The organism is Mesorhizobium sp. B264B1B (assembly GCF_020165765.1).
Taxonomy (GTDB): domain Bacteria; phylum Pseudomonadota; class Alphaproteobacteria; order Rhizobiales; family Rhizobiaceae; genus Mesorhizobium.
In genome coordinates this window covers 396,401-491,683 of sequence record NZ_JAIUIS010000004.1, presented here as the reverse complement: position 1 = coordinate 491,683, position 95,283 = coordinate 396,401, and the positions used below count along the sequence as shown (strand labels likewise).

Genomic DNA, 95,283 nt, shown 5'->3' with positions numbered 1-95,283 from the left:
ACCCGCCGGGTGGAACTCGAGATCGGCGGCGAACGCCAGCGCGTCGAGATCGAGCTGCCCGTCGACCATCCCGCGGCCCAGAAGAGCCGGGTAGCGTTCCGCCCGGGCCGCTGGAAGCTGTTTTTTTCGGATCAGGCAGGCAGCTCATTCGCGCCGGCGGAACAGAACCCTCGCCAAAACGAGAAGACGCTTCCCCCAGATATCAGGAAGCGGCGTATGGCTGACGCAGGCCCGCTGATTTGAATTGTCCGCATGGGGGTGAGGCGGTTGCGAGCCGCCAGCCCAATGCTGGTTTGCCGCGACCCTTTTTTGCGCACCTCGTTTCCAATGCACGTTGCCCAAGCAACCTCGGTTCGATGTAGCGACATGCAAAACAAGACCTAAGCGGCTCGCATGAATCCGTTTCGGCGTGCCGCGCTTCAAACAAAACGAGTGAGCTTGTCGCCAGATTGTTCGGCCCGCCACGCATTGCTCTTACTCAGGGTCAAGGGATCGCGCAGCTTCAGCACAGACGCAAGCTACGCTCGCAAGCATGCGGCAAACGCCGGCAGCTTCAGCTTCGGTGACCAGCCTTTGGCTGTGCGCCCGGCAGACATGCGGGACCGATCGGTTCGAAAGTCTTGTAGGTCAGGATGAATTCGCGGTGCCCGAGTTGTTCGGATTTCGTCGCATGGCCATTGGCGACAGCAAGAACCAGATTGAAGATTTCGTCGCCGACATCCGACAAGATGGCGGCCCCTTCGAGGATACGTCCGGCATCGACGTCCATGTCGCCCGACAGGCGACGGTATGTTTCGGGATTGGCGCAGATCTTTATGACCGGTGCGACCGCCGACCCCGAGACCGAACCGCGGCCGGTGACGAAGAGCGTGAGGTGACAACCGGAAGCGATGAGCTCCACGATCTCGGCATTGTCCGAGATGTTGGGGAAGCCAAAACGCACGTCCCCGTCCGGCACGACATCCATCAGGTAGAGTCCGCCGCCAGGGGGAATGTCGCCCGGCTTGATGAGGCCCGAAATCGGCGACGAGCCCGATTTGGCATAGGCACCCATCGATTTCTCCTCGATGGTGGATAGGCCGCCATCGGCATTGCCCGGAGCGAAACTGCCATAGCCTAGCGTCGCGTAGTATTGCGCTGCCTTTGCCACGGAGGCGCGCAGCTCGACGCCGAGTTCAGGCGTCACGGCACGGCTCGCCATGATCTCTTCGCAGCCGATCAGCTCGCCGGTCTCCTCGAAAATACAGGCTGCTCCCGCACGGACCAGCCGATCGAAGGCAAGGCCGGCGGCGGGGTTGCCGGTCATGCCGCTGGTGCCGTCCGACCCGCCGCAGATCGTGCCGACAATAAGTTCACTCGCATCCATTGGCACTCTCGCGACCGCGCCCAGCTCTTGCAGGCGTTGCCCGACCCATTCGATGCCGTCGGAAATCGTCGACAAAGTACCGCCGTTTTCCTGGATCGTCAGCGTGGCCACCGGCCGTCCGCTTGCCTCGACGGTGCGGGCGAGCGAGAATTTGTTGAAGCTTTCGCATCCCAGTGACAGCAGCAGTACCGCGGCGACATTGGGATGCGTACACAGACGCTCCATCATCCGCTGCGCATAGGGATTGGGAAAGCAGCCTGGAAAGCCGATCAGATGCACGTCCCTGCCGCGGAAATGGGAGACAATTTCGCGACCGACATGATGCGCGCACTCTACCAGATAGGCCACGATCACAATGTTGCGGATGCCCTTGCGACCGTCCGGCCTGAGATAGCCGAGGATGGTGGACTGTTCGCCGGTCATGATCCGGTCTCCGCTATTACGTGCGTTTTGGTGTAGTCGCTCTTCAGATTGTGAATATGGACGTGCTCGCCGGGTCCGATCGACCGCGTCGCCGAGCCGATCGGGACGCCGTATTTGATGACCTTCATCCCCGGGGCGATCGGCAGCCGCGCCAGCTTGTGGCCGAGCTCCACGGCCTTGATCAGAATGCGCGACTCGCCGCCGACGATGATGGTCTCACCGGCTTCGATGCGCCGGCAGGCGACCAGCACATTGTCGTGATCGCAGAGCAGGAGCAGACGAGGATCGTCCATCGTCGGCTCACATGACGCCGAAGGTACGGAAGGCTTCGCAGGCGCTCATGCCGTCGCGGATCGCGGTTGCGACCTTGTTCTCTGTGCTGACCTTCTCGATCGCGCGCTCGATCGCTTCCTTTTCCGCCTCGCGCGGGATCACAAGCACGCCCTCGCGGTCGCCGAAGATCAGGTCGCCGGGCGTTACCAGGATGCCTTCGATCTCGATTGGGCAGCCATGGTCGATCACCTTCCCTCGCGGGCCCTGGTCCTGGGCATAGATGCCGCGCGAGAAGACCGAAAAGCCGAGCTCTTCGATTTCCCAGGAGTCGCGGATATAGCCGTTGAGGACGGCGCCGGCAGCCTTCAGCTTCTGGGCCCTGGTGGACATCAGCCCGCCCCACAGCGCGTAGCGGAAGGAGGAGCCGCTGGCGATATAGACATCATTCTCCGTCAGGCTGTCCAGCGCTTCCATCATGAGGCCGAACGGTTTGTTCGCGAGCGGACCGTGCGTATCCGGCGAACCGCCGGAAAACACGTCCGCCTCCAGCACCGGCATCGCGCGGCCGATGACTTTCATCTCCGGCTGCAACGGCGCGATCCCGGCCGGCAGGAACTGCCGGCGGTGACCCATTACATCAAGCACGTCGCCGACGACGGCCGTGAAGAGTTCCTTGCGGATGACTTCGAAGATCGCCTTGTCAGTATCGGTCGTCATCTGTTTTCTCCCTCGAAAAACTATGGTGTCAGAAGCCGTGCAGCGCGCCGCCGTCGACCACCAGTATATGGCCGGTCACATAGGCTGAGGCGCGTGAGGCGAGATAGGTCATGGCCCAGCCGATATCGGCGCCCTCGCCGAAACGACCCATGGGAATGCGGCTGTTGATCTTGCGCGCCCTTTCCGGATCGGCTGCGGTGGCCTGGCGTAGAAGCGCGGTGTCGATCCAGCCTGGTGCCACACCGTTGACGCGTATCCCGCTGGGCGCAAGTTCGGTCGCGAGCGCCCTCACCATGCCGACATAGGCGGCTTTCGCCGCCGAATAGCCGATCACATTGGGAATGCCGAGGAAAGAGCTCATCGAGGCGGTGAAAAGAATGCTGCCCCTTGCTTCCGTCACCTGCGGCAGGAAGGCGCGCGAGAGGGCGAAGGCGCCGCCGACATGGACGTTCAGCACCGAATTGAAAGCCTCGACGCTCATCTCGCCGAGCGGCTTCTTGACCGTGTTGCCGGCATTGTTGACGAGGATCGAGACGCGTCCGGATTTTTTTGCCACCTCGCTGGCGAAACCCGTGGCACCGGCAGTGTCGGTCACGTCGAAGACATGGCTCGTGGCGGAAGGCCCCAGCGTCTCGCAGGCGGCAGCGAGCTTCGCGGCGTTGGTGCCGACGATCGTCACCTTGGCGCCGGCTTCGACGAAACAGGTGGCGATCGCAAGGCCGAGACCGCTTCCGCCGCCGGTCACCAGCGCATGCTGCCCCTCCAGCCCGAAGATATCCTTGATGCTCATGCGTCTTCCTTCGCTTCGATCCGGACGACGATCTTGGTGAAGCCTCCGGGGTTCTTGTCCCAGGCTTGCATGGCCGCACCGGCTTCCTCGATTGGCACGACGCGTGAGACGATGCGGTCGCCGGCGTCCCGATGTTGCTTCAGATAGCCGATAACATCGTGGAAATCGGCGATCTCGGAGCCGCGCGACCCGCGGATATCCATCTCCTTGAGCAGGAAGAACTTGGTGTCGTAAGCGATCTTGTTCTTGGCGTAGCCGACATAGACGACCCGGCCGCAGGACGCCACGAGATCGATCGCCTGCCGAAAGGTCGCATCCGCGCCGACCGCCTCGATGACGACCTGCGGACCGTCCCCACTGGTCAGTTCCAGGACATGCGCCAGGACATCTTCGCGCGACGCATCGATGGTGTCAGTGGCGCCGAGCACCTTGGCAACGGCGAGTTTGTCGGCGCTAAGGTCCACTGCGATCACGCGTGAGCCCCGCCTGACAGCGCCGAGCAAGGCGCCGAGCCCAATGACGCCGCAGCCAAGGATGACGACGGTTTCTCCAGCCGAAAGCTCGGAGCGGCGGACGGCATGGAAGCCGACGGCAAGCGGCTCGATCAGCGCGAGGTCCCGCTGGCGCATGCCCTCGACCGGAATGATCTTGCCCGCGGGAACGACGATGATCGAGGCCATCGCGCCCTCGCGCTGGACGCCCATCGTCCGGTTGTCCTTGCAGGCGTTCGGCCTGCCAAGGCGGCAGGCATGGCACCTGCCGCAATTGAAATAGGGAAGAATAGTCACGGACTGGCCGACCGCAAGCGCGCTGACGCCGTCGCCGAGCGCCGAGATGGTGCCGGAGATTTCATGGCCCAGGACGCGCGGGTAGGAGATCAGCGGATTGAGGCCGCGAAACGACGTCAGGTCGGAACCGCAATACCCCACATACTCCATCCGCACCGCGACTTCGCCCGGGCCCGGTTTTGGTTCGGGCAATTCGACCAGCGAGATCTTGCCGGGTTCCTCGAGGCAGACAGCTTTCATCATGGCGCTCAGGCCTCACAGATCGTGCTGTTGTCGATGGCATCCCAGTCGATCTCGACCCCGAGGCCGGGGGCTGACGGCGGCGCGGCGTAGCCGTCCTTGATCGGCAGCGGCTGCTTGAGGCCGAAGGCGAAGTTCTCCATTGGATAGAGCACTTCGAAGAAGTCGCAGTTCTTGATCGCCGCGGCGCAATGCAGGTTGACGATCTCCATCGGGTGGAAGATGGCGGTATGGATCTCGCAATTGACGCCGAAGGCTTCGGCGAGGCGGGCCGTCTTCATGACGCCCGTGACGCCGCCCGTCCAGGAAACGTCTGCCCGGACGCGATCGACGACACGCGTCGAGATGCATTCGGCGATGCTGTAAGGGTGCTTCGCAAGGACTTCCGTCCCGACGAGCGGGATTTCGAGGGTGCGGGCGAGCTCCCGCAGCGAATGCACGTCCTCGTCGTATAAAGGCTCTTCCAGCCAGTAGAAGTCGAGCCTTTCCAGCTCGCGGCCGAAGCGGATCGACTGCTCGAGATTGAACATCGAGACCGGGTCCGACATCAGCGTGAAATCCGGCCCGACGGCGGCGCGGACCTGGCGATGGACGTCGATGTCGTAGTCGAGGTCGAGTCCCGGTGTATGGAGCTTGTAGGCCCGCAACCCTTCGGCTTTGGCGCGCAGCGCCTCTTTCACATAGTCCTGCGGCCCCGACAGGATCATCGAGCTGCCATAGACCGGCACGCGTTCGCGGAAGGCGCCGAGATATTTGTAGAGAGGCTGCCCGGCGGCGGTGGCCGACAGCAGCCAGAGGCAGGTGTCGAATGGTCCGTAGGCATAGATCGGCAAGTGGCCCCACCAGCGGTCGGCCACCCGGAAATCGTGCCATGCCTTTTCCCGGTCGAGCGGGTCACGGCCGATGAAGAACGGACGCAGCGTGTCGGCAATCAGCCTGCCGGCGCCCGCCGCCGAACGACCGGCGAACCCGAAGGCGGTTGCCTCGAGCCCGGTATCCGTCGCCATGGTGACGGTGAGAAATTCGAACTTCGCGAAATCCCCGGTTCGAAACGCGCTGGCGGCAAAATCGCCTGGTTTGCGCTGGCAGCAGCGCACCTTCACATCCGTGATTTTCATGGAAAAACCTTCGATAAACCGATCGCAGCGGCATGTGTGGATCCGGGGGAGTCCCGGATCCAGTCATTCTCAGAAGCGGGGCAGGTCGACTTCGACACCCATCCATTTTTTCTGCAGGGCCTGCAGCTCACCTGTAGACTGGAGCATGAAGAGCTCCGTGTTCAGCCAGTGCAGGAAGTCCGGGTCGTTGCGGCGCAGGCCTATGCCCATCGGCGCCTGCGCCACGACGAACTGCTTCTTGAGGTTGGGATCGTGCTCCTCGACGGCGCGGGCAAGCGCGCCGCTGGTCACGATGCCTTCGACCTGGCCTGCGAACAGCGCCTGGGATGTCGACGCGTCATCGTCATAGCGCTGGATCTGTGCGCCTTCGACGGCCTTTTTGGTCATGACGATGTCGTTCGTGCTGGCCCGCGTCACGCCGATCTTCCTGCCGGCCAGATCCTCGATCTTGGTGATCGGCTGGTCGGCGGGACCGACATAGACCTGCTGGTCGACATAGTAGGTGTTGGTGAACGCGATGGCCTTGGCGCGCTCGGCGGTGATCGAGAACGAATAGATCACGATGTCGAGCTTGCCCGAAGTCAGGTTCGGGATGCGGTTGGCTGCCGTCGTGTCGACGATGTTGACCTTGACACCGAGATCGCGGGCGATTGCCTTTGCCACGGACACGTCATAGCCGTCGGGCTGCATGCTGCTGTCCATCAGGCCATAAGGCGGCGTTCCAAGGCCGACGCCGACATTGATAGTGCCGCGCTGCACGATGGCGTCCAGTGTGCTCTCGGCCTTTGCGGGCAATATCATCGCCAGCATCGCGGCGACCCCGACAGCAAGTCTCTTCAATAGCATGATACTTTCCTCCCTGGTGTGATGAACCGGATCTTCAGTTGGCTGCCTGCTGCAGGCGGCGCTCCAGGCGGCGGCTGGCATGGGACAGTATGGAGCAGATACCGAAGTAGATGGCCGCGACCGTCAGATAGACGGGCAGCGGCTGGAACGTGGCGCTGGAGACGATCTGTCCTGCTCTCGTCAGTTCGATAAAGCCGACGACCGAAGCAAGCGCGGTGTTCTTGACGACCTGAACGGAGAAGCCGACCGTCGGAGGAATGGCGACGCGAAGCGCCTGCGGAATGATGACGTCGGTCATCGTGTGCCGCCAGCCAAGCGCCAGCACGAACGACGCTTCCCATTGCCCCTTGTTGATCGACTGGATCGACCCGCGCCAGATCTCGCCGAGGAACGCGCTGCTGTAGAGCGTAAATCCAAGGCCGGCCGCGTAGATCGCCGGAAGGTCATAGCCGAGATTGGCGACGCCGAAATAGGCGATGAAGAGAATGACGAGCAGGGGCGTTCCCTGGATGACATAGATATAGGCCTGTGCGATCCAGCGCAGCCAGGCGAAGCGGGAGAGGCGCATGAGGGCGATAATCGATCCGCCGATGGCGCCGCCTGCAAGCGCAATTCCCGAGAGGACGACCGTCCACGTCGCACATTGCAGCAGAAACCCGACATGATGGAGGTTGAATGTCTGGAACATCGTCATCGCCCTGCAAAGCGGAAGGAGAAGAGGGCACGGTCAATCAGTGCGAAGACGCCTTTGAATGCAGCCGTCAGGACAAGGTAGATGGCCGCGACCACGAGATAGGCTTCCAGGCTTCGGAAGGTCAGGCCCTGCACATCATTGGCGACGCCGGTCAGTTCCGGGACGGAGATGACGGAAACGACGCTGGACGCCAGCATGATCAGGATGAACTGGCTGGTCAGTGCCGGGAAGATCGCTGAAATCGCCGGCAGCAGAACGACATAGCGGAAGGTGAGATACGGTGACATGCCAAGCGTGTGCGCCGCCTCCCGCTGTCCCTTGCCGATCGTCTGGATGCCGGCACGGACGATCTCGGTGATATAGGCGCCCGCGTAGAGCGTCAGGGAGAGGATGGCCGCCGTCACTTCGGAAATGCGGATGCCGACCGAGGGCAGCCCGAAATAGACGATGTAGATCTGTACCAGAAACGGCGTGTTGCGGATGATTTCCACATAGGCGGCCGCGATCGAGGAGAGGACTTTCGAGCTCGAAAGTCTCATCAGGGCGCCGACGATGCCGACGCACATGCCCAGAACCAGCGCGGCGGCCGACAGGCCGACGGTCAGCATGGCGGCGTGCACGAACAGGTCGCCGCGCGCGAATGTCCCGGAAAAATCTAGGTACTCCAAACTCGTCCCCGGTCTTCAAACAAGGTTCGGTTCGATCGCTCGCGCAAGGACTTTCACCTGGCGCAAGGTGTTCTGCCGGCTTCTCTCGAGATGTCGCTGAAGCGCCGCGAGGATCTGGCTCTTCTTGCCGGCGACGATGGCATCGAGAATATCCTGGTGCTCCTCGACCGAGCGGCTGTAATCGCCTGGAATCGAGACGAAGACCGTATGCGTCTGGCCGACAATGCGGGAGTGGACCTCGGAGATCATCGGTATCCCCGCGGCGCCGACGAGCGAACTGTGGAAGGCCCGGTCATGGGAGAGCGCCTTCGCCAGATCGTCGAGCGACGACCCTTTGGCGAAGCGCCTGTGGTTTTCGAGGCTGTCCTGGAGCTTCGCCCGCAGCGCCTCATCGAGCCGTCCTGCGTCGAAGGCTGCTTCCACGGCCCCTTTCTCGAGCAGTGTCCTGGCCGCGTATAATTCCTCGACGGCTTCCTCGTTGAAGCTGCGGACCACCATGCCGCGCCGCGAGGAATTGACGAGAAGCCCGTCCGCCTCCAGCCGCAGGCAGGCTTCCTTGACAGGCGTGGGACTGATGCCCAGTTCCGCCGCCAATTCGTTTGGCAACAGGCGCTGCCCGCCTGCCAGCCTGCCGCCGACGATCCGCGACCGCAGCTCCTGGTAGGCCTGCTCGGCCAATGTTGTCTTGATCATGCTCATGGCCCAAGCATCGGTCAGGTTCCGGTTCGGTGCAACAGAAAAATTAAAAATAGAAAATTTTTTATTTTCTGATTTCGATCTTTCGGGTTACAAGCCAATCTCGCAACAAGGAGGAGTTCATGGACGCCAACGGCAGCGCCTTTGTGAAACTGCGCGACGCGGTGAAGATGTTCGGCGGGTTTCAGGCGCTCGATCACGTCAGCCTTGAGGTGGCGAAGGGCGAAAAGATTGTCGTCTGCGGGCCGTCGGGCTCAGGCAAGTCGACCTTGATCCGCTGCATCAACGGCTTGGAAGACCTGCAGCAAGGCTCGGTGGAAATCGACGGCAAACCGCTGGTCGAGAAGTCCCACGGACGTATGGTCCCGCGCCGGGACATCGGCATGGTGTTCCAGCAGTTCAACCTCTTCCCGCATCTCAAGGTGATCGAGAACTGTACGCTGGCGCCGATCCGCGTGCTCGGAAAATCGCGCAGGGACGCTTCGGAGAGAGCGCTGGAGATGTTGCACAAGGTTCGGATCGCAGATCAGGCGGACAAGTATCCGTCCCAGCTTTCCGGCGGCCAGCAGCAGCGCGTCGCGATCGCCCGCGCGCTCTGCATGCAGCCCAAGATCATGCTCTTCGATGAACCGACCTCGGCTCTCGATCCGGAAATGGTCAAGGAAGTGCTAGACACCATGGTCTCGCTGGCATCCGAAGGCATGACGATGATCTGCGTGACGCACGAAATGGGTTTCGCCAGCCAGGTGGCCGATCGGGTCGTCTTCATGGACAAGGGCCGGATACTCGAGGAGGCCACGCCGAAGGAGTTCTTCGCAGCCCCGAAGCATCAGCGTGCACGCGAATTCCTCTCGCAGCTCCTTCATTGACAAATTCATATCCGCCAAGGGTCATAGATGAAAATCGCCTCCGTCCGCCCGTTCATTCTCCATCTTCCACTCACCTCGGACTCCATTTCGGACTCGACCCACGGCATCACCCATTGGGGTGTCGTGGGTACGAAGATCGTCACCACGGACGGGCTGGAAGGTTATGGCTTCACCGGCACGCATGCCCATCTGGCCGCCGACCGGCTGATAACGTCCTGCATCGGCGAGTGTTACGCGCCGCTTCTGGTAGGCGAAGACGCCTCGGATCATCAGCGTCTATGGACCAGGCTTGCGCGCCATCCTTCGCTTCAATGGGTCGGTCGGGCCGGCATCACGCATCTGGCGCTGGCCGCAATCGATATCGCGTTGTGGGATATGAAGGCGAAACGGGCGGGCCTGCCGCTGTGGAGTTATCTCGGCGGCGCGCGCACCGATGCCCTGGAGGCCTACAATACCGATATCGGCTGGATTTCGTTCGATCTGGACACGTTGCTGCGCGGCTCCGCGAAAGCCGTCGAGGAGGATGGATTCACACGCATCAAGATCAAGGTCGGCCATGACGACCCAAATGTCGACGTCGAGCGCCTGGCGGCTGTGCGCAAACGTGTCGGACCAAGGATCCGGATCGCAATCGACGGCAACGGCAAGTGGGATCTTCCGACCTGCCAGCGGTTCTGCGCGCTGGCGCGCGACCTCGATATCTACTGGTTCGAGGAGCCGCTCTGGTATGACGATGTCGCCAGCCACGCCACGCTCGCGCGCAATACATCGATCCCGATCGCGCTCGGCGAGCAGCTCTACACGATCGACGCGTTCCGCTCCTTCGTCGATGCAGGAGCCGTCGCCTACGTCCAGCCGGACGTCACGCGGCTCGGAGGAATAACCGAATACATCCAGGTCGCGGACCTGGCACTGGCGCATCGGCTTCCCGTCGTTCCGCATGCAGGGGAGATGAGCCAGGTGCATGTGCATCTGAGCTACTGGCATCCTGCATCGACGATCCTCGAATACATCCCCTGGATCAAGGATCACTTCGAGGAGCCGATCCGCGTCGAAGGCGGCATCTACAAACGGCCCGAACGGGCCGGTGCGAGCACGACCGTCCTGGCCGAAAGCTTTGCCCGCTACGGCAAAAGCCTGGGCTAGGGCATTCCAGGAAAAGCGCCCGCGGCATCGGGGCGGCGCTATTCCTTCACCGCGCCGGTCATCGAGGAGACATAGTGCTCGACGAAGAACGAATAAAGCACGACGACCGGCAGGGATCCGATCAGCGCGCCCGCCATCAGGGCACCCCACTCATAGACGTCGGAGCGGACGAGTTCGGTGAGCACCCCGACCGGCACGGTCTTGTTTTCGGACGACTGGATGAACGTCAAGGCATAGATGAACTCGTTCCATGACAGGGTGAATGCGAATATGCCCGCCGAGATCAGGCCTGGCACCGACAGGGGCAGCACGATCTTGCTCAGGATCTGCCAGCGGCTTGCCCCGTCTATGAGCGCACATTCTTCCAGTTCGAACGGGATGGAGCGGAAGTAACCCATCAGCAGCCAGGTGCAGAAGGGGATCAGGAAGGTCGGGTAGGTGAGGATGAGCGCGAAGGGTGTGTCGTAAAGCCCGAGGTTGAACACCATCACCGACAAGGGGATGAACAGTATCGAGGGCGGCACGAGATAGGCGAGGAACACCGCGAGGCCGACCTGCCGTGCCCCGGAGAACCGCAGCCGCTCGATCGCATAGGCCGCGAAAACCGACGCCACCAGCGACAGGAAAGTGGCGGCGGTCGAAATGATGATCGTGTTGAGCAGCCAGCCCGGATAGGACGTCTCGAAGAGAAGATAGCGGATGTGCTCCAATGTCGGATGCACGACCCAGAGCGGGTTGAAATTGGCATAGTCTGTCATTTCGACATTGGGCTTAACCGCTGTGATCGTCATCCAGTAGAACGGGAACAAGAGCACGATGACGAACACGAGCAGGGGGAGATAGACCGTCACCACACGGCGCGGCACGCTCTGCAAATAGCCCATGCCGCCTTCATCGAGCTGCGGCTGTTTTGTCTTCCTGGTGGCAGCCATGTCAGTCTCCGCCCCCCTGCTGCCATTTGCGGCGCTGCAAGCCGAAATAACTGAACAGGATCGCGGCAAGGAGGAATGGGATCATGGCGACCGCGATCGCGGCGCCCTCGCCGAGCTGGCCGCCCGAAATGCCGCGCTGGAACGACAGCGTCGCCATCAGATGGGTGGCATTTACCGGTCCGCCGCGGGTCAGCACATAGATCAGCTGGAAATCCGTGAAGGTGAACAGCACCGAGAACGTCATCGTGATCGCGATGATGGGGGTGAGCAGCGGCAGCGTCACATGGCGAAACAATTGCCAGCGGCTGGCGCCGTCGAGCGTGGCGGCCTCGTAAAGCGATTGGGGGATTGTCTGCAAGCCGGCAAGCAGCGTGATGGCTACGAAAGGGATGCCGCGCCAGACATTGGCCGCGATCACCGAAGCACGCGCGTTCTCCGGATCGCCGAGGAAATTGATGCGATGGTCGATCAGGCCCATCTGCTGGAGTGCCCAGGACAGGATCGAGAACTGCGAATCGTAAATCCACCAGAAGGCGATGGCCGACAGCACCGTCGGCACCACCCACGGCAACAGGACAATCGCGCGGAAGAACGATTTGAAGGGAAGGTTCTGGTTGAGGATGAGCGCCAGCCAGAGGCCGAGCGCGAATTTCAGGATCGAGGCGCTGACGGTGTAGAGCAGGGTGTTGAAGACGGAGAGCCAGAAGACGGCGTCGCTCCACAGATATTCATAGTTCTCGATGCCGATGAAGATGCCGGGACGGCCGATGCGGGCATCGGTGAAGCCGAGCCAGACGCCGAGCCCAAGCGGATAGGTCAGGAAGACAAGCAGCAATGCCGCCGCCGGCAGCATGAAGCCGAAGCCAAGCGCGTTCCTGCTCTCGGCCAGGCGCGACAGCATCGAGGAACGCGGCTGAGCGGCGACGGACGGCACGGCCATGGGGCGGGCTCCCTGCAAGGGTCTCGTTGATCGGCCTGGCGGCCGCCCTGCGCTTCCGGAGGGTCGGATAGCGCGGGGCAGAGCCGCCAGGCTCAGCTGGCATGGATCAAACGCGATAATACCGGTTTGCGCGCTTCTCCGCCTCTTCCATTGCCTCCTGGGGCGTGGCCTGCCCCGTGACGGCCTTGGCGAACATGTCGACCAGGACATAGTCGGCCATGGTCGCCGCCGAGGCATAGCCGAGCGGCCCGGCATAGCCGTTGGGCCGCAGCGTCGCCGAAGCCTTGGCGTAAGCGGCATTGTTCGGATCGGCTGTCCACACCGGATTGTTGTCGAACGCCTTGAGCGTCTGGCAGCAGTAGCCCGCCGAGGAGGTGATCCAATCTGGCATTTGCGGGTCCTCGAACATGAATTGCAGATAGGCTTTGGCCGCGTTGGGGTAGGGCGTGTAGTCGAAGATGACGGCTGTGGTCACCTGGAACAGTTCGACGGATTTGCCGACAGGACCGATCGGCAGGTTGGTGGTGCGTATGTCCTTGGCCATTTCCGCCAGCTTCGGATCATTGTCCTTGTTGATCTTGGCCGTGTTGTAGGCGGAAATGCCATTGGCGATCACACTGAGTTCGCCGGCCAGGAAGGCGCGATTGTTGTTGACGTCGAGCCAGCTTTCGGTGCCTGGAATAAAAGTCTTGTAGAGTTCCTGCGCGTATTCGATCGCCTTGAGGGTCTCGGGGCTGTTGATCGTCACCTTGCCGCTCTCGTCGACCATCTGGCCGCCATGGCTCCACAGCAGCCAGTGCGCGTAGTTGTTGCCGTCGCCGACACCATGGCCGTGCGTGAAGCCGGCCGGATGCCCCTTCGCCTGCAGGGCCTTGCAAAGTTCGAGGAAGCCTTTCGTATCCTTGGGGAACTCCGAAAAGCCGGCCTCTTTCACCCAGCTTTCCCGATAGACGATGGCATTTCCGATGGTGGCGAGCGGCAGGCCGATGAATTTGCCTTCCCGGGTCGCATATTGCTTTGGTCCGTCGTGCCAGCCGCCATATTTCGACCCCAGATACTCGCCCAGTTCCGTCACGTCGTGCAGCTTGTCGGGATACTGATGCGGGTCGTCGAACCAGACGAACATCAGATCCGGACCTGAACCGACATTGGCGGCGACCGCTGCCTTGGGGCGAATGTCTTCCCAGCTTTCCTTGTCGACACGTACCTCCACGCCCGTCGCTTCGGTGAACCGCTTGGTGTTTTTCAGCCACTGGTCCTCGTCACCCTGCACGAAAGGCGACCAGCGCAGCAGCCTGAGCTTCGCACCGTCCTCCGGCTTGTACTTCAGCCCCTCCTGGGCGAATGCCGGAGAGCCGGCGAAGCGGCTTCCCAAAACGCCGGCAGCAGCGCCGGCCGTCGTGCGGATCACGTCACGTCTGGTGAATTTCATGCTCGTTCCTCCTGTTTGTTTCTCTTGCCCTTTGGTCTCTACAGCTTGCTGCGCGTTTGAAGCCGCTGCCCGGTTTCGCCGTGGAAGAGATGAATGAGGCCGGGTTCGGCGGTGAGCCGGATGGTTTCGCCCGGCGTGAAGGAATGACGTTCCCGGAAGTTGGCCACGATCTCTTCACCGCCGGCTGTCCGGCCGATGAGCTGTACCTCCGACCCGGTCGGCTCGATCACCGCGATGGTGACCGCAATGCCCTGGTCGGACAGCCGCAAATGCTCGGGCCGTATGCCCAGCACCACCGGCTCGCCGCCTTTGACGGACGATGCTGCGTCCAACGGCACGGAAATTCCGCCCGCGCCCCGAAAGGACGGCGACCCGTTCGTCGCGATTTCGCCCCGCAGCAAATTCATGGCGGGCGAGCCGATGAAACTGGCGACGAAGAGATTGTCCGGCCTGTCGTAGAGTTCCAGCGGCGGCCCGATCTGCTCGACGATGCCGTCATGCATGACCACGATCTTGTCTGCCATGGTCATGGCTTCGATCTGGTCATGGGTAACATAGACCGTCGTGGTTTTCAGGCGCTGGTGCAGTTCCTTGATCTCGGCGCGCATCTGCACCCTGAGCTTGGCGTCAAGATTGGACAGCGGCTCGTCGAACAAGAAAACCGCCGGATCGCGCACGATCGCCCGCCCCATGGCAACTCGCTGGCGCTGTCCGCCGGAAAGCTGGCGGGGATAGCGCGCCAACAGCGGCACGAGCCCCAGAATCTCCGCTGCGCGCTGGACGCCGGCGCCGCTCTCAGCCTTCGAAACGCCCTTGAGCATGAGCGAGAATGCCATGTTCTCGGCGACGGTCATATGCGGGTAGAGCGCATAGTTCTGGAAGACCATAGCGACGTCGCGTTCCTTCGGCGCAACGTTGTTGACGACACGTTCGCCAATCGCAATCTCGCCCCGCGAAATCTTTTCCAGGCCCGCGATCATCCTGAGCAGGGTTGATTTTCCGCAACCCGACGGCCCGACCAGCGTGACGAATTCGCCATCGTCGATGTCCACGCTGACGCCGTGCAGAACCTCGACGGTCCCGAATGATTTGTGAACCTCGCTAATCGCGACAGACGCCATCGATCCTCCTCCCGAACGATTCCCGCGACGTCTCTTCGAAGGAACCGCTGACCTCTCCCGGCGACGGCCCTCCAACCTTCATGTGGTCACGCGATACGGAGACGGTAGCGCTACCAAACCTGCCTGTAAAGCAGGCGCTTCGATAAACATCCAGGCTGCATTCCCGGTTGCTCACTGGACTGCCCACCACATGGCTGGAGACAGCAGGGAGATCGGCCACGGGATGAATATCAACCACTTGCACCGTCCGCCGGCCTGGGCAGCCGCGCATGGAATTCGCCGACGATGCCGCGCCGGAAGACGAGCACGCAGACCATGAATATCAGGCCGGTGGCGATGGTCACCGGAAAGCCTGAGGTGGCGAGTGTGTTTTCAAGGCCGACGACGAAGCCGGCGCCGACGACCGGCCCGACCATGGTACCGATGCCGCCAAGCAGCGACATCAGGATCACCTCGCCCGACATCTGCCATGTCACGTCGGTGAGCGTCGCGAACTGGAACACGATTGCCTTGACCGCGCCGGCAAGCCCCGCAAGTGCGGCCGACATGACGAAAGCGGCGAGCTTATACCTGGCGACGGAATAGCCGAGCGAGATGGCGCGGTTCTCGTTCTCGCGGATCGAGCGCAGGATCATGCCGAAGGGCGAGTTGACGATCCGCCAAATGGCGAAGACGCCGATCAGGAAGATGGCCAATACGACATAGTACATGTTGACCGTAGCGTTCAAATCGATGATGCCGAAGAGGTTGCCGCGCGGAACGCCCTGGATGCCATCCTCGCCTTGCGTGAACGGTGCCTGCACGCAGAAGAAGAAGAACATCTGCGCCAGCGCCAGCGTGATCATGGCGAAATAGATGCCTTGCCGGCGGATGGCGAAGAAGCCCATGACCAGCCCGAGCAGGGCCGCGCCGGCGGTACCCAGCAGAATGCCTGCCTCCGGCGGCCAGCCCCATACCTTGACGGCATGCGCGCAGAAATAGGCGGCGCCGCCGAAGAAGGTCGCGTGGCCGAAGGACAACAGGCCGGTGTAGCCGAGCAACAGGTTGAAGGCGCAGGCAAACAGCGCAAAGCACAGCATCTTCATAAGGAAGAACGGGTAGACGAAGAACGGCGCGGCGATGAGCGCCAATACCGCCAGCGCCACCAGCGCGCGTTCCAGCCGCACGGAGGCCGCGGCGCGCTTTTCGTGAAGCGTCAGCTCACTCATCTCAGGCGTCCCTTCCGAACAGGCCGGCCGGCCGCAGTAGAAGCACGATCGCCATGATGACGAAGACGACAAGGTTCGACGCCTCGGGATAGAACACCTTGGTTAGGCCCTCGGCGAGGCCGAGCATGTAGCCGGTGACGATGGCGCCCAGGATCGAGCCCATGCCGCCGACCACGACGACGGCGAAGACGACGATGATCAGATCCGACCCCATCAGCGGACTGACCTGGTAGACGGGAGCCGCCAGGATCCCGGCAAGACCGGCAAGTGCCGCACCCAGTCCATAGGTGAGTGTCAAAAGCAGTGGCACGTTGACGCCGAAAGCCTGGACCAGTTCTGGATTTTCGGTCGCGGCGCGCAGATAGGAGCCAAGCCTGGTCTTCTCGATCAAAAGCCATGTGCCCAGGCAGACGAGAAGCGATGCCAGCACCACCCAGCCGCGATAGTTGGGCAGGAACATGAAGCCGAGATTGGTGCCGCCCGCAAGTAGCGCCGGCACCGCATAGGGATTTCCCGAGACGCCGTAATAATAACGGAAGACGCCCTCGATGACCAAGGCCAGGCCGAAAGTGAAGAGCAGGCCGTAGAGAGGGTCGAGCTGGTAGAGCCGCGAGAGCGCAGCACGCTCGACCGCAATGCCGAACAGCCCGACGGAGAGCGGCACCAGGATCAGCGCCGGCCAATAGCCGATGCCGAGATGGACAAGCAGCAGATAACCGATGAAGGCGCCCAGCATGTAGAGCGCGCCGTGGGCGAAATTGATGATGCGCAGCAGGCCGAAGATGACGGCGAGGCCAAGGCTCAGCATCGCATAGAAGGAACCGTTGATCAGCCCGACCAGCAGCTGCCCGAGAAAGGCCTGGATGGGGATGCCGAAGATCATCGTCATGGCGCGATCATACTCCGAGCACCTCGTGAAGTTGAGCGTCGTGGGCGGCCAGTTCGCCGACCGGAAACCCGCTCAGCACCTTGCCGTGCTCCATCAGGTAGAAGCGGTCGGCAATGCGGGCGGCGAAACGGAAATTCTGCTCCACGAGCAGGATCGTCATGCCGCGCTTTTTCAACGTCGCAAGCAATTCGCCGATGCGCTGGACGATGACCGGCGCCAGGCCTTCGGTCGGCTCGTCGAGGAGCAGCATCCGGACACCCGTCCTCAGGATGCGGGCGATCGCCAGCATCTGCTGCTCGCCGCCGGATAGCCTGGTGCCCGGGCTGTTGCGGCGCTCCTTCAGGTTGGGAAAGAGCTCGAAGATCTCCTCGACGCTCATGCCGCCCTTGGCCACCACCGGCGGCAGGATCAGGTTCTCGTCGACTGTCAGCGTGGCGAAAATGCCGCGCTCCTCGGGAACGAAACCGATGCCTTGGTGGGCGACACGGTGCAAGGGCAGGCCGATCAAGTCGTTGCCGTTGAAGACGACACTGCCGGTGCGCTTGCGGATCAGCCCCATGATGGCGCGCAGCGTCGTGGTCTTGCCGACGCCGTTGCGGCCAAGCAGCGTCACGGTTTCGCCGCGGAACACATCGAGGTCGACGCCGTGCAGCGCGTGGCCCTCGCCGTACCAGGCATGGAGATCGCGCACGGCAAGCAGCGGCTCACTCATGCTCGGTTCCCATATAGGCTATCCGGACGCGTTCATCCTGGCTGACCGTCGGATAGTCGCCCGCGGCGAGCACCTTGCCGCGCTGCATCACGGTGATCCAGTCGCAAAGATCGGCAACGACGGTCAGATTGTGCTCCACCATGAGCACGGCCCGATCGCGGGCCAAGGCGCGGATGATCCCGGAGATCATGCTGACATCCTCGTGCCCCATGCCGGCCATCGGCTCGTCGAGCAGCAGCACCTTTGGATCGAGCGCCAGCGTGGTGGCGATCTCGAGCACGCGCTTGCGGCCATAGGAGAGATCGCCGGCGAGCCGGTGCGCCGCGTCGTCGAGGCCGACCGTGCCGAGAAGCTCGCGCGCCCGCGGCGTCAGTTGGTCGAGCGCCGAAAGCGGGCGCCAGAACTGGAAACCCAGCCCGCCTGGCCGCTGCAGCGCGACGCGCACATTGTCGAGCACGCTCAGATGCGGAAAGATCGCCGATATCTGGAACGAGCGCACGAGGCCCATCCGCGCCACCTTGGCCGGCGGTGTCCGGGTTATGTCGGTGCCGAGCAGTTCAATCGTGCCGCTGGTCGGCTGCAGGAACTTGGTCAAAAGATTGAAGATCGTGGTCTTGCCGGCGCCGTTGGGTCCGATCAAGGCGTGAATCCTGCCGTGATGAACGTCGAGATCGACATCCTTCACCGCAACGAACCCGGCGAAATCGCGCCTGAGGCCGCGGGCGGAAAGCACCACCCGCGGCACGGCTCCATCGCCGTCAGGCCTGACGGCCGCGGCGGTTGCCGTCGTCACTTGCTGACGAGCGGGCAGCCGCTATCCGTGGCCTTCATGAAGGCCTGGTCGCCCGGAATGGTTGCAAGATAGGTGTAGTAGTCCCAATCCTTCTTGCTCTCCTCGGGCTTCTTGACCTGATAGAGGTACATGTCGTGCACCATGGAGCCGTCGGCCTGCACCTTGCCGTTGGCGGTAAAGACGTCATTGACCGGCATCGAATGCAATTCCTTGGCCACCGCTTCGGTTTCGTCGGTGCCGGCCTTGTCGATGGCCTTGAGATACTGCGACACCGCCGAATACGTCCCGGCCTGGATCATGTTCGGCATCCTGCCGGTGCGTTTGAAGAAGCGGTTGGCGAACTCGCGGCTCTTGTCGTCGCGATCCCAGTAATAGCCTTCGGTCAGCACGACGCCCTGGGCCGCCTGCAAGCCAAGGCCATGCACTTCGGCCAGCGTGAACAGAAGTGCCGCGAGCCGCTGGCCGCCGGCGACGATGCCGAATTCGGCCGCCTGCTTGATCGAGTTGGAAGTGTCGAGACCGGCATTGGCAAGGCCGACGATCTTGGCGCCGGAGGATTGCGCCTGCAGCAGGAAGGATGAGTAGTCGGTCGAGCCGAGCGGATAGCGCACTTCACCAAGCACCTTGCCGCCGCGATCCTTGACGAGCTTGGCGGTCTGCTCCTCGAGCGAATAGCCGAAGGCGTAGTCGACGGTGATGAAATACCAGCTGTCGCCGCCTTGCTGCACCAGGGCACCGCCTGTGCCGACGGCCTGGGAATGGGTGTCGTAGGCCCAATGGAAACCATAGGGCGAGCACTGCTTGCCGGTCAGGTCGGTCGCAGCCGCGCCGGTGACGATGTCGATCTTCTTCTTTTCCTTGGAAAGTCCCTGCACGGCGAGCGCCACCGAGGAGGTGGTCAGTTCCATTATGGCATCGACCTGCTCGGTGTCGTACCACTGGCGCGCGATGTTGGAGGCGATGTCCGGCTTGTTCTGGTGGTCGGCACTGATGACCTCGATAGGCGCATTCTGGACCTTGCCGCCGAAATCCTCGACAGCCATCTTGGCCGCCTCGACGGACCATTTGCCGCCGAAATCGGCATAGACACCCGACTGGTCGTTGAGGATGCCGATCTTGACCTTGCCGTCGGAAATTTCGGCTGCCGCCGCTGGCATCGCGGTACCCACAAGCAGCGCGGCTGAGATGAGATAGGATGCTTTCACTGGTATTTCCTCCCTTGTGGCCACTGTCGAAAACGCCCATTGCGGCCCTGTGACGGCTTCGAGTGCACCGTCTGGTCCCGCGTGAAGAATACGTCCTGTGCTCGCCACAGTTCCAAAGTGCCAGGACACATGGTCACAAGCGCACATTCGGAATGCACAGAGATTCGTAACATCGACATGGAACGTCGAGAACCACTATTTTCGTATCAGGCGCACCGGTAGCGGTGTGCGCTAGGACTTGTCGCGCGCTATCAGCACGATCTTTGCCGGATCGAAATCGACCGCGACGACGCTGCCTTCCGGCAGGGCGGGTGTGACGACCGGCGACGTCGCAAACAGCTCGACCGCCGGATCGTTTATCGCGACGCGGTATTCCATGTGGTCGCCGAGATAAGAACTCTTGACCACGCGCCCTCTCATCCCGCCGGCTGCCGGCTGGCCGGCGACGAGGCGCACGGCATTCGGCCGGACGGCCAGCACCGCCGGCCCCGCCGCGATGCCGCGATGCCGCATGTCGAGCCGCAGCGGCCCGACCTTTACCTCGGCATTCGTCCCATTGCTGGCGAGAACCTCGACATCGAGCAGGTTGGCGTCGCCCATGAAATCGGCGATGAAAGAGTTCCTGGGTTCGTTGTAGAGGTCGCGCGGGGTTCCGTCCTGGGCGACGCGGGCAGCGTTCATGACGATGATGCGATCGGACACGGCCAGCGCCTCCTCCTGGTCATGCGTCACATAGACCACGGTCAGCGCGAGGTCCTGCTGAAGACCGCGGATCTCATCGCGCACGCGCCGGCGCAGCTTGGCATCGAGATTGGACAGCGGCTCGTCGAACAAAAGCACCTTCGGCTCCAGCACGATGGCGCGCGCCACGGCCACGCGCTGCTGCTGGCCGCCCGAAAGTTCGCTCGGCTGGCGCTTCTCGTAGCCGGACAGGCCGACCTGTGCCAGCTTCTCGGCGGCGCGCCCTGCTGCCTCAACCTTGCCGAGCCCCGTCGCCCGCAGGCCGTAGCTGACATTTTCCATGACGTTCATGTGCGGGAACAGCGCATAGGACTGGAAGACCATGCTGACGTCGCGCTCTGCGGCTGACAGCAAGGTGACGTCCTTGCCGTCGATTACGATGCGCCCGTGGCTTGCGTGCTCAAGCCCGGCAATCAGCCTGAGCGTCGTCGTCTTGCCGCAGCCGGAGGGTCCCAGCAGCGTCACCAGGCTGGCCGGTGCGATGTCGAAGCTGACATTGTCGACGGCAGTGACGGCGCCGTATTTCTTGGTGACGCCCTCGAAACGCACTGCCGGTCTGTCCACCACGCCGGGGGCAGCGTTCTTCGCCGTTTGATCCATACGCTTCTCCCGATCAGATTGGTGCCACCACGGCTTGCGCCTCGGCCCGGCGCCGGCCAAGCCGGCGTTCCCCGACCAGCAGCTGGATGGCGACCAGAATGATCATCATGACGACGATCAGCACCGCCGAATAGACGATGGCGATGCCGTATTCGCCGACATCGGCTCGCCCGACGATATAGACGGTGGCGAGATTGAAGCGGCCGGTCGCCAGGAAGATGACGGCGCTGACGGCGGTCACCGCACGCACGAAACTGTAGATCATCGCGGTCACGATCGCCGGCTTCAGGATCGGCAGGATCACCCGCCGCAAGGTGGCGAAGGAACGCGCGCCCAGTGTCAGCGATGCCTCGTCCAGGCTCTTGTCTATCTGCCCCAGATTGGCGAGGCCGGCGCGGATCGCCACCGGCATGTTGCGGAAGATGAACGAGATGACGATGATCAGTCCGGTGCCGGTCAGTTGCACCGGCGGCACGTTGAAGGCGAGGATATAGCTGACGCCGACGACCGTGCCGGGAATGGCAAAGCTCATCATGGCGAGGAATTCGAACATCGTGCGCCCGGCGAAATGCTGCCGGTCGAGCAGATAGGCGGTCAGGATGCCGAGCGCGGCGGTGAACGGCATCGCCACCAGCGCAAGGCCGATGGTCATCAGCAGCGACGGCCAGGCCGACCCGCTCAGGAACCAGCCATTGACGCCTTTCTCGACGGAGAAAGCGGTGAGGAAATATTCGAGCGTCGGCGTGTTGTCGCGGCCGATCGATTGCACGAAGCCGCCGCCCAGGATGATGCCATAGACCACGACGGTCAGAAGCAACCAGGGAACGACGGCGGCGTAGCAGCCGATGCGCAAGCCCTTGGGCAGCGTGGCCGGCACACCGCCATCGCCCTTGCCGGCGACGGTGACGTAGCTGCGGCTGCCGATCCAGCGGCGCTGGATGACGAAGGCGGCGAGCGTGAATCCCAGAAGCACGATCGCCAGCACCGCCGCACGGCCTTGATCATGCGCAGCGCCCACCACCGCAAAGAAGATGTCCGTCGACAGCACGTTGAAGTTGCCGCCCAGCACCAGCGGGTTGGCAAAGTCGGCCATGCTCTCGATGAACGAGATCAGGAAGGCGCTGGCCAGCCCCGGGCGGATCAGCGGCCAGGTGATTGTGCTGAAAGTGCGCCAACGGCTGGCGCGCAAGGTCTGCGAGGCCTCCTCCATGCTCGGGCTGACGCCCTGCAGCACGCCGGCCAGGACCAGGAAGGCGATCGGCGTGAAAGCCAGCACTTGCGCGATGGTGATGCCGGCCATGCCGTAGATCCAGCGGCTGCGCGGAATACCGAGATGTTCTGACAAAAGATTGGTGACGATGCCGGCCCGGCCGAACAACAGGATCAGCGCCAGGCCGATGACGAAAGGCGGCGTGATGATCGGCAGGATGGAGAGGCCGCGCAGCAGCCATTTGGCAGGCAGCCTGGTGCGCAACGCAATCAGCGCCAGCGCCAGGCCTAGCGCCGTGCAGAAGAATCCCACCATCACCGCGATCGCCACCGTATTCCACGCCACCCCGCAGGAACCGTCGCCGTAGAGGCAGCGCAGGCTCCAGATGTTGGCACTGAACAGCTTTTCGGCAAACAGAGCCGGCACGACATTGCCGTCATTGTCCTCGATGGCGGAAGCGAGGATCGACAACAGCGGATAAGCCACGAACAGGATCAGCGAAGCGATCACGATCAGCAGCGAGCCGACGACAAAACGGTCGCCCTTGCACCAGCCACGCGCGGCCAGCGCCTCGGCGATGAACATCAGCATCGCCACCGCGTACAGCACGGCACCCCAGCCGAGACCCGGCTGCACCGGCCCCGGCGTACTGGCGAGATGCCCAAGCCAGGCAAATCCCCAACCCGAATGGATGATGGAAAAACCCTCGACCGCCAGCCAGGCGAGACCGGCAGCGCCCGCCGCCGCCAGGCCGGGGAGGTTCCGGCGCGCGACGAGCCAGCTTGCCAGGAGAAGTGGCAGGACCAAGGGAAGCAGCCAGAGCCGGCCGTTCAGCGACAGCAGGATCGCTGGTGCCGCCTCCGCCGGACGCGCCAGCCAGTCAAAGGAAAGCAAGCCGCCTTCGACTTGGTACCATGGCAGCACAATGAAGCTCGCCCATGCCAGCGCCAGCCATCCGGCGGCACTGCGCCCCGGGAGGTCATTGGCCATGGGATAGGGCGAAGCCCGTGCCATTCGACATCTTCCTTTGGTATGGTCGGGGTTGCGGCGGCTGCCCCGCAGGCAGCCGGCGGATCGGCCGTACGGACCAGATCAGCCGCCGTTGCGGACCTCATCGGTGAATTTCTTCAACAGCCGCTTGCGCTCCGCTGACGATCCATATTTGGCGAAGTCATAGTCGATCAGCTTGATCTTGCTGAGGTCCGGCGCCTCGGGCGGCACCGGGGTGCCGGTGTTCGACGGGATCTGGTAGCTGCCGTTCGGAGCCGCAAGTTTCTGCGCGTCTGGCGTCAGCGCCCAGTCGTAGAATTTCCGCGCCTCGTCGATATGCTTGGCCCCGGCAACAATGCTCATCGACCCGATCTCGAAGCCGGTGCCTTCACAGGGCGAGACCACCTTGACGGCCGGATTCTGCTTGGCGGCGTTGATGACGTCGTGCTGGAAGGAAATGCCGACCAGCGTCTCGCCCTTGCCCACGGCGAGCGCAGGTGCGGCGCCCGCCTTGGTGTATTCGGCGATGTTCTTGTTGAGCTGCTTGAGATAGTCGAAAGCCTTGTCCTCGCCCATCAGCTGCACGATTGTCGCCAGCATCGTCCAGGCAGTACCCGAGGAATTGGGGTCGGCCATCTCGATCTCGCCCTGGAAATCGGGCTTGACCAGATCCGCCCAGCAGGCCGGCGCCGTCAGGCCGCGCTGTTTCAGGTCTTCCTCGTTGTAGCCGTAGCCAAGCGCGCCGAGATAGATGCCGACGGTGCGGTTCTTGGCGCGTTCAGCCTGCCTCAAAGCCCAGTCGCGCAGGTTCGTCAGCTGCGGCGACTTGTATTCCTGGGTGAGACCTTCTTCCGCCGCCTGAAGATGCGGGTCGCCGGTGCCGCCCCACCAGATATCGGCTTGCGGATTGTCCTTCTCGGCCCGCAGGCGCGCATAGATCTCGCCGGCGCTCATGCGGGTCATGTCGACGCTGACGCCGGTTTCCTTCTGGTAGGTCGTGGCCATGGCCCGGCACCAGGCTTCGTCGACGCCGCAATACATCACGAGGTTGCGATCCGCCGCATGGGTGCCGCCGGCCAGACCGAAAATGGCCAGCACCGCAAGGCCAAGCCACGTCCTGCCTTGTCTGCGATCAAATGGACCTTTCATCGATATTCCTCCCTTTCATGCTCTCTGGAATTGGTTATTCGTCGTCGAGCGGCACTCCGATCACCTGGGACAATCTCGCCGCCACACCCGGCGCCGCAGCAAGCACCGGATTGCCCTTCGCCATGCCGTCGCCGTCGAGAAAGCGGTTGACGCGCCCGCCGGCTTCCTCGACCAGCAGCAATCCGGCCAGGCAGTCCCATGCATTGATATGAAGCTCGGCATAGGCATCCGAGCGGCCGTCGGCCACATAGGCAAGGCCCAGCGCCCCCGAACCGGAGCGGCGCACATTGGCGCCCAGCGACCAGACCAGGGCCACCTTGTCCAGATAGTCGCGGTTGGGAATCCGCGGCGACCAGCCGAACTCCACGGAGGCGCGGTCGAAGGCCTGGGTGCGCGAAACATGGATCGCCGCGCCGTTGCGCGTCGCACCGTGCCCGCGGCGGGCAAAATAGACCTCCCCGATCGCCGGATTGGCGATCCCGCCGATCTCGCTGCGGCCGTTCTGAACGAAGACGATCGAAACGCAGAAATGCGGAATGCCGCGCATGAAATTCGCCGTACCGTCGATCGGGTCGACGACCCACATGCGATCAGAGCCGCCGCTGCCGCCGGTTTCCTCGCCCAAAAACCCGTCCTCGGGAAAGGCCGCGGCCAACGTCGTACGGATGTGATGCTCGACCTTGCCGTCGGTCTCGGTCAGGAAATCCTGCGGCCCCTTCATCTCCACAGGCTGCGCTGCGTCGATTTGGCTGTAGCCCTGCATCGCCATGTTTCCCGACGACAAGAGCAGTTGCCGGCAAACATCGGCGCGCCTGTCGAGTTCGGCTTCGGACATCCGGCTGGCTTTCGGCTGCACCGCCATGCTGTTCACGCTGTCCGTCCAGGCAATGGCAGCTCCGATGCGGTCTGCGAAGAAATGGGCAAGGTAGCCTCCGGCGCCGGCTTCATGCACGGCTGTGCAAAGCTGTTTCATTTACGCATGTGTGTCAAGGGCGGCGGTGACACCTGTGACCGGCTTGCGCTATGCTGCACGTGCGTGCAAGGAATCGGTAAACGGCAGTGGGAGTGTGCATGACGACGCCAAGAGGCCGTAATGGCTTTTCCAGTGCCCAGCAAGTCGCGGACCTTGCCGGCGTTTCGCGCTCGGCCGTGTCACGCACGTTCACGCCCGGCGCCAGCGTTTCGGAAGAAACCCGGGAGCGGGTGCTGCTGGCGGCCGAGCAGCTCGGCTATCACGTCAACCACCTGGCGCGCGGCCTGATGCGGGCATCGACGGGCATCGTCTGCCTTGTCGTCGCCGATGGCGACACGCCCTACCAAGCCCGTATCCTGCGGGCGCTGACACAGCATCTGAGGGATGCCGGCAAAGTGGCCATGGTTTTCAACACGTCGGGCCCCAGCCACCATGTCGACCAGGCGCTGCGCAACACGCTGAACTACCGTGCCGATGCGACGATCGTGCTGTCCGGCACGCCGCCGCAGGAGCTGATCCGAACCTGCCTCGAGAACGGGCAGCGCCTGATCCTGATCAATCGCGACGACCAGTTCGACGGGCCGCATAACATCGGCGTGGACAACGCCGCCGCCGCCGAGGCGGCACTTCACGCCTTTCTTCGTGCCGGTTGCACCAGGCCTGCCCTGGTGACGTCGGCAGCCGGCACGCCCAGTCTGGTGGCGCGCGAGACGGCGTTTCTTGCCGCGGCGCGGAAGGAACGGCTGGAGGTGATCCAGTGGCGCGAGGGCCGCACGGGTTATGCGACTGGGGCAGAAGGCGCAAGGCGCCTGCTGTCGGGCCGGCAGCGACCGGATGCGGCGTTCTGCGTGACCGACCTGATCGCCTGCGGTTTTCTGGACGCGGCGCGCCACGAGTTCGGCGTCGACGTCCCGCGCGATCTCTGCGTCGCCGGCTTCGACGACATCGAGCAGGCTGACTGGGCTTCCTACCGGCTGACGACCTTTGCGCCGCCGATTGAGGAGATTGCCACGCACGCCGTGCGACTGGCCGCCGGTTCGCGCGAGGAAGCAGGCGCCGGCAGTCGCCTGACCTGCCACGCGCCGATGGTCTGGCGCGGCACTGTGAGGCCAGGTCGGGGCTGATGCCGATCGGACTATAGTCCCGGTCGGTGAGCGTCTCGTGTGCTAGATCGCAATGCTGCCGATCGCGGCATCGACGGCGTCGCCCAAACGGTCGACGATAATATCGACCGTGCCGTCGTCGACGATGAATGGCGGTGCAAGCAGGACGTGATCGCCAGCCCGCCCATCGACGGTGCCGCCCATCGGATAAACCATCAACCCCCGCTGCATCGCTTCCGATTTTATCCGGGCATGGACCTTCAGGCGCGGATCGAACGGGGCCTTGGCCGAGCGATCCGCGACAAGTTCGATGCCCTGGAAAAGGCCGCGCCCGCGAATGTCCCCGACATGGTGATGGTTGCCGAAGCGCTCACGCAGCCGTCGTTCGAGCGTGGCGCCTCGCGCCGCGACATTGGCAATCAGACCATCACGCTCGATGACCCGCTGCACGGCGAGGCCGGCCGCACAGGCGAGCGGATGGCCGATATAGGTGTGACCGTGCTGGAAGTCGCTGCCTTGCGAAAAGGCATCGAATATCCGCTCGGACGCCAGCACCGCGCCGAGCGGGGCGTAGCCGCCGCCGAGTCCTTTGGCGACCACCATGATGTCGGGAGCGACGCCCTCCTGCTCGCAGGCATGCAGTGTTCCGGTGCGACCCATGCCGCACATGACTTCGTCGAGGATGAGCAGCACGCCGTGGCTATCGCAAATCTCGCGGATGCGCCTGAAATAACCGGGTGCGGGTGGCACGGCGCCGAGAGTCGCTCCAACCACGGTCTCTGCGACAAAAGCAATGACCGTTTCCGGCCCGAGTTCCTGCAGCTTCGTCTCAAGCGCATCGGCGGCGCGCAGCCCGTAGGCCTCGCTGCCTTCATCCGGCCGCTGATGCCGATAGGCATAGCATGGTTCGATATGATGGTTTTCGATCAGCATGGGCTCGAACGGCGCCTTGCGCCAGGCGTTGCCTCCCACCGAAAGCGCGCCCAGCGTATTGCCATGATAGCTCTGCTGACGGGCCACGAAGCGGCGGCGCTGCGGCTCGCCGCGCTCGACGAAATATTGCCGCGCCATCTTCAGGGCGGTCTCGATGCCTTCCGATCCGCCGGAGACGAAATAGACGTGATGAAGATCGCCCGGCGCGTGAGCGGCAAGTTCGTCCGCCAGTTCCTCCGCCGGCCGGGTGGTGAAGAAGCTGCTATGCGCATAGGCGAGCCGGTCGAGTTCGGCATGCATCGCGGCAAGAACAGCCGGATGCTGATGGCCAAGGCATGAGACGGCCGCGCCGCCGGAGGCGTCGATATAGCGGCGTCCCTTGCTGTCGATGACGGTGACGCCATCGCCGCCGACGGCAACGGGATAGTCGTGGTGGATCTGGCGATGGAGGATATGCGTCATGACCGTTGCCTGGTTTCGTAGATATGGGTGGAAAGGGTGTCGAACTGACGTTCGACGTCGCGCATGGCGGCCAGCGCGCGATCGCCGGCGGCGGCCGCCAGGATCGCGGCCAGCGTTTCGGCGATGGCAAAGGCCGGCGCCATGGTGTGGAAAAAGGACGGGCTCTCGGTTGGCACGATGATGACGGCGCCCGCCCGGTTGACGAGCGGCGAGACCACGCTGTCGGTAATCGCCACGATTTCGAGCGCGCGGCTGCGTGCATAATCGACGAGTTCGACGGCGGCGCGCGTATAGGGCTTGACGCTGATCGCCAAAAGCACGTCGCCCGCTCCCGCTTCCCACAAAGGATCAGGTCCGGTTCCGCCGACGCCGTCAAGCAGACGCACCGCGCCGCCGGCGAGGCCATAGACGTAGGCGAAATGGCAGGCGACGGGGTAGCTCGACCGATAGCCCAGCGCATAGATGCGCTTGGCGCCTGCCAGCACCGAGGCTGCCCGGGTCACCGCCTCCAGCGTCGCCGGATCGCAAAGCTTCGCCATATGGCGCTCGAGCGTTTCGGCCAGCTCGAAGGCCAGCGCGCCGTCTCCTCCGCGCTTCCGCCGCGCCATCAATGCTTCGGCCTTGCCCAAGAACTCCTTCTCGCCGCGGCGAAGTTGCTCGGCGTAGAGGTCGCGCAGGCTATCGTAGCCGTCGAAGCCCATGCGCTGGGCAAGCCGCGTCATCGATGCCGGGGTCACCCCGGCGCGCTGCGCCTGGACGCGCATCGACAGGAGGGCAACGTCACGCGGATTGTCGAGCACCCATTGCGCCGCCGCGCGAAGCTGGCGCGGCATCGTCTCGAAACTCTCGAGCAGGCGCGAGCGGAAGGCGGGTTCCAACATGGCGCGAATTTACGCCGGCCGTTGACGAGCTGCAATGAATATTTCAATCTGCCAGAAATGAGCGTAGTGTTTCATTCAATCAGAAAACAAGAACAGGGGAAATTCGCATGAAACAGACCATATCCAGTCATTTGGGAGCGCTGGCGGCACTCGCGCTGGCTTCCTTGCCGTTCGCAGCCGCACCGGCTCTGGCCGAGGATCCAATCGCGCTAGGCTGGGTGGGGCCGCTGTCGCCGCCCGGCAACTATTCCGGCGGCCAGGAGATGCAATGGGCGGTGCAGCTCGGAGTTGACGAGGTCAACAAGGTCGGCGGCGTGCTCGGCCGTCAGCTGAAGGTGAGCTACGAGGACACCAAAGGGCAGCCGGCCGACGGCAGCGCGGCGGCGGTTCGGCTCATCACCAAGAACAACGTCGCCGCAATCTTCGGCGAATTCCATTCCTCGGTCGCCCTCGCCGAAATCGAGGAGGCGCACAAATACGGCGTCGCCTGGGTCGGTACAGACGTATGGGCGGATGCCATCACGGCCAAGCAGTATCCGGAAGTCTATCGTCTCGCTCCGGCCAACTCGCTCGTTTACGTCAAGGCGGCCGACTGGACGGTCGAGCAAGGTTTCAAGAACATCGCCATCATCGCCGAAAACACGGACTTCGGCCAGGGCGGGGCCAAGGTCATCGCCGATGAGCTGAAGGCCAAGAACGTCCCCTATACGCTGGCAACGATCGACCTGAACCAGCAGGATTTCACGCCCGCGCTGCTGCGCCTGATGAACCAGAGCCCGAAGCCTGATGCGATCCAGATGGTGATCGCCGGACAGGCGCAGTATCAGCTGGTCAAGCAGGCCTGCCAGCTCGGCCTCGCACCGACTGCCGAAACGGCCCTCATCGGCTCCTCGGGTCTGCTGCAGAAGGAAGTGTGGGAAGTCGACGGCGAATGCGCCAACAATCTTCTCATCGTCAACGTCGCGCAGCCCAAGTCGCAATGGAACGACAAGGCCAAAGCATTCGTGAAGGCGTTCACCGAACGCTACAACAGGGCACCGACCGGCGTGGCCATGGAGGCCTATGACACGTTCGGTGTCGTCGTCGAAGCGATCAAGAAGGCAGGCTCGGCTGACCGCGCGGCGATCGTGAAGGCACTGGAAGAGATCAAATATGAAGGGGTGAACGCCACCTACACCTTCCCGACCACCAAATCTCCCGACTGGGCTTTCCATCAGTTCGTCGACGTGCCGTTCACGATCATCCAATACACGGCCGTGAACCAGGCGCCGGAGGATGCTGCGATCGTCTATCCGAAGAAGTGGGCCACCACCGACAAGGTCATGCCCGGCAAATGAACGGCACGCCGGCGGCTCCATAGCCGCCGGCGGCCGCTTCACTGGACAGGCGGCCGACAACGAGGTGATGTGAACCCATGAGCTATTTCCTCCTCCTGGCCGTCAACGGCCTGGTCATCGGCCTCATTTTCGCGCTGACGGCGGCGGGGCTCACTTTGGTCTTCTCGGTGTTGAAGGTCGTCAATTTCGGCCATGGATCGCTCTATATGCTGGGCGGCTATGCGTCCTACTACATCATCGCCTGGTTCCATGCGCCGCCGCTTGTCGGTGTCGCCGGCGCGATGGTGGCCCTGTTCATCTTCGGCGTGCTCTTCGAGAGGCTCGTCATAGCGCCGATGTATACCGACAAGGTCGAGCGCAAGGACGAATACGCCATTATCGTCACCTTCGGCCTCACCATTCTGATCACCAATCTCGGCCTTGTCGTCTTCGGTCCCTTCGCCAAGGCGCCGCCGTCCTTCATGACGGGAGCGCTGATCCTCGGTCCGTTGATCCTGCCTTACGACCGGCTGATCGCTGCGGTCGCTGCCGTCGTCCTGCTTGTCGGTCTGACGCTTTTCCTGAAGCGCACCTCGCTTGGCCAGGCACTCGATGCGGTGAGCCAGAGCCGCGAGTCCGCCGCGGTCATCGGTATCGATCCACGCCGCATGTACACCATCGCTTTCGGCATCGGCTCGGCGCTTGCCGGCGGGGCAGGGGCGTTGATCGCGCCGATCTTCGCCCTGTCGCCGTCGATGGGTGAGTTGCCGGCCGTGCAGGCCTTCATCATCATCGTGCTCGGCGGCATGGGTTCCGTCGGCGGAAGCATTACCGGCGGCATCCTGCTCGGCCTGGTGCAAGGGCTGGGTGTCGGCTATCTGCCGGACCCCAATCGCGCGCTTGCCTATACGCAGGCGTTCGGAGCGCTGCTGCTCGTCATTGCGTTGCTCTTCCGGCCGACCGGCCTGTTCGGCCGCTCGCATCTGCGGCTGGAATAGGGGCACGGCAATGATCCGTCCAACATTCTCGCAATCGGCTCAGGCGATTCTGCTCGTGGTGGCGTTGCTGGTGCCGCTCGGCGTCGGACCATACTGGACCCACGTCGGCGCCATCGCCTGGTACTATGCGCTGCTTGCCGCTAGCTGGGCGCTGCTTGCCGGTTTCGCCGGTCAGTTCTCCTTCGCCCATGTGGCTTTTGCCGCGCTGGGCGGATATGCCTCGGCCTTGTTCGTTGGCCAGATCGGCATGCCGCTGCCGCTTGCCATTCTTGCCGCCATCGCTCTTGCCGTCGTGGCCGGCGCCCTGATCGGCGCGCTCGTCCTGAGGCTTTCCGGGCCTTATCTGGCCCTCTTCACGCTTGCCATTTCGGAAATCTTCCGCCTCGTGCTGGTCGCGGAGGAGGACATCACACGCGGCATGCTGGGCTTGCCGGTGCCCGGCCTCTTTTCCGGTCGATCGGACCTGCCTTATTACTATTTCGGCCTTGCGCTCGTCGTCCTGGCGGTATTGGGAATGAATGCCTTGTTGGCGACCCGCGTCGGTCTTTTTCTACGTGCCATCCGGGAAGACGAGGGCGCCGCGCGCGCCAGCGGGGTGGATACCACGCGCTACAAGATTCTCGTCTTCGTGGTAACCAGCGTGATCGCGGCGATAGCCGGCATTTATTACGGCCATTTCATCGGCATCCTGACGCCCAACATGGCTATCCTGCCGGAGATGGGTCTGGTTATCGCGATGGCGGTGATCGGCGGCATCGAAAGCCTGCCCGGCGCCGTGGTCGGTGCAGTCGTCGTCTTCCTGCTTTCCGAGACGCTGCGGTCCTACGGCGAATGGCGTTTCGTGCTGATGGGTCTGGCGCTTATCCTGGTGCAACGCTTCGCGCAGAACGGCCTGTATCCGATGGTCGAAAACTGGGCGCGCTTCCGCGCGCGGCCACGGGAACAAGCGCCTGTTCCAACTGCTACCACCGAGGAACCCCATGCCGGTTGAGAAGGACACCGCTTTTTTCTCGGTCAGTGGTCTTGCCAAGCATTTCGGCGGCATCCATGCCGTCGAAGGCTTATCCTTTGCCCTGGCCCGCGGCGAAATTGTCGGGTTGATCGGTCCCAACGGCTCGGGAAAGACGACCACCATCAACATGGTGACGGGCGCGCTCAAACCCGACGGCGGTGCCATCCTCGTCGAGGGCATCGACATGGCGCGCTCGCCGGCTAATCTTTTCGCGCGCCGCGGTGTTGCCCGTACTTTTCAGGTTCCCCGCCTGTTCCGCCGCATGACCGTGCTGGAAAACCTGATCGTGCCGGCACTTTCCGACCCGGCTGAGCGGCGCGCCGCGGCAGAGGAGCGCGCCCGTGGGGTCCTTGCTTTCCTGAGGCTCGACCATCTCGCCGACAGTTATGCAAGAGCGCTTTCCGGCGGCCAGCAGAAGCTGCTGGAACTCGGCCGGGCGCTGATGCTCAAACCGAGATTGCTGCTTCTGGACGAGCCCTTCGCCGGCGTCCACCCGCGCCTGCTGGAGGAGATCATCGAGCACATAAGGAGCCTCAATCGCGACGGTCACACCATCGTCGTTGTCGATCACAACCTCGAGGCTATCCAGTCGGTCGTAACGCGCGTCATGGTGATGGCGCGAGGGCGCAAGATCGCCGACGGCGCGGTCGCCGAGGTGCTGCGCAATCCCGAGGTCGTGCACGCCTATACGGGATCCCGCGCAACGCATCGGGAAGCACGATAATGGAAACCGCTTCCCTGCCATCGACCCCGCCGCTGATCGCCTGCGAGAACCTTGTCGCCGGCTATACGCGCGACATCGACATATTGCGCGACGTTTCGGTCAGGGCCTGGCCTGGCAGCATTTCCTGTGTGGTCGGGCCGAACGGCACCGGCAAGTCGACGCTTCTCAAGGCGTTGTTCGGCTTTCTGAAACCGAGTGCCGGCCGGGTGCTTCTGCGAGACGTGGACATCACCGGAAACCCGCCCTTCCGGATGCTGGGCCTTGGCCTGGCCTACCTGCCGCAGCGGCCGAGCCTCTTTCCTCATCTCTCGGTCGAATCGAACCTGAAACTCGGTCTCTGGCATGCCAGGCCGAAGAAGACGGTGCTGACCGAGAAACTGGAACATGTCTATGAGCGGTTTCCCGTCGTTCGCGAGAAACGCGCGCAGCCTGCCGGCCAGCTCTCGGGAGGCCAGCAGCGGCAGGTCGAGATCGCACGCAGCCTGATGGCCGATCCGTCGGTCTACCTGATCGACGAACCGACCGCCGGCGTCGATCCGCAGACCAGCGAGACGATCTACGACATCGTCCGCGATCTTGCCCGCGAACTCGGCAAGGCCGTGCTGCTGGTCGACCAGGATATTCGCGCCGCGCTTGCCATCACCGACTACGTCTATGTGGTCAAGAACGGCACGGTTTTTTCCGAAGGCGCGCGCGCGGATTTCGGTGCCGACACCGACGCTCTTGTCGCACGTTGGCTGTATGCGAGCGGTGAATGAACGGGCAGCTTACGGCGTGGCGTAGCCCGGCGGCTGTTCGAACAGGCCGTCGCGCCGAATCTCTAGCGCCCGCCCGATCCTCAGCGCCAGCGGATCCTGGAAGCGGCGAACCGCGATCTGCAATCCTGCGGGCAGACCATTGACGAGACCGATGGGGACGCTGAGCGCTGCCATGTCGAGGAGGTTCACCATGCGGGTAAACGTCCCAAGCGGCGTCGTTGTCTCATCGATGTCGGCCAATGGCGGCGCGGTAATCGGCGCCGTTGGCGTCAGGAACGCATCGGCGCCTTCGAGATCGCGATGAAACTCGATCTGCGCGGCTCGGCGCCTTGCAATCAACTCGTGATAAGCGGCGAGGCCGATTTCCCTGCCCTTGAGAACCCGCATGCGGATCGCCGTGCCGACGCCGCTGTCCGCGGGTTCCACGTAACGGCCGAGATGATGCCAGGCTTCGACGGCCATGATGTCGCCGGCCAGGGCCTTGTAGGTGTCGTAAGATTGCGGCATCGGCATCCGATCGACATTGGCACCGAGCGCCTCCAGTTCAGCGACGGTGGAGTCGAAGCGGTCCAGGATGCCGGGGTCTACGCCGGCAAGGTCCACGGCCGAGGGGATGCGCAGGCGAAGGCCCGATATGCTCCGCTCGAGCCCGTCGAGCGGCGAGGTCGGCGCCACGCCAAAGGTGGCCGGATCGCCGGGATCGGGACCCTCGAGCGCGGCCAGCAGAAGGGCTGCATCCTCCACCGACCGGGTCATGGGACCGATGCTGTCGAAGGACATGGCAAGCGGCAGCAAGCCGCCGCGCCCGATAAGGCCGAAGGACGTCTTCAGGCCCACGATTCCGCACATGGCGGACGGATTGCGGATGGAGCCCGTAGTGTCGGTGCCGAGCGCGACCGGCACCAGTCCGGCGGCGACGGCCACGCCCGAACCGCTCGACGATCCGCCCGGCGCGCGCGGGATGGCGCTGTCACGCGGGTTCAGGGGCGTGCCGGCGACCGGGTTGGTCCCCCAACTGCCAAAAGCAAATTCCACGGTGTGCACCTTGCCCAGCAGGATCATCCCGGCCGCGACAAGGCGTTCGATTGCCGTTGCCGTGGCGGTTGCGAGTTCGCCCGCAAGCGCTTTCGAGCCTGCCAGGGTCGGATAGCCTTCGACGTCAAGCAGGTCCTTGGCCGCGAAAGGGATACCGTCCAGCGGCCCTTTCGAGACGCCGCGACTGCGACGCTCGTCGGCTTCGCCGGCGGCCTGGAGCGCAGCCCCAGGAAACAGCCGGACGAACGCATGCAGCGAATTGTCATGAACGTCGACACGATCCAGCGCGCGCCGGACGATCTCGGTCGAGGATGTGTTGCCATCGGCGAGCGCGCGGCTGAGTTCGGCGGCGGTGGCGAAGGCGGAAATCCCTTGGGCGGTGGCGTTCATGCTGTCCTACCTGTGCGAGTCGGTGAAATGAAGCATGGAAAACCACGTTGCGGGAGAGCCAATTGGGCCCGGAGATGAAATTGAAGCCGTTGCTGATCATGGTTGCGCCGAACGGGGCGCGCAGAACGAAGGCCGATCATCCGGCTCTGCCGATGACCGCCGACGAACTTGCCGAAACGGCGAGGCAGTGTCTCGCTGCCGGCGCCGCCGCCATCCATGTGCATGTCCGCGATGCTTCAGGCCGGCACACGCTTGACGCCGCGCTTTACCGGGATGCCATCGCGGCGATCCGGGAGCGGACGCAGGGCGTCATGGCGATCCAGATCACGACTGAAGCGATCGGGCTCTATTCGCCACGCGAACAGATGGACCTTGTTCGGGCGCTTCATCCGGTTTCCGTCTCGATCGGCTTGCGTGAGATAATCAGCGATGGCGAGGCGGAGCCGGCCCGCTTCTTCGCGTGGGCCGGTCGGGAAGGCATCGCGGTCCAGCACATTCTCTATGATCGGGCCGATCTCGACCGTTTCATCGATCTGCGGCGGCGAGGCATTCTGGCGGAGCCCACAAGCCCCCGGCTGCTGTTCGTCCTTGGACGCTATGCCGCCGATCAGGAAAGCCGGCCCGAAGACCTCGATGTCTTCCTTGAAGGGCTCGATGCGCATGGTCTTGAAGGCGCCGTATGGTCGGTCTGCGCCTTCGGACGGGGCGAGACCTTGGCGCTGACGGCGGCGATCGCGGCGGGAGGGCACGTGCGGGTCGGCTTCGAGAACTCTCTCTGGCACGCCGATGGCAGCCTCGCCCGCGACAATGCCGAACGGGTCGCGGCAATCGTCGAAGCCGCTGGCCGCACGGGGCGCCCGATTGCCTCTGCCGCGCAGGCGCTTGATATTCTCGGAATTGCCCGCCAGCAGTGAGGGCCCGCGCGCCTTGTTAGGGGATCGGCCGCGCGCCTGCAAATTCGCCAGGGGAGGACGGGCACGGTCTCGAACGGACCCGTCATATCCTTGCATCCAAATCGGGCGGCTTGCCTTGCGAGCCGTCTTCCTTGTGCGTTTTATCGCGGATGGCCCGGAACAATGGCCCCGATGAGGGGTTTGGTCGCGACATAGCGAGCGACGGAGCCAGCGATGTCCGAGCATGTTCCCCCAAACTCCTCCAGTCTCAGCAGACGAAGCTTTATGACCGCGACCGTCTCCGCGGCTGCGGTGACTCCGCTTCTGGCCTCGACAGCCAGGTCCGAGGAGCCTCCGGCTGCTGCCGCCAAGCCAAACGAGCCTGTCATGACAACACTGACCATCAACAAGCAGCCATACAATCTGGCGCTCGACAGCCGAACCAGCCTGCTCGACGCCTTGCGCGACCATGTCGGCCTGACGGGCACGAAGAAAGGTTGCGATCATGGCCAATGCGGTGCCTGTACGGTGCTGGTCGATGGCCATCGCGTGCTCTCCTGCCTCAGCTTCGCGGTGATGAACGAGGGCAAGGCGGTAACCACCGTCGAAGGGTTGGCGTCGACGGATGGCGGCCTGCATCCGATGCAGCAGGCCTTCATCGATCACGATGCGTTCCAGTGCGGCTATTGCACGCCCGGCCAGATCATGTCCGCGATCGGCTGCGTCCACGAAGGACATGCCGGTTCAGAGGACGACATTCGCGAATATATGAGCGGCAACCTTTGCCGATGCGCGGCATACCCGAACATCGTCGCGGCAATCGTCCAGGCCCGCGACCAGATCAGGAGGGCCTGAGATGCATCCTTTCGTCTATGAGAGGCCCGCCAGCCTCTCCGCGGCGGTCGCCGTCGCCTCGCGCTCGGCCACCAGGCATCCGCCGACGCAAGCCCCCGCGCAGTTCATTGCCGGTGGCACCAATCTCGCCGACTATATGAAACTCGGCGTCGCCCGGCCGGAACGCTTGCTCGATCTGAACGGTCTCTCCGAACCGGCATTGCGGCGGATCGAGACCGATGGTGAGGGTCTGCGCCTTGGCGCTCTTGTGCGGATGGGCGACGCGGCCGAGAATGCCGAGATCAAGCGTCGGTATCCGGTGATCGCGGAGAGCCTGCAACTGGCGGCAAGCGGCCAGCTGCGCAACATGGCAAGTCTTGCCGGCAACATCCTGCAGCGCACCCGCTGCGAATATTTCCGCGAAACCTCATGGCCATGCAACAAGCGCGAGCCAGGCTCGGGCTGCGCCGCGATGGACGGGTTCAACCGCCAGCATGCCGTGCTGGGGACCAGTGAGAACTGCATCGCGACCTATCACGGTGACTTTGCCCAGGCCCTGATCGCGCTTGACGCCACGGTTCATGTCCAAGGCCACAACGGGCGGCGAAAGATTCTGTTTGCCAGCCTGCATCGCCTGCCCGAGGACAGCCCTCACATCGAGACCGACCTGGCACCCGACGAGATCGTCACCGCCATAGAGGTGCCCGCCGGCGCATGGACCAGGCGTTCGCGCTATCTCAAGATCCGCGATCGGCAATCCTATGCGTTTGCCCTTGCATCGGCCGCGGTCGCCCTCGACCTCGACGGCGAGACCGTGAACGAGGCGCGCATCGCGCTTGGCGGCGTGGCGACCGTACCCTGGCGGGCAAGAGCGGCGGAGGAGATCCTGCGCGGCAAGGTGCTCGACGAGGCAGCGGCGGCCGAGGCCGCCGAAGCCGCGTTCGCCGAGGCCCAGCCGCGTCGGCACAACGCATTCAAGATAGAACTCGGCAAGCGAACCTTGATCAGGGGGCTGCTCGAGACCCGTGACATGAAGGTGTGATCATGAACGTCGCCGCTCCACAGCCGAAGGAAAACATGGGACAGCCGCTGCCGCGTATCGATGCGCGGCTGAAAGTGACCGGCCAGGCCGAATACGCGGCGGATCTCCCGGCCGCCAACATTGCGCACGCCGTGCTCGCGACGAGCAGCATCGCCAAGGGCAAGGTCGCCAGGCTTTACCTGGATGACGCGCGCTCGGTGCCCGGCGTGCTCGACATCGTCACCTATGGCGACCTCGACAAGGTCGAGACGCCGAAATTCGGAAATACCGGCGCGAGTTCTATCGGGCCGCTGCATGACAAGGCGATCTTCCATGACGGTCAGATCATTGCGCTGGTGGTCGCCGAGACCTTCGAAGCGGCCGAGGAGGCGGCGCAAAGGATCCGCGCGGACTATGCCGAGGAAAAACCGACCGCCAGTTTCGACATGCCGGGGACAAAGACCATCGACGCCGCCGGCAAAAGCCCGTTATTCAAGGAGGACGTCAAGGCCGGCGATTTCGATGCCGCCTATGAATCGGCCCCGATGAAGATCGATGCGCGGTATTCGACGCCGACCCAGCATCACAACCCGATAGAGCTGTTCTCGACCACCGCTGTTTGGCAAGGCGACCAACTCACCGTTTACGAGCCCTCTCAGAACGTGACTGGCTGGAAAGTCGAGTTGGCGCGGCAATTGAGGCTCGACCCAGCGAATGTGCGCATCGTCTGCCCTAACGTAGGCGGCGCATTCGGCTCGAAGGGGCCGATGACGGCGCGAACGGCCATCGTGACTGTGGCCGCCAGGCGGCTTGGCCGGCCGGTGCGCTGTGTGGTCAGCCGCATGCAGGCGTTCGGCACCCAGACCTATCGGGCCGAAACCCGGCACCGCATCCGCATCGGCGCCGGCAAGGACGGCCGCATCACTGCTTTCGGCCATGAAGGCTGGGAGGTGACCTCGAGACCCGATTCCTATGTCGTCGGCGGGACTTCGGCCACCGGTCGCATGTATGCTTATGGCTCGGTGCTGACGCATGTCTCGCTGGTGCAGGCGGATCGCAACACGCCCGGTTATATGCGCTCGCCGCCCGAGACGCCCTACGTCTATGCCCTCGAGAGCGCCATGGACGAAATGGCCGTCGCACTCGGCATGGACCCGATCGAATTTCGCCGGATCAACGAGCCCCAGAAGGAGCCGATCGGCGGCAAGCCGTTCTCCAGCCGGTCGCTGATGAAATGCTACGATCAGGCCGCTGATGCCTTCGGCTGGACGAGACGGGATGCGAAAGTCGGCTCGATGCGCGACGGCGACTGGCTCGTCGGCATGGGCTGTGCGACGGCAGTCTACCCGACCGCTGCCGCGCCATGCGCGGCCCGCGTGCGCCTGACCGCCGAAGGAGACGTGCGCGTGCAGTGCGGCTCGCATGAAATCGGCACAGGTGTGCGAACCGTTGCCGGCCAGATGGCGGCGGAACGTCTCGGTGTCGACATCGGCAAGGTCGCCGTCGAGATGGGCGACAGTGCCTTGCCGCCGGCGCCGGTATCGGGAGGTTCGATTTCCACTGCCAGCGTCTGTTCGGCCGTGCTCAAGGCGTGTGATGCTGTGCGCACGAAATTGTTCGCCGCAGCGGTCGCGGAGGGTGGCCCTCTTGCAGGCTCGCACAATGAGGAACTGGACCTCCACGAGGGACGGATCCTCACCAAGGGCGGGGCGTCGGCAAGCACCGCCGATATATTCAAGGCCATGCAGGTAGGCGCCATCGAGGAATATGCCGAATTCGCGCCGAAGGGCTCGACCCCCGAAGCGCTCAAAAAACTCTATGCCGGCCAGTCGGAATTCCATGGCGGCGAGTCCGACGCGGATTCGGTGAAATATGCGTTCGGGGCCGAATTCGTGGAGGTGCACATCAACAGCTACACGCGCGAAATCCGTGTGCCGCGCATTGTCGGTGCGTTCGCCGCCGGGCGCATCATGAACACGCGCACCGCGCGCAGCCAGCTGATGGGAGGCATGATCTGGGGCATTGGCCAGGCCCTGCATGAGGCGACCGAGATCGATACCCGCTATGCCCGCTATGTGAACCGCGACCTGCAGGATTATCTGGTCCCGGTGAATGCCGATGTCAGGGACCTTGACGTCATACTGGTTCCGGAGATTGACCATGAGGTCAATCCGGCTGGTGTGAAGGGCCTGGGCGAACTCGGCAATGTCGGCACCGCCGCTGCCGTCGCCAGCGCTGTCTACCACGCGACCGGCAAGCGGATCCGCGACTTGCCGATCAGAATTGACGATCTGATCGTTTGAGGACCGAGACAAAGAGGATTGCTCCGCCGCAACAAGCGTGGGTTTGTCCTCGCCCAGTTTCACTGCCTTGCGGATCGGGATGCTGATGCGTCAGGAACCGACTGTTTCATGCCAGGGTGATCCGGAACAGCCGGAACCCTTCCCGCCCCATCGAACGGAACTGACCGTAGGAGCGCTCAGCCTTGGCCGCGCAGGATGCTGACGACGAGCAGCGTCAGCGCCGTATTCCACAGCGCCTGCTCGGCCCGGTATTTGCACCGGCAGCCACCACGCCCTGCGCCTGGTCGATGGCGTGTCCCAGCAGGCGCGGAATGAAAAGCTGCAGCGTCGCGGCGATGAAGGTCGAGAGGATGGTGATGGCGACCTGCCAAGGGTGGCGCAGCGTCATGCGCATGATACGCAGCAAGGTGCCAGGGCCCTTGCCCCAGGAGGCTTGCGCCACATGGGCAAACGATTTGCCGCGCCCCGCCGCGCTGCCGATTGCTTGCGTGTTCAAGGACCTATCCAAACCGATCCGGACTTTAGCCCGGACGAATGAAACAGACTCAAATTCAAGTGCCACGATGTTACGCGCCTCCCGCGCGGCCGTTCAAGGGCCAATGACAGCTTCGCGCTGTGCCTGAAATGACACGCCGCTGTTTCGCGCAATGATCGCGCTCATCGTCAGGCTGCCCGCCCAAATAGAAAAATTGTTCGTCCCGGCGGCATCGAAAAGCCGATCGTTCCTTTCCCGGCGCACTGAACTCCGTGAGATTTGGGGCATCGATGGCGGCTTCGGCCGCTGGAAAAGGAGCAGCACATCCACGGGCCCGGTTTTCCGGGCGAAGTTTTCAAGCAGCACCCGGAAAGAACCCGGAAAGGAGCTGACATGCCCAGAATAGTGCCGGTGCTCGATCTGAGCCGTCTCGAACAAGGCGCGTCGGAGCGCCGGACGTTTCTGGCGGATCTGCGCTCCGCCTCGCGCGACATCGGTTTTTTCTATTTGGCTGGCCACGGCATCCCATGGGCCGACATCAGCGAGACGCTCGCCGCTTCGCGGGGTTTCTTTGCCTTGCCGGAAGCCGACAAGCTGTCGATAGAGATGATCAATTCCTCGCAGTTCCGCGGTTATACCCGCGCTGGCGGCGAGCTGACCAAGGGCAAGGCCGACTGGCGCGAGCAGCTCGACATCGGCGTCGAGCGCCCGCCCATCGCGCAGGGCCCGGGAATTCCTGCCTGGACGCGGCTGCAGGGGCCGAACCAGTGGCCGTCGGCGTTGCCGGAGCTGAAGCCGGCGCTGCTGGCCTGGCAGGCGAAGGCGACGGCCGTGGCCATTCGTCTGCTCAAGGCCTTCGCGCTGTCGCTCGACCAGGCCGAGGACGCTTTCGATCCGATCTATGGCGGCGAACCCAATCATCGCATGAAGATCGTGCGCTACCCCGGCCGGGAAGCGACCGGCGGCGACCAGGGCGTCGGCGCGCATAAGGATGGCGGCTTCCTGACGCTGCTGCTCCAGGACGACAACAAGGGCCTGCAGGTAGACTATGACGGAAGCTGGGTGGACGTGGATCCGATTCCCGGAACGCTCGTCGTCAACATCGGCGAGCTGCTGGAGCTCGCCTCGAACGGCTATTTGAGAGCCACCGTGCATCGCGTCGTGACGCCGCCCGCCGGCGTCGAACGCATCTCGGTGCCGTTCTTCTTCAGCGCCAAGCTCGATGCCACGATACCGCTGCTCGAGCTTCCCGAGGAACTGGCGGCGCAGGCGCGCGGGCCGGCCAGCGATCCCGACAATCCGCTGTTTCGCGATGTCGGAACCAATGTGCTGAAGAGCAGGCTGCGCTCCCATCCCGACGTTGCGCGGCGTCATTATGCCGATCTGTTTGAGCCCGAGACCCGGGCAGGCTGAGCCATTCGGCAGGTAGAAATTTTTGTAGGGCAGCAAAATTTTAGAATTCTATTCGTCGTCAGCGCGCGAAAATGGGCTCAAGATAAAATTATCGTTCGAGGTTTCCTCCCATTCCTCCGAACGGTGTTCCCCTCTGAAGGTTATGACCTTCTTTCTGGCCGGGCCGTCTTCGCGCTCGGCCATTTTTCTTTGCCGGGAACAGTTTTTGCGGCCTGGGAGCGCGCCACGACGACACGCCATTTTCTTGGAAATGCTTTCTCTTGCGTTCCACTTGGGAAGGCGCAACCCTGTCCAATCCAGTCACCACCGCGAAAGAGAGATGCTCATGACATCCAATGTCGCCGTCATTGCCGGAGCGGGATCCGGATTGAGCGCCTCGCTTGCGCGCCTTCTCGCAAGGGAAGGTTTTCGTGTCGTGCTGGCCGCCCGCAACGTCGAGAAGCTCGACCCGTTGCTGGCGCAGACCGGCGCCCAAGCCGTGGCAACCGATGTCTCCGATGCCGCGTCGGTGCAGCGCCTGTTCGAGGTCGCTGACAAGGCCGGCCCGCTGTCGCTCGTGGTCTTCAATGCCAGCGGACGCGCCCGTGGCCCGATAGCCGAACTCGATCCAGAGGCTGTCAGGCAGGCCTTGCTGGTGGGGGCCTATGGCGGCTTCCTGGTTGGCCAGCAAGCAGCCAACCGGCTGCTTTCGCAAGGCTCGGGCTCGATCTTCTTCACCGGCGCGACGGCAAGCGTCAAGGGATTCGCCGGCTCGGCCGGTTTCGCGATGCCCAAATTCGGCTTGCGTGGACTGGCGCAATCCATGGCTCGCGAACTGGCCCCCAAGAACATCCATGTCGCGCATTTCGTCATCGATGGCGCCATTGCCTCGACCGTGCCGGGAGGGGCTCCCGACCCGCAGGATCGACGGTTATCGCCGGACGCGATCGCCGAGGCCTATCTCGGCATCCATCGCCAGAACCGCAGCGCCTGGACCTGGGAACTCGAGCTCAGGCCCTGGGTCGAGACCTTCTGATCGGCACGGTGACCTATGCAGCTTTCGCGGGGCTTCCATGCAAGGCGGCGGAGAGAGTCGACATTGCATGGGGATGTCACTATATAGCGGCGGCTTCGATGGCTTGTGCCTGGAAACGGCAACGTCATCGGGCAGCTGTTGTGACAGCCATTGAGATGCAAACGGACCTGAAAACCGTAAGAAGCAAGTAGAAGCAGCCTCTCGAGGCGGGACAGGATTCCCGCCAAACGATACCCGCCCCCCAGAAACAGAAAATGTTCTTCAATCCTCTATTTCCTTTGGCTCTGTGGACCTTGGACGACATCGGCTTGCCGTCCGGTGGCGACTCGGCTGGAATGGGGACATGCATCCTTCACCGGATGCCGACGTTTATGATTACCAACCGGCTTCGCCGCCAGGGAAAAGCAATATGAGTGAGCACGCCATCGAATTCTTGCAAGGATGGATTGGCGAAAAAGTCCATTGCCAGTCCCACGCCAGGATCGAGAAGCAGGCCGAGACGCTGGCCAGGGAATGCGCTGCCAAGGCGGCCGAGGTCGGCATACCGCTGGAGGATATCCAGGAAGAAGTCGGCGATATCCAGGAACTCATCGCCTCCCGGCTCGAGGAAGCGGCCGAAGCCGACGAGCACCAGCAGGCCGCGAGCAAGGCCGCGGAATAATTCAGGAGCAATCCTGTATGAATACGCGGACCATTCGGTCCGCGTATTTGTCTCAGCCGAATTTCTCCTTCAGCCACGCCTTCGGCAGTGCGGGCACGAAATTGCCGTCGCGGCCGGTCATGTCGTCATTGGCGACCATCGCGTTGAGGACGGCTTCCTCGACGCCCTGGATCACGGCGTCGAAGAACGGATCGATGTCGGTGTCAGGAATGAACTCGGCGCGAGCGATCCGGCCCGGCGGCGCCAGCGCCGCGTCGGGATTGGCGGTAGAGAAGGCGAGGAAGATGTCGCCGGAACTGTGATAGCCGAAGCCGCCGGTCATGGCGACGCCGAGCGGCACGCGGCGGGCCAGCCGCTTCATCTGATGCGGCAGGAACGGTGCGTCGGTGGCAATAACGGCGATGATCGAGCCTTTTTCGGCACGTGGCGTGCCTTCGCGGATCGCCGGTTCGACGAGGTCCGGCCCGGCGCGCAGGCCTCGAAGCGTGAAATTGCGCCGCTTGCCGAAATTCGCCTGCACGAAGGCGCCGACGGTGTAGGCACGCCCTTGCCATTCGGTGATGCGCGACGCGGTGCCCGAACCGGCCTTGAAGCCGAAGGCGATCATGCCGGTGCCGCCGCCGACGCTGCCTTCCTCGATCGGTCCGCTGGCGGCACAGTCGAGCGCCTCGGCAACATGCCCTGATGTCACATGGTGACCGTTGATGTCGTTGAGGAAGCCGTCATAGGTTTCCGCTGCCACCGGCAGTCCCCAGCCGCTGTCGAGTGCGGCTGGCAGCACCTTGCTCATCCAGCGCAGCGTGCCGTCGCGCGAAACGCCGCAGGAATGCGTGTTGGTGACGGTGATGGCGAAGTTGAAGGCGCCGGTCTCCTCGACGATATGCGAGCCGGTCAGTTCGCCATTGCCGTTCTGGCTGAAGATGCCGGCGAAGACCGGTGTGGCAAGGTCGGCCCGCGGCCTGGGCAGGATCGCGGTCACGCCGGTGCGCACCGGTCCCTGGCCCACGACGAGCGGGCCGTCGCCTGAAATCAGCGTGGAATAGCCGACCGACACTCCAGCCACGTCGGTGATCGCGTTGAACGGGCCGGGCGTGCCGTCGAAGCCGATGCCGAAGCTTCGCGCGCGCGGCTTGCCGGAGGGCGTTTTGTGATGATGCGGATTGTCTGTCATGTCACGGTTCAGAATAGGGAGCCCTGGCTGCCGGGCTCCTTGGCCTTGATCGCGGTTTTGGCGGCCGGTCGTGGCCGCGCCGAGCCGCTGGTTGCGACAGCATCCGCCGTGCCGTCGGCGAACTCCAGGGACAGCGCCATCCCGGCCGACAATTCCGCCGCACGCTTGACGACGGCGCCGTCGGCATCCTTCACCAGGGCGAAGCCGCGTGCCAGCACGGCCTTGTGCGACAGCGTCGCCAGCAAGCGGTCGGCCTGGGCGACGCGACTGCGCAGCCGCTCCAGCCTCAGCGATGCCGCATGCGTGCTGCGCCGCGTCAGCGCGGTCAGGAAATCCCTTTGGGTCCGCTGCCGCCGCGCCGTGGGCTCGATGGTGATGCGGCCCTGCAGCGCCGCCAATTGCTGCCGGTGCCGCTGCAGCGACGCCCGGGCGCATTTCGGCAACTGATCGGCGGCGCGATTGAGCTCCGCGCGCCGGGCCCTCGTCAGCGTGCGCAACGCGCCCTGTGCCCGCAGGAGATTGCGCTCGTTGGTCCGCCGCGCCTCGGCAATTCGCTGCGACAGCATTGCCGGCGTCAGTTTCAGGGCGAGGAAGCGTCCGCGCTTTCGTTCGGTCGAAACCATGAGGCCGCGCCCGAGCCGGCTCGCCGCCTCGTCGAGGCGACGACGTGGCAGCGCCAGCAACTGATCGGGCGAGGGCAGCGCACGCGCCGCCGCGCGCACGGACTGGCGCTTGCGCTCGAAATTGCGCGAAACCGCAGCCTTGAGCCGTGCGCCGAGACTGGCGAGCGTCGCTTCGAGGTCGGCCTTCACCGGGACGGCGATTTCGGCCGCCCCTGTTGGCGTCGGCGCTCTCACATCCGCGACGAGGTCGATCAGCGTCCAGTCGGTTTCGTGGCCGACGGCCGAAATCACCGGAATGGCGGAGGCGGCGACGGCGCGGGCCAGCGCCTCGTCGTTGAAGCCCCACAAGTCCTCGAGGCTGCCGCCGCCGCGCGCCACGATCAGCAGGTCCGGGCGCTCGATGGTGCCATCCCTTGCCAGCGCGTTGAAACCGGCGACGGCGGCGGTCACCTCGGCGCCCGCGGTTTCGCCTTGCACCCGCACCGGCCAGACGAGCACATGCAGCGGAAAACGATCCTTGATCCGGTGGATGATGTCGCGGATGACGGCACCCGTCGGCGAGGTGACGACGCCGATGACGCGCGGCATGAAGGGCAGCAACCGCTTGCGGCCCCCCTCGAACAGTCCTTCGGCCTGCAGCCGGCGCTTGCGCTCCTCCAGCAGCGCCATCAAGGCTCCGGCGCCCGCCGGTTCCAGATTGTCGATGACGATCTGGTAGTTGGATTTGCCGGGATAGGTGGTGAGCCTGCCGGTGGCGATCACCTCCATTCCTTCTTCGGGGCGGAATTTCAGCCGGCCCATCGTGCCCTTCCACACCACGGCGTCGAGCCGCGCGCGGTCGTCCTTCAGCGTGAAATAGGCATGGCCGGAGGAGTGCGGCCCGCGATAACCCGAGATTTCACCGCGCACCCGCACATTGCCGAAGGCATCCTCGACCGTGCGCTTCAGGGCGCCTGATATTTCGCTCACCGTATATTCGGTGGCGTTGCTGCGTGATTCGGATGCTGCTTCGCTCATCGGCCGATTGGGGGGTGGTTGCGCGCCGGCGTCAAGCTGGCTGTTTTCAGGTCGGCGTTCAGGTGCGTCTGATCGCTTACCAGCCCGGCAGGATCTGGTTCGGCTTGGTTCGCCGCATCTTGCTGAAGGCGAGTGCCGCGAAATCGAACGTTCCCGCCTCTTCGCCAAGCGGCACCGAGATGTTGTCCAGGCTTTCGGAAATGTGCCGGGCCAGCGCATCGACGATCTCCGGCCGCGAGGTTTGGCCGCGCATGATGCCGATGCGGCAGTCGGGCAGGGCGCCGAAGCCGTCGGCCTCGCCCAGCACCCGCATGCCGGGCCTGAGCGCGCATTCCGGCAGCACCGAGATCGCCAGGCCCGACAACACCGCGGCGGTGATGACCGTTGCGGAAAAGCTGGTGAACAGGATACGATAGTCGCGGTTCTGCTGGTCAAGCACGTCGACGGCGGCGCGTCGCCAGATACAGTTTGGCCGGCCAAAGGCCATAGGCAGCGTCTCCTGCTCGTGCGTGGCGTGGTTGGCCGAGGTGACCCACAGCAGCGGTTCGCGCCGCACCACCTCGGACTGGCCCCGCACGTCGTTATGCGTCACCAACGCCAGGTCGAGATTGCCGCGCTTGATGTGTTCGACCAGCCCCGGCGTCGGTTCGCAGACGACGGTCAGTTCGACGCGTGGATTGGAACGCGTGAAGCGCGCCATGATCTCGGGCAGGAAACGGTCGGCGTAGTCGTCCGGCGTACCGATCCGGATCGTGCCTTCGAGCCGCCGGTCGTCGAAGGCGGCCAGCGTTTCGCGGTTGAGATAGAGCAGCCGTCTTGCGTAGGAAAGCAGCTTGTCGCCTTCCTCCGTCAGTCTGTTGCTGCGCCCTTCCTTTTCGAACAGCGGCTTGCCGATCCGCTCCTCTAGCCGGCGCATCTGCATCGACACCGCCGACTGGGTGCGGTGCACCTCTTCGGCCGCCCGGGTGAAACTGCCAGTGTCGGCGATCGAGATGAAGGTCTGCAACTGATCTAGATCGAGCGGCGCTTTCATCGGCATGATCCATCACTAGTGTTGATGCTTAAGATTAGAAACATTCGTTGGATTAATCAATCGAGCAATGGCAAATTACTGATGTCCACATGAAGGCATGTGAATCGAAGCCGGAACGGCCGCTGTCGCCAGCGCCGATCGCCTGGTTTTGCCCGTTCGAGTCTGAAGGAGACCGACATGGTTACGTTTGATTTCGCTACCGAGACCTCGCGCATCACCACGCGTCCGGCCGTTGCGACGCGCGTGATTAATGCGGTCTCCAATGTCTACCAGGCCTGGAAAAACCGCCGTGCCTTCTATCGCCTCGGCGAGATGTCGGACGCCGAGCTTGCCGATATCGGCCTGACGCGCGCCGACCTGCACGTCGCCATCGACGTGCCGTTTGGCCGCGATCCGACGGCGATGCTGCGCGAAATCGCCAGCGATCGCGTCGAAACCATCGAGGACATCGCCCGCAGGGTGGCCTGATCGGTTGAATTTCGGTCCCGCTGAACCTTTCATCAGTCAGCGCGACAAAGGTTATGCAGGCTTCCCACTCCCTGCCGGTCCCCCGCCGGCCTGCCTGCACGCTGCCCGGTCCTCCCAAGGACCGGGCTTTCTTTTTGCGTTAGGCAAAAGCCAAAACCTGGGCGACGGCTACCGCCGATCCATGCCGCGCTTGAACTGGTCGAAAATCGACTCCATGCCTTTCTGGTAGTCGTCGCGCTGCTGCGCTCCGGTCTCGAACATCTTGCCAAACAGATCGTCGAACGGGTTCGTCGGCCTGCCGCTCGGATTGGCCTGCGGCTGCGGCGCCTGGGGCTGCCGCCGAGCTTGGGGCTGCGGCGCCGGCTGCTCGCCGCCTGATGCACCGCCACCCTGCCGCAGCATCTCCTCGAAGATCTTGCCTAGCGGACTGTCGCCATAGGGGCTCTGGGTCTGCTGCGGCTGAGGCTGGTCCTGCGGCGGCTGCGCGCCACCGCCGAACATGTCCAGCAGCACCTTGCCGAGCGGATTGTCGCCAAAGGGGTTCTGTGTCTGCTGCGGTTGCGGCTGGGATCGGCTTTGCGGCTGTGGCACGCCGCCGCCGAACATGTCCTGCAGCACCTTGCCAAGCGGGTTGTCCATCGGGTCTTGCGATGGCGGGCTCGGCTGCGGCGCCGGCGCCTGGGCGCCGCCCAGGCCGCCTCCCTGGCGCATCATCTGCTCGATGATCTCGCCCAGCGGATTGCTGCCGGCGGCGCCGAAGCCGCTGGCCGCCTGCATCTGCCCCCCGGCCAACTGATTGGTGGTCTGCTTGAACAGCCCGCCCATCATCATCGAGGCCAGGGCCGGCAACATCTGTTGCAGCACCTGCTGGCTGATACCGGTCGCTTGCGCCGCCTGGCCGGCAACCGCGCGCGACAGATCCTTCGAGCCGAACAGATGCCCCAGAATGCCGTTGCCCTCATTGATGCCTTGCGGCGAGAAGGCCCGGGTCGCGTCCTCGAAATACTTGGCGTGCTGGCCGCTCGCCATCGCCGTCATGAAGGCGCCGAGCCCATAGGGATCGGCGGTGTTGCGCCTCAGTCCTTGCGAAAAGGCAGGCAGCAACGCCTCCACCGCAGATTGCGTCTGCTGCATCGAGAGCCCGTATTGTTGGGCAAGCGCCTGCATGCCGCTGCCGTTCTGGGCTTGTGCCAGCATGTCGAATAAGGAAGGCATTGGTCTCTCCTCCGGAAATCCTCGCCGGAGAAGCCTAATTCGTTTCCACCGCCGATTGAAGCGGCTTTTGCAGGAGCCTGGCCGCCTCGAAGCCGAGGGTTAATAGGCGTATTCCATGAACACCGGCTCGATCGAGCCGCCCCAGCGCGTGTGGTAGGCCGACAGCATCTCCTCGGCGCTGGTGGTGCCGCGCGCCACGACCTCGTCGAGCGTGTTGAGGAACGAGGTCTCGTCATAGCCGTCGCGGTTCTTCTTGCCGCGGTTCTTCAGCCCCATGCGCGAGATGGTGAGCACATCGCGAGCGATATCGCGCAACGTGGCGTTGCGGAACGGCGCCGAAATGCCTTGTTCGGGCACGGCGTTGCGCATCGCCAGCACTTCCCCGTAGGTCCAGCTCGAGGTCAGCGCCTCCGCCGCATCGAGCGCTGCCTCGTCATAAAGCAGCCCGACCCAGAAGGCCGGAAGGGCGCAGATGCGCCGCCACGGCCCGCCATCGGCGCCGCGCATCTCGAGAAAGCGCTTCAGCCGCACGTCGGGGAAGAGCGTCGACAGATGGTTAGCCCAGTCGCCCATCGTCGGCAATCCGTCCGGGATTTCATTGCGGACGGCCCCGGCCATGAACTGACGGAAGGTGACGTGCGTCATGTCGTGGTACTGGCCGTCGCGGATGACGAAATACATCGGCACGTCGAGTGCCCATTCGACATAGTCGGCAAAACCGAAATCGGGCGAGAAGCAGAATTCGAGCAGGCCCGAGCGTTGGTTGTCGGTGTCGCGCCAGATGTCGCCGCGCCAGCTCTGCAAGCCGTTCGGCCGGCTTTCCGTGAAGGGCGAATTGGCGAACAGCGCCGTCGACAGCGGCTGCAGCTTCAGCGACACCTGCATCTTGCGCCGCATGTCCACCTCGCTCTCGAAGTCCAGATTAACCTGGATCGTGCAGGTGCGGTACATCATGTCGAGGCCCTTGGTGCCGACCTTGGGCATGTAGCGCGTCATGATCTCGTAGCGCGACTTCGGCATTTTCGGCGTCTCGGCCAGCGACCATTTCGGGCTGCCGCCAAGGCCAAGGAAGCGGATGCCCATCGGCTCGGCGATCTCGCGCACCTGCGCCAGGTGGGCATTGCCCTCGCGGCAGGTCTGGTGGATCGTCTCCAGCGGCGCGCCGGAGAGTTCGAACTGGCCGCCGGGCTCCAGCGAAATCGCGCCCTGGCCGGTCGGCTCGACCAGGCCGATGATGCGGCCGTCATCGATGATGGGGTCCCAGCCGAGCTTTGACTGCATGCCTTCGAGGATGGCGCGTATGCCGCGCTCGCCGCCATAGGGCACGGGCCCGTTGCCGTCGACGTAGAACGGGAATTTCTCGTGCTCGGTGCCGATGCGCCACTTGTCCCGCGGCTTGTTGCCCTCGGCCAGATGCGCGACGAGTTCGTCCATGCCTTCGATCGGCCGGAAATCGGTTGTGTCGCGCGCCATCATCAAGCCCCTGCGGCGCTATGATCCCGAAATCGACCTCGATTTTCGGGATATGCGCCAAAATCAAAGTACTACAGCGGCCTTTGCGCGTCGACGCGCGGCACTGCAGGGCGGCCGGACGACCGCCGGCGCTAGATGGACGAAATGTCAGTAGCCGATCAAGCGAAAAATCCTGAGCCAGAGGTCAACAGGAATTGAACGATGCGGCTCTTCCCGTCTCCCTTGTGTGAGAAGGAAGAAACCCTCACCAATCGCCGATTGTGGCCTGCATCACCGCCAGTGCGGCCACGGCGGCCGTGTCGGCGCGCAGGATGCGCGGGCCGAGCGGAATGGCGGTAACGAAAGGCAGAGCGCGCAACAGCTTGCGCTCTTCGTCGGAAAATCCGCCTTCCGGCCCGACCAGCAGGCCGAGCTTCCTTTCGCTCAACGCTTGCAGCGTGGGCAGGGGATTGTTGGTCGAAGCGTCCTCGTCGCAGAAGATCAGCCGCCGCTCCTTGTCCCAGCCGGTCAGCAGGCGTTCGAACTTTTCCGCTTCCCGCACCTGCGGCACCGCAAGTATGCCGCACTGCTCGGCCGCCTCGACGACATTGGCGCGCAACCGGTCGATGGAGGGTTTGGCCACTTGCGTGTGCTGGGTGATGACCGGCTGCAGCACGCCGGCACCCATTTCGACCGCCTTTTGCACCAGATAGTCGAGCCGGCCTTGCTTCAGCGGTGCGAAGCAGTAGACGAGATCGGGCAGCGGCGGCTGCGGCCGTTGCCGCGCCAGCACCCTCAGCTTCACCGCCTTCTTGGACCTGGCCGCGATGGCCGCCGACCATTCGCCGTCGCGGCCGTTGAACAACAGGACCTCGGCGCCCTCGCCAAGCCGCAGCACATGCAGAAGATAATGGCTCTGCTGGTGGCCGGCGTCGAACTCGATCTCCGGCCCGAGATCGTCGGGCACGAACAGGCGTTGCATCTTGTAATTGGCGCGCATGGCCGAGGAATGGGCGAGCCGGCGGTTGGCGTCAAGCCTTGGCGGAAGGATGCCAGACGGGTTCGTAGCCTCGCCTCAGCACCCCGATCGTGGTCGGCGGCGTCAGCAGCCGTAGCGGCCGATGAGCGAGGTCGTTGAAATCCTGCGCTCCGCAATATCCTGCGAACGACCAGCGCAGCGCCTTGCCGCGACGCAAGGCGTAGGCATTGCCTCCACCCTCGACCATCGTGCCGTCGGGCAGGCCTGCAAGCTCGTCAGCCGCCACCACCGGCGGCTTGCCGCCCGCGGCCAGCCGCTCCTTGTGCAGCCGCTTGTCGACCTGCGGCGCGCGCGGCTCCGTTATGCCGAAGGCTTCGCCGAAGCGACCCACAAAATCCCTGGCCCGTTCGCGCCGGCAGAAGAAGCAGGGCCGATGGCCCGCCGCCAGCGCCGTCACCTCGTCGAGGAAGAACAGTTCCGTCCAGCCCGCCTTGGGTCCCGATAGATCATCACGTCGCCGGTTGCGGCCCATCGGCTCGCGCCGCACGTCGCCGAAGTCGCAGACGCAGATGATCCAGGCGTGAAGCGCCCAGCGTTTTTTCAACAGCGTCCTGGTCTCGGGATCGTGGATGATGCCGCGATTGCCCATGAACAGGCCGCGCTCGGGCACGGCGTGGATAGCGCCGAACGGATCGACCCGGTTTTGCAGTGGCATAGTTTTCTCCGCGCGCCCGCATCTTGGCTGAAATGCCGGCGCCATGATATCGCTCGTCGCATCGTTTTCACGTCAGCAGGGTTTTGCGATGCGGGTGCTGGTGGTCCAGAACTACGACAACACCGGCCTCGGCCAGGTCGGCGCGGCACTTGCGGAAGCCGGTGCCGATCTCGACATCCGCCTTCCTTACAAGGGCGATCCGCTGCCGGATGATGCGAACGGCCACGACGCCATGGTGGTGCTCGGCGGCGGCCAGAACGCGCTGGCCGACGATGAATATCCCTATTTTCCGGCGCTGCTCGAACTTATCAGCGATTTCGCCGGCCAGGACCGCGCGGTGCTCGGCATCTGCCTCGGCAGCCAGCTGGTTGCCCGCGCCTTCGGCGGCGAGAACCGCATCGGCGGCGCCAACGAATTCGGCTGGCGCGGCGTGTCGCTGACGCCGGACGCCAAGGCCGATCCGGTGCTGGCCGAGCTTCCGGAAAAGTTCCCGATCTTCCAGTGGCACGACGACACCTTCGTGCTGCCTGAAGACGCCGTGCGGCTCGCCGGCAATGATGTCGCCGAGAACCAGGCGTTCCGCGTCGGCCGCGCCGTCTACGGCTTCCAGTTCCATTTCGAGGCCGATCGGCCGCTGGTGAAGGACTGGAGCACCTCTTTCGCGCCGATCATTGCAGCGCGCCACCCCGACTGGGCCGGCAAGCTCGAGGGCGAAATGGCCCGTAACGGACCGGATGCCGATGCTGCCGGCCTTGCCATCGCCCGCGCATGGGTGGCGACGATCTGAGCATCATCTCTGCGGACCAGGGCGTGGCATAATTGGCACGCGGCGGTGAATCCGCCTGGGGAAAACCGGTTTCGTCCTTGGCTTGTGTACGCCCGCCATCCTAGAAGGCGCGCGCTCTGCATCACCGGTGCAACCGCGACGGACCTTTGTGTGGCCCGTGCGACACACCGCCGATACAGAACGTGCCTAGAAGCGCGAAATCGTCGAAACTTTGAGACGTATTTTCGGTTTCAACGCATTGGTAACCGCCTCGTGCACAGATGCAGGAAGCTCAACAAGAGATGACGTCCGTGAAAGCAGCGCTTCTGTCCTTTGCCATGATGTCCGCCATCGTGATTTGCGGTCTCGGCATCTATGCGGCCGATGCCGCCAACAACCACAACGCCGTCGACGGCTACGGCGTCACCGCTTCGCTGCGCTGAATAGCCGGACCGTTCGCGTCGTTTCCGCGGCGCGCGCCACTCAAGCTTCCCTTATTGTCATTGTCAGAATGCGTTTGTCGGCGTCCTCGACAACGAGCGCGCTCAGCATGCCTGATTGCCAGGCGAGCGTATCGACATTGACGCGGTTGGCCATGACTTCCGCCTCGGGAACGGGCGTGTGGCCGTGCACCACGATCTTCGGGAAAAGGCCGGCGTGATCGTGGAAAACGTCGCGGATCCAGATCAGATCCTGCGGATTCTGGTTCTCCAGGGCAACGCCTGGCCTGATGCCGGCATGGCAGAAGAAGAAGTCGCCGAAGCTGATTGAGAAGGGTAGCGAGCGCAGGAAGTCGATATGGTGTTGCGGTACGGCTTCGAGCAGAGCCTGATGCCCCCGTCTCATCGTCTCCATCCTGCCGAACCAGCCGGCGTCGGCCGCGAGGGGCACACCGTAGGATAGCGCCGTCTGGACCCCGCCATAGCGCATGAAAAGCCCGTCCGGGTCAGGGGTATCGAGAAAATCGAGAAAGCCGAGATCGTGATTGCCGGCAAGCATCAGGTTTCGCGGATCGCGTTTGCGCGCCTCGATCAGGAAATCGACGACGTCCTTGGAGTCCGGCCCACGGTCGACATAGTCGCCGAGGTGGATGACGCGCCAGTCGCGAGCCGGCTTCCATTCGAGCTCGCTCTCGATTCGCTGATGCATGGCGGCCAGCAAATCGAGCCGGCCATGGACATCGCCGATTGCGTAGAGCCGCATGCCGTCCGGTCCGCGCGCGTCCAGGAAATGAATGTCGGGTTCTGCCAACGTATCGCTGTCTCCGTGATCAGGCCGTCGCCGACCTGGCTAGCGCCGGATCTGGTCCTTGCCCATGTCGGTCACCAGACGTTTTCCGCACAGCGCCAGTGTGATGTCCATTTCCTTACGTATGATTTCCAGCGCCTTGGTAACGCCTTCCTTGCCGAGCGCGCCCAGGCCGTAGAGGAACGGCCGGCCGATATAGGTGCCCCTGGCGCCGAGGCACAGTGCCTTCAGCACGTCCTGGCCGGAGCGGATGCCGCCATCCATGTGCACCTCGATCCTGTCGCCGACCGCGTCCGCGATTTCCTCCAGCGCCATGATCGACGAGGATGCGCCGTCCAACTGACGCCCGCCATGGTTGGAAACCACGATCGCATCGGCGCCCGTTTCAGCGGCCATCAACGCGTCTTCCTTGTCGAGAATGCCTTTCAGGATCAGCTTGCCGCCCCAGCGTTCCTTGATCCAGGCGACATCCTTCCACGACAGATGCGGGTCGAACTGCTCCGTCGTCCATGACACCAGCGAAGCCACGTCGCCGACGCCCTTGGCGTGGCCGACGATGTTGCGGAACGTGCGGCGCTTCGTGCCGGCCATGCCCATCCACCAGCGCGGACGGACCGCGATGTTGGCGATGTTGGCCAGCGTCATCTTGGGCGGCGCCGAAAGTCCGTTGCGGACATCCTTGTGCCGTTGGCCGAGGATCTGCAGGTCGAGCGTCAGCACCAACGCCGAGCATTTCGCCGCTTTTGCCCGGTCGATCAGGTCGAGCACGAAGTCCTTATCGCGCAGCACGTAAAGCTGGAACCAGAACGGCTTCTTCGTCACCGACGCGACATCCTCGATCGAGCAGATGCTCATCGTCGACAGCGTGAACGGCACGCCGAATTCCTCGGCCGCCTGCGCCGCCAGCATCTCGCCGTCGGCATGCTGCATGCCGGTCAGGCCGGTTGGGGCCAGCGCCACCGGCATGGCCACCTTCTCGCCGATCATGGTCGATTCCAGTGAGCGGTTGCTCATGTCGACCAGCACGCGCTGGCGGAACTTGATCTTCTGGAAGTCCTCCTCGTTGGCCCGGTAGGTGCTCTCGGTCCATGCGCCGGAATCGGCATACTCGAAGAACATCCTGGGCACGCGCCGTCGCGCCAGGTCCTTGAGGTCGGCAATGGTGAGAATGTCGCTCATCGTGTCCCCGCTTGATCGATATCGTTCAGGAGCGTTTGCGCGCCGGTTCGGCATCGCCGGCTTCAGAGCGTTGCCTGAGCCTGAGCCGCGATACGCGCTGCCAGTCGCCGCTGCGCTCGGCTTGCGCCATCGACCGCTCGACATAGATCATGTGGTCCATCGCCGCCTGCCGCGCGCCGGCCGGGTCGCCGGCCTTGACCGCGATGTGGATCGCCCGGTGCTGGGCCAGCAGCGCATCGCGCGCGCCGGGCACCGTGAACACCAGCAACCGGTTCTGGAACACGCCTTCCGACAGCAGCCTGTAGCAGGAGCGCAGCGTATGCAGGAGCAGGATGTTGTGCGCGCATTCGCAGATCGCATGATGGAATTCGACGTCGATCTCGGCTTCGTCGTCGAAATCCCCGGTGCGGTGCGCTTCGTCCATGCGTGCCATGATGCGGTCGAGCAGGGCCAGGTCCTCCGGCGTGGCGCGCCGCGCCGCATATTCGGCGGCGATCCCCTCCACCTCGCGGCGATATTCCAGGTAATCGGCCACCGCCTTGCGATGCGTCGAGATCAGGTCCGCCACCGGCTTGGTGAACAGCTGGCCGATGATGTCGGCTACATATGTGCCGCCGCCCGGCCGCGTCGTCAAAAGGCCGCGTCCCTCGAGCGCCTTCAGCGCGTCGCGCAGGATCGGCCGGGACACATCGAACTGGCGTGCCAGCTCGCGCTCGCCAGGCAGCCGGTCGCCGGTGCGCAGCACGCCTTCGAGGACGAGGCTTTCGATCTGCTGCACCACCTCGTCGGCGGTTCGCGAGTGCTCGATCCTGGAAAAAATGTCGCTCAACGGCATGCCTGGGAGTGTTGAACCGGTGTCGCGCAAGATAAAGCCAGCGTCGCCAACTGGTCAAATTATTTATCCAATTGGTCGAAGCGTGTCGGCTTCCCCGCTCGCGCCCCTATCCTCTTCGGCTAAACTTTGCTGTTTGCGTCAGGAGCCTATTGGCTCTAGAGGACGCAACTGCAAGAGGGTTCAAAGAAACCCGGGGAACAAGCCGTGTCGCACGACCCGTCCAATCTCGAATTTCAGCCGCGCGCCAAGGGCAGCGTGCTCGGATTTCCGGCGCATGAGGGACGGCCCGGCGCGCTGGGCGAAGTCCATGCCCGTCCGCACCCGCTGATCGAGAAGCCGCGTGTGCTGATCCAGCTCGCCTTCATGACCGAGGGTGGCGCCGGCGTCGATCATTCGGTGCTTTCCGAGCTGTCGCGCCGGCTCGGCATAGCCGCGCCCGACCGTCAGGCCCGCCATCACGCCATGAGATGGGGCCAGGGCTCGTTGCGCTGGGAGCGGCATACCGAATTCTCCACCTATCTGTGGGAAGGGCCGCTTGCCGAAGGCGGCAAGGGCCAGGAGGATTCGCCGTTCGGCAACGGATTTTCTCCACCCGGAACCGTTATTTCAGGCATCCGGCTCGAGATCCGCAAATGGACGCAGGCGGGCGAGCGGTCGATCGCCGGCTTCGATCCGACCAGCCTCTGCTATTCGCTGGTCGAACGCGGCAATGCTGCAATCGTCACCGATTTCCGCCAGGATGGCGACGGCTTGACCCGTATGCTGATCCTTGACCGCGCCCTGACGCCGGCCAGCACTGGCGCCTTGTCGCAGCGGCTGATCGACATCGAGACCTATCGCACGCTGGCCATGCTCGGCCTGCCGCTGGCGCTGGCCTTGTCCGGCCGCGCCCGCCGTATCGAGGACAGGCTGGCCCAGATCACGCTGGAGATGAAACTCGCCGAGACCCGCGACAGCCAGAAATTGCTTGCCGACCTGACCGAACTCGCGGCTGAGTTGGAAGCCGACGCGGCGTCGAGCCTCTACCGCTTCGGCGCCAGCCGTGCCTATGACGGTATCGTCGGCGAAAGGCTGGAAGCGCTCGAGGAAGAAGCCGTACAGGGATATGACACCTGGGCGGGGTTCCTGCGGCGGCGCATGGCGCCTGCCATGCGCACCTGCCGTTCGGTCGAGGAGCGTCAGGCCAACCTGTCGCGCAAGCTGACGCGCGCCACCACGCTGCTGCGCACCTGGGTCGATGTCGAGGTCGAGAAGCAGAACCGCGACCTGCTCGCCTCGATGAACAATCGCGCCCGGTTGCAACTGCGCCTGCAGCAGACCGTCGAAGGCCTGTCGGTCGCGGCCGTTTCCTACTATGTCGTCGGCCTCGTCGGCTATGTCGCCAAGGGCGCCTCGATCTTCGGCCATGCCTTCGCGCCCGAAGTGGTCACGGCGGCGTGCGTGCCGCTCGCCATCCTGCTGGTCTGGTGGGGCGTGCGGCGGGTGCGGCGCATGCATTCCGAGCCGACGAAACATCCGGGCGAGTAGGCGCGCCTTTACTTCCCACAGGGTAAAGCGCGCCAGCGGCAGATTGCCGCTACGGAAGGCGTCCGTTGCGTCCGTGTCCGCTCTCGGTCAAAGCGGGGTTTGCAACCGACGCCCTTCACTGGTAAAAGATTTTGACCAGTCACGCGAGATGAGGCTGCCGATGTCCGGCCTTGCCATGCCCAAGCCAGACGACGCCACGATGCGCCGGCGCGGCGAGATCGTCGCCGACATGCGCATTATCGTGCCGGGCGAGGGTGTGGTCGACGCGGCCAACGAAATGCGCGCCTTCGAGAGCGATGGCCTGACCGCCTACCGGCAATTGCCATTGGTCGTGGTGCTTCCCGAAACGGTGGCACAGGTTTCGCGCGTGCTGAAATACTGCAATGACCGCAACATCCGCGTCGTGCCGCGCGGCTCCGGCACCTCGCTGTCGGGCGGCGCGCTGCCGCTGGAGGACGCGGTGCTCCTGGTCATGAGCCGCTTCAACCGCATTATCGAGATCGATTTCCCCAATCGCATCGTCGTCGCCCAGCCGGGCGTCACCAATCTCGGCATCACCACCGCCGTCGAGCAGGAGGGTTTTTACTACGCCCCCGACCCATCTTCCCAGATCGCCTGCTCGATCGGCGGCAATGTCGCCGAAAATTCCGGCGGCGTGCACTGCCTCAAATACGGCCTGACCGCCAACAATGTGCTCGGCATCGAGATGGTGCTGATGAGCGGCGAGGTGGTGCGGCTCGGCGGCAGGCATCTGGACGCGGAAGGCTACGACCTGCTCGGCGTCATGACCGGCTCCGAAGGCCTGCTGGGCGTCGTCACCGAAGTCATCGTGCGCATTTTGAAGAGGCCGGAGACGGCACGTGCGCTGCTGATCGGCTTCCCGACCAGCGAGCAGGGTGGCCAATGCGTCGCCGACATTATCGGCGCCGGCATCATTCCCGGTGGCATGGAGATGATGGACCGTCCGGCGATTCATGCGGCGGAGGATTTCGTCCATGCCGGATATCCCCTGGATGTCGAGGCTCTGCTGATCGTCGAGCTCGATGGGCCCAGCGTCGAGGTCGATCATCTCATCACCGCGGTCGAGGCGATCGCCATCCGCAACGGTTCGACCACCTGCCGCATTTCGCAGTCGGAGCAGGAGCGATTGAGCTTCTGGGCAGGGCGCAAGGCTGCCTTCCCCGCGGTCGGCCGTATCTCGCCCGACTATTATTGCATGGACGGCACCATCCCGCGCAAGGAACTGCCGCGCGTGCTGGCCGGCATGCGCGAGCTCTCCGAAAAATACGGGCTCGGCGTCGCCAATGTCTTCCATGCCGGCGACGGCAATTTGCATCCGCTGATCCTCTATGATGCCAACGTGCCGGGCGAACTCGACAAGGCCGAGAGTTTCGGCGCCGACATATTGCGGCTGTGCGTCAAGGTCGGCGGCGTCTTGACCGGCGAGCATGGGGTGGGCGTCGAGAAACGCGACCTGATGCCGGAAATGTTCAACCAGATCGACCTCGACCAGCAGATGCGGGTCAAATGCGCCTTCGATCCCAATCATCTGCTCAACCCGGGAAAGGTGTTCCCGCAACTGCGCCGCTGCGCGGAGCTGGGGCGCATGCATGTGCATCGCGGAGAGTTAGCGTTTCCGGACATTCCGAGGTTTTGAGTGTTATGTCAGCGCCTGAACGCCCCCCTCTGTCCTGCCGGACATCTCTCCCTCACGGGGGGAGATTGGCAGCTTCGTCGCTTCGCCCTTCCGCCAACGCTGGAGATTGGCGAAACCCGGCGCGGCATCCAATCTCCCCCCTTGAGGGGGAGATGTCCGGCAGGACAGAGGGGGGCGCGAAGGAACGCGGCTTTTCCGCATTTGCATATGGCGCATCGGCGCCATGACCACCTTCACTCCCACCACCCATTCCGAAGTCCTCTCCACCGTCGCCTGGGCGGCGGCGGAAGGCTCGCCACTCGAAATCCTCGGCCATGGCTCCAAGCGCGGCATCGGCCGTCCGCTGCAGACCGAGCACACGCTCGACCTGTCGAGGCTCGCCGGGGTCACGCTCTATGAACCAGCCGAACTGGTGCTGTCGGCAAAGGCCGGCGCGCCGCTGGCCGAAATCGAGACGCTGCTGGCGCAAAACGGCCAGCAACTCGCTTTCGAGCCGATGGATTACGGCCCGCTGCTCGGCGGCGAGCCGGGCAAGGGCACGCTTGGTGGTGCGCTTGCAGCGAACCTCTCCGGCCCGCGCCGGCTGAAGGCGGGGGCGGCGCGCGACCATATCCTGGGCATCAACGTGGTGTCCGGCCGCGGCGAGGCATTCAAATCCGGCGGCCGCGTGGTCAAGAACGTCACCGGGTACGATTTGTCCAAGCTGATGGCCAACAGCTGGGGCACGCTGGCGGTGTTCACCGACGTCACCTTCAAGGTGCTGCCATCGGCCGAGACCGAGGTCACGCTCGCCGTCCGCGGCCTGCTCGACGATGCGGCCGCCGCGGCGATGGCGCTGGCGCTCGGCTCCAGCGCGGAAGTATCGAGCGCCGCGCACCTGCCGGAGCGGATTGCCGCACGGGTTGCCGCAGGCGTGCTCGGCAATGATGCAGCCACGCTGCTGCGGGTGGAAGGTTTTGGCCCCTCCGTCGTCTATCGCATCGCCGCGCTGAAGACGTTGCTCGGAAATGCCGGACCACTCGAAGAGATTTCCAGCGAAGCGTCGGCTGCCCTGTGGCGTGACGTGCGCGATTGCAGGCCTTTCGCGGACAACAGCGACAAACCGGTCTGGCGCGTATCGATGGCGCCTGCCCAGGCGCACCAGATGGTTTTCACGCTGCGCATGCAGGCTGCCGTCAGCGCCTTCTATGATTGGCAGGGCGGACTGGTGTGGCTGCGCATGGAGGAGGGTGACCCGGAAGCGACGCTGCTGCGCGGACTTCTGAGAAAACATGGCGGCGGCCATGCGACATTGGTGCGCGCGGCTCCTTCGCACCGCGCCGCCCTGCCGGTGTTCGAGCCGCAGGCTCCCTCACTGGCAGCGCTCAGCCAGCGGCTGAAGCACGAATTCGACCCCAAGAACATCCTCAATCCCGGCCGCATGGCCTAGGACATCAAGAGATGCAGACCAATTTCTCGCCCGCACAGCTTGCCGACCCGCATGTTGCCGAGTCGGAAAAGATTCTGCGCAAATGCGTGCATTGCGGTTTCTGCACCGCTACCTGCCCGACCTATGTGACGCTGGGCAACGAACTCGATTCACCGCGCGGGCGCATCTACCTGATCAAGGATATGCTGGAAAACGGTCGCCCCGCCGACAAGGAGATCGTCACCCATATCGATCGCTGCCTGTCCTGCCTCGCCTGCATGACCACCTGCCCGTCTGGCGTCAACTACATGCATCTGGTCGACCATGCCCGCGCCCATATCCAGCAGACCTATAGGCGGCCGCTGCTCGATCGCCTGACCCGCGCCATGCTGGCCCTCGTCCTGCCCTATCCCCAGCGTTTTCGCGCCGCGCTCAAATTGGCCAAACTGGGCAAGCCGTTCATTGGCCTGTTCGAAAAAGTCCCGGCGCTGAAGCCAGTCAGTGCCATGCTCAAGCTCGCGCCGGCATCGATCCCGGGAGCATCGCCGATGGCTTCGCCGGGCACCCATACTGGGCAGGGGGCGAAGAGGGGCCGCGTCGCCATCCTCACCGGTTGCGCGCAATCGGTGCTCGATCCCGCCATCAACGACACGACCATTTCACTGCTGACGCGGCTTGGCGTCGAGGTCGTGGTGCCGCCGGGCGAGGGCTGTTGCGGCGCGCTCGTCCATCACATGGGCCGCGAGCAAGCCGCCCTTGCTTCGGCAAGGCAAAATGTCGATGCCTGGACCCACGCCATCGAACAAGGCGGGATCGATGCCATCATCATCACGGCGTCGGGCTGCGGCACCACCATCAAGGATTACGGTTTCATGCTGCGGCTCGATCCGGCCTACGCCGAAAAGGCTGCACGTGTCTCCGCGCTGGCCAAGGACATTACCGAATACCTGACCGCCATCGACCTGCCCGAACCGGTGCGCAAGCCGGGCACGGTCGTCGCCTATCATTCGGCCTGCTCGATGCAGCACGGCCAGAAGATCACCCGCCAGCCTAGGGAATTGCTGGCCAAAGCCGGTTTCATCGTGCGCGAGCCGCGCGAAGGGCATTTGTGCTGCGGTTCGGCCGGCACCTACAACATCTTGCAGCCGGATATTTCGGCCGGGCTGCGCGACCGCAAGGTGAAAAACATCGAGGCTACCGGCGCTTCGGTCGTCGCCACCGGCAATATCGGCTGCATAACGCAGATCGCGTCTGCCGCGAAGCTGCCGGTGGTGCATACGATCAAGCTGCTCGACTGGGCCTATGGCGGGCCGAAGCCGGAAGGTGTCGCGGAACCCGGCCTGATCGCCGCTGAGTAGGGGCCGCCCCGGCGTTATTCGGCCGCCAGCCTGTCGATCGTGCCGTAGGTCGCCTCGTAGAGCGCGCGCTGGCGGCTGAGCGCCACCATCGTGTTGCGCAGCAGGATCGCAACGGTGATCGGACCGACGCCGCCCGGCACCGGAGTGATCCAGGAGGCCACGTCCTTCACGCTGTCGGTGTCGACGTCGCCGACGATACGGGTGGAACCGTCCGGCAGCGTCTCGGAATTGATGCCGATGTCGATGACGGCCGCACCCGGCTTTACCATGTCGGCCTTGATCAGGCGCGGCTTGCCGACGGCGACGAACAGCGCATCGGCGCGGCGCGCGTGCGCGGCGACCGAGCGCGTCATGTGGTGGCAGACCGTGACCGTCGCGCCTTCGCTCATCAAGAGGAAGGCGATCGGCTTGCCGACGATCTCGGAGTGGCCGACGATCACCACTTCCAGGCCCTTGAGGTCGAGGCCGGTTTCCTTGAGCAGCTCGACTGAGGCGGCCGCCGTGCAGGGCGCCAGATCGAGCTGGTTGTAGACGATGTTGCCGATCGAGGCCGGATGCATGCCTTCGACGTCCTTCAGCGGATGCACCGCCGCCTGCAACGTCCTGATCGGGATATGTGCCGGCACCGGCCGCTGGATGATGATGCCGGTAACGCGCGGATCGGCGTTCAGGCCGTGGATCGCCGCTTCCAGTTCGCCCGCGGTAATGGTGGCGGGAAAGCGCCGTTCTTCGAAATCGATGCCCGCCAGTTCCGCCTTGGCGCGCTGGTTGCGTACATAGACATCCACCGCCGCCGTATCGCCGACGGTGATCGACACCAGTTTGGGCGGGAACCCTTCGGCCCTTGCGATCGCCGCATCCTCGCGCACGGCGGCGATGATGCGCCGGGCAACCGGGCCGCCCTTGAGATAGCGGCTGTCGTCGGACAGTGACATGATCGGACTCTTCTGACCTGAGCGTTGCCTTGCCATAGCAAAAGAACAGCGGCAATGGCAGCACGAATGCGAACCGTCATGCCTTTTGCGCGACGTGCGGGCGCGGCAGTGCTTCGTCCGAAACGGAAAGGGCAGCACGTTTCCCGTGCCGCCCTTTCTGACCGGCCGCATCCCCATACGGCCCGTCCCCCGTTATTCCTTCCGATCCCGGGAAGCGCTGCGCTTCCGGATCGGGTGATTCGCAGCAACTATTATATCACCTCGACAGTGGTTCCGACATCGACCCGTTCATAAAGGTCGACGACATCCTCGTTGCGCATGCGGATGCAGCCCGACGACACGGCGCCGCCGATCGTCCAGGGCTGGTTGGTGCCGTGGATGCGATATTCCGTACTACCGAGATAGAGCGCGCGCGCGCCGAGCGGGTTCTCCATGCCCCCGGCCAGGTAGGTTGGCAGGTAACGCCCCTTGGCGGCCTCGCGCTTGATCATCGCGGCCGGCGGGCGCCAGTCCGGCCAGACCCGCTTGTTGGTGATCTTGTGCGTGCCCGACCATTCGAAGCCCGGCTTGCCGGTGCCGACGCCATAGCGCCGCGCCTTGCCGTTCTTTTCGACCAGATAGAGGAAGTTCTGGGTCGTATCGATGACGATGGTGCCCGGCTTCTGGGAGCCGTCATAGGCGACTTCCTGCGGCAGGTAGATCGGATTGATCTGCGGGCGCGCGACCATGCGCTTGGCCGGGGCCTGCACGGCCGCCGTTTGCACGCGGTCGGGCTGCGCATAACGCGGGCGCGGCTGCTGCGCGACCTGCCGGTTCTGCCGCACGATCCCCGGCGCTTGGCCAAGCTGCAGCACCCAGGGGGCGGAAAGGTCGGGGCTCACCATCACCGGCGGTCTGTCGGCATAGCGGTCTCCGGCCGTGGAAGGTGTGACGCCTGCGGCAAACGCAGCCACGGCGCCGAGCACGGAAAACAAAACTCTCTTCATCGGGAAAGCACCTTGATCGTCTGACAAACCGGGTGGAAACGACCTCCCGGTTCAGCGATCATTGGCGCGGGAACAGCAACCGAAACATGAATCGGAATGTGTAAAATGCGGAACTGTCGGTAAACCTTTTGGTGTGGTTACCGCCGCGTTCAGGAATCTGGTAAAGCCAAGGTAAAGCAGCGCAACCAGCGCGTTAACGAATGGAATTCTCGCCATGGACAAGGAACAAACCGGCCTTCTCGCCGGACCCGACGGTGTCGCGCGCTGCTTCTGGCACGGCAATCTGCCCGACTACCTGCATTACCATGACCATGAATGGGGCCGCCCGGTGGCGGACGACCGCCGGCTGTTCGAGAAGATCTGTCTCGAAGGTTTCCAGTCGGGCCTGTCCTGGCTGACCATCCTGCGCAAGCGGGAGAATTTTCGCGCCGCTTTCGCCGGCTTCGATTTCGACAAGGTCGCCGCCTTCACCGACAAGGACGTCGAGCGCCTGCTCGGCGATGCCGGCATCATCCGCCATCGCGGCAAGATCGTCTCAACCATCAACAACGCCAGGCGTGCCCGCGAGATGGCCGATGAATTCGGCTCGCTCGCTGCCTGGTTCTGGAAATTCGAACCCGGCAAGGAGGAACGGCCGCAGGTCGTCGACCTCGGCCATCTGCGCGCCAATCCCACCACGGCGGTCTCGATCCGCATTTCCAAGGACCTGAAGAAGCGCGGCTGGACCTTCGTCGGCCCGACCACGGTCTACGCCTTCATGCAGGCGATGGGCCTGGTCAACGATCATCTCGAGGGGTGTGTGTGCCGCAAAGAGGTCGAGAAAGAACGGAAGGCTTTCAAACGGCCGAAATAGCCTCAGGCGCCGTTTGCACTTCCCAGGAACAGGCCGGCGACGATCGCGACCACGGTGGCGACGGTTGGATAGATCACCAGCAGGCCGGTCACCAATGCGTCGCGCAGGGAAGGTCCGGTATCGGCGTGTACCTCGAACGGTCCGGCCGGCTGGCCGATCATGCTGGGAGCTTGGACATCTGCGGCGCGCAGGCGTGCCGGCATGTCGCCCGCATCCCTGTTGTCGTGAAATTCCACCGCGCTCATCATGTCCCGAACCCCTCCATTGCGGTGCGCTGTATCGGCCTCGATTATGTCGGCACGATGCCGCGCCGATGGCGGGATTGTTTCATTTTCGGCGCGTTTTTGTTTCGGCGAACGCCCGCGTGCCTTCTCGCATGCATGGAGACAGCGCCTGCCGCCGGCCTTGCCCGGTAGGACCTGTTCGGTTAGGACACGCCCGTTGCGAAAATCGCAACGCTGTTGAGTTTTCAGCAACACGAAACACCGGGCGAATCCATGGCCGACAAATCGGAAAAGACGAAAGCGCGGCTGCCGCGCGGTTTTGCCGACCGCAGCGCCGAAGATATCCGCGCCGTCGAGAAGATGATGGCGACCATCCGCTCGGTCTACGAACTCTACGGTTTCGAACCCGCCGACCAGCCGCTGATCGAATACACCGATGCGCTCGGAAAATTCCTGCCCGACCAGGACCGGCCGAACGAAGGCGTGTTCTCCTTCCAGGACGATGACGACCAGTGGCTGTCGCTGCGCTACGACCTGACCGCGCCGACGGCGCGTTTCGTCGCCGAGAATTTCGAGCGCCTGCCAAAACCCTATCGCAGCTACCGTTCCGGCTGGGTGTTCCGCAACGAGAAGCCCGGTCCCGGCCGCTTCCGCCAGTTCATGCAGTTCGACGCCGACACGATCGGCACGCCGGGCGTCGCCGCCGACGCCGAGATGGCGATGATGATGGCCGATGTGATGGAAGCGCTCGGCATCAAGCGCGGCGACTACGTCATCCGCGTCAACAACCGCAAGGTGCTGGACGGCGTGCTCGAGGCGATCGGCCTCGGAGGTGAAGGGAATACGAGTCGTCGGCTGACCGTGCTGCGGGCGATCGACAAGCTGGACAAGCTCGGGCCGGAAGGCGTGCGGCTTCTCTTGGGACCAGGGCGCTGGGACGGCGGCAAGGAAGGCGAGGGCGACTTCGCCAAGGGCGCCGGGCTGGATGATGCGCAAGCCGAGGCGGTTCTTCAGGCGACCGCTCGAAATGCGCAGGCCGGCCAGGATGCCAGCGTCAGTGGGAACGCCATCTACCAGGAGGGCGTTGGCGAGCTCGCGACCATCGAGGCCCTGGTCAGGGCGGCGGGATACGGCGAAGATCGCGTCGCCATGGACCGCTCCGTCGTGCGTGGTCTCGAATATTACACCGGCCCGGTCTTCGAGGCCGAGCTCCTGGCCGAGATTCCCAACGAGGATGGCCAGATCGTGCGCTTCGGTTCGGTCGGCGGCGGCGGCCGCTATGACGGGCTGGTGTCGCGCTTCCGCGGCGAGCCGGTGCCGGCGACGGGCTTCTCCATCGGCGTTTCCAGGCTGATGACGGCGCTGAAGAACCTCGGCAAGCTCGACAGCGCCGACGTGATCGCGCCGGTCGTCGTGCTGGTGATGGACAGGGATACCGAAAGCCTCGGCCGCTACCAGAAGATGGTGGGCGAGCTGCGTGCCGCCGGCATCCGCTCCGAAATGTATCTCGGCGGCGCCGGCATGAAGGCGCAGCTCAAATATGCCGACCGTCGCGGCTGTCCGGTCGCGATCATCCAGGGCGGCGACGAGCGCGCCAAGGGCGAATTGCAGATCAAGGACCTGATCGAAGGCGCGCGCCTGTCGGCCGAGATCACCGATAACGCCGAATGGCGTGCCGCCCGCCCGGCGCAGGTCACGGTGGCGGAAAGCGAGCTGGTGGCAGAGGTGAGGAAGATCCTGGCGGCGCAGGCAGCCGACCGCGCGAAGGGTGGCGCTTGAGCACCCCCCTCTGGCCTGCCGGCCATCTCCCCCGCAAGGGGGGAGATTGGATGTCGCGTATGCTTTCGCCAATCTCCGTCGTGGCAGAAAAGGCGCTGCGCTCGAAGCTGCCGATCTCCCCCCTTGCGGGGGAGATGTCCGGCAGGACAGAGGGGGGTGCCTCGCGCCCATGGGCTCTATGACCTCCCGCTATCCCGCCATCGCGGCCGACATCGCCGGCCTCTTCGCGACCCGCGACACGCATGCGGTGGAGGTCGCCGTGCTCCAGCCGGCCGATCCGTTCCTCGACATGGCGGGCGAGGATTTGCGCCGCCGCATTTTCCTGACCGAGAGCGAGACTGGCCAGACGCTCTGCCTGCGGCCGGAATTCACCATTCCCGTCTGCCTCGACCATATCGCCAGCCAGGCCGGTACGCCGCGTCGCTACTCCTATCTGGGCGAAGTGTTCCGCCAACGCCGCGAAGGCGGCAACGAGTTCTTCCAGGCCGGCATCGAGGATCTCGGCGACCGCGACACGGCCGCTGCCGATGCCCGTTCGGTGGCCGACGCGCATGCACTGCTGTCGCTGGCGCTGCCGGGCCAGCCGCTCTCGATCACGCTCGGCGACCAGGCCATCTTCGAGGCGGTGCTGGCGGCTCTCGGCCTGCCGCGCGGCTGGCGCATGCGGCTCGCCCGCGCCTTCGGCTCGGCGACGATGCTGGAGGCAGCCCTTGCCGATCTCGCCAATCCGCCGCGCAACAGCCAGCTCTCCGGCCCGGTCGCGGCACTTGTGCTCGACGGTGACCTGGACGGTCTCTCCGCGCATATAGCCGGCGGCATGGAACAGGCCGGCCTGTCGGCTTCGGCCGGACGCGCGCCGGCCGATATCGCGCGGCGGCTGATCGAAAAGGCCGAGCTGCGCAGCGTGCGGCTGTCCAACGAAGCCTTCGCGGCGCTGAAGACCTTTCTGGCGATCGACGTGCCGCTCGACGGCGCGGCCCAGGCGCTCGAGAGTTTTGCCGGTGCCGCCGGGCTATCGCTCGGGGCCGCGCTGGAAAAATTCGCGGCGCGCGCCAAGGCCGTCGAGGCGAACGGCCTGCCGGCGCAAAAGATCCGCTATGACGCCGCCTTCGGCCGCCCGCTCGATTATTACACCGGCCTCGTCTTCGAGATCGCGGCGCAAGATGGTGAAAGGCCGCTGGCCGGCGGCGGCCGCTACGACCGGCTGCTGACGCTGCTCGGCGCCAAGACGCCGATCCCCGGCGTCGGCTTCTCGGTCTGGCTCGACCGCATCGAGGCATTGCGGGAGCACGCGCCATGATCACGCTGGCGATCCCGTCCAAGGGCCGGTTGAAGGAGCAGGCGCTGGAGGTGCTGGCGAAAGCCGGCCTCGCCATCAGCCTGCCCGGTGACGAGCGCAAATATCACGCCCGCGTCGAAGGCATGGACAATGTCGAGGTCGTTTTCCTGTCCGCCTCCGAAATATCGGGCGAGATCGGGCAAGGTGCCGTCGATCTCGGCATCACCGGCGAGGACCTCGTGCGCGAGAACCTCGCCGACTGGGAGGCGCGCGCCGAAATCGTCGCCCGTCTCGGCTTCGGCCATGCCGATGTCGTGGTGGCCGTGCCCGACATCTGGCTCGACGTCGAGACCATGGCCGACCTCGATGATGTCGCCGCCGATTTCCGCCAGCGTCACGGAAGGCGGCTCAGGATCGCCACCAAATACTGGCGGCTGACCCAGCAATTCTTCTCGCAGAAGCACGGCATCCAGGTCTATCGCATCGTCGAGAGCCTGGGCGCCACCGAAGGCGCGCCGGCGGCCGGCCTTGCCGATGTCATCGTCGACATCACCACCACCGGCTCGACGCTGCGCGCCAACCATCTCAAGGTGTTGGCCGACGGCGTCGTGCTGCGGTCGCAGGCGTGTCTCGTCGCATCGCGAAAGACGCGTTCCACGGCCGACGAGACGATGCTGCGCGACATAGCGGCCAGCATGGCCTCGGTGAAGGGATAGCTGGCGGCGGACAAATTTTGTTCTTGCTTTGTGCCGGCCACTATGCTACTAATATTGGTACGGTGATGATTTGCGCCCCCGCCCTTCGAGGCGGGTTTTTCGTTCTGCGCCATTCTCACGACCCTGCCATTCTTATGACCGTGGAAGGCGGCGCGGTCCGCCTTCGAAGCTTGGCTCTACCTTCGGCGGGATTTCCACCGTCCCGGCAGGCTGATAGGCTCGGATGTCCTGGGAGGAGAGAGCGATGCCGGTCAATCTCGACGAGCTGAAGAACGCCACCAGTTTGCGCGGACGCGGGGCGCGCGCCGGCAGCGTCTTTGTCGCGCCCGTCGACGGCAAGGCGCACGTCTCGGGCGAGCGCGGCGTGCCGCTGCTCGACAAGACCATCCCCGCGCTGTTCTCCGACACGGCCGGCAAATACGGCACGCTCGATGCCGCCGTCTTCGTCGGCCAGGACAAGCGCTTCACCTGGAGCGAGCTGTCCGACACGGTGGATGCGCTGGCCGCCGGTTTCCTGGCGCTGGGCCTCGAAAAGGGCGATCGCGTCGGCATCTGGTCGCCCAACCGCTGGGAATGGCTGGTGACGCAGTTCGCCACCGCCCGCATCGGCCTGATCCTGGTCAACATCAACCCGGCCTACCGGCTCACCGAGCTGGACTATGCGCTGAACAAGGTCGGCTGCAAGGCTCTGGTCACCGCGGCCAGCTTCAAGACCTCGGATTATATCGGCATGATCGAGACGCTGGCGCCGGAGATCGCGACGGCCACGCCCGGCAAGCTTAGGGCACAGAAACTGCCGGCGCTCCGGATCGTCATCCGCATGGGCGAGGAGAACTCACCCGGCATGTTCAACTTCGCCGATGTGCTGGCCATGGCGGGGCGCGACGAGCATGACAGCCTCGACCGCATCTCCGAGGGGCTGAAGCCGGACGACGCCATCAACATCCAGTTCACGAGCGGAACCACGGGCGCGCCCAAGGGCGCGACGCTGACCCATCTGAACATCGTCAACAACGGCAATTTCGTCACCTCGGCGATCAGGTTGACGGTGGACGACCGGCTCTGCATTCCCGTGCCGCTCTACCATTGCTTTGGCATGTCGATGGGCACGATGGGCTGCGTCACCAAGGGCGCGACCATGGTCTTTCCCGGCGAGGGCTTCGATGCCGGCGCGACACTGAACGCCGTGGCGCAGGAACGCTGCACCGGCCTCTACGGCGTGCCGACCATGTTCGTCGGCCTGCTCGACCATCCCGATTTCGCCGCCTTCGACCTGTCCAGCCTGCGCACCGGCATCATGGCCGGCTCGCCATGCCCGATCGAGGTGATGAAGAAGGTGGTGTCGCTGATGCATATGTCCGAAGTGACCATCGCCTACGGCATGACCGAGACCAGCCCGGTCTCCTTCCAGAGCAGCGTCGACGACCCCTTGGAAAAACGCGTCTCGACTGTCGGGCGCGTTCATCCCCATGTCGAGGTCAAGGCCGTCGATGCCGATGGCGCAACCGTTGCCGTCGGTGCGCCGGGCGAACTCTGCACACGCGGCTATTCCGTGATGAAGGGCTATTGGGACGACGAGGACAAGACCCGCGAGGCGATCGATGCCGACGGCTGGATGCATACGGGCGACCTCGCCACGATCGATGCCGAGGGCTATTGCAACATCGTCGGCCGGGTCAAGGACATGGTCATCCGCGGCGGCGAGAACGTCTATCCGCGCGAGGTCGAGGAGTTCCTCTACCGGCACCCCAAGGTCAGGGAGGTGCAGGTGTTCGGCATTCCCGACGCCAAATACGGCGAGGAGCTCTGCGCCTGGATTGTGCTCAAGCCCGGCCAGATCGCCACCGAGCAGGAGATCAAGGCCTTCTGCGCCGGCCAGATCGCGCATTACAAGGTTCCGCGCCACATCCGCTTCCGCGCCGAATTGCCGATGACGGTGACCGGCAAGCCGCAGAAATTCCTGATGCGCCAGGCGATGGTCGAGGAACTGGGGCTGGTGACGCAGAAGACCGCGTGAGGGGAGCGCGGGGCGGGAAGGTGCGGTTGCCGAGACGAGTGTGAATGTCGCATTTCGGGGCCGAAAGCGGACTGGCAGGTTATAGGCAATGCGCCTGCCAAAGTGGACAATCGCTGGGGTGGTTGAATGGCCGATTGCTGCTGCGCCGCGCCGATTTGATCGACCCATATAGCGTGCGAACGGCCGTCCCTCAGCCGGCTTGCAGTCGCCTAGCCGTCTTCCGCGAAGTGGGTGCGAATTTCCGAGCGCGCGAGCCGCTCTGGAAGTTTGCGATCGGTGGTGGAACCAATTTCTCGGACTTACGTTGCAAATAGCTATTTGCGGCTCTGCCGCGATATCGGGAACTGAGCAGTGGGACTGTCTTGGCAACAAGGTCCTCTCTCGACGGGAGCCATCGGTCGGTTTCTCGTCCCCGAAGCGTTGCCCAAGAGAATGTTATATGTGGAACGGCTGCGCCGGCGCATGCGCGTATTGTTTGGCGGGGTTTGGGTTGCCGAAAGCGACGACGTTCTCCTACTGTTTGAACCCGCCCGCTACCCGGTAGCTTATTTTCCGGAGTCCGACATTTCAGCACATGTGTTGGAGCGGACAGAGCAGATCACCCAACATCCTGATCTTGGGTCTACTTCATGGTACACTGTCCGGGTAGGCGAGCAACACGTGGCGGCCAGAGGAGCGTGGCAACACACGAACCTCCCTGCCCATGCAACAGAACTCCAGGGACGATTGGCGTTCGCATGGCGCGCCATGGATGCCTTCTATGAAGAAGACGAACGAATCCTGGGTCATGCTGCCGACCCATACCATCGCATAGATATTCGACAGAGTTCTCGTCACCTCGTGGTCCGCTACAACGACCGCGTCGTTGCGGATACCAGGCATCCATTGGGCCTGTACGAATCCGGGTTCGCTCCACGCTGGTATGTCCCTCGTGATGACATCCACGAGTCCTCCCTCACAGCGGTAAAGCTTCAGACGTTCTGTCCCTACAAAGGGCTCTGCAGCTATTATTCTATTGGCGACGCTCGTCAGGCGGCATGGTCCTACACCGACGCCTATCCCGAAGTCCGCCGCATTTCCAACCTTGTGTCGTTTGAGCCGGACATAGTTTCGGTCTCCCTCGACGACGTTCAGCTTCATCTCGAGCCTGGCCAGACGGTCGCCCCTCACGGTCCTGATCGAAATCTCGATGTGGCCGAGTTGGAGCGGGCACCTGGTGGAGGCCCCGAAATGATTGCCGGCGGCTAGCTACCGGTCGCGATTAAACGGAGCGGAGCATGGCGCGACTATTGTCCGTGAACGTGGGGCTTCCGCGCAACATCTCTTGGAATGACCGCACAGTATACACCGGCATTTTCAAAAACCCGGTAGCCGGACGTTGTCGCGTTGGCCGATTGAATTTGGACGGCGACGGTCAGGGCGACCTCGCCGGGCACGGGGGCGAGCAGCGGGCCGTCTTCGTCTATCAAATCGCATCATATCGCTACTGGCAGAAGCACCTGAACAGGACCGACTTCGTCTATGGTCAGTTCGGCGAAAACTTCACGGTCGAGGGCTTGCCAGACGATGCAGTTTGCATCGGAGATCGATTTCGTATTGGAGGCGCGCTTTTCGAGGTCACTCAACCTCGCGTCACATGCTACCGGGTTGGCATCCGCATGGACGAGCCCCGAATGCCGGCATTGCTGACTTCCAGCGGCCGGCCAGGATTCTACTTCCGAGTTCTGCAAGAAGGCGAGGTAGGAGCGGGCGACGAAATCCTCAAGGTGGGCGAAGCGAATGAACGGGTAACCGTCGCTGAGCTGAATGCACTGCTTTATTCACCGGAACATCCCCGCGTCGAATTGGAGCGCGCGGCGCGGATCAAAGCGCTTTCGCCAGGATGGCGGGGTTCTTTTGAGGCTTTGCTGCGCAGCCAATCGACCGGCGTAGAGAGCGGCAATGCCGGGCTCGCTCCGCCAGCCGCGTTACACCCTGCTGCTCCCGGATTTCAGCCGCTCGCGGTGGCTGATCTAGAGCAGGAGTCCGTGGACGTCGTCTCTCTGTCGATGCGGCATCCCGATGGAAAGCCGCTCCCGCCCGCTCTACCTGGTCAATATATCGTGCTGCGCCTTCGCCCGACCCGTTCCAGTGCTGCGCTATTTCGCAGCTACTCGCTCTCGGGCCCACTCTCGGAAGAGCGCTACAGAATCAGCGTCAAGATCGAACCGCACGGGACGGCCGGCCTTTTTCTGCGGGATCATGTGCGGATAGGCGATCTTGTCGACGTAAGCTCGCCGCGCGGAAGCTTTACATTGCAGCCTGGGCAGAGCCCCGTGGTACTGCTCAGCGCAGGCATCGGCGCGACACCTCTTCTGGCAATACTGTACGCGCTGGCGGCAGCCCGGGACACGCGGCAGGTCCTCTGGCTATACGCGGCTCGCGACAGACGGCACCATCCTTTTGCAGCCGAAGTCCGCCGTCTGATGGCCAGTCTCCCCCATGGTCGCAGTTATGTCTGCTATAGCAGGCCAGACCCGGTCGACAGACTCGGCGTCGATTTTGATGCAACCGGCCACCTATCATCATTGGTCTTCAATAGTGTCAGTATCCCGCAGGACGCGGACGTCTATCTCTGCGGACCTGTCGACTTCATGGCAGACATGAAAGAGGCGCTAGCCGCATCGGGCGTCGCCCCGGATCGCGTTCGTATCGAGATCTTCAACGGGAGCGAGCCGCTGAACCCCGGTGTTGTTGCCAGCGAGCGGCGCGCGCCACATCTGCCGGAAGGCGACACCGATGCCGGTCCGCTGGTCTCCTTCGCTCGAAGTGGTGTAGCCGCCCATTGGAACCCTTCAGTGTACCGGAGCATTCTGGAGCTGGCAGAGGCCTGTGACGTTCCCTCCCGGTGGTCATGCCGAACCGGTGTTTGTCACAACTGCGAAAGTGGGTTGATATCAGGCGCGATCGCCTATGAGCCTGAACCGCTTGAAAGGCCGGCCGACGGCAACCTTCTCATTTGCTGCTCGCAACCGACCCGTGATCTAGTCATCGATTTGTAAGCTAATCGAAGGGGACGGACTATGAAGTCTGGCACAGCCGCGTTCGGAACATTATCGCTTGAGGTTGTCACACTGCCGATAAGCGATATCGATCGTGCGCTCCGGTTTTATGTGGACCGGGTCGGCTTTGCGCTCGATGTCTACTATGCGCCGAACACCACCTTCCGTGTGGTCCAGCTCACGCCGCCTGGCTCCCACTGCTCAATACAATTCGGCAGAGGCGTTACGGACGCGCCCGCAGGGTCGCTTCGCAACATCTATCTTGTCGTTACGGATATTGAGACTGCGCGAAGCCGGTTGCTCGAACGCGGAGTCGAAGTCAGCGAACTCAAGCACAAGGCTCCGATCGACGGCTGGGGTGGGGCGTTCGCCCCAGGTTTCGACCCCAACCACCGCGACTATGCCAGCTTCGCGGGCTTCTCGGATCCAGATGGCAACACTTGGGTGCTGCAGGAACGGGGACACCCTGATGTGTGATGCGCGAGCAGCGCTGTGAAATCGCAAAAACGCTGCGGAGTTAGGCTACTTTTGTCAGTTTCGCCGCGTTTCAGCCATTGGCGGTTCGGGATTCAAATAGCCGAGCAGACAGCAGATGCAGAGACCCAAGCCCACAAGGGGGTACTTCAGCGCAATCATTGCAGCCACGCCGAAGAGGGCCAAGGTCGTAAAGGATCGGACGCGCATGAGCCTGCGTACTTTGGGCGAAATCTTGACGCTGCTTCGCCGATCGAGCAGCTCCCAGATCAGCCCGATGTAGGTTGCATTCACCAGAGAGAAGGCGGCTGCGTAAAAGGCTACGGGCTGCGGCTCCAGTTCGCTCACCGCCATCCAAGCAGTGGATAGCGGGAGCAGTGAGATCGAAAACAAATGCGCGAAATTGAACCACATGAGGTGCGGTGCAGAAGCGGGAAGTCTCCGTCTCTCCCGGACTTACGCCTTGGCGGCGTTCTGTGCAGCCTCGAACACATCTCGTGCGGGCGTCGTACCGGCTACGTGCTCCGTACTCGCGGCGCCGAGGTCCATCCATCCCGCGTTCACGGCCTCGAACATTTCTTCGGCAGGTCCGGAGCGGCCCTTGGGGATGCCGAATTGCTCGAAGGCTTCCGCCCAGCGTGCACGCGGGATTGCAAAGGCTTTCACGTCGCGATTGAGGACTTCACCCAACTGCCCCGCGACGTCATCGGCGGTGACCATCGAACCAACCTCGATGACGCGCTGCCCTGACCACGCCGGCCCGGTCAAAACGGATGCGACCTCCGCGCCGATGTCGTTCGTCGCGACCATGGTCGATTTCCGGTTTGTCGGATTGTAGTAGACCGGTAGCGTTCCGCCCTGCGCGACCTGCAAGCCGTAGAGGAAGTTTTCGAAGAACCCGCCGGCGCGCACAAATGCGATTGGCGATTTCAGGTCGCGAAGACCTTGCTCCAGAAGCGACAGGGCCGTGATCACCCCGTGCCCGCTGGTTCGGTTCGCGCCCATCGACGAAAGCGCAACCACGCGCGGCGGCGCTGCCTTGGTAAGCGCCTCGACATAGTTTGCAATCACGCCCTTTGCTTCCTTGTAATCGGGCGAGGGCGCCCAGACAGGGGGCAACATGACGAACGCGCCTTCGACGCCTCCGAGCGCTTGCTCGATGGCTGCCGGATCATTCCAATCGCCCTCCACCAGCTCCACGCCCTTGTTCGCCCAGTTGGCCGCCTTCTCGCGATTGCGGACGAGCGCGCGTACATCCTTGCGGTGCGCCAACAGATGTTCTGCCGTTGCGCCGCCAACTTTTCCCGTGATTCCCAGTACTAGAAACATGTGTTTTCTCCTGATGTCGAGGGACAGGGCACTGCCCCGGTTGGTTCAATGGATGAGCGGTAGAATGGCCCGGACTCGGGGATCGCGCAGATAGAGGCCGCCCCACGCCAGCGCGCCCAGAAACAGGGAAATGATCTCCGGCGGCGATCCCAACTCACCAATGCGGACGTGGGCGCAGATGGCACCGCCCAGAAAGCCCGTCACCAGGATCGCGCCGAGGACGGCGGTGGCCGGAATGGCGTAAAGAATGGCGCAGGCGAGTATGATCGGCCCCACGACACGGGTCAGGTCCATCGTGAACCCGGTTTCCTGCAACATGCTCGCGATTTGTGCCGGCGCGAGAAGCTGGATGGTGCCGTCTGCCACCAGAGCGATAACGACAAGCGCGCTCATGATCCGGCCGGCCCACAGGGCGCGATGCAAGGTCACGGTTTCTGCTGTCTGGCGCGGGTTCATGGTTTCGGACACTTGTCGTTCTCCGATGGGGAGATCCCATATCCGAAACTTACTGTGCCTCCTGAGTGTGATAAACACTGAGAAAATGAACCAACTGTTCTCTTTATAAAAAACAATAGAGGTACGAAAATGCAGAATCTCGAGCACGTCCTCATTTTCATAACGGTAGCGGAAATGGGCAGCTTCACCCGCGCGGCCGATAGCCTGGGCATCCAGAAGGGGAGGGCCTCGACGGCGGTCCGGAAGCTGGAAGAAGACGTCGGTGCCAGGCTCCTGCACCGCACGACGCGCAGCGTGCGCCTGACGGAGGACGGGCGCGCGTTTCATGCCCGTGCCCGCGATCTGCTGGCTGAAGTCGATGATCTGCACTCGATGTTCGCCGGCGATCGCGTGGCGCTTCGCGGGCGCTTACGGGTCGATCTTCCGACCGAAGTGGCGCGCACGACGATCGTGCCGGCCTTGCCGGAGTTCATGGCGGCTCACCCCGAGTTGGAGCTGGAGGTGTCGAGTACCGACCGGCAAGTCGATCTGGTTCAAGAGGGGTTTGACTGCGTCTTGCGACTTGGTCCCATCGGAGACGAGACGCTGATTGCCCGCCCGTTGGGCCTGTTGCGCATGGTCAACGCCGCCAGTCCCGCCTATCTGGCGCGCTACGGCGTCCCTCGGTCGCTGGACGACCTCCAGCGCCAGGAACATCGGACAATTCATTTTTCGACGATGCTGGGCGCGAGACCGCATGGATGGGAATATCCGGACGGCGACGGCTACGCGACGCTTCAGTTGCCAGGCGCGCTACACGTCAACAGCGCGCAGACCTACGACGCTGCCGCCGTCGCCGGCCTTGGCCTGATTCAAGCGCCACTCCTGGGGATTGGCCAATACTTGAAGAGTGGAGCGCTGGTGGAGATCATGCCCGATTTGCGTCGCCGGGCGATCCCCGTGTCCTTCGTCGTAGCACATCGCGGCAATCTGTCGCGCCGCGTCCGCGCATTCATGAAATGGATCGAAGATGTACTGGCGCCGTATCTGGAATAACGAGACGAACATCTTAGTCCCGCCTCGAAATCAACATTCTGGGTATGTCTGCCGGTCGGCGGCCCGGCGGGCCAACAGAATGCGACACCGAAACCGGCGGGGCCGACATGAGATATCGCTGCTCGCAACCTATCCGGGGCCGCCCGTCTGGACGAAATCGGGGAGAGAGGAACCGTCCCTCTCTCCCCCAAGACCTCACGGGCGAACGCGGATGACCGTTTTCCCCGCGCGTCGCTCGGTCGAGTTGAAGGCGGCGATCGCCTCGTCGAGAGGAGCGACTTTGCCGATGTTCGTCCGCAGCCGTCCGTTCCGCACCCGCTGGACGATCTCGCTCAGCTGGGCACGATCGGCTTCGACGACGAAGTCGACCGCCAGGCCATCCACGGGCCTCGCCTCGGCCGGGCCGACGACAGTCACCATCGTGCCTCCGGCTCGGATCAGCGCCGCGGACCGCTTCTGGATGTCGCCGCCGATGACATCGAACACCAGATCGACGCCGCGCACGTCTTCGAGGGCGTCGTTCTCGAGGTCGACGAATTCGTTTGCGCCGAAGTCGAGCGCCTTCTGGCGGTCGGCAGAGCGTCCGGTGCCAATGACGTAGGCGCCGGCCTCTCGTGCGAGCTGCGTCACCATCGACCCGACGGCGCCGGCCGCGCCATGCGCAAGGACGCTCTTCCCCGCCTGAAGACGGCCGTGCTGAAACAGTCCCTGCCACGCGGTCAGGCCCGAGATCGGCAGGCTAGCGCCCACCGTGAAGTCGACATCGCCCGGCAATGGCGCGAGGTTGCGGGCCTCGGTGGCGATATACTCCGCCAGGGTGCCGTCGCGATACCAGTCGGCGAGGCCGAACACCCGCTGGCCCACCGACAGTCCCGTCGTACCGTAGCCCAGGGCGGTGACCACCCCGGCCAGCTCGTGCCCGGGGATCGATGGCGTCCGGTCGCCGTCGACGCGATCGGTCCAGGTCGAGGGCCACGTCAGCTCGGTCGGGACGAACCCCGACGCATGGATCTCGACGACGACATCGTTTATCGCCGCCTGCGGCTCGGGCCGCTGCACCAATTTCATCCCGGCCGTTCCTGCAGCTTGGTCCGTCACTACGATCGCTTTCATGGGAATTGTCTCCTCAGACATTTGTTGGTTCGGGGTAATTTACGGGCGTGGAATGTCTTCAATCTCTCACGCAATCAGCCATTGGCGCGGCGCCTTCCACGAGAGCGGCAGTTCTTGCCATCCTTGTCTCCGTAAGATCTGGAGTTGCCGGGGATTATGCAAAGTCCAGGACATCGGCCACCGGCATGCGCGGCTTCTGCGGCCAGTTGCCGGCTCGCTCCGGCCCGACGGTCAGCAGCATGACCGGCACTTCGTCTTCGGCCAGGCCGAACTCGCGGTGCACCGCCTCGGCGTCGAAACCGATCATCGGTGTCGAACCCATGCCCAGCGACCGGGCCGTGTAGATGATCGCCGCGGTGCCAAAGGTCGCGGAGCGTACCGCCTCGTCCCGCTGGCGCTGCGGCTGATCGTCATACAAACCGCGAGCGGGGATCTCCCACTCCGGCACCAGGTGCGCCGGCATGATGCCGGCTTCCACCACGGGCGCCAGGCGGGCTGGGACGGTGCTGGCATCGGCCAGCCTGCCGATGATGATGAAGGTCACGGCCGCATCGGTGATCGCCGGCTGATTCCAGGCGATCGGGCGCAGCCGTGCCTTGGCTTCCGGCGAGCGTACGGCGATGAAGCGCCAGTTCTGCAGGTGGAAGGAGGTTGGCGCGGACGTGCCGATACGCACCAGGTCGCGGATTTGGTCGTCGCTCAGGGTGGCAGCGGGATCGTAGTACTTGGCGGCGCTGCGGCTTAGGATCGTTTCGATGACGGCATTCGTCGCGAAAGCGTTTTCGCTCTTCCCGGTTTGCGCGAAGATCTGGGCGGCTACGCGGGTTGCGGGTCCGGTGGTGGCGAGGCAGTTCATTGGATGGCTCCCTTATCAAGTGATTGCGGAGCCCAATCTACGGGGAAGAGTGATTATTTCGAGGCTGAATTAGCTCAATGTGATGCGCGAAAGGATCAAATTGCGCTTTCTCGATTCCGGACCGCGCGTCTTACTCGCCCTTGTGCGCCAGTCGCCGCCACTCCCCCGGCGTCATCCCCGTCCTTTCGGCGAAAACACGCCGGAACGCCGAAACGGATTGATACCCGACGGTCTCGGCCACGGCCTCGGTGCTGATCGCCGGCTTCTTCAACTCGTTGGCGGCCAGGCTCATGCGGAGATCGGTCAACAAATCGAGCGCGGAGCGACCCAGCTTGTCCTGGAACTGGCGCATGAACGTAGCGCGCGACATCCCGCACAAATCGGCCAGATCGGGTAGTTTCCAAGGCCGTGCCGCATCGGCGAACATCGCGGAAATGGCTGGAGCAAGCCGTGGATTGCCGGCCAGGGCCAACAAGCCTTCGGGGGCTTTCCCGGATTGGCTCGCCGCGCGCAGTACCAGTGTGAACAGGGCCGAAGAAAGCGCGTTGAGAATGGCGCGTCCTCCGGCTCTGTCTCCGGCGGACTCCATTCGCATCAGCGTCACCAGGCCGGCCAGTTGGCTGGAGGCGGAGCCGATGCCGTTTTCTTCATCGCCGTCCTTGGACCGCGCCACCAGATCCGCAGGCAGGTAGTTGCGGACCAGCCGATCATGGGGTGGTGCGATAAAAAATCGCCCACACAGCAGATCCAGTTGCTCGCCCTGGCCATCATTCTCGCTCAGCATCCATCCGGCAGCCCCCCGCCGTTGCTGGGTAGGGATTGGTATTTGCCCGCTGCCGTCGTGCAGCACATGCGCCGCGCCGTGAGGCAGCAGCACAATATCTCCACTCACCAGCTCCCTTGCTGCTCTCGTGTCCGGATCCTCCAAAATGGCCCGGCCCCTGACGATGACATGGTAGGGAATTTCGTTTGCGGCAGCCTTGCTCCAGGCAATGCGCCACGGCGCACCGTAGGCGCAGCGGACCTCGAGCTGGCCGGTAACGGTGATGATTTGCAAGAGATGGCTGAGCCAGTCCACTTCAGACATTGGACCTCGAAAACCGGAAATGGTGAAACATCTTATCGCAATTGTGCACTGGTTCTATCTGTCGCTCACATTTCCAAACCCGGCTACGCTCGCGCCTGGATCGCGAGCGAGCCACCGAGCGCCGCACGATCGGAACAGGGGCCTGTATCAGGCGCCGCGGCCAAGTGCAGTTTCTTTCGCCTTTCAAAACGGATGCACGACCCAACCGCGCAGGCTATATTGTCGCATCGGGCCGACGTCATCGAAGGGGAGGGCATGACATGCAGGCAATGCCGATAGCGCACCACGTCGCGCAACCCAAGGTCGTGCCCTCCGTGACCGGCTATTCGGCCGCCGTCCTGTGCTGGCTGCTTTCGGCTGGCGTCTATATCGCGGCCAAATGGGTGGCGCCTGAAATGCCGCCCTGGGGCCTCTGCTTCTGGCGGCTGACGCTTGCCTGCGCCATCCTGCTGCCGATCGTGCACCGTCATCACGACGCGATGATCGGACTGTTGCGAACGCGCGTCGTGGAGGTCGTCGCGGTGGGGGCGATCGGCCTCACCCTGTGCCAAGGTATGATCTACCATGGCCTCAACGACACCGACGCCACCACGGCCGGCATCATCATGGCGCTGTCGCCTGTCATGACGATGGTGCTCGCCCGTTTCGTGCTTGGCGAGCCGCTCGGGCTGTGGAAGTCGCTAGGCGCGCTGGTTGCGCTCGCCGGGATGATTTTCATCGTTGCCCACGGCAACCTGACGGCGCTGCTGCAACTCAAGTTCAACGCCGGCGAGCTGTGGATCGTCGGCAGCGCGTTCTGCTGGGGCCTGTACACCGTGCTTTTGCGCCGTGCCAAATTCGGCATCGAACTCCTGCCGATGGTCGTGCTGCTGCTCGGCGCCGGTGCGCTGGTCGCCTTGCCGTTCCATGTGTGGGAATTGTTCAACGACGAACGCTCCGCCATGGACGTCCACAGCATTCTCGCGCTCGCCTATCTGGCCGGTCCGGGCGGCGCCTTGATGTACTATCTCTACAATAAAAGCGTGGAAACGCTCGGTGCGAGCCGAGCGAGCATGCTGCTCTACCTGCAGACGGTGTTCGTCGCTGTGTTAGCCTATCTGCTGCTCGGCGAGGGCTTGCACGATTACGATCTGGTCGGCGCGGCCTTCATCGTCACCGGCATCGTACTCGCCACCGTGGTCAAACCCAGGCCAGCTCAACCACGCGTGGCGTAGATAAATTGAAGGTCAGGACGGTTCACTGTCGAAACAGGCGCGCAGCAAATGCAACCCTTCTTCGATGCGGGGCGTCGGAATGGCGCCATACCCCAGCATGATGCCGGCTCGCGGTATGGCGTTCACGGCGAACCGTGACAGGATCTGGACGGCGACGCTGCGATCGGCTGCACGGCGCGCGACCTCGGCGATCTGGTCCGCCGACATTTTCCGGGCAAGAGCGGTGAGATGGAGCCCCGTTGTCGATGGGATGAGTTCGAGATGATCGGCAAAATCATTGGCGATGGCGTTCGCGATGATCTGGTGCCGTTCCCGGTAGATTGCGTTCACCCGACGGATGTGACGCGCAAAGGCGCCCTCATCGATGAAGCGCGCGAGCGCTGCTTGCGCCGGGGTCGATGAATGCCAGTCGCTGACGAATTTCGCTTTGTGCACGGCCGCTCGCAGCGATGGCGGCGTCAATATGAAGCCCAGCCGAAGCGTCGGCAGCATTGTCTTCGAGAAGGAGCCGACGTAGATGACCCGGCCTTTTGCGTCGAGCGTCTGCAACGGCTCGAGGGGACGGCCCCCGAAACGGAACTCGCTGTCGTAGTCGTCTTCGATGATGGCCGCGTTATTTCGCTCGGCCCAGGCCAGCAGCGCCTGCCGGCGCGGCAGCGTCATCGTCACCGAAAGCGGAAATTGATGAGACGGCGTGACATACACGGCTCGGACTCCGCGCGGTAGCGCATCAACGACCAGGCCCTGGCGATCCACCGGTACACCGACCACACGAATACCCAAGGCCTTGAACAAATGCCTCGGAGGACCGTAGCCCGGATCTTCAATGGCAATTGCATCGCCCGGTGCCAGCAGGACGCGGGCCAGGACATCCAGTGCCTGCTGCGTACCGTTTGTGACAATGATGTCGTCCGCAGCCGCCCCGATCCCTCGGGAGATGCCTATGTGCCTGGCGATTGCGACCCTGAGATCGTGATGTCCGGCGGGATGCTCGTAAGTGCCGGCGGTCGCTTCGCCCGAACGCAGCGCCCAAACCACCGACCGCCGCCACGCCCCGTGCGGAAACAGCGAAGCATCGCAAAACCCGGCGTGAAAGTCGAACCGAACCGGCTCGAATGCGGGTGGTGGGGCTATCGCCTCCCAGATCTGGCGTGGCTGGAGCACGCCGGTAGATCGGCGTCCGGTCTTTTCTCGCCCGGCCGGCACGACCAATTCGCTGATGAACGTCCCAGACCCCTGCCGGGATGTCACGAACCCTTCCGCGGCGAGCCGTTCATAAGCCACGGTCACGGTGGCACGCGACACGGCAAGCGTCCGCGCCAGTTCGCGGCCAGGCGGCAGAGGGTCGCCGGGCCGCAGCCGTCGATCCAGAACGGCGCGCCGTATCTGACGATAAATCTCGCCGCTGAGATTCTTGCGCCCGACCAGGCTTATGTGAAAGGCGGTCATTGTTCAGCAACTGGAATTGGCTGACGCAGGCACTGGAATTCAGCCTGCCACCAGTCCTCCTGCGTCCTGCCGGCTTAGCGGCAGCGCCCTGCAAGTGTCGTCATGCCAATTGGAATTGGACTGGCCAAGAATCCATGAATTGGCACTTCTATCGGTCCTCTAGCCTCCTTACCATTGCTTCGGCGGCAAGGGAAGAAGCGGATGGCTGGCTATGGGAGGCTGAAATGCCTCGAGCGGAGACTCGAATCCATCACCCGTCGAGCGTGCGACTACCTTGGTCTGTGCCGAAAACCACAGTCGCGGCCCTCAAGACTTGGCAATTATCCGTCTCAAGAGGTCGGGCAATCGCGGATTTGTCCCCCGAGCTGTTGAGGGACATTCGGGTCCATGCCATCGATCTGCCGGACCACGGGGCCGATCCTACGCCGGTCGCCACGGCTGACCCTATTCGCGCCATCGGCGCGGCCTTGCGAGCACAAGGCCGCCGCCGCATGCTGGTGGACCATTCGATCGGCGGCATTTTCGAAACCCGCGCCGTCGAGACCACCGCGCGGCTCGAAGCTGCGAACCAACCGTCAACATTTTGGGGAGAGTGCCATGCCCAACCATCAGCGCTCTGCTACGCGCACGACAACGCTTGCCCACCAGCCCGGTTCGATCCCGGGCGAGACAGGGCTGCGCGCGGCCGACCGACCAATCGTCACCAAGCAAGAGCTTCCTTCCGCTGTCCCACTGATGGCGCTTTCGACCGGTTTCTGGGCCTTCAAGACTCTGGCCGCCGCGCACGAGTTGGACCTCTTCAGCCGCCTTGCGAGCGGCGCCGCCATCACGGTTGCCGGTTTGGCGGAAGCGCTCGGCCTGCATCAACGACCGGCCGAGATGCTGTTGACCGGCTGCGCTGCACTTGGGCTCCTGGAGAAAACGGACGGCCGCTATCGCAACACGCCCTTAAGCGAAACTTATCTCGTGAAGGGTAAGCCGTATTACTTCGGTGGCTTCGTGCAGATGGCCGACAAGCGACTCTATGCGGGCTGGGGAAGGCTTGCAGAGGCGCTGCGCACGAACCGGCCAACCACATGGGATCCGGCAGTGCAATCCTCGATGTTCGAGGGCGAGGATCCTACGATGCTGGCGCTTTTCTGGGAGGCGATGCATTCGCTTTCCACGATGACCGCGCGCAAGCTCGGCGAAGCCGTGGATCTCAGTCATTTCCGCCGCCTCCTGGACATCGGCGGCGGATCGGGCGCGTACGACATCGAGCTTTGCAAACAATATGGGGCGCTGCGTGCGACCGTGTTCGACTTGCCGCATGTCGCCGCGATCGCCGCGGGAAAGATCGCCGAGGCCGGCTTGACCGACCGCATCGAGACCGCGGACGGCAATTTCTTCGAACAGCTTCCCGGGGATCACGACGTGCATCTCCTGTCGATGATCATGCACGATTGGGACGAGGCGAAGAACCGCGCCCTGCTGCGCCGATCCTTCGAGGCTTTGCCAAGCGGCGGCGCGGTCGTCATCAGCGAGCTTCTCGTCAATGATGAAAAGACCGGCCCGGCGCCGGCCGCGCTGATGAGCCTCAACATGCTGATCGAGACGGAAGGACGAAACTACACCCCGGCCGAGTATTCGGCGTGGCTCGAGGAAGCCGGATTCAGGCACGTCGAGACGGTCTGGTTCGATGCTCCCGCCGCGAACGGCGCCGTGATCGGCCGCAAACCGTAAGGCGCAACGTAGAGCGGATCAGGTGCGCCGCAATCGGCTGGCCGGGCTGCGTAACGGCAGCCCCCGACGGGAGCACGACAAAGGTCATAGGAGAAGCCAAGAACAACCAAGGGAGAAAACCATGTTTCCAGCGTCAGTTCGTCTCGCATTGCTCACGGCCTCGGTCGTCGCCCTTCCATCATACGTCGCCGTGGCCGACGACGCGCAGGTCGCGCGTGGCGAGTACCTGGTCACGATCGCCGGCTGCAACGACTGCCACACGCCCGGCTACTTCTTCGGCAAACCCGATATGTCGCGCTTTCTTGGCGGCTCGGATGTGGGCTTTGAGATACCTGGCGTCGGTGTCTTTCCCGGTCGAAACATCACGCCCGACAGGGAGACCGGCATCGGCAGCTGGACCCCGGAGCAGATCGTCGCTGCGATCCAGACTGGCCAGCGGCCGGACGGCCGCACCCTGGCGCCGATTATGCCCTGGCCTGCTTTTGCGCATCTCACAGCGGACGATGCCATGGCCATCGCGGCGTTCCTGCAAAGCGTGAAGCCGGTAAGCAACAAGGTCCCGGGCCCGTTCAAGCCTGGCGACACGGTGTCGACATCCATGATGCGGATCATCCCGCCGGGCGGAACCGCTGCCGCTGCACCGAAATAGGCCGAAAACCGGCCTTCCACCGGACGTCGTGTTCGACGCCGCCCGGCGTCGTCCCGGAGCATGGCCAAAATGGCATCCGCGCCGGCCTCGCCATTCGCGGCCCATTTGCACACGCGGAACTGACGGCGGCAGATGCCGCATCCGCGCATCAACTGCTTCGTGCAAGCGCGCCGATGCTGTCGAGCAGCGGCTGTTGGTCGCCGACCCAAAACCAGTGGTCGTCACCGGCGATCTCGATGAACCGCGCGCCCGGGATCCCGGCGGCCAGGAGCCGCCCTGCCTCGACGCGCACGGCGCGGTCGCCGGACCGGTGCAGGACCACCGTCGGGGCCGAGACTTTTGCGAGCAGGGAACGGACATCGGTATCACGCAGCGCTTCGAGCAGACCCGCGACCGCGCCGGGGCTGGAGGCTGCCCTGAGCAATCCCGCCCACCAGGTCTCCGCCTGGCGGTCTCCGGAGAGGCTGGGGGCGAAGGTCTCGATTTCCGCCGGGCCGCCCCAGCCGGCGATCAGCCGCTGCTTCCACAGATCGTATTGCGCGGCGGTCAAGGCGAAGGGACAGTCCGACGCGCGGCTACCTTTCGCGAGCGAGCCCCACAGGACAAGGCCGATGAGCCGATCCGGATGATCGATGGCGAAACGGACACAACCCGGCCCGCCTTCCGAGGCGCCGATGAGCAAGGCCCGGCTGCTGCCGGCCGCGTTCATGACTGCCAGAATATCCTGCGCTGTCGTTTCGACTGTGGCACGGACACCGACACGGTCGGAAAGTCCCATGCCGCGCCGGTCGAACAGGATCAGGCGGCCCAAGCGCGAAACCGCTGATATCCAGGCGCGGCAGCGTCTGTCTTCCCAGATACGCTCGACATGCGAAATGAAGCCGGGAACAAGCACGATGTCCGTCAGTCCGCTGCCGACGATCTGATAGGCGAGATGGATGCCGTCCACTTCGACGTAGCGCGTCCTGGGCACGTCCAAAGTGACATCTTGAGTTGGCTCCCGCACCAGGGCAAGCGTGGCCGGGTCCGGCGCTACGCCGAGTTCGTCTCGTAACAGCCGGACACAGCTTTCGGCCTGGCGCTCGGCTGCCGCCCTGTCCCCGGCCGCCAGGTGGGCGCGGATCAGGTGACGGTGCGCACTTTCGCTCAAGGGGTCGAGTACCGCCAGGCGCGTCGCATGCACCACCCCGCTGCGTGGTTCGCCGCCGGCGATCTTCGCTTCGATGGTACGCTCCAGCGTCTGCACCAGTCGGCTACGCAAGGCCTCGCGCCTGAAAAAGACCCATTCGTCGAATTCCGGACAATCCGGGAGTGAGAAGCCGCCGAGATAGTCGCCCTTATAGATGTCGGCCGCCTCGTCGAGCGGGCCGACATTGCAGGCATGCTCGAAAATCTTGGAGTCGAGCTCGACGAAAAGCGCCGGGTGTAGGCTGAGGGATGCCCCCGTGGCGGCGATGACCTCCGTGCCGAACGCGATGCGAATTTTATGCAGTGTGCGCCGAAGGCGTGCTCGTGCGGCTTCTTCGTCGGTTTCGGGCCACAGAAGCGTGGCGGCGACCTCGCGCGCCACGGGCCCGCCGGCCTCGGCGACATAGATGAGGAGCGCGGCCGCCTTGCGCAAGGCGAGCTCCACCGGCTGCCCGTTCAGACGGAACTCCGGAAACCCCAGAAGTCGGAACTCCAATCTTTCCATCGACCCGTACGCGGCCGAGCGGGGACGTTCAGGGGACGCCGGCCTTCTATCCATCCCACGACGTCGGGCCGATCGGGCCCGATCAGGAGACTCCTTGGAGCGAGAAATGTCACCGGTCAATACTCTCAGCCAGCATTGCACGTCCGAGGCCATTGCCGGGGGTGGCGTTCCCATCGGCGTCAAGAACGCAGGGAAAGGAGGCTGAGACATGTGCCAATCCTGTCTCTCCTGGTACGCACGCTGCATTGCTCCCTACCTCGTCCACGCCGGCTGTTCGGCAAACGTGTTCGCGCGCATGCGAAGGCGCCTGATCCCGCGGGCGCAGGGCATTGTCGTCGAAGTCGGCTTCGGGTCCGGCCTGAACCTTCCCTATTACGACGCCGCCAGGGTGGAGCGGCTGGTCGGCATCGATCCCGACGGCACAATGCTTGGCCTGGCCGAACCGAAGATCCGTTCCCTGCCGTTCGACGTCGACTGCATCCGGGCCAGCGGCGAAAGGCTGCCCTTGATCGATGGCCTCGCCGACACGGTCGTCGTCACCTATGCCTTCTGCACCATTCCCGACCCTGACGCGGCGCTGACCGAGATCCGCCGCATATTGAAACCTATGGGCCGGCTGATCTTCATCGAGCACGGCCAGGCCGAGGGGCCGCGCGGCCGCAGATGGCAGGAGCGGCTGAACAAGCCGTGGGGACAGATCGCCGGCGGCTGTCATCTCAACCGCCAACCGCTGCACTTGATCCGAGAGGCGGGCTTCCGCATCGTTGAAGAGGAGCGCGGGCGGTTCCCGCTGCCCTTCTGGCAATTGGGAAGCCACTACGCCGGCGTCGCGGTGCTCCGACAGGGTGACGGGCCATCACCCCAGGCCAGATCGTGCATTACGAGGTCCCACGCACATCCGCTTCCGCGCGGAATTGCCGATGACGGTCGTCGGCATCCCGTTCCTGATGCGCGAGGTCACAGAAGATGGCGTGAGGGACAGCTTCTCGCACCGGAGTTAGCCGACATTCAAACCGCGTGCATCCACGTCTCAGATGGGGCTTTGCAACCCTTCTGTTATCAGCGTTCCGATCATTGAATCATAAACCGCGAGCTGAACGGCAGGCTGGCTGCGCCGACGGCTTTCGGGCTGATGGTCACCCGCGCTGGCAACGCTTGGACAGCGGCAAATTCCCGGCCGATATCGGCGCACAAGGCCTTGGCGATTTTCTGCGGCGCATAGCTGGACAGGAGGACCGTCCTGAACTCGACAAACTGGGTCAGCGCCGAGATCGATGCTTTCAGGCGGTTTGAGCATTCCCCCAGCCATTCGGTGTAGGCCTCTCCAAGATCAGGCCACTCAGGGCTGCTGCTCCAGATGATTTCGGACGAGCGTCCGCGCATGGCCAGTTCGCTTTCCAGGCGCATGAGGCCATGATCGAAGCTGGCACTGGAGTTTCCCTTATAGATCTGGTGGTTGAGGATGAGCCTGCTCTGCAGCCTAGCTCCGAGATAGAAGAACAAATAGTCGTTCAGCGGCTTTGCGACGCCGAACATGCTCTCGCCGCCGGCCGCCGCGGTGATGTCGTTCTGGACGAAGACCGGCAGCTTGATCTGCTCTTCGATCTCGCTTTGCAAAGCCTTCAGGGACGTGCTCGATCCGTTGCCGGTTGCAGCCATGGCGTCGACCTCATCGGGAACGGCCAGCCCGATACCCGCGACCCGGCTGCGCGCCTCGACCGGCAGGCTCGTCATGGCTTGCCTGATCGTCGCAAGCAAATCGTTGTTTTGCGGAAACGGATTGGCTTCATCCGCGGGCAACTGCGTGTGGAAGCGCACGGTGCCGATGAAGTCGATGAGCGCGATGTCGATCCTGCGCCGGCTGAAGCCGACGCCGACCGCGTAGGCACCTTCCGGGTTGAGTGAAAGCGGGATGGTGGGGGGCCCGACACGACCGCGCTGCGCCTCGCCCTGCGAGACCAGCCCTTCCTGTTCGAGGGAGCGGACGATGACCGAGGCCGTCTGCGCCGACAGACCGGTCTTCTCGCCGATTTCCATCCGCGATATGCCCTCGTTCTGAAGCAGCAGCGACAGCACCAGACGCTCGTTGTAGCTGCGCACGCTCAACGCGTTCAGCCCGCTCGCACGATCGGCGATGCGCAAGGGATTGGGTGGTGCAAACCTCATGTCAGGCAAGGGTCGCCCCATCGGTAAGAGCGCATTGCCGGGCGGCGGTATGGTTGCTCATGTCGAGCGGCTCCAGCCGATCGCATCGACCGCGCGGGCGAGTGCGATGCCAAGCAGTCTGTGCGCTTCGGCATCGATGTGAAATCCGTCCGCTTCGCTGCAGGACACCACCGAGCCAGCATCGAAAAAGTGCAGTTCGAGCGAATCCGCCAGCACCTCGAACTCGAGCGCCAGCAGCCGCGATTTCTCCGGTGCGCCGGCGAAGATGGACTTCCACTCCTTGACGTCGTCCTGCATCGGCGGCGGTGCGACGATCATGATTTCGGGTGTGGTGCCGCCCGGACCGGGCGCCAGTTCCTTGATGTCGTAGACAAGGCAGCCGATGCCCATAGCCACTTCCGACGGCGGTTTGTTGAAGCGGATCTTGAGGTCATTGGTGCCGAGCATGATGATGACGAGGTCGAGCGTCGCATGGCTCTGCAGACAGGGGCGGAGATAGGTTCTACCGTTCTTGTGTGCCCCCTCGATCGGATCGTCGTGGACGGTGGTTCGACCGCTCAATCCTTCCTCGATGACATACCAGTCGGGGCCTAGCTGAGCGCGCAGTATCCCCGGCCAGCGCTCAGCCGGGCCATAGCGCTCGAGCGGCCCCTTGCCGGGGATCTGGCCGTGCGTGTTGGAGTCGCCGTAGCACAAGACTGATCGCATGATTTTCCCGCCGGGACTGACCGCGCGCCGGTGCAGGACGAGCGCTCTTCATGATGAATAGCGGAGTGGCGAAAGGCAAGCAACGGAATAGTCATTCAACATGACTAACTATTGACAGGTCAAACCCACTATGCTTCTAAAGTGCCCGGAGGAGTTCTCGACCGTCATCATTGTCCAGCCGAAATTGGGCCTCGACACACATGTGTTCGGGGGCGGGAAAATTGCGTGCATAGGTCGGTTCGCGACGACAGGCATGCATCGGGAGAGCGTCTCGCGGCCCGTGCGCGTCCGTACGGCTGGAGCAACCACAAGGAGGAGTTCAATGTTAGGATTGCTGAAAACCGTCGGGCTGGGGATGCTCGTTGTATCAGCGCTTGCCGTAACGTCCCTGGCGCACGCGGAAGATGTCAAGCTGATGGACGGCGTCGCGCCGCGCCCCGACGACACGCGCATGACCGAGGCCGGCGCATTCAAGAAGGATCCCCCCTGGGTCATCGGAATGAGCGACTTCGGCGTCAACGCCAACACCTGGACCGTGCAGGTCGCGCATGAGGCGGAAAATGCCGCGGCGAAGGACAAGCGCATCTCGAAGTTCATCCTGCTCGATGCCGGCTTCGACCAGAAGAAGCAGGTAGCCGATATCGAGGATCTGATCGCCCAGCATGTCGACGCGATCATCGTTCAGCCGGTGACCAGCACGTCCGCCAACGCCAGCATCGCCAAGGCGGTCGCCGCCGGCATCCCCGTCATCCTTCACACCGGCCGCATCGATTCCGATGCCTACACCACCGAAATCCAAGGTGGAGCCGAGCACTTCGGCAAGGTGATGGGCGACTGGCTGGTGAAAACCGTTGGCGACAACGGCAAGATCTGGGTCCTGCGCGGCCTTGCCGGCCACCCGGAAGACACCAACCGCTACAACGGGCTACTGGAATCGCTCAAGGGCACACATGTGCAGATCATCGCCGAGGAGCATGGCGACTGGCAGTATGACAAGGCCAAGAAGCTGTGCGAGACGCTCTATCTGAACAATCCGCAGGTCGACGGCATCTGGTCGTCCGGCGCCGACATGACGCGCGCCTGCGTCGATGTCTTCAAGCAGTTCGGCACGCCGATCCCGCCGATTTCGGGCGAGGGCAACAATGGCTATTTCGGCCAGTGGATCACGGATGGATTCAAGTCGATCTCTCCGGAATACAGCCCGGCCCAGGGTGCTGCCGGCGTGCGCGCCGCTGTAGCCCTGCTCGAGGGCAAGCAACTCTACAAGCGCTATGTCTACAACCCTGATGGCTGGGACAAGGACAAGGCCGCGAAATACTATCGCGACGACCTGACGGCCAATGTCTGGTGGCCGAGCGAACTCCCCGAAGACAAGCTCAAGGAATATTACGGCAAGAAGTGACACGCCGTGGCCGGCGGGGAGTGGACAAGCGTCCCCGCGGGCCCTTCCAGTGGTGAAGCGAGGGTTTAGTGGCCAATCTTATCGAGATGTCGCACATTTCGAAGGCATTCGGGGGAAGCAAGGCGCTCCACTCCGTTTCCCTCGATCTGAAGGCCGGCAGCGTTCACGCCCTGATGGGCGAGAACGGCGCCGGAAAATCGACCTTGATGAAGATCCTGGCGGGCGTGTATCAGCCCGATTCCGGCGGGATCTTCATGAATGGGGAAAAGCTCGATCTGAAGTCACCGCGCGCCGCGCTCGATGCCGGCATCTCGACCGTTTTCCAGGAACACTCGCTGCTGCCTAATCTGTCGATCGCCGAGAACATGTTTCTCGGCCGGGAGCCGACGAACCGGTTCGGCTCGATCGACTATTCCGCGATGAACAGCCGAACCGCCAAGGCACTCGGCGAACTCGGTCTCACGCTAGACTCCTCGCAACTCGTTGCCAACCTGACCATTGCCGAGCGGCAATTCGTCGAGATCGCGCATTGCATCCAGGCCGACGCCGGCGTGCTTATTCTCGACGAGCCGACAGCGGCGCTCAACGCGGCCGATGTCGATGTGCTCAACCGCAATATCCGCCGCCTGCGCGATAGGGGAAAGGCAATCGTCTACATTTCGCATCGCATGGAGGAAATCTTCGAGCTGTGCGACACTGTGACGGTGCTGAAGGACGGCGCACTGGTCGGCACCAGGACGGTGTCCGAGATCACGACAGACGAACTCATCGCCATGATGGTCGGGCGCGAACTCCAGGACCTGTTCCCAGATCGCACGGGCGACAGGGGCGGCGAAATCCTGCGCGTCGAGAATCTCAGGATCACCGAGACATCGCAGCCTCTGTCGCTGACGTTGCACAAGGGCGAGATCGTCGCCCTCGCCGGGCTTGAGGGACAGGGCCAGCAGCGCTTCTTGCGCTCCCTCATCGGCCGCTACCATCCTTTTGCCGGGACGATTTCCATCAACGGCAAAACGCTCGACATGCCGCTCTCGACATCATCAGGCGTTCGCCATTTGCAGCAGCTGAAGGTCGGTTTCGTCCCCGAGGACCGCAAGGAGGAGGGGCTCTTTCTCGCTTTGCCGATCGCCCACAACATCGCCATCGGATTGCATTCGAGGCGACGCGAACTTGCGCCGGCGCGGCCCTATCGAAGCGTCATCGCCCGCATGATGGATGTCATGAACATAAAGGCGACAGGGCCGTCCGCTCCGGTCGGTTCGCTGTCGGGCGGCAATCAGCAAAAAGTGCTGCTCGGCCGCTACCTCGCCGCGGATCTCGATCTTCTCCTGGTGGAAGAGCCGACCCGTGGCGTCGACATCGGCGCCAAGTCCGAGATCTACCATCTGCTGCGCGACTTCACCCGCAAGGGTGGCGCGGTGCTGGTGCTGTCGCGCGAGACGATCGAGCTGATCGGGCTGTGCGACCGCATCTATGTCGTCCACCACGACACAGTCGTGGCCGAAATGCCGGCAGCACAGGCGACGGAGCACAAGATCCTTGACGCGGCCCTGACGGGCGGCTCGGCGCGCCGGCACTAGGGGCCTTCCATGTATCGTAGCCTGTCCAACATCGTGAGTGGCCGGAACACACGGCAGGGCCAATGGGGTCTGCCATTGTTGGTTGCCTTGCTCATTTCGCTGTGGCTGTCGGTTCAGACGACGCAGTTCGCAACGGCCGAAAACCTTTTCAACCTGGTTGCGCAGGCGATGCCGCTGGTCATCGCGGCGGCCGGACAACTCGTCGTCGTGCTCGTCGGCGGGCTCGATCTGTCGGTCGGCTCGGTCATCAGTTTCACGACGGCGGTGCTGGCGCTCGACCAGCCGGCGATCGTGCTGATCCCGGCGGTCTTCGTGCTGGCCGCATTCATCGGGCTGATCAACGGCCTGGCGATCACCCGTTTCAACGTCCATCCAATCATCGCCACGCTATCGACGCAGTACATTGTCCTTGGCATCACGCGCATCTTGCGTCCCGTCTCCGGCGGCACCGTTCCGGAGATCGTCATTGCTGCCGTCTCAGGCAGTTTCCTCGGTATTCCTTATCCGGTCTTTTGGGGAATCGTCGTGATGCTGTTGGCCTGGAAGCTGCTCTACGGATCGCGATACGGCCTGCATCTGTTTGCGATCGGCGGCGGCATCGCGTCGGGGGCCGAAAGCGCTGCCCGCAATTTCGGCGTCTCCGATCGCCGCAACATCATCCTCGCCTATGTGGTCTGCTCCTGTTTCGCGGCCGTTGCCGGTGTCTTCCTGGCCGGGCGCATCGTGTCGGGTGATCCAAATGTCGGGTTGCTTTTCGAACTCGACACGGTCACCGCCGTGGCACTTGGAGGCACCCAGCTTTCAGGCGGAATCGGCAGCCTGCACGGCACGGTGATCGGCGCGCTTGTGATGGCACTGCTGGCCAATGGCATGAACCTCGCCAACGTCTCGCCCTTTGTCCAGACGGCGATCAAGGGCGGCATCCTCTTGGCCGTGGTCGGGCTGCAATCCCGCAAGAAGATGGGGCTCTGAGCGATGACTGCCGTTCTCGCAAACCCGATCGCCCGGCGTCTGCTTCGCATACCGCCGTCCTACTTTGTCTTCCTCGTGCTTCTGGCCACGCTGTGGGTCGCACGGCCGAACATGCTCAACCTCAACATCATGGGCATCTTCATCAGGCAGATCGTTCCGCTCGGCATTCTCGTGCTGGGGCAGCTCGTCGTCATGCGCGTGAAGTCGATCGACCTCTCCGGCGGCGGCATCATCCTGCTGATCAACTATTTCATCTCGTCGGGCAGTTTCCCGGGCGCGTCGCTGCCCTTCTTCGTCGTACTGGCGCTCGCCACGGGCCTCGTCATTGGCCTGTTCAACGGCTTCATGATCGGCATCCGGCGGGTGTCGGCCGTCATAGTCACGCTGGCCGTCAGCATCATCCTGGTCGGACTGGTGCAGTTCCTGTCGAGCGGCAATCCACCCGGCGATGTGCCGAAACTGTTCAACGACCTCTACAACACGAAGTTCCTGTCGGTTCCGACGCCGGTGCTGTTCTGGATTATGCTGACCGCCGCGGTGTGGCTGCTTCTGTCGCAGACAGTGTTTGGTCGTTACGTGGCCTCTGTCGGCGAGAATGCCGAAGCCGCCCATTTTTCCGGCGTGCCGGTCCAGCGCACGGTCATCCTGGCGCATACGCTCGCCGGCCTGATCGCGGCGATCGCGGCCCTGGTACAGACAGGTTCAATCGCCGTCGGCAGCGTGCGCGTCGGTCTCGACCTGCCGATCCTGGCAGTCGCGGCGACGATCCTTGGCGGCGTCGCCTTCGGTCGCGGCGACGGCGGCGTCTGGGGACCTTTCTTCGGCTCTCTGTGCTTCGCGCTTTTGTTCGTCGTGATGACGGTGCTCGGCATCGACGAACCCGGCAAGCTCATCGCCCAGGGCGTCATCATCCTCGGCGCGGCGATCTTCTATGGAGTGCGCGTGCGAACCCCATAAATCGAAACAGCCAAAGGCATGCCGGCACCGGCGTTCGCCTGGATTGATAAATCTGCACGTTCAGACAACTGCAAACCGATGGAGAAACATGGATGTCACCGCCAAAAAACATCATGTGCTACGGCGACTCGCTGACCTGGGGCTGGGTTCCGGTCAAGGAAGGGTCGCCGACCTACCGCTACCC

Annotated in this window: 92 protein-coding genes (1 of these 92 running past the window's edge); 41 read left to right on the top strand and 51 right to left on the bottom strand. The window is 63.7% G+C overall.

The annotated features are described in order from the left end of the window. Positions 1-243, top strand: a 243-nt coding sequence (locus LB547_RS11570) for a TOBE-like domain-containing protein (protein WP_347439605.1), incomplete at its 5' end; no start/stop codon positions are given. 310 nt (positions 244-553) lie between these two features. Here the strand turns inward: LB547_RS11570 and LB547_RS11565 are convergent. From LB547_RS11565 to LB547_RS11520, 10 genes are all read right to left on the bottom strand, one after another. Then, positions 554-1,789: a UxaA family hydrolase gene (locus tag LB547_RS11565; protein ID WP_140581277.1), complete on the bottom strand. Its 1,236-nt coding sequence runs from the start codon at positions 1,787-1,789 to the stop codon at positions 554-556. After that, positions 1,786-2,082, bottom strand: coding sequence for a UxaA family hydrolase (locus tag LB547_RS11560; RefSeq protein WP_140498421.1), 297 nt, complete (start codon positions 2,080-2,082; stop codon positions 1,786-1,788). Before LB547_RS11560 ends, LB547_RS11565 begins: the two co-directional genes overlap by 4 nt. Before the next feature lie 7 nt (positions 2,083-2,089). Continuing rightward, on the bottom strand, positions 2,090-2,779 hold the full coding sequence (locus LB547_RS11555) for an RraA family protein (protein WP_140763393.1): 690 nt from the start codon (positions 2,777-2,779) through the stop codon (positions 2,090-2,092). Positions 2,780-2,807: 28 nt separating this feature from the next. Continuing rightward, a complete protein-coding gene (locus LB547_RS11550; protein WP_140514976.1) occupies positions 2,808-3,569 on the bottom strand; it encodes an SDR family NAD(P)-dependent oxidoreductase in 762 nt (253 codons plus the stop codon). After that, positions 3,566-4,600 carry a zinc-binding alcohol dehydrogenase family protein gene (locus LB547_RS11545; protein WP_140498418.1) on the bottom strand — a complete coding sequence of 345 codons (1,035 nt, stop codon included), beginning with the start codon at positions 4,598-4,600 and terminating at the stop codon, positions 3,566-3,568. The genes LB547_RS11550 and LB547_RS11545 overlap by 4 nt, the downstream gene beginning before the upstream one ends. A 5-nt stretch (positions 4,601-4,605) precedes the next feature. Further along, positions 4,606-5,715, bottom strand: a complete 1,110-nt coding sequence (locus LB547_RS11540; RefSeq protein WP_140498417.1) for an enolase C-terminal domain-like protein — start codon at positions 5,713-5,715, stop codon at positions 4,606-4,608. A 69-nt stretch (positions 5,716-5,784) separates the two neighbouring features. Next, positions 5,785-6,561: a transporter substrate-binding domain-containing protein gene (locus LB547_RS11535; RefSeq protein ID WP_181165309.1), complete on the bottom strand. Its 777-nt coding sequence runs from the start codon at positions 6,559-6,561 to the stop codon at positions 5,785-5,787. Between the two features lie 34 nt (positions 6,562-6,595). After that, entirely contained in the window at positions 6,596-7,249 is a 654-nt protein-coding gene (locus tag LB547_RS11530; protein ID WP_140763391.1) for an amino acid ABC transporter permease, read from the bottom strand. 2 nt (positions 7,250-7,251) lie between these two features. After that, the gene (locus LB547_RS11525; RefSeq protein WP_140649900.1) at positions 7,252-7,923 is read right to left on the bottom strand and encodes an amino acid ABC transporter permease; all 672 of its coding nucleotides are present in this window, start codon (positions 7,921-7,923) and stop codon (positions 7,252-7,254) included. A 15-nt stretch (positions 7,924-7,938) separates the two neighbouring features. Further along, a complete protein-coding gene (locus LB547_RS11520) occupies positions 7,939-8,622 on the bottom strand; it encodes a GntR family transcriptional regulator (RefSeq protein ID WP_140581261.1) in 684 nt (227 codons plus the stop codon). Positions 8,623-8,741: 119 nt separating this feature from the next. Between LB547_RS11520 and LB547_RS11515 the strand changes: the two genes are divergently transcribed. Both LB547_RS11515 and LB547_RS11510 read left to right on the top strand, forming a co-directional pair. Then, positions 8,742-9,488, top strand: coding sequence for an amino acid ABC transporter ATP-binding protein (locus tag LB547_RS11515; RefSeq protein WP_140632381.1), 747 nt, complete (start codon positions 8,742-8,744; stop codon positions 9,486-9,488). A 27-nt stretch (positions 9,489-9,515) separates the two neighbouring features. Continuing rightward, complete coding sequence (locus LB547_RS11510) at positions 9,516-10,634, top strand: mandelate racemase/muconate lactonizing enzyme family protein (RefSeq protein WP_140763388.1); 1,119 nt, start codon at positions 9,516-9,518, stop codon at positions 10,632-10,634. 38 nt (positions 10,635-10,672) lie between these two features. Here LB547_RS11510 and LB547_RS11505 read toward each other — a convergent pair whose 3' ends face one another. From LB547_RS11505 to LB547_RS11445, 13 genes are all read right to left on the bottom strand, one after another. Continuing rightward, positions 10,673-11,566 (bottom strand): carbohydrate ABC transporter permease, encoded by an 894-nt coding sequence (locus LB547_RS11505; RefSeq protein ID WP_140498410.1) that lies wholly within the window; start codon positions 11,564-11,566, stop codon positions 10,673-10,675. 1 nt (position 11,567) lies between these two features. After that, positions 11,568-12,467 carry a carbohydrate ABC transporter permease gene (locus tag LB547_RS11500; protein ID WP_411908976.1) on the bottom strand — a complete coding sequence of 300 codons (900 nt, stop codon included), beginning with the start codon at positions 12,465-12,467 and terminating at the stop codon, positions 11,568-11,570. Between the two features lie 145 nt (positions 12,468-12,612). After that, complete coding sequence (locus LB547_RS11495) at positions 12,613-13,938, bottom strand: ABC transporter substrate-binding protein (RefSeq protein ID WP_140498408.1); 1,326 nt, start codon at positions 13,936-13,938, stop codon at positions 12,613-12,615. A gap of 38 nt (positions 13,939-13,976) precedes the next feature. Next, entirely contained in the window at positions 13,977-15,059 is a 1,083-nt protein-coding gene (locus tag LB547_RS11490; protein ID WP_140763385.1) for an ABC transporter ATP-binding protein, read from the bottom strand. Positions 15,060-15,289: 230 nt separating this feature from the next. After that, the gene (locus LB547_RS11485; protein ID WP_140665561.1) at positions 15,290-16,267 is read right to left on the bottom strand and encodes a branched-chain amino acid ABC transporter permease; all 978 of its coding nucleotides are present in this window, start codon (positions 16,265-16,267) and stop codon (positions 15,290-15,292) included. Between the two features lies 1 nt (position 16,268). Next, the gene (locus LB547_RS11480) at positions 16,269-17,156 is read right to left on the bottom strand and encodes a branched-chain amino acid ABC transporter permease (protein WP_140581249.1); all 888 of its coding nucleotides are present in this window, start codon (positions 17,154-17,156) and stop codon (positions 16,269-16,271) included. 7 nt (positions 17,157-17,163) lie between these two features. Continuing rightward, the gene (locus LB547_RS11475; protein WP_140552372.1) at positions 17,164-17,868 is read right to left on the bottom strand and encodes an ABC transporter ATP-binding protein; all 705 of its coding nucleotides are present in this window, start codon (positions 17,866-17,868) and stop codon (positions 17,164-17,166) included. Next, positions 17,861-18,661 carry an ABC transporter ATP-binding protein gene (locus LB547_RS11470; protein ID WP_181167435.1) on the bottom strand — a complete coding sequence of 267 codons (801 nt, stop codon included), beginning with the start codon at positions 18,659-18,661 and terminating at the stop codon, positions 17,861-17,863. The genes LB547_RS11475 and LB547_RS11470 overlap by 8 nt, the downstream gene beginning before the upstream one ends. Further along, the gene (locus LB547_RS11465) at positions 18,658-19,866 is read right to left on the bottom strand and encodes an ABC transporter substrate-binding protein (protein ID WP_140498402.1); all 1,209 of its coding nucleotides are present in this window, start codon (positions 19,864-19,866) and stop codon (positions 18,658-18,660) included. Before LB547_RS11465 ends, LB547_RS11470 begins: the two co-directional genes overlap by 4 nt. A 231-nt stretch (positions 19,867-20,097) precedes the next feature. Then, positions 20,098-21,207, bottom strand: coding sequence for an ABC transporter ATP-binding protein (locus LB547_RS11460; protein ID WP_140560386.1), 1,110 nt, complete (start codon positions 21,205-21,207; stop codon positions 20,098-20,100). Between the two features lie 13 nt (positions 21,208-21,220). Beyond that, positions 21,221-23,431, bottom strand: coding sequence for an ABC transporter permease (locus tag LB547_RS11455; protein ID WP_224656011.1), 2,211 nt, complete (start codon positions 23,429-23,431; stop codon positions 21,221-21,223). Positions 23,432-23,509: 78 nt separating this feature from the next. After that, positions 23,510-24,556 (bottom strand): ABC transporter substrate-binding protein, encoded by a 1,047-nt coding sequence (locus LB547_RS11450; protein ID WP_140581246.1) that lies wholly within the window; start codon positions 24,554-24,556, stop codon positions 23,510-23,512. A gap of 34 nt (positions 24,557-24,590) precedes the next feature. Beyond that, on the bottom strand, positions 24,591-25,391 hold the full coding sequence (locus tag LB547_RS11445; protein ID WP_181172228.1) for an inositol monophosphatase family protein: 801 nt from the start codon (positions 25,389-25,391) through the stop codon (positions 24,591-24,593). A 236-nt stretch (positions 25,392-25,627) separates the two neighbouring features. On the opposite strand from LB547_RS11445, the gene LB547_RS11440 reads away from it, so the two are divergent. Beyond that, on the top strand, positions 25,628-26,653 hold the full coding sequence (locus tag LB547_RS11440) for a substrate-binding domain-containing protein (RefSeq protein ID WP_140581243.1): 1,026 nt from the start codon (positions 25,628-25,630) through the stop codon (positions 26,651-26,653). A gap of 42 nt (positions 26,654-26,695) precedes the next feature. Here the strand turns inward: LB547_RS11440 and LB547_RS11435 are convergent, their stop codons facing one another. Both LB547_RS11435 and LB547_RS11430 read right to left on the bottom strand, forming a co-directional pair. Next, positions 26,696-28,027 (bottom strand): aspartate aminotransferase family protein, encoded by a 1,332-nt coding sequence (locus LB547_RS11435; RefSeq protein WP_140763382.1) that lies wholly within the window; start codon positions 28,025-28,027, stop codon positions 26,696-26,698. Next, the gene (locus LB547_RS11430; RefSeq protein WP_140515002.1) at positions 28,024-28,908 is read right to left on the bottom strand and encodes a MurR/RpiR family transcriptional regulator; all 885 of its coding nucleotides are present in this window, start codon (positions 28,906-28,908) and stop codon (positions 28,024-28,026) included. The genes LB547_RS11435 and LB547_RS11430 overlap by 4 nt, the downstream gene beginning before the upstream one ends. 107 nt (positions 28,909-29,015) lie before the next feature. Between LB547_RS11430 and LB547_RS11425 the strand changes: the two genes are divergently transcribed. From LB547_RS11425 to LB547_RS11405, 5 genes are all read left to right on the top strand, one after another. Next, positions 29,016-30,245, top strand: coding sequence for an ABC transporter substrate-binding protein (locus LB547_RS11425; RefSeq protein WP_140763379.1), 1,230 nt, complete (start codon positions 29,016-29,018; stop codon positions 30,243-30,245). 77 nt (positions 30,246-30,322) lie between these two features. After that, positions 30,323-31,222 (top strand): branched-chain amino acid ABC transporter permease, encoded by a 900-nt coding sequence (locus LB547_RS11420; RefSeq protein WP_140524813.1) that lies wholly within the window; start codon positions 30,323-30,325, stop codon positions 31,220-31,222. A 10-nt stretch (positions 31,223-31,232) separates the two neighbouring features. After that, positions 31,233-32,213 carry a branched-chain amino acid ABC transporter permease gene (locus LB547_RS11415; RefSeq protein ID WP_140566420.1) on the top strand — a complete coding sequence of 327 codons (981 nt, stop codon included), beginning with the start codon at positions 31,233-31,235 and terminating at the stop codon, positions 32,211-32,213. Beyond that, a complete protein-coding gene (locus LB547_RS11410) occupies positions 32,203-32,958 on the top strand; it encodes an ABC transporter ATP-binding protein (protein ID WP_140498393.1) in 756 nt (251 codons plus the stop codon). The genes LB547_RS11415 and LB547_RS11410 overlap by 11 nt, the downstream gene beginning before the upstream one ends. Further along, positions 32,958-33,716 (top strand): ABC transporter ATP-binding protein, encoded by a 759-nt coding sequence (locus LB547_RS11405; RefSeq protein WP_140498392.1) that lies wholly within the window; start codon positions 32,958-32,960, stop codon positions 33,714-33,716. Before LB547_RS11410 ends, LB547_RS11405 begins: the two co-directional genes overlap by 1 nt. A gap of 9 nt (positions 33,717-33,725) precedes the next feature. Here LB547_RS11405 and LB547_RS11400 read toward each other — a convergent pair whose 3' ends face one another. After that, complete coding sequence (locus LB547_RS11400) at positions 33,726-35,141, bottom strand: amidase (RefSeq protein ID WP_140581235.1); 1,416 nt, start codon at positions 35,139-35,141, stop codon at positions 33,726-33,728. Positions 35,142-35,215: 74 nt separating this feature from the next. Between LB547_RS11400 and LB547_RS11395 the strand changes: the two genes are divergently transcribed. The 4 genes from LB547_RS11395 (at position 35,216) to LB547_RS11380 (ending at position 40,192) form a co-directional block, all read left to right on the top strand. After that, positions 35,216-36,055, top strand: coding sequence for a 3-keto-5-aminohexanoate cleavage protein (locus LB547_RS11395; RefSeq protein ID WP_140515010.1), 840 nt, complete (start codon positions 35,216-35,218; stop codon positions 36,053-36,055). Positions 36,056-36,268: 213 nt separating this feature from the next. After that, positions 36,269-36,889 (top strand): (2Fe-2S)-binding protein, encoded by a 621-nt coding sequence (locus LB547_RS11390; protein ID WP_140498389.1) that lies wholly within the window; start codon positions 36,269-36,271, stop codon positions 36,887-36,889. A gap of 1 nt (position 36,890) precedes the next feature. Further along, positions 36,891-37,910, top strand: a complete 1,020-nt coding sequence (locus LB547_RS11385; protein WP_140685111.1) for an FAD binding domain-containing protein — start codon at positions 36,891-36,893, stop codon at positions 37,908-37,910. 2 nt (positions 37,911-37,912) lie between these two features. After that, complete coding sequence (locus LB547_RS11380; RefSeq protein ID WP_140763376.1) at positions 37,913-40,192, top strand: xanthine dehydrogenase family protein molybdopterin-binding subunit; 2,280 nt, start codon at positions 37,913-37,915, stop codon at positions 40,190-40,192. A 214-nt stretch (positions 40,193-40,406) separates the two neighbouring features. Here LB547_RS11380 and LB547_RS11375 read toward each other — a convergent pair whose 3' ends face one another. Continuing rightward, on the bottom strand, positions 40,407-40,688 hold the full coding sequence (locus LB547_RS11375; RefSeq protein ID WP_224655867.1) for a hypothetical protein: 282 nt from the start codon (positions 40,686-40,688) through the stop codon (positions 40,407-40,409). A 93-nt stretch (positions 40,689-40,781) separates the two neighbouring features. Then, entirely contained in the window at positions 40,782-40,997 is a 216-nt protein-coding gene (locus tag LB547_RS11370; protein WP_140498386.1) for a hypothetical protein, read from the bottom strand. A 63-nt stretch (positions 40,998-41,060) separates the two neighbouring features. Here LB547_RS11370 and LB547_RS11365 point away from each other — a divergent pair, with 63 nt between their 5' ends. The 3 genes from LB547_RS11365 to LB547_RS11355 all read left to right on the top strand — a co-directional run bounded on the left by LB547_RS11365 (position 41,061) and on the right by LB547_RS11355 (position 43,756). After that, on the top strand, positions 41,061-42,080 hold the full coding sequence (locus tag LB547_RS11365) for an isopenicillin N synthase family dioxygenase (RefSeq protein ID WP_140763373.1): 1,020 nt from the start codon (positions 41,061-41,063) through the stop codon (positions 42,078-42,080). 325 nt (positions 42,081-42,405) lie between these two features. After that, entirely contained in the window at positions 42,406-43,095 is a 690-nt protein-coding gene (locus tag LB547_RS11360) for an SDR family NAD(P)-dependent oxidoreductase (protein ID WP_140515016.1), read from the top strand. 409 nt (positions 43,096-43,504) lie between these two features. Next, positions 43,505-43,756, top strand: a complete 252-nt coding sequence (locus tag LB547_RS11355) for a DUF768 domain-containing protein (RefSeq protein WP_140498383.1) — start codon at positions 43,505-43,507, stop codon at positions 43,754-43,756. Between the two features lie 52 nt (positions 43,757-43,808). On the opposite strand, the gene LB547_RS11350 is transcribed toward LB547_RS11355, so the two are convergent. The 3 genes from LB547_RS11350 to LB547_RS11340 form a co-directional block, all read right to left on the bottom strand. Continuing rightward, positions 43,809-44,927, bottom strand: coding sequence for a P1 family peptidase (locus LB547_RS11350; RefSeq protein WP_140763370.1), 1,119 nt, complete (start codon positions 44,925-44,927; stop codon positions 43,809-43,811). 8 nt (positions 44,928-44,935) lie between these two features. Continuing rightward, the gene (gene xseA, locus LB547_RS11345) at positions 44,936-46,567 is read right to left on the bottom strand and encodes an exodeoxyribonuclease VII large subunit (protein ID WP_140498381.1); all 1,632 of its coding nucleotides are present in this window, start codon (positions 46,565-46,567) and stop codon (positions 44,936-44,938) included. Between the two features lie 76 nt (positions 46,568-46,643). Beyond that, entirely contained in the window at positions 46,644-47,600 is a 957-nt protein-coding gene (locus LB547_RS11340; protein WP_140498380.1) for a LysR substrate-binding domain-containing protein, read from the bottom strand. A gap of 177 nt (positions 47,601-47,777) precedes the next feature. On the opposite strand from LB547_RS11340, the gene LB547_RS11335 reads away from it, so the two are divergent. Next, positions 47,778-48,068 (top strand): DUF1127 domain-containing protein, encoded by a 291-nt coding sequence (locus tag LB547_RS11335; RefSeq protein ID WP_140524803.1) that lies wholly within the window; start codon positions 47,778-47,780, stop codon positions 48,066-48,068. Positions 48,069-48,236: 168 nt separating this feature from the next. Here the strand turns inward: LB547_RS11335 and LB547_RS11330 are convergent, their stop codons facing one another. From LB547_RS11330 to LB547_RS11315, 4 genes are all read right to left on the bottom strand, one after another. Further along, positions 48,237-49,283, bottom strand: coding sequence for a DUF937 domain-containing protein (locus LB547_RS11330; protein ID WP_140524802.1), 1,047 nt, complete (start codon positions 49,281-49,283; stop codon positions 48,237-48,239). 99 nt (positions 49,284-49,382) lie between these two features. Beyond that, on the bottom strand, positions 49,383-50,756 hold the full coding sequence (locus tag LB547_RS11325; RefSeq protein ID WP_140515023.1) for a glutamate--cysteine ligase: 1,374 nt from the start codon (positions 50,754-50,756) through the stop codon (positions 49,383-49,385). 244 nt (positions 50,757-51,000) lie between these two features. Further along, entirely contained in the window at positions 51,001-51,735 is a 735-nt protein-coding gene (locus tag LB547_RS11320) for a 16S rRNA (uracil(1498)-N(3))-methyltransferase (RefSeq protein WP_140623981.1), read from the bottom strand. Between the two features lie 31 nt (positions 51,736-51,766). Beyond that, a complete protein-coding gene (locus LB547_RS11315; protein ID WP_140515026.1) occupies positions 51,767-52,429 on the bottom strand; it encodes a hypothetical protein in 663 nt (220 codons plus the stop codon). A gap of 88 nt (positions 52,430-52,517) precedes the next feature. Here LB547_RS11315 and LB547_RS11310 point away from each other — a divergent pair, with 88 nt between their 5' ends. Both LB547_RS11310 and LB547_RS11305 read left to right on the top strand, forming a co-directional pair. Continuing rightward, the gene (locus LB547_RS11310; protein ID WP_140624050.1) at positions 52,518-53,216 is read left to right on the top strand and encodes a type 1 glutamine amidotransferase; all 699 of its coding nucleotides are present in this window, start codon (positions 52,518-52,520) and stop codon (positions 53,214-53,216) included. A gap of 281 nt (positions 53,217-53,497) precedes the next feature. Continuing rightward, complete coding sequence (locus tag LB547_RS11305; RefSeq protein WP_181165325.1) at positions 53,498-53,638, top strand: hypothetical protein; 141 nt, start codon at positions 53,498-53,500, stop codon at positions 53,636-53,638. A 40-nt stretch (positions 53,639-53,678) separates the two neighbouring features. On the opposite strand, the gene LB547_RS11300 is transcribed toward LB547_RS11305, so the two are convergent. The 3 genes from LB547_RS11300 to LB547_RS11290 are packed head-to-tail and all read right to left on the bottom strand — an operon-like array spanning position 53,679 to position 56,451. Beyond that, positions 53,679-54,446: a metallophosphoesterase family protein gene (locus LB547_RS11300; RefSeq protein ID WP_140498373.1), complete on the bottom strand. Its 768-nt coding sequence runs from the start codon at positions 54,444-54,446 to the stop codon at positions 53,679-53,681. Positions 54,447-54,485: 39 nt separating this feature from the next. Continuing rightward, positions 54,486-55,622, bottom strand: a complete 1,137-nt coding sequence (locus tag LB547_RS11295; protein ID WP_140763368.1) for an alpha-hydroxy acid oxidase — start codon at positions 55,620-55,622, stop codon at positions 54,486-54,488. 25 nt (positions 55,623-55,647) lie between these two features. Next, positions 55,648-56,451, bottom strand: coding sequence for a FadR/GntR family transcriptional regulator (locus tag LB547_RS11290; protein ID WP_140515030.1), 804 nt, complete (start codon positions 56,449-56,451; stop codon positions 55,648-55,650). A gap of 210 nt (positions 56,452-56,661) precedes the next feature. Between LB547_RS11290 and LB547_RS11285 the strand changes: the two genes are divergently transcribed. The 4 genes from LB547_RS11285 (at position 56,662) to glcF (ending at position 62,407) form a co-directional block, all read left to right on the top strand. Further along, a complete protein-coding gene (locus tag LB547_RS11285) occupies positions 56,662-57,984 on the top strand; it encodes a DUF3422 family protein (protein ID WP_140566453.1) in 1,323 nt (440 codons plus the stop codon). Positions 57,985-58,144: 160 nt separating this feature from the next. Continuing rightward, on the top strand, positions 58,145-59,641 hold the full coding sequence (locus tag LB547_RS11280; protein ID WP_140685120.1) for an FAD-linked oxidase C-terminal domain-containing protein: 1,497 nt from the start codon (positions 58,145-58,147) through the stop codon (positions 59,639-59,641). A gap of 223 nt (positions 59,642-59,864) precedes the next feature. Further along, positions 59,865-61,070: a glycolate oxidase subunit GlcE gene (gene glcE / locus LB547_RS11275; protein WP_140763366.1), complete on the top strand. Its 1,206-nt coding sequence runs from the start codon at positions 59,865-59,867 to the stop codon at positions 61,068-61,070. Between the two features lie 11 nt (positions 61,071-61,081). Beyond that, positions 61,082-62,407 (top strand): glycolate oxidase subunit GlcF, encoded by a 1,326-nt coding sequence (glcF, locus tag LB547_RS11270; RefSeq protein ID WP_140763364.1) that lies wholly within the window; start codon positions 61,082-61,084, stop codon positions 62,405-62,407. A gap of 14 nt (positions 62,408-62,421) precedes the next feature. Here glcF and LB547_RS11265 read toward each other — a convergent pair whose 3' ends face one another. Next, entirely contained in the window at positions 62,422-63,342 is a 921-nt protein-coding gene (locus LB547_RS11265; RefSeq protein ID WP_140552409.1) for a bifunctional 5,10-methylenetetrahydrofolate dehydrogenase/5,10-methenyltetrahydrofolate cyclohydrolase, read from the bottom strand. Between the two features lie 251 nt (positions 63,343-63,593). After that, positions 63,594-64,328 carry a L,D-transpeptidase gene (locus LB547_RS11260; RefSeq protein ID WP_140498365.1) on the bottom strand — a complete coding sequence of 245 codons (735 nt, stop codon included), beginning with the start codon at positions 64,326-64,328 and terminating at the stop codon, positions 63,594-63,596. A 214-nt stretch (positions 64,329-64,542) separates the two neighbouring features. Here LB547_RS11260 and LB547_RS11255 point away from each other — a divergent pair, with 214 nt between their 5' ends. After that, positions 64,543-65,181, top strand: a complete 639-nt coding sequence (locus tag LB547_RS11255; protein WP_140515039.1) for a DNA-3-methyladenine glycosylase I — start codon at positions 64,543-64,545, stop codon at positions 65,179-65,181. 2 nt (positions 65,182-65,183) lie between these two features. Here the strand turns inward: LB547_RS11255 and LB547_RS11250 are convergent, their stop codons facing one another. Continuing rightward, positions 65,184-65,429, bottom strand: coding sequence for a hypothetical protein (locus tag LB547_RS11250; RefSeq protein WP_140566655.1), 246 nt, complete (start codon positions 65,427-65,429; stop codon positions 65,184-65,186). Positions 65,430-65,678: 249 nt separating this feature from the next. On the opposite strand from LB547_RS11250, the gene hisS reads away from it, so the two are divergent. The 7 genes from hisS (at position 65,679) to LB547_RS11215 (ending at position 74,714) form a co-directional block, all read left to right on the top strand. Beyond that, on the top strand, positions 65,679-67,184 hold the full coding sequence (hisS, locus tag LB547_RS11245) for a histidine--tRNA ligase (protein ID WP_140763362.1): 1,506 nt from the start codon (positions 65,679-65,681) through the stop codon (positions 67,182-67,184). Positions 67,185-67,362: 178 nt separating this feature from the next. Then, positions 67,363-68,484, top strand: coding sequence for an ATP phosphoribosyltransferase regulatory subunit (locus LB547_RS11240; RefSeq protein WP_140566465.1), 1,122 nt, complete (start codon positions 67,363-67,365; stop codon positions 68,482-68,484). Further along, positions 68,481-69,179, top strand: a complete 699-nt coding sequence (gene hisG / locus LB547_RS11235; protein WP_140763359.1) for an ATP phosphoribosyltransferase — start codon at positions 68,481-68,483, stop codon at positions 69,177-69,179. The genes LB547_RS11240 and hisG overlap by 4 nt, the downstream gene beginning before the upstream one ends. A gap of 244 nt (positions 69,180-69,423) precedes the next feature. Then, positions 69,424-71,196 (top strand): AMP-binding protein, encoded by a 1,773-nt coding sequence (locus tag LB547_RS11230; RefSeq protein ID WP_140656601.1) that lies wholly within the window; start codon positions 69,424-69,426, stop codon positions 71,194-71,196. A gap of 432 nt (positions 71,197-71,628) precedes the next feature. Then, on the top strand, positions 71,629-72,444 hold the full coding sequence (locus LB547_RS11225) for a DUF427 domain-containing protein (protein WP_224655866.1): 816 nt from the start codon (positions 71,629-71,631) through the stop codon (positions 72,442-72,444). A 29-nt stretch (positions 72,445-72,473) separates the two neighbouring features. After that, positions 72,474-74,237, top strand: coding sequence for an MOSC and FAD-binding oxidoreductase domain-containing protein (locus tag LB547_RS11220; protein ID WP_140498357.1), 1,764 nt, complete (start codon positions 72,474-72,476; stop codon positions 74,235-74,237). A gap of 21 nt (positions 74,238-74,258) precedes the next feature. Continuing rightward, positions 74,259-74,714 carry a VOC family protein gene (locus tag LB547_RS11215; RefSeq protein ID WP_140560413.1) on the top strand — a complete coding sequence of 152 codons (456 nt, stop codon included), beginning with the start codon at positions 74,259-74,261 and terminating at the stop codon, positions 74,712-74,714. A 54-nt stretch (positions 74,715-74,768) separates the two neighbouring features. Here the strand turns inward: LB547_RS11215 and LB547_RS11210 are convergent, their stop codons facing one another. The 3 genes from LB547_RS11210 to LB547_RS11200 are packed head-to-tail and all read right to left on the bottom strand — an operon-like array spanning position 74,769 to position 76,508. Further along, entirely contained in the window at positions 74,769-75,125 is a 357-nt protein-coding gene (locus tag LB547_RS11210) for a hypothetical protein (protein WP_181172752.1), read from the bottom strand. Between the two features lie 42 nt (positions 75,126-75,167). Further along, entirely contained in the window at positions 75,168-76,040 is an 873-nt protein-coding gene (locus LB547_RS11205; RefSeq protein ID WP_140498355.1) for an NmrA family NAD(P)-binding protein, read from the bottom strand. Positions 76,041-76,085: 45 nt separating this feature from the next. After that, positions 76,086-76,508, bottom strand: coding sequence for a DoxX family protein (locus LB547_RS11200; RefSeq protein WP_140763356.1), 423 nt, complete (start codon positions 76,506-76,508; stop codon positions 76,086-76,088). A gap of 117 nt (positions 76,509-76,625) precedes the next feature. On the opposite strand from LB547_RS11200, the gene LB547_RS11195 reads away from it, so the two are divergent. Further along, positions 76,626-77,531, top strand: a complete 906-nt coding sequence (locus tag LB547_RS11195) for a LysR family transcriptional regulator (RefSeq protein WP_140623960.1) — start codon at positions 76,626-76,628, stop codon at positions 77,529-77,531. Between the two features lie 195 nt (positions 77,532-77,726). Here the strand turns inward: LB547_RS11195 and LB547_RS11190 are convergent, their stop codons facing one another. From LB547_RS11190 to LB547_RS11180, 3 genes are all read right to left on the bottom strand, one after another. Continuing rightward, positions 77,727-78,644: an NADP-dependent oxidoreductase gene (locus LB547_RS11190; RefSeq protein ID WP_140763353.1), complete on the bottom strand. Its 918-nt coding sequence runs from the start codon at positions 78,642-78,644 to the stop codon at positions 77,727-77,729. A 154-nt stretch (positions 78,645-78,798) separates the two neighbouring features. Then, positions 78,799-79,500: a nitroreductase family protein gene (locus LB547_RS11185; RefSeq protein ID WP_224655865.1), complete on the bottom strand. Its 702-nt coding sequence runs from the start codon at positions 79,498-79,500 to the stop codon at positions 78,799-78,801. A gap of 130 nt (positions 79,501-79,630) precedes the next feature. Then, positions 79,631-80,587 (bottom strand): AraC family transcriptional regulator, encoded by a 957-nt coding sequence (locus LB547_RS11180; RefSeq protein ID WP_140763351.1) that lies wholly within the window; start codon positions 80,585-80,587, stop codon positions 79,631-79,633. 260 nt (positions 80,588-80,847) lie between these two features. On the opposite strand from LB547_RS11180, the gene LB547_RS11175 reads away from it, so the two are divergent. Continuing rightward, the gene (locus tag LB547_RS11175; protein WP_140763348.1) at positions 80,848-81,801 is read left to right on the top strand and encodes a DMT family transporter; all 954 of its coding nucleotides are present in this window, start codon (positions 80,848-80,850) and stop codon (positions 81,799-81,801) included. Positions 81,802-81,813: 12 nt separating this feature from the next. On the opposite strand, the gene LB547_RS11170 is transcribed toward LB547_RS11175, so the two are convergent. Next, the gene (locus tag LB547_RS11170) at positions 81,814-83,250 is read right to left on the bottom strand and encodes a PLP-dependent aminotransferase family protein (protein ID WP_140763346.1); all 1,437 of its coding nucleotides are present in this window, start codon (positions 83,248-83,250) and stop codon (positions 81,814-81,816) included. A gap of 597 nt (positions 83,251-83,847) precedes the next feature. Here LB547_RS11170 and LB547_RS11165 point away from each other — a divergent pair. After that, positions 83,848-84,972, top strand: coding sequence for an acetylserotonin O-methyltransferase (locus LB547_RS11165; protein ID WP_224619146.1), 1,125 nt, complete (start codon positions 83,848-83,850; stop codon positions 84,970-84,972). Between the two features lie 121 nt (positions 84,973-85,093). Further along, positions 85,094-85,621, top strand: a complete 528-nt coding sequence (locus LB547_RS11160) for a c-type cytochrome (protein ID WP_140498540.1) — start codon at positions 85,094-85,096, stop codon at positions 85,619-85,621. 148 nt (positions 85,622-85,769) lie between these two features. Here LB547_RS11160 and LB547_RS11155 read toward each other — a convergent pair whose 3' ends face one another. Next, positions 85,770-87,314: an alpha/beta hydrolase gene (locus tag LB547_RS11155; RefSeq protein ID WP_140763343.1), complete on the bottom strand. Its 1,545-nt coding sequence runs from the start codon at positions 87,312-87,314 to the stop codon at positions 85,770-85,772. A 283-nt stretch (positions 87,315-87,597) separates the two neighbouring features. Between LB547_RS11155 and LB547_RS11150 the strand changes: the two genes are divergently transcribed. Beyond that, positions 87,598-88,392 (top strand): class I SAM-dependent methyltransferase, encoded by a 795-nt coding sequence (locus LB547_RS11150; RefSeq protein ID WP_224655864.1) that lies wholly within the window; start codon positions 87,598-87,600, stop codon positions 88,390-88,392. On the opposite strand, the gene LB547_RS11145 is transcribed toward LB547_RS11150, so the two are convergent. Together LB547_RS11145 and LB547_RS11140 are read right to left on the bottom strand one after the other, a co-directional pair. Then, positions 88,386-89,456 carry an ROK family transcriptional regulator gene (locus LB547_RS11145; protein WP_224646902.1) on the bottom strand — a complete coding sequence of 357 codons (1,071 nt, stop codon included), beginning with the start codon at positions 89,454-89,456 and terminating at the stop codon, positions 88,386-88,388. The genes LB547_RS11150 and LB547_RS11145 overlap by 7 nt on opposite strands. Before the next feature lie 81 nt (positions 89,457-89,537). Then, entirely contained in the window at positions 89,538-90,188 is a 651-nt protein-coding gene (locus LB547_RS11140) for an SGNH/GDSL hydrolase family protein (RefSeq protein WP_140498346.1), read from the bottom strand. A 355-nt stretch (positions 90,189-90,543) separates the two neighbouring features. On the opposite strand from LB547_RS11140, the gene LB547_RS11135 reads away from it, so the two are divergent. From LB547_RS11135 to LB547_RS11115, 5 genes are all read left to right on the top strand, one after another. Further along, positions 90,544-91,590 (top strand): substrate-binding domain-containing protein, encoded by a 1,047-nt coding sequence (locus LB547_RS11135; protein WP_411961462.1) that lies wholly within the window; start codon positions 90,544-90,546, stop codon positions 91,588-91,590. Positions 91,591-91,658: 68 nt separating this feature from the next. Then, positions 91,659-93,170, top strand: coding sequence for a sugar ABC transporter ATP-binding protein (locus LB547_RS11130; protein ID WP_140560418.1), 1,512 nt, complete (start codon positions 91,659-91,661; stop codon positions 93,168-93,170). Between the two features lie 9 nt (positions 93,171-93,179). Further along, entirely contained in the window at positions 93,180-94,142 is a 963-nt protein-coding gene (locus LB547_RS11125; protein ID WP_140515064.1) for an ABC transporter permease, read from the top strand. Positions 94,143-94,145: 3 nt separating this feature from the next. Beyond that, positions 94,146-95,099: an ABC transporter permease gene (locus LB547_RS11120; RefSeq protein ID WP_140763340.1), complete on the top strand. Its 954-nt coding sequence runs from the start codon at positions 94,146-94,148 to the stop codon at positions 95,097-95,099. A 92-nt stretch (positions 95,100-95,191) separates the two neighbouring features. After that, a protein-coding gene (locus tag LB547_RS11115; protein WP_140623944.1) for an SGNH/GDSL hydrolase family protein crosses the window boundary here: on the top strand, positions 95,192-95,283 show its start. 592 nt of this gene lie beyond the right edge of the window; 92 of the gene's 684 nt are visible here — the first part of the coding sequence; it begins with the start codon at positions 95,192-95,194; its stop codon lies beyond the right edge, outside the window.

Excerpts from the sequence above, each read along its gene's own strand:
- LB547_RS11565 (WP_140581277.1), bottom strand. The coding sequence starts at position 1,789 with ATGACCGGCGAACAGTCCACCATCCTCGGCTATCTCAGGCCGGACGGT.
- LB547_RS11560 (WP_140498421.1), bottom strand. The coding sequence starts at position 2,082 with ATGGACGATCCTCGTCTGCTCCTGCTCTGCGATCACGACAATGTGCTG.
- LB547_RS11555 (WP_140763393.1), bottom strand. The coding sequence starts at position 2,779 with ATGACGACCGATACTGACAAGGCGATCTTCGAAGTCATCCGCAAGGAA.
- LB547_RS11550 (WP_140514976.1), bottom strand. The coding sequence starts at position 3,569 with ATGAGCATCAAGGATATCTTCGGGCTGGAGGGGCAGCATGCGCTGGTG.
- LB547_RS11545 (WP_140498418.1), bottom strand. The coding sequence starts at position 4,600 with ATGATGAAAGCTGTCTGCCTCGAGGAACCCGGCAAGATCTCGCTGGTC.
- LB547_RS11540 (WP_140498417.1), bottom strand. The coding sequence starts at position 5,715 with ATGAAAATCACGGATGTGAAGGTGCGCTGCTGCCAGCGCAAACCAGGC.
- LB547_RS11535 (WP_181165309.1), bottom strand. The coding sequence starts at position 6,561 with ATGCTATTGAAGAGACTTGCTGTCGGGGTCGCCGCGATGCTGGCGATG.
- LB547_RS11530 (WP_140763391.1), bottom strand. The coding sequence starts at position 7,249 with ATGTTCCAGACATTCAACCTCCATCATGTCGGGTTTCTGCTGCAATGT.
- LB547_RS11520 (WP_140581261.1), bottom strand. The coding sequence starts at position 8,622 with ATGAGCATGATCAAGACAACATTGGCCGAGCAGGCCTACCAGGAGCTG.
- LB547_RS11515 (WP_140632381.1), top strand. The coding sequence starts at position 8,742 with ATGGACGCCAACGGCAGCGCCTTTGTGAAACTGCGCGACGCGGTGAAG.
- LB547_RS11510 (WP_140763388.1), top strand. The coding sequence starts at position 9,516 with ATGAAAATCGCCTCCGTCCGCCCGTTCATTCTCCATCTTCCACTCACC.
- LB547_RS11505 (WP_140498410.1), bottom strand. The coding sequence starts at position 11,566 with ATGGCTGCCACCAGGAAGACAAAACAGCCGCAGCTCGATGAAGGCGGC.
- LB547_RS11500 (WP_411908976.1), bottom strand. The coding sequence starts at position 12,467 with ATGCTGTCGCGCCTGGCCGAGAGCAGGAACGCGCTTGGCTTCGGCTTC.
- LB547_RS11495 (WP_140498408.1), bottom strand. The coding sequence starts at position 13,938 with ATGAAATTCACCAGACGTGACGTGATCCGCACGACGGCCGGCGCTGCT.
- LB547_RS11490 (WP_140763385.1), bottom strand. The coding sequence starts at position 15,059 with ATGGCGTCTGTCGCGATTAGCGAGGTTCACAAATCATTCGGGACCGTC.
- LB547_RS11485 (WP_140665561.1), bottom strand. The coding sequence starts at position 16,267 with ATGAGTGAGCTGACGCTTCACGAAAAGCGCGCCGCGGCCTCCGTGCGG.
- LB547_RS11480 (WP_140581249.1), bottom strand. The coding sequence starts at position 17,156 with ATGACGATGATCTTCGGCATCCCCATCCAGGCCTTTCTCGGGCAGCTG.
- LB547_RS11475 (WP_140552372.1), bottom strand. The coding sequence starts at position 17,868 with ATGAGTGAGCCGCTGCTTGCCGTGCGCGATCTCCATGCCTGGTACGGC.
- LB547_RS11460 (WP_140560386.1), bottom strand. The coding sequence starts at position 21,207 with ATGGATCAAACGGCGAAGAACGCTGCCCCCGGCGTGGTGGACAGACCG.
- LB547_RS11455 (WP_224656011.1), bottom strand. The coding sequence starts at position 23,431 with ATGGCACGGGCTTCGCCCTATCCCATGGCCAATGACCTCCCGGGGCGC.
- LB547_RS11450 (WP_140581246.1), bottom strand. The coding sequence starts at position 24,556 with ATGAAAGGTCCATTTGATCGCAGACAAGGCAGGACGTGGCTTGGCCTT.
- LB547_RS11445 (WP_181172228.1), bottom strand. The coding sequence starts at position 25,391 with ATGTCCGAAGCCGAACTCGACAGGCGCGCCGATGTTTGCCGGCAACTG.
- LB547_RS11440 (WP_140581243.1), top strand. The coding sequence starts at position 25,628 with ATGACGACGCCAAGAGGCCGTAATGGCTTTTCCAGTGCCCAGCAAGTC.
- LB547_RS11435 (WP_140763382.1), bottom strand. The coding sequence starts at position 28,027 with ATGACGCATATCCTCCATCGCCAGATCCACCACGACTATCCCGTTGCC.
- LB547_RS11430 (WP_140515002.1), bottom strand. The coding sequence starts at position 28,908 with ATGTTGGAACCCGCCTTCCGCTCGCGCCTGCTCGAGAGTTTCGAGACG.
- LB547_RS11425 (WP_140763379.1), top strand. The coding sequence starts at position 29,016 with ATGAAACAGACCATATCCAGTCATTTGGGAGCGCTGGCGGCACTCGCG.
- LB547_RS11420 (WP_140524813.1), top strand. The coding sequence starts at position 30,323 with ATGAGCTATTTCCTCCTCCTGGCCGTCAACGGCCTGGTCATCGGCCTC.
- LB547_RS11415 (WP_140566420.1), top strand. The coding sequence starts at position 31,233 with ATGATCCGTCCAACATTCTCGCAATCGGCTCAGGCGATTCTGCTCGTG.
- LB547_RS11410 (WP_140498393.1), top strand. The coding sequence starts at position 32,203 with ATGCCGGTTGAGAAGGACACCGCTTTTTTCTCGGTCAGTGGTCTTGCC.
- LB547_RS11405 (WP_140498392.1), top strand. The coding sequence starts at position 32,958 with ATGGAAACCGCTTCCCTGCCATCGACCCCGCCGCTGATCGCCTGCGAG.
- LB547_RS11400 (WP_140581235.1), bottom strand. The coding sequence starts at position 35,141 with ATGAACGCCACCGCCCAAGGGATTTCCGCCTTCGCCACCGCCGCCGAA.
- LB547_RS11395 (WP_140515010.1), top strand. The coding sequence starts at position 35,216 with ATGAAATTGAAGCCGTTGCTGATCATGGTTGCGCCGAACGGGGCGCGC.
- LB547_RS11390 (WP_140498389.1), top strand. The coding sequence starts at position 36,269 with ATGTCCGAGCATGTTCCCCCAAACTCCTCCAGTCTCAGCAGACGAAGC.
- LB547_RS11385 (WP_140685111.1), top strand. The coding sequence starts at position 36,891 with ATGCATCCTTTCGTCTATGAGAGGCCCGCCAGCCTCTCCGCGGCGGTC.
- LB547_RS11380 (WP_140763376.1), top strand. The coding sequence starts at position 37,913 with ATGAACGTCGCCGCTCCACAGCCGAAGGAAAACATGGGACAGCCGCTG.
- LB547_RS11365 (WP_140763373.1), top strand. The coding sequence starts at position 41,061 with ATGCCCAGAATAGTGCCGGTGCTCGATCTGAGCCGTCTCGAACAAGGC.
- LB547_RS11360 (WP_140515016.1), top strand. The coding sequence starts at position 42,406 with ATGACATCCAATGTCGCCGTCATTGCCGGAGCGGGATCCGGATTGAGC.
- LB547_RS11355 (WP_140498383.1), top strand. The coding sequence starts at position 43,505 with ATGAGTGAGCACGCCATCGAATTCTTGCAAGGATGGATTGGCGAAAAA.
- LB547_RS11350 (WP_140763370.1), bottom strand. The coding sequence starts at position 44,927 with ATGACAGACAATCCGCATCATCACAAAACGCCCTCCGGCAAGCCGCGC.
- xseA (WP_140498381.1), bottom strand. The coding sequence starts at position 46,567 with ATGAGCGAAGCAGCATCCGAATCACGCAGCAACGCCACCGAATATACG.
- LB547_RS11340 (WP_140498380.1), bottom strand. The coding sequence starts at position 47,600 with ATGAAAGCGCCGCTCGATCTAGATCAGTTGCAGACCTTCATCTCGATC.
- LB547_RS11335 (WP_140524803.1), top strand. The coding sequence starts at position 47,778 with ATGGTTACGTTTGATTTCGCTACCGAGACCTCGCGCATCACCACGCGT.
- LB547_RS11330 (WP_140524802.1), bottom strand. The coding sequence starts at position 49,283 with ATGCCTTCCTTATTCGACATGCTGGCACAAGCCCAGAACGGCAGCGGC.
- LB547_RS11325 (WP_140515023.1), bottom strand. The coding sequence starts at position 50,756 with ATGGCGCGCGACACAACCGATTTCCGGCCGATCGAAGGCATGGACGAA.
- LB547_RS11320 (WP_140623981.1), bottom strand. The coding sequence starts at position 51,735 with ATGCGCGCCAATTACAAGATGCAACGCCTGTTCGTGCCCGACGATCTC.
- LB547_RS11315 (WP_140515026.1), bottom strand. The coding sequence starts at position 52,429 with ATGCCACTGCAAAACCGGGTCGATCCGTTCGGCGCTATCCACGCCGTG.
- LB547_RS11310 (WP_140624050.1), top strand. The coding sequence starts at position 52,518 with ATGCGGGTGCTGGTGGTCCAGAACTACGACAACACCGGCCTCGGCCAG.
- LB547_RS11305 (WP_181165325.1), top strand. The coding sequence starts at position 53,498 with ATGACGTCCGTGAAAGCAGCGCTTCTGTCCTTTGCCATGATGTCCGCC.
- LB547_RS11295 (WP_140763368.1), bottom strand. The coding sequence starts at position 55,622 with ATGAGCGACATTCTCACCATTGCCGACCTCAAGGACCTGGCGCGACGG.
- LB547_RS11280 (WP_140685120.1), top strand. The coding sequence starts at position 58,145 with ATGTCCGGCCTTGCCATGCCCAAGCCAGACGACGCCACGATGCGCCGG.
- glcE (WP_140763366.1), top strand. The coding sequence starts at position 59,865 with ATGACCACCTTCACTCCCACCACCCATTCCGAAGTCCTCTCCACCGTC.
- glcF (WP_140763364.1), top strand. The coding sequence starts at position 61,082 with ATGCAGACCAATTTCTCGCCCGCACAGCTTGCCGACCCGCATGTTGCC.
- LB547_RS11265 (WP_140552409.1), bottom strand. The coding sequence starts at position 63,342 with ATGTCACTGTCCGACGACAGCCGCTATCTCAAGGGCGGCCCGGTTGCC.
- LB547_RS11260 (WP_140498365.1), bottom strand. The coding sequence starts at position 64,328 with ATGAAGAGAGTTTTGTTTTCCGTGCTCGGCGCCGTGGCTGCGTTTGCC.
- LB547_RS11255 (WP_140515039.1), top strand. The coding sequence starts at position 64,543 with ATGGACAAGGAACAAACCGGCCTTCTCGCCGGACCCGACGGTGTCGCG.
- LB547_RS11250 (WP_140566655.1), bottom strand. The coding sequence starts at position 65,429 with ATGATGAGCGCGGTGGAATTTCACGACAACAGGGATGCGGGCGACATG.
- hisS (WP_140763362.1), top strand. The coding sequence starts at position 65,679 with ATGGCCGACAAATCGGAAAAGACGAAAGCGCGGCTGCCGCGCGGTTTT.
- LB547_RS11240 (WP_140566465.1), top strand. The coding sequence starts at position 67,363 with ATGACCTCCCGCTATCCCGCCATCGCGGCCGACATCGCCGGCCTCTTC.
- hisG (WP_140763359.1), top strand. The coding sequence starts at position 68,481 with ATGATCACGCTGGCGATCCCGTCCAAGGGCCGGTTGAAGGAGCAGGCG.
- LB547_RS11230 (WP_140656601.1), top strand. The coding sequence starts at position 69,424 with ATGCCGGTCAATCTCGACGAGCTGAAGAACGCCACCAGTTTGCGCGGA.
- LB547_RS11225 (WP_224655866.1), top strand. The coding sequence starts at position 71,629 with ATGTTATATGTGGAACGGCTGCGCCGGCGCATGCGCGTATTGTTTGGC.
- LB547_RS11220 (WP_140498357.1), top strand. The coding sequence starts at position 72,474 with ATGGCGCGACTATTGTCCGTGAACGTGGGGCTTCCGCGCAACATCTCT.
- LB547_RS11215 (WP_140560413.1), top strand. The coding sequence starts at position 74,259 with ATGAAGTCTGGCACAGCCGCGTTCGGAACATTATCGCTTGAGGTTGTC.
- LB547_RS11210 (WP_181172752.1), bottom strand. The coding sequence starts at position 75,125 with ATGTGGTTCAATTTCGCGCATTTGTTTTCGATCTCACTGCTCCCGCTA.
- LB547_RS11205 (WP_140498355.1), bottom strand. The coding sequence starts at position 76,040 with ATGTTTCTAGTACTGGGAATCACGGGAAAAGTTGGCGGCGCAACGGCA.
- LB547_RS11195 (WP_140623960.1), top strand. The coding sequence starts at position 76,626 with ATGCAGAATCTCGAGCACGTCCTCATTTTCATAACGGTAGCGGAAATG.
- LB547_RS11190 (WP_140763353.1), bottom strand. The coding sequence starts at position 78,644 with ATGAAAGCGATCGTAGTGACGGACCAAGCTGCAGGAACGGCCGGGATG.
- LB547_RS11185 (WP_224655865.1), bottom strand. The coding sequence starts at position 79,500 with ATGAACTGCCTCGCCACCACCGGACCCGCAACCCGCGTAGCCGCCCAG.
- LB547_RS11180 (WP_140763351.1), bottom strand. The coding sequence starts at position 80,587 with ATGTCTGAAGTGGACTGGCTCAGCCATCTCTTGCAAATCATCACCGTT.
- LB547_RS11175 (WP_140763348.1), top strand. The coding sequence starts at position 80,848 with ATGCAGGCAATGCCGATAGCGCACCACGTCGCGCAACCCAAGGTCGTG.
- LB547_RS11170 (WP_140763346.1), bottom strand. The coding sequence starts at position 83,250 with ATGACCGCCTTTCACATAAGCCTGGTCGGGCGCAAGAATCTCAGCGGC.
- LB547_RS11165 (WP_224619146.1), top strand. The coding sequence starts at position 83,848 with ATGCCCAACCATCAGCGCTCTGCTACGCGCACGACAACGCTTGCCCAC.
- LB547_RS11160 (WP_140498540.1), top strand. The coding sequence starts at position 85,094 with ATGTTTCCAGCGTCAGTTCGTCTCGCATTGCTCACGGCCTCGGTCGTC.
- LB547_RS11155 (WP_140763343.1), bottom strand. The coding sequence starts at position 87,314 with ATGGAAAGATTGGAGTTCCGACTTCTGGGGTTTCCGGAGTTCCGTCTG.
- LB547_RS11140 (WP_140498346.1), bottom strand. The coding sequence starts at position 90,188 with ATGCGATCAGTCTTGTGCTACGGCGACTCCAACACGCACGGCCAGATC.
- LB547_RS11135 (WP_411961462.1), top strand. The coding sequence starts at position 90,544 with ATGCTCGTTGTATCAGCGCTTGCCGTAACGTCCCTGGCGCACGCGGAA.
- LB547_RS11125 (WP_140515064.1), top strand. The coding sequence starts at position 93,180 with ATGTATCGTAGCCTGTCCAACATCGTGAGTGGCCGGAACACACGGCAG.
- LB547_RS11120 (WP_140763340.1), top strand. The coding sequence starts at position 94,146 with ATGACTGCCGTTCTCGCAAACCCGATCGCCCGGCGTCTGCTTCGCATA.